Source organism: Streptomyces sp. NPDC048671, assembly GCF_055587045.1.
This window is the reverse complement of sequence record NZ_JBVJHB010000009.1, coordinates 57,029-167,910: the sequence shown is the minus strand read 5'-3', so window position 1 is coordinate 167,910 and position 110,882 is coordinate 57,029. Positions and strand designations below refer to the sequence as shown.

Below are 110,882 nucleotides of genomic sequence, written 5' to 3'. Positions count from 1 at the left end.
ACCCGCCCGTGGAAGGCGGCGCTCGCCACCCCGATCGACAAGTACCGGATCACGTTCGCCCTGCCGTGGGAGGACATGCTGCTGCTCGGTACGACGGACGAGGAGTACGAGGGCGATCCGGCGGATGTCGCGGTCACCGAGAAGGACACCGCGCAGATCCTGGACGAGGCGGCGTTCTCGGTCCGGGACCAGCAGCTGTCGCGCGATCTGATCACGTACTCCTTCGCGGGTCTGCGGGTGCTGCCGGGCGGTCCCGGCGGTACCTCCAAGGCGAAGCGCGAGACCGTCGTGACGGAGGGCCGCGGCGGGATGCTGTCGGTGGCGGGCGGCAAGTGGACGACGTTCCGCCACATCGGCCGCACCGTGATGAACAAGCTGGCCGCGCTCCCCGGTCACCCGCTGGCCGAGGACATGGAGCCGATGGCCCGGCTGCCGAAGAAGCTCCCGCTGCCGGGTATCGCCAACCCGAACGCGGTCGCGCACCGGCTGCTGGTCGACGGGGGAACGCCCGGACCGCGGATGTCCGCCGACACGGCACGGCACCTGGCCACGCACTACGGTTCGCTGTCCTTCGACATCGCCCGGCTGGCCAACGAGAACCCGGCGCTCGCCGGGCGCATCCACCCGGACGCGCCGGAGATCTGGGCGCAGGTCGCCTACGCCCGCGACCACGAGTGGGCCGAGACGGCGGACGACGTGCTGCGCCGCCGGACGACGCTGACGATCCGGGGTCTGGCCACGGACGAGATCCGGGCCGGCGTCGAGTCGGTGCTCGGCGACCGCAGGAGCTGACGCGCCGGGAGGGGGCGGTGTCCATCCATGGACGCCGCCCCCTTCTGTACGTGCCGGCCGCGGCGGACGCTTTCGGACTCCGCCGTACGGAACCGGGCGAAACGCCCCGCCTCGCGGGACCGCCGTCGCACAGGTTGCCCCGAAGGGCGCACCGGCCGCCTCCGGGGACGCATAATAGGGCGATACATCGGATGTCTGGAGGTCGCCCATGGCTGTCACTGACGAGGCCATCGAGAAGATCAAGGGAATGATCGTCTCGGGTGCGCTACGGCCCGGCGATCGTCTCCCCAAGGAGAGCGAACTCGCCGCGGAGCTCGGCCTGTCCCGCAACTCGCTGCGGGAGGCGGTGCGCGCCCTGTCGCTGATCCGCATTCTCGACGTGCGGCAGGGCGACGGCACTTACGTCACCAGTCTGGATCCGCAGCTGCTGCTGGAGGCGCTGAGCTTCGTGGTGGACTTCCACCGCGACGACACGGTGCTGGAGTTCCTGGCGGTCCGCCGGATCCTGGAGCCGGCCGCGACCGCGATGGCGGCGAGCCGGATCACCGAGGAGCAGCTGGATATGCTCAGCTCCCAGCTGGACGCCCTGGGCAGCCGCCCCTCGGTCGAGGAGCTGGTGGCCTGCGATCTGGAGTTCCACCGCGGCATCGTCCAGTCCTCGGGCAACTCGGTGCTCTGCTCGCTGCTCGACGGTCTTTCGGGGCCGACGACGCGGGCCCGTGTCTGGCGCGGTCTGACCCAGGAGGACGCGGTGAGCCGCACGCTGCATGAGCACCGGGCGATCGTGTCGGCGCTGCGGGACCGCGACGCGGAGGCCGCGCGGTCCTGGGCGACGGTGCACGTGGCCAGCGTGGAGCAGTGGCTGCGGTCGACGCTGTAGCCGCGGGGCGCGGGGTGAACCGGGGCTCCGCCCCGCGCCCCGCGCCGCAAACGCCGGCGGGGCTGAAAGGAATTCAGCCCCGCCGGCGTTCTTCTGTGCCTGTACCGCTCAGTCCTGCTTCTCACCGCTCGCGAAGCGGGAGATGACCAGTGCGACGATGATGATCGCGCCGTTGAGGAACTGGTTCCAGAGGGCCGGGACGCCGCCGAGGGTCATCACGTTGACCACCAGCTGAAGCGTCAGTACGCCGGTCAGCGCACCGAACAGGGTGCCGCGCCCGCCCTTGAGGCTGATACCGCCGATCACCGCCGCGGCGAACACCTGGAAGATCCAGCCGTTGCCCTGCGTCGCGGCGACCGCGCCGTAGTGGCCGGTGTAGAGGATGCCCGCGAAGGCCGCCAGCAGACCGCCGATGGCGAGCACGATCCAGGTGACCCGGTCGACCCGGATACCCGCGGCGCGCGCCGCTTCCGGGTTGCCGCCGATCGCGTACAGCGAGCGTCCGTGCCGCAGCCAGGCCAGCGCCGCGCCGCCGATCGCGAAGAGCACCAGGCAGATCCAGACCGCGGCCGGAACGCCGAACCACTGGCTCTTGCCCAGGTAGCGGAAGGACTCCGGGACATCGGTGATGGACTTGCCCTCGGTGATGCCGATGTGGAGTCCGCGCAGCATGGTCAGCATGCCGAGCGTGGCGATGAAGCCGTTGACCCGCAGCTTCAGCATCAGGAAGCCGTTGATCGCGCCGATGACGAGGCCCACCAGCAGGCAGAGCGGAATCGCCATCCAGGTGGGGAGCACTCCGAGGCCGGCGAAGCGGCCGTCGTCGCCGGGCAGCACCAGCCACATGGCGACGACGGGCGCGATGCCGATCGTCGACTCCAGCGACAGGTCCATCCGCCCGCAGATCAGGATCAGCGCCTGGCCCAGGACCAGCAGGCTGAGCTCGGAGGACTGCTGGACGACGCTGATCAGGTTGTCCGAGGTGAGGAAGACCGGCGAGACGATGAAGCCGATCACCATCAGCACCAGGATGACCGGCACCAGGGAGAAGTCGCTCCACCGGATCAGCTTGAGCCGGCTCAGCGGGCTGTCGTCGCCGATTGGGCCCTTCGGTCCCCCGTTGATGTCCTCGGCCGTGGACGGCCGTATCGTGCCGGTCATTCCCTTTCCCCCACACCTTCCATGGCGGCGACGAGTTCCCCGTCGGTCCACCCGCTTGCGAACGTGGCGACCACGCGCCCGTGGAACAGGGCGAGCACCCGGTCGCAGACCCGCAGGTCGTCCAGCTCGTCCGAGACGACGACCGCGGCATTGCCCTCGTCGGCGACCCGCCGGACGACCCCGAGGAGCGAGTCCTTGGACTTGACGTCCACCCCCGCGGTGGGCCGGACCGCCACCAGCACGCTGGGCTTGCGGGCCAGCGCGCGGGCGACCACCACCTTCTGCTGGTTGCCGCCGGAGAGCCCGGAGACGGGCTGTTCGGGGCCCTGGGTCTTGATGTCCAGCGAGTCGATCATGCCCCGGGCGAACTCCCGCGTACGGGAGGGCAGTACGGTCCCCCACGGTCCGAGCTGGTCGGTGACCGTGAGGGTGGCGTTCTCGGCGACGCTGCGCTGCAGGACGAGGCCCTGGTCGTGCCGGTCCTCCGGGATGTAGCCGATCCCGGCGGCCAGCGCGTGCGGCACGCTCCCCGGTCGTACGGCCTCGCCGTGCACCCGGACCGTGCCGCCGCCCGCCTTGCGCATGCCCGCCAGGACCTCGCCCAGCGCGGTGTTGCCGCTGGCCGCGGAGCCGGCCAGGCCGAGCACCTCACCGGGACGCACCTGGAGGTCCAGCGGTTCGAACCTGCCCTCCAGGGTGAGCCCCTCGGTGCGCAGGACGGGCTCCGCCGAGGCGTCGGGCGGTGTGGCGGTGCCGGCCGCGTGCCAGGCGACGGCGCCGCCGGACTTCTCGCCCGTCATCGCCGCCACCAGATCCGTCTTCGCCACGTCCGCCACCGGGGCGGTCAGCACGTGGCGGGCGTCGCGGTAGACGGTGACCGCCGTGCAGAGCTCGTACACCTCTTGCAGGTGGTGGGAGATGAAGAGGAACGCCACTCCCTGGCTCTGCAGTTCCCGGAGCTTGTCGAAGAGCCGCCCGATGCCCCGGGCGTCGAGCTGGGCGGTCGGCTCGTCGAGGATGATCAGCCGCGCGCCGAAGGACAGCGCGCGGGCGATCTCGACGAACTGCCGCTGCTCGACGGCGAGATCGCGCGCCCGGGTGTTCGGGTCGACCTGGACGCCGTAGTCGGCCAGGAGCTGCTCCGCGCGCTTGCGCAGCCTCCCCCAGCTGATCCAGCGGGCGTTGTCGTCGAACCGGTTGAGGAAGAGGTTCTCGGCGACGGTCAGATCGGGGACGACCATGGACTTCTGGTAGACGCAGGCGACCTTCGACTGCCAGGCCGTGGTGTCCCCGAAGGCGGGCGCGGGCTCCCCGCCGAAGGTGACCGTCCCCGCGTCCGCCCTGTGGAGTCCGGTCAGCACGCTGACCAGGGTCGACTTGCCCGCGCCGTTGCGGCCGACGAGGGCGTGCGACTCACCGGGTTGCACGGTGAGCCGCACCCCGTCGAGCGCGACGGTCGGTCCGAAGCGTTTGACGACGCCTTCCGCCTGTACGGCGGGTGGTGGTCCCTGGTCCATGGCTAGTTCTTCTTCTCCAGCTGGTTGGCCCACAGCTTCGGGTCGTCGACGTTGTCCTTGGTCACCAGCGGCGCGGGGAGCTGGTCCTCGAAGCCGTTCGGGATCTTGATGATGTTGGAGTCGTGGTCGGTCGGGCCCTCCTTGAAGGTCTTCCCGTCCAGCGCCGCCCTGGCGTAGTACAGCGCGTACTTCGCGTACAGGTCGGCGGGCTGGGAGATCGTCGCGTCGATCTTCCCGGCCTTGATCGCGTCGAACTCCTCCGGGATGCCGTCGTTGGAGATGATGGTGATGTGGCCCGGCGAACCGGCCGGCTTCAGCAGCTTCTTCTGCTCCAGGAGCGCGAGGGTCGGCTGCAGAAAGACACCGCCGGCCTGCATGTAGATGCCGTTGATGTCGGGGTGGGCGGCCAGCGTCGACTGGAGCTTCGCGGAGGCGACGTCGCCCTTCCATTCGGTGGCGAGCTCGAACACCTTGATGTCCGGGAAGTCCTTGTCCATGCAGGCCTTGAAGGCCTGGGACCGGTCGCGGCCGTTGATCGAGGACAGGTCGCCCTGGAACTCGACGACCTTGCCCTTGCCCTTCAGCTGCTCGCCGAGGTACTTGCAGGCGTTGGCCCCGTACGCCTTGTTGTCGGCGCGCACCACCATGTAGATGTTGCCCTTGTCCGGGCGGGTGTCGACGCTGATGACCGGGATCTTCTTCTCGTTCAGGGTGTTGAGCGACTCGGCCACCGCGCCGGTGTCCTGAGGAGCCATCACCACGGCCTTGGCGCCCTGGTCGGTGAAGGTCTGGACGTTGGCGACCAGCTTGCCGATGTCGTTCTGCGAGTTGGTCAGCGGCAGCGCCTTGACCTCGCCGCCCTTGACCCCCTTCTGGATGTAGTTCTGGTAGGAGTTCCAGAAGTCGCTGTCGCTGCGCGGCAGGTCGATACCGACCTTCCCGCCACCCGCACCGTCGTCCGATGATTCGCGGTTGCAGCCCGCGAGGGCAGTGACGGCCAGCAGTACGGCGCAGGCCGCCGCACTCGTCGTACGCACTCTCATTGGTGTCCCGTTTCCTTTGTGGAGTACCGGCTCGGAGATCTGATGGCATTGCTGGGGTGCGTGGTGCAGGTGGTGCGGGGTGTGCGGCCCAGGTGTTCGGCTCGGGCCGCACATCCTGTGGTCAGCTGTCGGCGGGGCGCAGGCGCAGGCCCTGCATTCCGCCGTCGACGGCCAGTGCGGTGCCCGTCACGGAGGCCGCGGCGGGGCTGGCGAGGTAGACGATCGCGGCGGCCACCTCGTCGGCGGAGACCAGCCGGCCCAGCGGCTGCCGGGCGTTGAGCGCCGCGCGTTCGGCGGCCGGGTCGCCGGCCTGGCCGAGCAGCCGGCCGATCCACGGGGTGTCCGCGGTGCCGGGGTTGACGCAGTTGACGCGGACGCCCTCGCGGACGTGGTCGGCGGCCATCGCGAGGGTCAGTGAGAGGACCGCGCCCTTGCTCGCGCTGTACAGGGCGCGCTGCGGCAGCCCGGCGGTCGCGGCGATCGAACAGGTCTGGGTGATCGAGACGGCGCCGGGGCGCCCGGCGGCGGCGCGCCGCAGGTGCGGCAGGGCGTGCCGGGCGGTGCGGACCATGCCGAGGACGTTGATGTCCAGGACCCGGGTCCACTCGTCGTCGTCGTTGTCCTCGACGGAACCGATGGAACCGATGCCCGCGTTCGACACGAGCGTGTGCAGGGAGCCCAGTTCGGCTGCCGCCCGGTCGACCGCCTCGCGCACGGCCGCGTCGTCGGTGACGTCCGCCTTGACGGCGAGGGTGCCCTCGGGGGCGCCCGCGGTCTCCCGGTCCAGGACCGCCACACGGGCGCCGCGCTCCAGGAGCAGGGTCGCGACGGCGGCCCCGATCCCGGACGCGCCGCCCGTCACCAGGGCGTTCATTCCCTCGAAGTCGCGTGTACCGGTCATCGGCCGTCCTCCTCAGTGGTGCGTCGGGCCTGCCATACGGGACCCTCCGGATAGCGGTGTGCGGCGATCGACTCCGGAAGCATCCGGGCGGAGAAGCCCGGGGACGAAGGCGTCCGGTAGCGGCCGGAGTCGATCACGGTGGGGTCGACGAAGTGTTCGTGCAGATGATCGACGTATTCGATCACCCGGTCCTCCCAGGTGCCGGAGACCGCCACATAGTCGAACATCGAGAGGTGCTGCACCAGCTCGCACAGGCCGACGCCGCCCGCGTGCGGGCAGACCGGAACGCCGTACTTGGCGGCGAGCAGCAGGACCGCCAGGTTCTCGTTGACACCCGCGACCCGCGCCGCGTCGATCTGGACGAAGTCGACCGCGCCGGCCTGGAGCAGCTGCTTGAACACGACCCGGTTGGCGACGTGTTCGCCGGTGGCGACCTTGACCGGCTGCCCGGCGCGCACGGCGGCGTGGCCGAGGATGTCGTCGGGGCTGGTCGGCTCCTCGATCCAGTGCGGGTCGTACGGCGCGAGCGCGGTCATCCACTCCACCGCGTCGGCGACGTCCCAGCGCTGGTTGGCGTCGACCGCGATCCGTACGCCGGTGCCGACAGCCTCACGGGCGAGCCCGAGCCTGCGGATGTCGTCCTTGAGGTCGCCGCCGACCTTCAGCTTGATCTGGGTGAAGCCGTCGGCGACGGCCTCCTTCGCCAGTCTGACCAGCTTGTCGTCGGAGTAGCCGAGCCAGCCGGGCGAGGTGGTGTAGGCGGGGTATCCCTCGGCACGCAGCCGCTCGGCCCGCTCGGCCCGGCCCGGTTCGGCGGCCCGCAGGATCGCGAGCGCCTCCTCGGGGGTGAGGGCGTCGCTGAGGTAGCGGAAGTCGACGAGGGAGACGAGTTCCTCGGGCGTCATCTCGGCCAGGAACTGCCAGACGGGTCTGTCCGCCCGCTTCGCCGCCAGGTCCCAGGCGGCGTTGACGACCGCGCCGGCCGCCATGTGCATCACGCCCTTCTCGGGCCCCAGCCAGCGCAGTTGGGAATCGTGGGTGAGGTCCCGGTACAGCGCACCGAGGTCGGCCGCGGTGCGGGGCACGGGACGCCCCACCACATAGGGCCGCAGCGCCTGGATGGCGGCCGCCATCACCTCGTTGCCGCGCCCGATGGTGAAACAGAAGCCATGTCCCTCGATACCGCCACCATCGTTGTCCGCGGCGTCGGTACGCAGTACGACATAGGCAGCCGAGTAGTCGGGATCGGGGTTCATGGCGTCCGAGCCGTCCAGTTGTTCCGAGGTCGGAAAACGGATGTCGTGAACCTCGAAGTCCGTGACGGTCTGACTCATGCGCGCCCCCAGGGGAAATAACATCGGACCTCTGCTCTGGTCATCCGATGTATAGCGCCCCGAAGGCCCCAACGTCCAGGGTTGAGGCGAAATTGCCCCCACACAGCTCGGATGTATGACGGGTCTGATGCCCTGATTCGGCCGGTGATGCACCTTCGTGGCCCGGGTTCACCCGGCCGTGCGCAGGGGCTGCGGCGAGGGCGGCCGGAAGCCGTAAGGTTGTTCCGTACGCAAGGGAACTTCGGAAGGAGGCCTGGGTGATCGAGCTCGAGGGCGTTCCCGAGCTGATCGACCCGGTCATGGTGGCCGCGTTCGAGGGGTGGAACGACGCAGGTGACGCCGCTTCCACGGCGGTCGCGCACCTGGACCGGGAGTGGAAGGGCGAGGTGTTCGCGGCGCTGGACGCCGAGGACTACTACGACTTCCAGGTCAACCGCCCGACGGTGTGGCTGGACGGCGGGGTACGCAAGGTCACCTGGCCGACGACCCGGCTCTCCGTGGTCCGCATCGGCGGGGACAAGCCCCGCGATCTCGTCCTGGTCCGGGGCATCGAGCCGTCGATGCGCTGGCGCTCGTTCTGCAACGAGATCCTGGGCTTCGCCCATGAACTGGGCGTCGAGATGGTGGTGGTGCTCGGTGCGCTGCTCGGCGACACCCCGCACACCCGACCGGTACCGGTCAGCGGCGTCACGTCCGATCCGGACCTGGCGCGGACCATGGACCTGGAGGAGACCAGGTACGAGGGGCCGACCGGCATCGTCGGCATCCTCCAGGAGGCGTGCACCCACGCGGGTGTGCCCGCCGTGAGCCTGTGGGCGGCGGTGCCGCACTACGTGTCGCAGCCGCCCAACCCGAAGGCCACCCTGGCACTGCTGAACCGCCTGGAGGATCTCATCGGGCTGCGCATCCCGCTGGGTGAACTGGCCGAGGACGCGCGCGCCTGGCAGCTCGGGGTCGACCAACTGGCCGCCGAGGACAGCGAGGTGGCGGAGTACGTGCAGACGCTGGAGGAGGCCCGGGACACGGCGGAGCTCCCCGAGGCGAGCGGTGAGGCCATCGCCCGGGAGTTCGAGCGCTATCTGCGGCGCCGGGACCCCGGTCCGGTTTCCGGTCCGGGCGGGCACGCGACGGAGAGCGGCGACGGCTCGTATCTGCGGGACACGTCGAGCGGCCGTACCAGGCCGCCGAAGCCGACCCGGCCGGAGACCGGACCGGGGCCGGTGAGCGGATCCGGAAGCGGGTCCGCGACCGGACCCGCGACGGGCCCCGCGACAGGCTCCACACCGGACTCCCGGCCGGACTCCACGCCGGGCGAACGGCCGGAGGGCGCCCCGGAAAGTGCCCCGGAGGACGCCTCGCAGGATCCGCCGGATGACTCGCCGGGAAATCCGTCGGGAAATTCGTCGGAGGAATGAGCCGGACAGCAGGGAGCCGGAGAACCAGGAACCGGACAGCCGGGAGCCGGGCGGGTGGACACCCGCCCGGCTCCCTCGCTTCGTCACGGACACTCAGGAGCAGGTGAAGCGCGCGGCGCCCCAGTCGCCGTGGTCGCCGGTCTTGGACCCGTTGGTGTCCGTGACCTTCAGACGCACATGGCGCGCGCCGTCGATCGGCACGTCGACCGGTACGGCCGCCGACGCCCCGGTCACCTTCGGCGAGGTCCAGAGCACCTTGCCGTCGGCCTCGACGGAGAACGCCACCTCGCCGTATCCGTCGATCTCGTCGTCGATCCCCGCGTCCGCGGTGAACTTCGAGCACTGTCCGCCGAGATAGACCTCGATGTCGGAGTCGGCGTGGGTGCCGATCCCCTTCTCGTACACCTTCCCGGCCAGCGTGAGCGGGCCGCCGTCGGCCGCGCCCGATTCGCCGTTGCTGCGGTCTCGTTCCGCCGGACCGTAGCCGTTGACCGAACCCAGCCACTCCAGATCGCTCGCCCACACCTCACCGGTGGGCGGCTGCGGCATCACCGCGGCGGCGATCCGCTGAACCGCCGTTCGGGATTCGCCCGCCGAGCGGTAGCGGGCGCGCGCGGTGATCCGCGCCTCCCCCAGCGCGGCGTCCTTCGCCGGGGTGACCGACACCTCGACCCGCCGGGTGGTGCCCGCCGGGATCCGGTGCACGGCGGGGGCCGCGGTGGTCTTCCAGCCCTTGGGGACGTCCAGGGAGACCTCGGCGTCCGTGACATCGGCCTTGCCGGCGGTGACGTCGACGGCGACGGTGGCCGGGGCGCCCGCGCCGGTCTCCTGGCCCTGCGGCGCGGAGACGGTGGCCGTCGCGGCCGCGTTCCGTCCGCCGACGGCGCTGGTGTTCTCCAGCTTCACGGAGAACTTCCTGCCCGTGGACAGCGGTGCCGTCTTGATCTTCACCACACCGCCGCGGTCGTCGCGGTCGTACCACCAGCCCTGCTTCGCCGAGGCGTACGCGGCGGCCGAGCCGAGCCGGGGCAGCTTGCCGGTGAGCTTCACCGCGCTCGGCTCCGAGCCGGTGTGCACACTGAACTCGTACGGGCGGCTGCGCTGCTTCCCGGTGAACCCGCCCTTGCTCTCACCGATGTTCACGGTGATGTCGCCCGCGCCCCTGGCCGGTGCGCGGACATCGGCGGTCTGGGTCGCGTACGCGCCGTCGCGGTGCTCCCGGGTCACGCCGTCGTCCTCGTACAGGGTGAACGACGACTTGCCCTGCGGGTAGATGTCCCAGGCCAGCGGGGAGCCGGCGGTGCGGTCCTGGTAGGAGCGGATGCCCGGCCACATCGGCACACTGGCGCCGCCCCTGACGAACAGCGGAAGGGTGTCGAGCGGGGCGCTGTAGTCGTTGACGGTGACCGGGCCCTGGTAGGTCCGCCCGGTCCAGTAGTCGGTCCAGGTGCCCTTCGGCAGGTAGATGCCGTCGCGCTCGGTGCTGTCCTGGTAGACCGGGGCGACGAGGAAGTCCTCGCCGGACATGAACTCGTACTTCGCCGCGTCCGTCGCGGCCTTCGGGTCGTCCGGGTACTCCAGCACCAGCGGGCGGACCATGCCGACGCCGGTCTTCGTCGCCTCGTGCGCGTAGGAGTACTGGTAGGGCAGCAGCGACTCCTTGAGCTTGAGGTAGTCGCGGTTGACGGAGGTGTACGGCTCCCCGTAGCGGAAGGGCTGCTTGTCGCTGTCCGCCCAGCCGTCCATGGTCATCGTGGTCCCCAGGAACATCTTCCACTGGAGGTCACGGGTGTACGTCTTGGCGCTGCCGCCGAAGATGCCGTCGACGTCGCCCGTGGTGTAGGCGAGGCCGGACATCGTGGCGCCCGCGTAGGTCGGGATCTGCCAGCGGATGTAGTCCCAGGTGCCGTACTGGTCGCCGGACCACTGGACACCGCAGCGCTGCGCGCCCGCCCAGCTCTCGGGGGCGTAGGTGAAGCCGCGGGCGTCGCTGTTGTCCTCGATGCCCTTGTACGCGTCCTTGCAGCCGTCCAGGGCGAACTTGTAGCCGTCACCGACCCAGGCCACGTCCAGCTTGGCGACGCGCTGGCCCGCCTTGACCTGGTCACCGAGCTTGTCGATGCCGTCCTCGGTCCACAGGCCGAGCTGCATGTCGCGGTCCTGGAGGCCCTCGGCGGTCTCCGCGAGGTCCTCGTAGCCGCAGCCGTAGCCGTCGTTGACGAGCATCCAGCCGTTCGGCATGTCGTTCTCGACGTATCCGTCGGCGACCTTCAGCGAGTCCTTGGTGCGGCGCTCGCCGCGGTTGGCGTTGTGCAGGTAGCAGTCGGAGTCGCCGATCTCCATGCCGTACACCGGCGGCAGGAACGGCTTGCCGGTGAGCTTCGTGTACTGGCCGATGACGTCCTTGGCGTCACCCGCGAAGTAGTAGGCATCGAAGCGCTGTTCCTTCGCGCTGGTGGTCACCGGGTCGGTGAAGGCGTAGGTGTTGGGCGCGAAGGTGTTGCGGAACACCCCGTAGCCGGCCGACGAGAGGTAGAAGGGCACCGAATTCGGGTGACCGCCGTCGTCCCAGTTGTAGTCGACGCCGACCTCGACGGTCTGGCCCCGGTGCGAGGTGTTGCCGCGGCCGTTCTGCATACCGGCGCCGTAGAACTGCTCGTCGCCGCCGCGTGCGAGGGTCTGGGTGGTCTTCTCGCCGTCCCAGCTGATCCCCTTGGCCTCGGACCAGACCCGGCTGCCGTCGGCCCGGTACAGGGCGAATCGCAGGGGCGACTTGTAGGCACGCAGCGTGACGTCTCCGGTGGAGAGGTCGTAGCGGTCGCTCCGCTCCTTCCACCGGGTACGGGGCGGGGCTCCCTGGGGCAGGACGATGGCGTCGCCGGCCGGGTCGGAGAACGTGCCGTCCGGGGCTAGTTCGATGCGGAAGGTCTCGTCGGACACGAAGCTGACGCGGGCCTCGGCGGCGCCCGCACGCAGGTGGTAGACGGATCCGTCGGCCGAGAAGCCCGTGAGATCGCCGACCGTCGACCCGGCGGGGGCGGCCGGATCCGCCTGTGCGCTGCCCGGTCCCGAGAGGACGGCGAACAACCCCAGCAGCGCTGCAACTACTGCCGCTCTGATGCGCGTTGATGATTGCATAGAGCGCTTTTAGCGCAGCATCGAGCATTTGACCATGGATAAAACGGAACCGGCCCCGAACTTCACAAGAAGTTCGGGGCCGGTGAACGGATGTGATCCCGCGGGCGGTTACAGCGCGACACCGAGCAGCGCGTCGACGGTGCGCGAGACGAGTCCCGGCGCCCCCTCGTCCGTGCCGCCCCCGGCGGTCTGCCGCTCGGCCCAGCGGTCCACCGCGGCCAGTGCCGTCGGGGTGTCCAGATCGTCGGCGAGGGCCTCGCGGACCTCCTCGACCAGGGCGTCGGCGCTGAGCCCGTCGGGCCGCGAGACGGCGGCGCGCCAGCGCGCGAGACGGTCCACCGCGTCGGCGAGCACCTGGTCGGTCCACTCCCAGTCGGACCGGTAGTGGTGCGAGAGCAGGGCGAGACGGATCGCCGCCGGGTCCACGCCGTCGCGGCGGAGCACCGAGACGAAGACCAGGTTCCCCTTGGACTTCGACATCTTCTCGCCGTCCAGGCCGACCATTCCGGCGTGCACGTACGCCTGGGCGAACGGGTGCTCGCCGGTCAGCACCTGGGCGTGCGAGGCACCCATCTCGTGGTGCGGGAACGCGAGGTCGGAGCCGCCTCCCTGGACGTCGAAGCCCATGCCGAGATGGTCCAGGGCGATGGCGACGCACTCGATGTGCCAGCCGGGCCGGCCGGCACCGAGCGAGGCGCCGTCCCAGCTCGGCTCGCCCTCGCGGGCGGCCATCCAGAGCATCGGGTCGAGGGGGTTCTTCTTGCCGGGGCGCTCCGGGTCGCCGCCGCGCTCGGCGGAGAGCAGCCGCATCGCCTCGGCGTCCAGGTTGGAGACCTGGCCGAAGCGCGGGTCGGTGTCGACGGAGAAGTACACATCGCCGTCGAGGTCGTAGGCGGCGCCCGCGTCCCGGAGTCGTTCGACGAGCGGCACGATGCCGGGTATCGCCTCGACGGCTCCGATGTAGTGCTGCGGCGGGAGCATGCGCAGGGCAGTCATGTCCTCACGGAACAGGGCCGTCTCGCGCTCGGCGAGCTCGGTCCAGTCCTCACCGTCGCGCACGGCCCGCTCCAGCAGCGGATCGTCCACGTCGGTCACGTTCTGGACATAGTGAACCTGCCGCTTGGTGTCGAGCCACACGCGCTGAACGAGGTCGAACGCGTTGTAGGTCGCCGCATGACCCATATGGGTCGCGTCGTACGGCGTGATGCCGCAGACATAGATGCGGGCGACGGGACCGGGGTCAAGGGTGATCCGTCCGCCGGTCGCGGTGTCGTGGATCCGAAGGTCGCGGCCCTTGCCAGGCAGGGCGGGGACCTCAGAAGCGGGCCAGGCATGCATGCAATGAGCGTAACCGGACGCGGCTTCCGGATACGAACCGGAGGGGGCAACCTGTCCGAAGAGGCACTCTTGCGCGCCGCCCCGAAAGGTGCGTCGCTCCCCCGCCCGCGCACCCGCGCCGGTCCGGGACGGACGGTCGCGTCAGGGGCCGCCCGCCGGGCCCCGGCCTATACCGGCGGCCACGGAATGGCCGGCCACCCACCGCTCGGCTCCCGGTGGAGCCCCGTGGACCGCAGCCCCGCCACGCGGGCCCGCAGAGCCTCGATCTCGGCCGCGGTGATCAGTTCGCCCAGCCGGGTGACCAGTGCGGCCCCCGCCTCCAGCTCCCCGGCCAGCCGGTCCAGCACCTCCACGGCCTCCGCCGGCAGCGGCTCGCCCGCCCAGCCCCACAGCAGGGTGCGCAGCTTGTCCTCGGCGTTGAAGGTGACGCCGTGATCGATGCCGTACAGCCGGCCGTCGGGCGCGGGCAGCAGGTGCCCGCCCTTCCGGTCGCCGTTGTTGATCACCGCGTCCAGGACCGCGAGCCGCCGCAGCCTGGGGTCGTCCGCGTGGACCAGCAGCGCCGTCTTGCCCTCACCGACCTCGGCGAGGGCCACGGCCTTCCAGCCCTGGGCCGGCTCCTCGTCCTCGACGAGCGCGAGCAGCCCCGGTACGCCCTCGTCCTGCGGCGCGGCCTCGATCCACAGCTGGCACATGCCCTCGCCGTAGGGCCCGTCCCGCAGCACGGTCGGCGGCACCAGACCCCAGCCGGTCGCCTCGGAGACCTCGTAGGCGGCCACCTCGCGCTGGGCGAGCGTGCCGTCGGGGAAGTCCCACAGGGGCTGTTCGCCGGCCACCGGCTTGTAGACGCAGTGCGCCTGCTCGCCCTCGTACGCGACCGAGCAGTACAGCACCGCGTTGGAGGCCCCCCGCACCTGTCCGAGAACGGTGAGCTCGCCCTTGCCGAGCAGGGTCACCCGCTCGGCGTCGGTCAGGCCCCGCGGCGGTATCCGTTCTGGCGGGGGCATACGTGTCCTTCCGGATCGAGCGGGAGACTGCACAGCGGGCACGGCGGGCGGCCGGCGTTCACGACGTCCAGGGCTCGTTTGGCGAAGGCGCGGGCCTGCGCCCCGCTGAGCCGGACCCGGAGCATCGGCGGGCCGTTCTCCTCGTCCTGGAGCAGCCGCTCCTCGGCCTCCGCGAGATCCTCGACGGATTCCGCGTCCAGCTCGACGAGGGCCTGTGCCTCGACGATCATGCGCTGTTCCTCGCCGTCCCAGGCGAGTGCCATCGTGCCGACCCGGAACTCCTCCTCGACGGGTACGTCGAGCGGAGCGGTGTCGGTGACGTCCATCGGGGCCACCGCGGGCACCGGGGAATTCCCCCCGGTGCGGCGGACCACCTCGTCGAGCAGTTCGTCCACCCGCTCGGCGAGCGCGGCGACTTGGGTCTTCTCCAGGGCAACGCTGGTGACACGTCCGCCTGAGGATGCCTGCAGGAAGAACGTACGACGTCCAGGCAGCCCGACCGTACCGGCCACGAAACGGTCCGGGGGGTCGTAGAGGAACACCTGACGGGACACGTCCTGTCTCCCTTGTGATTTGACGCGGATGGGGGTCGGCCGGGGCCCGGGAGAGTCCTCCCGGAATGGCGCCTACGGCGCGTCCACCCTACTGCGCGGAGCGATCACGGCGCCCCAGCGCCGCCCCCGACCGCGGCATCCGCCCCTCCGCCCGCCGCCCCGCCCTCGTCGGGGGCCGGTTCGCGCGGGGCCAGCGGGGCGAGATCGCCCGTGTCGCCGAGCCTCAGCAGGAAGGGCCGCAGCCTGGTGTAACGGATCGCGGTGACCGAGCACGGGTCGGCGTGGACCCGCTGGAAGAGGTCCAGATGCATGCCGAGCGCGTCGGCGACAAGGGACTTGATGATGTCGCCGTGCGAGCACATCACGTAGACGGCGTTCTCGCCGTGCTCCGCCTCGATCCTCGCGTCCCACTCCCGGACCGCGTCGACGGCGCGTGCCTGCATCGCCCTCATGGACTCGCCGCCGGGGAACGCCGCCGCCGACGGGTGCTGCTGCACGACCGTCATCAGCGGCTCGTCGGCGAGCTCCGCGAGCTTGCGGCCCGACCAGTCGCCGTAGTCGCACTCGCTGATCCGCTCCTCGGTGTGCAGCGGCAGGTCCGGCCGGGCGTCGAGCAGCGGCCGCAGCGTCTCGCGGCAGCGCTGCAGGGGGCTGCTGACGGCCGCGGCGAGGGGCAGTGCGGCCAGCCGGCCGGGGAGCGCCGCGGCCTGCTCGGCGCCGCGCTCGTCGAGCGCGACGCCGGGGGTGCGGCCCGCGAGCACCCCGGCCGTGTTGGCGGTGGAGCGTCCGTGGCGTACGAGGATCAGGGTGGGCATACCGGCCAGCGTAGGCCGACGCTCCGGCAAACGTGCGCCGGGGACCGGAGCAGGGCAGAATGCGCGCCGTGATTGTGGACTGCGCCATCTACCGGGACGGACGCCGCACCGACGGCCCGGCCGACTTCTCCGATGCTCTCGAAGAGGCTCGGGCCACGGGTGACGCCTTCTTGTGGATCGGCCTGCACGAGCCGACGGAGAAGGAGTTCAAACTGGTCAGCAGCGAGTTCGGGCTGCATCCGCTGGCGGTGGAGGACGCCCTGGCCGCGCACCAGCGCCCGAAGCTGGAGGTGTACGACGACTCGCTGTTCGCGGTGATAAAGCCGGTCGTGTACGACCACGAGAGCGACACGGTCAGCACGGACGAACTGATGGTGTTCATAGGCGACTCGTTCGTGGTGACGGTCCGGCACGGCGAGGGTGCGCCGCTGGCCGCCGTGCGCCGCCGGCTGGAGGCCGAGACCGAAGTGCTCAAGCACGGGCCCACGGCGGTGCTGTACGCGATCAGCGACGCGATCGTGGACCACTACATCGATGTCGCGGGCGAGCTCCAGGTCGACCTGGAGGAGCTGGAGACGGAGGTCTTCGCCCCGACCGCCACCGCCGACTCCAAGAACACCGCGGCCCGCATCTACACGTTCAAGCGCCAGGTGCTGGAGTTCCGCAGGGCGACGGTCCCGCTGGCCACCCCGATGGCCCGGCTGGCGGGCGCGGGGGTGCCCTTCGTCCACGACCGGTCGCAGCCCTTCTTCCGGGACGTCCAGGACCACCTGACGCGCGCCAACGAGCAGGTGGAGGGTCTCGACCGGCTGCTTTCCGACATCCTGTCCGCGCATCTCGCCCAGATGGGAGTGCGGCAGAACGACGACATGCGCAAGATCTCGGCCTGGGCGGCGATGGCGGCGGTGCCGACCATGGTCGCCGGGATCTACGGCATGAACTTCAAGCACATGCCGGAGCTGAAGTGGGCGTGGGCCTATCCGGCGGTGATCCTGCTGATGGCGGGTGTGGTCCTGGGCCTGTACCGGCAGTTCAAGCGGCGCGGCTGGCTCTGACGGGTACCGGTCCCGGACCCGGAGGCCGCCCGGCAGCCTCTCAGCCGTACTCGGGTGCCGGCACGGCCGGACCGCCCAGCGCGTCCCGCCGCTCGGGCGGCGCCAGGCTCACCATGCGCCGCCAGCCCACGAGGCGCTCGTACGCGTAGACGGCGTGGATTCCCGCCGCCAGCAGCGCGGCCTTGGCCCTCGGCCAGCCCAGGATGCGGCCCATGTGGTCCATCACCGCGAGGCTGACATCGCGGTAGACCCGGATCTCGGCGAGCGCGCACTCGCGCAGGATGCTCTGGATCGTACGGCCGTGTCCCGACCGGGCGAAGCGCAGCAGTTCCTCGTGGCAGTACGCCAGGTGGTTGTCCTCGTCGTTGGAGATCATCCGCACCGCGCGGCCCAGGTCGGGGTGGTCGGCGAAATACCTCCGCAGCAGCCGCATCTGCTCGGAGGCGCGCTGTTCGGTCACCCGGCTGTGTGCGAGGTAGGTGATGATGTCGCGCTCGGCGAGCGGCTCCTCCCGCCCCAGCTGCTCATGGGCGAGGCCGATGCCGTACTTCTCCAGCAGCATCGTGTAGTCGGTCTCGTGCGGGACCTCGACGGGCACCAGGCCGCGCTTGCTCAGCAGGGCGTTGAAGATCCGGCCGTGCTTGTCCTCGTCGGCGCCGTGCCGGGCGATCTTGGGGGCAAGCGCGCGCTGGCTGGCGGGTGCGAGGGCCGCGATGCGGCCGTTCTCCCAGCCTCCCTGGGACTCACCACCGGCGGCGATGGAGCAGAACAGCCGGAACGACTCGTCGTCGTCGAGAATCTCCTGGAACAGGTTCTTTGCCGAGAGCATCACTGCCACCTCCGTGCCGGCATCCGCCGAGGGACAGTCAAATGCTCCCGGCCCCGACGGGCAACAGGAAGGCCCCCGCACTGGGCCGAACGTGCGCGCGGTGCGGACAGGCCTTTGGCGAATCGTTTCCGCACTGCCCCGTAACCCAACCGCCCCGGTCGCGTTGTTCCGCGTGACGGCCGTGGCGGGGAGGCCCCCGAGCCCCCACCACGGCCGTAGTGCCGCCCTGCTTTCGGAACGGGCCCCATCGTGTCCGGAAACAGGGCTCAGGCGAGACCGGACCGCTCCAGCGCCTCCGTACCGGCGCGCAGCGCGGCGATCCGCTCGTCGAGCGTGAAGCCGGCCGGGGCCAGGGTCAGGGTCGTGACCCCCGCGGCCGCGTAGGCCTGCATCCGGTCGGAGATCCGCTCCACCGATCCCAGCAGCGTGGTCTGGTCGATCAGCTGGTGCGGTACGGCGGCGGCCGCACCGCTCTTGTCGCCGGACAGGTACTTGTCCTGGACCTCGGCGGCTTCCTTCTCGTACCCCATGCGCTGGGCGAGCTGGTTGTAGAAGTTCTGCTTGCGGCTGCCCATACCGCCGACGTACAGCGCGGTGTACGGCCGGAACATGTCGGCGAGGCCGTTGACGTCGTCGCCGACGGCGAGCGGCAGGGTCGGGCAGACGTCGAAGCCCTCCATGGTCTTGCCGGCCTTCTCCCGGCCCGCCCGCAGATGCTTCACCGCGGTGTCCTCCAGGTGCTCCGCGGAGGGGAAGATCAGCAGCGCCCCGTCCGCGATCTCGCCGGTCTGCTCCATGTTCTTCGGGCCGATCGCGGCGATGTACAGCGGGATGTGCTCGCGCTGCGGGTGCACGGTCAGCTTGATCGGCTTGCCCGGCCCGTCCGGCAGCGGGAGCGTCCAGTGCTGCCCCTCGTACGACAGCCGCTCGCGGGTCATCGCCTTGCGGACGATCTCGACGTACTCCCGGGTGCGGGCCAGCGGCTTGTCGAACTTGACGCCGTACCAGCCCTCGGAGACCTGCGGTCCGGACACCCCGAGGCCGAGCCGGAACCGGCCGCCGGAGAGCGAGTCGAGGGTGGCCGCGGTCATCGCCGTCATGGCGGGCTGGCGGGCCGGGATCTGCATGATCGCGGAGCCGACGTCGATGGACTCGGTCTGCGCGGCCACCCAGGTCAGCACGGTCGGGGCGTCCGATCCGTACGCCTCGGCCGCCCAGCAGACGTCGTAGCCGAGCCGGTCGGCCTCCTGCGCGACGGCGAGGTTGTCCCCGTCCATACCCGCGCCCCAGTAGCCGAGATTGATGCCGAGCCGCATAGCCGCTCTCCTTACTGATCAGTAACGTCCCTGTGCTCCGGACTCTAGCGCGCGGGAACGCGATGCGGCAGGGGGCGCCCCGGGCCCCGGTTGTCCACAGCCCTGCGACGAGTGGACCCCTGGCCAGTAATCTCAGCGCCCATGGAGCAGAGGCATCTCGGCCGCACCGGCCTTCGAGTGTCCCGGATCGGGCTCGGCACCCTCACCTGGGGCCGGGACACCGACGAGCACTACGCTGCCGAGCAGCTGAAGGCCTTCTGGGAGGTGGGCGGCACCCTGGTCGACACCGCGGACGTGTACGGCGGCGGCGAGTCCGAGTACCTGCTCGGTCGCCTCGTCGACAGCCTGGTGCCGCGGCGCGATCTGGTCATCGCCACCAAGGCCGGCAGCGTGCCCGACCCCTACCGCAGGTTCAACGGTTCGCGCGGGCATCTGCTGGCCGCCCTCGACGCCTCGCTGTCGCGGCTCGGCACCGACTATGTGGACCTGTGGCAGGTGCACGCCTTCGACCCGGTGACGCCGCTGGACGAGACGCTCCAGGCACTCGACCTGGCGGTGTCCAGCGGGCGCGCCCGGTACGCGGGGGTGTCGAACTTCTGCGGCTGGCAACTGGCCAAGGCCGCGACCTGGCAGCTGGCCTCGCCCGGCGTGCGGACCCGGCTGGCCAGTACGCAGATGGAGTACTCGCTGCTGCAACGGGGCGTGGAGCGCGAGGTGCTGCCGGCGGCGCTCGACCTCGGTGTCGGGCTGCTGCCGTCGTCGCCGCTGGGCCGGGGCGTGCTGACCGCCAAGTACCGCACCGGCACCCCGGCGGACTCGCGCGGCGCCTCCGAACTGCTGGCCCCGTTCGTCGAGCCGTACCTCGACGACCCGGCGAGCCGCATCGTGGACGCCGTGGCGACCGCGGCCGACGGGCTGGCCACGACGCCGCTCCAGGTGGCGCTCGCCTGGGTGCGGGACCGGCCGGGAGTGGTGGCCCCGATCGTCGGCGCGCGCAACGCGCGGCAGCTCGCGGAGGCATTGTCAGTGGAGGCGCTTAGTCTTCCTGACGAGATCTGCCGCGCGCTCGACGATGTGTCGGCGCCCGTGCACCGCTATCCCGACCAGGACTGGAGCACGCTGTGACTGCGCTTCCCCGGGGGGAATCCCCCGGCCCCTCGGCCACCGACGACGACAGCGTTGTCGCGGACGCCTCTACGGACTCCCCGGCCGAGGAGTCAGCCGCCGGGACCGACGAGGCGACCGCCGAAGCGAGCGACGACGGTACCGATGACGAGGCGGCCACCGGCGGGGAGACGGCCGACGAGGTGACGGCCGCCGCACCCGACGGCACGGACACGGACGGGACGGACGAAGCGGCGGCCGGCACGGACCCCGCCGCGGGGACCGACGGGAGCGCCGGCGGCGACACCGCCGCTGCCGCGGCCGTCTCCGAGGCCGAGGCGGAGCTGGCCGCCCAGCGCGAGCTGCTGGAGCGGATCGAGAAGCGCAAGGCCGAGAAGGACGGCCCCATCCCCGCCGGTACGAAACTGAGCGGGCCGGCCGCCGATCTGCTGGCCGCCGTACGCGCCGTGGAGAGCGGCGAGAAGCCGGGAGCCGCGTTCTTCGACTCCCCCGCTCCCACCGCGCCCCGCCGGACCGTCCCCGCGCCGCCCCCGGTCCGGGAACGGGCTCCCGAGTCCGCCCGCGCCCCCCTGGGCGCCGCTCCCGAGGCGGTCGCCGCCGTGGCGGCCGTGCTGGCCGCCGGCGGGGCTCCGGAGAGCCTGGCAGCCCCGGCCGCCGGAACGCTCGGCGCACAGGCGGCCGACGCCCTGCGCGAGGACCCCTGGCAGCTGCTCTCCCTCCCCGGCGTCGGTCCCGAGCAGGCGGACGGCTTCGCACGGGCGCTCCTGGGCGACGCGTGCGGGCCCGACGACGAGCGGCGTACCGCGGCCCTGGTCGGCTGGCTGCTGGAGCGCGCCGCGCTCCAGGGCCACACCGCGCTGGACGCGACGGAGGTACGGGCCGCGCTCGCCGGGCGGGCGGTGACCGACCCCGAAGCGGCCGTGCAGCACGCCGTCGCCGAGGGCGTCGTCCTGGTCTTCCAGGACGGCCCGGAGGACGAGGAGACCGAGGAGTCCGAGGACCCGGCACAGGCCCCGGACGCGGACGCCGACGCCGACCAGGGCGCGGAGGCCGGGGACGGGCGGGAGCCGGTGCAGGTGTTCCTCGGCCTCGACCGGTACGCGCTGGCCGAGGAGAGCCTCGCCGACGGGCTGGCCCGGCTGGTGAACGCCTGCGAGAAGGACGCCGACTGGTCGGACGCCGCCGCGTCGGCGCCCTCCCCCTCGGCCGCCGAGCTGATCCGTACGGCCGCGGCCCACGGGCTCGTCGCGCACACCGGCGGCGAGGCGGCCAGGGCCGAGCCCGCCGCGCTGATCGCGGCGGCGGGCGGCCTCGGTCTGCGGGCGCTGGGCGCCACCCACAGCGTGGACGGCAGGCAGCGGCTGGCCGAGGCGGTCGGTGACCCGTCGGCGGCCGTCACACTGGCCGGGCTGCTCTCCGGCACCGAGGGCCCCGGACGGGACGAGGAGGGGGCCGTGGCCGTCGACCTGCTCGTCGTGCTGGACGCCCCGCAGCTCGACGTCGAGACCGGCGCGATGCTGGTGGAGGCCCTCGCCGACGGGACCCGTCTGGTGCTCAGCGGCGATCCGGGCGTGCTGGGGTCGGCGGGTGCGGGGCGGGTGTTCGCCGATGTGCTGGCCGCCCGTGCGTGCCCGCAGATCGTCTCCCGTACGCCGGACCCCGGCCCGATCGGTGAGCTGGTCTCCGGCATCGGCGTCGGGGAACTGAACCAGGTGGCGGCGCCGGGCCGGGAAGTGGTGATCGTGCCCGTGCGTGACGCGGGCGAGGCGGTGCACCGCACGGTGCAGCTGGTCGCCGACTCGGTGCCGCGCGCCATCGGCGTGCCGTCGTCCGACACCCAGGTGATCACCGTCGGCCACGGCGGCTCCGCCGGCACCCGGGCGCTGAACGAGGCGCTCAAGCAGCGGCTCAACCCCGGCCCCGGACAGTTCGGCGGGTTCGACCCCGGCGACCGGATCGCCCATGTCCCCGCGCCCGGCAGGACCGTGCCCGGCGTGGTCGTCTCGGCCGATGCCGAGGGCCTGCACCTGGACTGTGCGGGGACCCCGGTCGTCGTGCCGCAGGAGCGGGTGGAGGCGTCCGTGCGCCACGCCTGGGCGCTCAGCGCCCATCAGGCGGCCGGGATGCGGTGGCCCGCGGTGGTCGTCGTGCTGCCCGGTGACGCGGCTCAGGGGCTCAGCCGCCCCTGGGTCTACACCGCCTTCGGCCGGGGTGAGCGGCATCTGTCCGTGGTGCACGGAGTGGATCAGGCCCTGCCGCGCGCGGTCGCCCAGTCCCCCGCGCAGGACCGCACCACCCGGCTGCGCACGCTGCTGGAGGCGTCGGACGGGTGAGACCGCGGGGCCGGGCGGATGCGTCGCGCATCCGCCCGGCCCCGCGGCACGGCACCGGTCACCGCGGGACGGTCACGGCTGTAGGGCACAGGACGGACCGGTCAGGAGCCGTCCGTCGCCAGACCGGCCGGCTCCCCGTCCAGCTCGTCCTCGTCGAAGACGGCACTGACGTCGAACCGGCAGATCACCAGCTGCGGGTCCGCGTCGTCGAAGGGCGCGCCCAGCCACTCCCCCGGCTCCGGCAGTTCGTCCGCCGCCGCGACCCAGAGGGTGGAGTCACCCTCCTCAAGGCCGAATTCCGTGTGCCGGGACGCGATCTCGTCCGCCTCGTACTCCCCGAACAGCACCCCCAGCGCCGCGTGGACGCTGCTGCCGACCACGGCCGCGCTCTCGCTGCCCCGGCCGTCCGGGTCCAGGTCCGCGAGTCGCTGCGCCTGGGTGAGCAGCCGCTGCGGCTCCACCACCGCGTAGTCGCGGCGGATCAGCACACTGAGTGCGTTCGGCTCCTCGGGACCGCTGTAGGGCGGCAGGGAGTCCTCCGCGCCCGGAATCTCGAAGGGGGTGACCTCGTCATGGCGGTCGTAGAGGAGTTCGTCATAGACCTCCGCCGCAGCGGCCAGTGCGTTGAACGCGTCATAAACGGCGGGGTCGTCGTCCCCGGAACGGCGTTCGACCGCGTCGAGGTGACGGTCGAGCGCGACCTTGACCGCATCAGCGGCGGCGCGTACCTCGGCAGCGGATGGCTGCGCAGCATCAGACATAGGGCAGACGCTATCCGTACAGGGGCTCTGCCCGCACAATAGATGCGATGCCGGAATACGAATTTGTCGACGTGTACGTGCCGCGCGGGGTGTCCCGGAAGGAGACGACCCGCCTGCTGACCGACCACGCGGAGTACGGGCACTGGGAGTTGGACCGGCTGTCGCTGCGTCGCGACGGCAGCCGCCGGGTTCGGCTGCGTCGCCGGATCATCCGCCAGCTGCGGGCCACCTGGTGAAACGGAGCGGGCCCCGCTGCCGCGGGGCCCGCTCCCTTCGCCGTTACTGTGCCTGGTGCCGGTTCTCCTAGGCGGCCCTGCCGCGGCGGTAGAGCACCGTGCCCGCGCCTGCCAGCAGCAGACCCGCGCTCGCCGGGATCAGCAGGTCGAGCCCGCCCGATCCGGTGTGTGCGAGCTGCGGGGTGCCCTCAGGCATGCTCTGCGGCTCCGGCACGTTCGGGACGGTGCGCGGTCCGGGTGCCGGCGGTGCCTCATGGGTGACCGGGGTGACCGGAGGGACCGGAACGTCGACCTGCGGCGTGCTCTCGTTCTCGCACGTGTTGCCGAAGCTGGGGTTCAGCAGCCCGACGATGTCGATGCTGTTCCCGCAGGCGTTCACGGGGATGTCGATGGGGACCTGGACCTGGTTGCCCGAGAGCAGACCGGGTGAGCCCTGTGCGTACCCCTCCGCCGTTGCCCCGCCCCCGTTGTCGCTGCGGGCGGCCCGGTGCTTGCCGGTGCCCGTCCGCGCCCCCTGGCCGCGGTCGTCCGACGCGCGGGTGCCGGAGGTCCGGCTGTCCGACGCCTGGGCGCCCGACGTACCCGCGGTCGATCCGGTCCGGCCCGCGGCCGCACCTCCCGAACCGTTTTTGCAAGTGTTTCCCATGGCCGGGTTGAGCAGTCCGACGACGCTCACGGAGTTACCGCAGACGTTCACCGGTACGTCGACCGGAATCTGTACCGAATTCCCTGAAAGCACCCCCGGGGAATTCGATGCGCCGCCGGACGCTCCCGCGTCGGCGTGCGCGTAACCGCCACTGAGCGCGAGCACGCCGCCCGCAGCCGCCATGGTGATCAGGCCTTTACGCGTGACCTGTCGCATAGGTTGTTTCCTGCCTTCTACCTTCCGGAATACCCCCGGACTTGACCGTGCGGAGGCAAAGGACCCGACGGCCCCGGAGCACATGGCGCGCACTCCGGGGCCGACCGGGCTCAAACCCTTGCGGGTTGACGCACAACGTCAGGCGTTGACGCAGGTGTTGCCGAAGGTGGGGTTCAGCAGCCCGATCACGGAGACGCTGTTGCCGCACAGGTTCACGGGAACGTGAACCGGAACCTGGATGACGTTGCCCGAGAGCACGCCGGGGCTGCCGATAGCGGCACCCTGGGCGCCGGAGTCGGCGACGGCCATGCCGGCGCCCGCGAGCACCAGACCACCGGTGACAGCCGCAGCGGCGACGATCTTCTTGATCATTATTCCTCCTAGTTGGCAAACGCGGCCCCAGCCGCGGACCGCATCACCTGTAACGAGGAGAAAGCAATCGGGCTACGAGCAGGAAGCCCCTTTCACTCATTCCGGTCTGTACGCACACGCTGTCGATTAACTCGGCGCGAGGTCAGCTGTTGTCGATGAAACGGTCGAGAACCCGGACGCCGAACTTCAGACCGTCGACCGGCACCCGCTCGTCCACGCCGTGGAACATGCCCGCGAAATCGAGCTCCGGGGGGAGCTTCAGCGGGGCGAATCCGAAGCAGCGGATACCCAGGTCGTCGAAGGACTTGGCATCCGTACCGCCCGAGAGCATGTACGGGACCGCGCGGGCGATCGGGTCCTCCGCCTTGAGCGCGATCTGCATCGCGTCCACCAGCGAACCGTCGAAATCGGTCTCCAGTGCCTTGTCGCCGTGCACGTCCTCGCGCTTGACGCGCGGGCCGAGGATCCGGTCGAGGTCGGCCAGGAACTCCTGCTCGTACCCCGGCAGGAAGCGGCCGTCGACATGGGCGGTGGCCTGCCCGGGGATCACGTTCACCTTGTAGCCCGCGCCCAGCATGGTGGGGGCGGCGGAGTTGCGCAGGGTGGCGCCGACCATCTTGGCGATGCCGCCCAGCTTGGCCAGCGTGGCGTCCATGTCCTCGGGGTCCAGCGGCGTGCCCAGCGCGTCGGACAGCTCGTCCAGGAAGGACCGCACCGTCTTGGTCACCCGCACCGGCCAGTTGTGCCGCCCGAGCCGCCCGACCGCCTCGCACAGCTCGGTGATCGCGTTGTCGTCGTTGGTCATGGAACCGTGGCCGGCCGTGCCGTCCACGGTCAGCCGCATCCAGTGCATGCCCTTCTGGGCGGTCTCCACGAGGTAGAGCCGCAGGTTCTCGTTGACCGTGAACGAGAAGCCGCCGACCTCACCGATCGCCTCGGTGACGCCCTCGAACAGGTCGGGGTGCTTGTCGACGAGAAAGCGGGCCCCGTAGGTGCCGCCCGCCTCCTCGTCCGCGAGGAAGGCCAGCACGATGTCCCGCGGGGGCTTGCGGCCGCTGCGCATCCGCTCGCGCACGACCGCGAGGGTCATCGCGTCCATGTCCTTCATGTCGACCGCGCCGCGGCCCCACACGCAGCCGTCCGCGATCTCCCCCGAGAACGGGTGGTGCGTCCAGTCGTCGGCGTTCGCCGGGACGACATCGGTGTGGCCGTGGATCAGCAGGGCCGGCTTGGAGGAGTCCTCGCCCTCGATCCGCGCCACCGTGGAGGCGCGGCCCTTGTGGGACTCGAAGATCCGCGGCTCCAGCCCGACCTCCGCGAGCTTCTCCGCCACGTACTCGGCGGCCAGCCGCTCGCCCGGCCCCGAATGGTCCCCGTAGTTACTGGTGTCGATCCGGATCAGATCACGACAGAGGTCCACGACCTCGTTCTCGGCGCTCTCGCCCGAGCCGGTCCGGGCCGCTCTGGTCTCGCTCACGCTGGTTCCTTCCACTGTCGCTGCGGTGCTCCCCCTCATCCTCCCGCGCCCGGCCCGCACACCCAAGGCCCCCCACCTCTCGTCATGCGCCCTTCACACGGACCCGGGCGTGATCGAGCACCTCTTAATGTTTGCTATGGTTTTCCACGTCGGAACGGGCAGCGCCCGCGAGACAAACACCTGGTCCGGGTGGCGGAATGGCAGACGCGCTAGCTTGAGGTGCTAGTGCCCTTTATCGGGCGTGGGGGTTCAAGTCCCCCCTCGGACACCAGCAGAAACCCCACTTCGTGTGGGGTTTTTCTGTTTCCCGGGCTGCGGCGTGCTTTCACGCCCGGCGGTCAGGACGGCTGGACCTCGTCGAAGACGGCGAGGGCCTCGGCGGGGTCCGGGCTCACGAGGCGTTCCAGACCGGCCGCCGTCATCCTCGCCCACCTGCCGGCCCGTGCCCACATCCGCTCCTCGAAGGCGCGGACGGCCTCGTCCAGGTCTCCGGTGCCGGTGCCGATGGCGGTGGCGGTGGCGGTGGCGATGGACTCGGCGAGTTCGGCGCCTTCCAGCATCGCGAGGTTCGCGCCCGCTCCCAGAGGGGGCATCAGATGAGCGGCGTCGCCCAGCAGCGTCACCCCAAAGACGTGGGTCCAGGTGTGGGACACGGGCAGGACGTAGAGGGGGCGGTGGGCGAAGGCGGCGCCGTGGCGGATGAGGTCGAGGACGGGAGCGGCCCAGCCGTCGAACAGAGCCAGCAGACTCGACCGCACGGCCTCGACGTCGGCCAGGTCCAGGATCGTGTACCAGTCCAGCGGCGCGCGGAACTGGGCGTACACCTTGACGTGGCCGCCGCTGTTGCGCTGGGCGACAAGAGCCCGGTTCACGCCGAACACAGCCACGGAACCGTCACCGACCAACCGGGCGAGGTCGGGGTGGCGGGTGTCGACGTCATCGAGGGAGGTCTCGACATAGGTGACGCCGGTGTAGTGCGGTGTCGCCGACGAGAGCGCCGGGCGGATCCGGGACCAGGCGCCGTCCGCGCCGACCACGAGGTCGAACGTCTCCTGCCGCCCGTCCGCGAAGTGGACCAGTGCGCCGTCCCGTGTCCCCGGCACCACCCGCGTCACGCCCCGTCCCCACCGGACGTCTAGGGGGCCGAGCAGCAGGTCACGGAGTTGCCCGCGGTCGATCTCGGGATTGGCCCGGTCATCCGGACGGGGTCGCCAGTCCCGCAGGACGGTCCCGTCCGGGTCCAGGATGCGCATGGCCTGCCCCTCGGGGCGGGACAGCTCCTGGAACTCCGTCAGCAGCCCCGCCTTGTCCAGGGCGAGCTGGCCCAGCCCTTCTTGCAGGTCCAGCGTGCCGCCCGAGGGGCGGGCGTCGGGCGCCGGATCGCGTTCGAGGACGGCGACGGGGTGACCATGGCGGTGCAGGACACGGGCGAAGGTAAGGCCGGCAGGACCGCCCCCGACCACGGCGATGCGATGTCTCATGTCGATACACTGTATATATTCGATACAATGCATCGCAAGCGTACGATGTCGCCATGACTGTGTGGGACCGGCCGGAGCCGCCGAATCGCCCCGTGCCGCTCGACCGGGAGCGGATCGTCGCCGCCGCCGTCGCGCTGGCCGACGAGGGCGGGCTGGAGGCGGTGTCGGTGCGCAAGGTCGCCGGCCGGCTGAACGCGGGCCCGATGCGGCTGTACGGGTACATCTCCACCAAGGAGGAGCTGTTCGACCTCATGTTGGACGAGGTCCAGGCGGAGATCCTCCCCGAGGAGCGGCCCGACGACTGGCGGGAGGCGCTGCGCGTCCTCGCCCACCGCACCAGGCAGGCCGCTCTCCGTCATGAATGGCTGGCCGACCTGCTCGGCGGCCGCCCGGCCCTGGGACCGAACGGCCTCGCCGTGGCCGAGGCCACGCTGTCCGCCCTCGACGGCCGCGCCGGCATCGACACCGTCATGCGCGCCGTGGAGACCGTCAGCGCCTACTTCACCGGCGCGATCAGGCGGGAGATCGCGAACCTGCGGGCCGAGCGCGCCACGGGCCTGTCCAAGCACGACTGGCAGCGCGCCCGCGGCCCGCATCTGACGAGAACGCTGGCCACGGGCCGCTTCCCGGCGCTGTCCAGGGCCGTGTACGACGGCACCGACGTGGACGCCGAGACGTCCTTCGCGACCGGCCTGGAATGGGTCCTCGACGCCGTGGCCGCCAGGCTCACCGGGCTGCCGGAGTGACGCTCGCCCCGCGGTGGCGGCCGGATCCCGGCCGCTGCCTCAGCCGCCGCCCAGGGTGCGCTCCAGGAGGGGCAGCAGGCGGTCCCAGTGGCGCTTCAGCCCGGAGGCGCTGAACGCGTCGGTGTCGGACATGGTGAAGCCGTGGACGGTGCCGGGGTAGATCTCCGAGGTGTGGCCGACACCCGCGGCATCCAGGGACCGGTTGAGGTCGCGGAGCGCCTCGGGCGTCATGTCGCCTTCGGCGTGACCGAGGTACACCTGAGCGGTGAGTCCGGAGAAGAGGCCGGGCCCGTCGGCGCCCACGGGGGCGTGGAATCCGGCGACGGCGGCCACCTGGCCGGGGTGGGCGGCAGCGGTGCGCATCGCCAGGAGGCCGCCGACGCAGTATCCGGTCACCGCGACCGGACCGGCGGCGACCTCGGGCCGGGTGGTGAGGAACCGGAGGTAGGCGTCGGCGTCGCTCAGGACGCGTTCAGCGGTGTGCGCCTGGATCAGGGGCATCACCTGGGCCATGACCCGGGGCCGGGCCTCTTCGCCGATGTGCTCGGGAAGTTCGATCACCGGCGCCGGGCCGTGCCGGTAGAAGAGATGGGGGACGAGCACGTAGTACCCGTGTCCGGCCAGTTCGCGAGCCATCTCACGCAGCGCGGGCCGGATACCGAAGCCGTCCGCGTACATCAGCACCCCTGGGTGCCGCTCGCCGCGGTCGGGGAAGGCGGCGAAGGCGTCGGCCTGGCCGTCCGCGGTGGGAATCCGCAGCATCTTGGTGGGCATGAGTTCTCCTGTCGTGGTTGACGTATCGATCCGTGGTCGACACGACAGGAGGCGGAGCCCGCGCGGCAGCGCCGGATCCTCGGTCGGACAGCGGGCCGACACCGGCCCGTACGGCGCTCAGTGGAGCGCCGGGTCGCCGATCCGTGTGTGGCGCGAGGCCGTCCCGGTAGTCATGGCCGCGCAGCCTAACCCACCGGTCCGGGGCGACGCCGGCACGCAGGCCCACCGGGCGGCTCGCGAGGACGCTCTCGGCCAACGCCTCGGGTTCCGCCCCCGGTTGTCGCGTAGTCGGAGTGCGCGCCGGACACCGCGGGCAGCGCCCCTCGGTCCGGCCACCGACGGTGACGACGTAGCATCGGCGCTCTGCTGTGTCCGTCGCGGTTCGCTAGGGGGAAATGTCATGGTCAGCGGGGGTAAACGGCGGGCCGCGGTCCTTGCCGGAGTGGTCGCCGGGGCGGTGCTCGTGTCCGGCATCGGCCTGTGGGCGACCGATAGTTGGCCGTTCCGCGACACCTACTGCTGGGGCGCGTGGGAGCAGAACAGCGGCGCGTCGTTCCTCGGCGACGAGGCGCTCGGCAAGTCCGGCTCGGAGCGGCGGGTCACCGAGTCCGCGCCGCCTTCGGCCGGCCGCCCGCACGGCACCTGCACACTGGCGGTGACCTCCGAGGTCGAGGACGACGACTCGGACCAGCCGCTCACCTTCAAGGAGCAGATCACTCTGGAGTACGGGCCCGTCCCCGCCGGCGCCAAGGAGCGCCGGGCCTGGATAGCCCAGTACTTCCACGGCTCGGCCTCGCCGCTCCCGGACGGGCTCGACGGACTGGTCGCCGCTGACCGGGCCATGCTGGTGCTGCCCCGGGAGTGCGACGCGGACGGCAGAGCCTCAGCCGTGACGATCCGGAGCGAGAGCTCGGGCGACGGCCATCTCGGCAAGGTGGCCATGCCGTTCGCGATCGGCAACACCGCCGCTGTCGGCCGGATGCTGCTCGACGCCGCCAACACCACGATGAAGAGTGCGGGTTGCGCACCGGGCAAGCCGCTGCACACGACGTCGCCCCTGGTGACGGTGGCCGAGCGCGACGAGGGGGCGCAGAGTCCGCTGTGCCGGATACCCGGCATGACCTTCGACTTCGGCGAGGGTTCGCGCTACAAGCAGCAGGTGGGCACGGTCACCGACCGGCTCCAGACGTGTTCGGTGGTGTGGCAGACCGCGCGAGCGCCCGACGAACCGTCGGCGCAGTACGTGATGGCGCGCCAACCGCGCATGGTCGCACTGTTCGACGGCCTTCCCGCCGGCGCCGGCCACGGCCTGCTGCGCAGGACCTGCGGGGGCCGTCCGACGGTGTTCTACGGAAACGTGGAAACCGGACTGAAGGGCCGGGGCAGACCCGACGACCGGCGGGTGTTCGAACGCTTCGCGGAGTCCGTGGGCCAGCGCATCGGGTGCGGGGACGGTGAGGACGCGTGAGCGAGGACAAGTACCCCGAAGGCGCCGGCCCCGACGCAACCGGACCCAGCGTCCCCGGAGTTGGCAGCCCCGACGGAACCGGACCCACCGTTCCCGAGGACGGAAGCCCCGACGGAACCGGACCCGCCGGCCCCGAGGACGGAAGCCCCGGCGGAACCGGACCCACCGGCCCCGAGGGCGGCGGCACGGACCGGGAAGAGCCCGCCGTCCCGGCGGACGACCGCCCCTCCTTCGTGCGCCGTCTGCTGCGGAGCCGGACGGCCCGTGCCGTCACCGCCGCCGGTATGGTCGGCGCGCTGCTCGGCGCCGGTGCGGTCGCCTGGCGCACCGACACCCTCCCGCTGCTCGGGCCCGCTCCCTGCTGGGACTCGCTCGGCGGCGCCACCGTGTCGGAGCTCTTCGGTGACCGCAGGATCGAGGTCGACGAGCAGTCGCTGCAGGACAGTCCGCAGGGTGGCGTGCCGTCGTACGGGCAGTGCCGCATCACCAGTTTCAAGAATGACCGGGCCATCCGTCAGATGACCGTCAATGTGCACCAGCTGGACGGCCTGAGAGGGACCGACGGAAGGCAGTGGCCCCAGGAGTTCCTCGCGGCCGGCATGGTGTCACTGGGCGAGGGGCTCCCCGGCATGGTGTCCTCGTCGCGCGGCTGGCTGGCGCTGCCGCAGGGCTGCACGGGGCGCGGCGACCTCTCCGGGCCCACCGTGGTGGACGTCGGCATGGGCCGGGCGGGCCTGGAGATCTCGACGGAATTCGCGCGGGAGGACCGTACCGCTCTCACCGACACCCTGGTGGAGGCGGCCAACGGGGTCATCCGGTCCTTCGGCTGCTCGGGCAGCTACCGGTCACCGCGGAGCCTGCCGGCCGTCGTGACCTGGCAGGACGCCGACGCGGCGGCCCTCTGCGGCACCAAGGGGCTCGCCCTACCGGCGGCCCACCGCAAGGAGCTGTCGCGCACCCGTGTCGGCGGTGGCGACGACGGGCCGGCCCGGGTCTGCGAGGCCGGTGGCAGCTCCCGCGACCCGGTGCTGCGGATGACGACGGTGGTGGACCCGGCGCTGACCGAGATCTACTCCTGGGACGTGCTGCGGTCCGGCGCTCCCGTCAAGGGCACCACGGGCTACGGGAAGCTGACCGGGAACCGGGCGGTGTACCGGGCGTCCTGTCAGACCGGTCCCGTGGTGTTCGTGGTGGAGCAGCTGGCGCAGACGGGCAAGGGCGGCTTCGCGCTCACCCGTGATCTGCTGCCCGGCTATGTCGCGGCGGAGGCCGAGCGCGTCGGCTGCGGCGCCGAGAAGGTGACGCTCCCGCGCGCCTGACGGGTCCGGCGCGCGGGGCGCCGTTCCTGTGGAAGGATTCCCCGCACCATGACAACCAGCACCCCCGGGCCGGGCGGAACAGCGGGCGGGCCCCGGTGAGGGGCCGCGCGAAGCCTCCCCCGCCCCCGCTGCCGCAGCGTGACGGGGTCGATCCGGTCCGGGTGCGGCTCCCGGAGGATCCCGGCGGGCAGTGGCCCACGGTCCGTGATCATCTGCTGACTCGGTTCGGCGAGGCGATCGGGGCGGACCGGGTCGACGCCATGCTCGCGGGTGGCCTGTTCGTCTCGGTCCGGGGCACGGTCACGGGCCGGGAGCCGTACGGGGCGGGCCGGTACCTCTGGTTCCACCGGGACTTCGCGCCGGAGGAGCCGGTGCCGTTCCCGGTCGGTGTCGTGTACCGCGACGAGCACCTGGTCGTCGCGGACAAACCGCACTTCCTGGCGACGACGCCGCGCGGCCGGCACATCACGGAGACGGCTGTGGCCCGGCTCCGCCGCGAGCTGGGCGCTCCCCTGCTGCAACCGGCGCACCGGCTGGACCGGCTGACGGCGGGACTGGTGCTGTTCGTCGTCCGGCCCGAGGAGCGGGGCGCGTACCAGACGCTGTTCCGGGACCGTCTGGTGCTCAAGGAGTACGAGGCGGTGGCGCCGTACGACCCCCGGCTGGTCCTCCCGCGCACCGTGCGCAGCCGCATCGTGAAGGAGCGCGGGGTGATCGCCGCCCGTGAGGAGCCGGGCGAGCCGAACAGCGAGAGCCGGATCGAGCTGCTGGAGCACCGGGCGGGGCTCGGGCGGTACCGGCTGCTGCCCGCCACCGGGCGGACGCACCAGCTGCGGGTCCATATGAACAGCCTGGGGCTGCCGCTCGTCCATGACCCGGTCTATCCGGTGGTCGAGGCGGAGGGTGCGCCCGACGACTGGTCGCACCCGCTCCAGCTGCTGGCACGGGTGCTGGAGTTCACCGATCCGGTCACGGGAGGGCCGCGCCGCTTCGAGAGCGGGCTGCGGCTCTCCGCGTGGCCGGAGGGGTGAACTCCGCCGCGCGGCCGGCATCAGTGGCCGCGGGCGATCCATTCGTCCAGGTGCGGGGCCTCCGCGCCGATGGTCGTGGAGTCGCCGTGCCCGGTGCGGACGGCGGTGGCCGGGTCCAGGGCGAGCAGCCGGTCCCTGATCGAGGCGACGATCGTCGGGAAGTGGGAGAACGACCGGCCGGTGGCGCCGGGCCCGCCCTGGAAGAGCGTGTCACCGGTGAAGACGGTGGACAGCTCGGGGGCGTACAGGCAGACGGCGCCGGGCGCGTGGCCTGGGGTGTGCAGGACGATGAGGCTCGTCCCGGCGACGCTCAGCTCCTGGCCGTCGGCCAGTTCGCCGTCGGGGGCCCGGTCCGGGTGGGTCTGATTCCACAGCGGCAGGTCGTCGGGGTGCAGCAGGATCGGTGCGCCGGTGGCGTCGGCGAGCGCGGGTGCCGCGTCGATGTGGTCGTTGTGCGCGTGGGTGCAGATGATGGCGCGCAGCGTGCGGCCGCCGAGTGCGGCCTCGATGGCGGCGGCGTCGTGGGCGGCGTCGATGACGACCGCCTCGGTGTCGTCCCCGACGATCCAGACGTTGTTGTCGACGTCCCATTCGCCGCCGTCGAGGGCGAAGGTGCCGGAGGTGACGAGGTGGTCGATGCGGGCGGTCATCAGAAGACCACCACCGAACGCAGGACGTCGCCGTCGTGCATCCGGGCGAAGGCCTGCTCGACGTCTCCGATCGCGATGGTCTCGGTGACGAACGCGCCGAGGTCGATCCGGCCCTGCTGGTGCAGGTCGATGAGCATCGGGAAGTCGCGCGAGGGCAGGCAGTCGCCGTACCAGGAGGACTTGAGCGAGCCGCCGCGGCCGAAGACGTCCAGGAGCGGGAGTTCGAGCTGCATCTCCGGGGTGGGGACGCCGACCAGGACGACGGTGCCGGCGAGGTCGCGGGCGTAGAACGCCTGCTTGTACGTCTCCGGGCGGCCGACCGCCTCGATGACGACGTCGGCGCCGTTGCCGCCGGTGAGCGAGCGGATAGCCTCGACCGGGTCCTGGGTGCGGGAGTTGACGGTGTGCGTGGCACCCATCTTCTTCGCCGTCTCCAGCTTGCGGTCGTCGATGTCCACGGCGATGATCCTCGCCGCTCCGGCCAGCCGGGCGCCGGCGATCGCCGCGTCACCGACACCACCGCAGCCGATGACGGCGACCGAGTCGCCGCGACCGACCTGGCCGGTGTTGATGGCGGCGCCGATGCCCGCCATCACGCCGCAGCCGAGGAGTCCGGCGACGGCCGGGGCGACCTCGGGGTCCACCTTGGTGCACTGGCCGGAGGCGACCAGGGTCTTCTCGGCGAAGGCGCCGATGCCGAGCGCGGGCGACAGCTCCGTGCCGTCGAGCAGGGTCATCTTCTGCTTGGCGTTGTGGGTGTCGAAGCAGTACCAGGGGCGGCCGCGCAGACAGGCACGGCACTGTCCGCACACCGCACGCCAGTTGAGGACGACGAAGTCGCCCGGTGCCACGTCGGTGACACCCTCGCCGACGGACTCCACGACACCCGCGGCCTCGTGGCCGAGGAGGAAGGGGAACTCGTCGTTGATGGCGCCCTGCTTGTAGTGCAGATCGGTGTGGCACACACCGCACGCCTGGATCTTCACCACGGCCTCGCCGGGGCCGGGGTCCGGGATCACAATCGTCTCGACCCGTACCGGCTCGTTCTTTCCCGGTGCGATGACCCCTTGTACCTGCTGCGCCATTCCCCTGGTCTCCCTTTATCGACTTTCACTGAGATCGATCACGGCCAACCGTACGCGGTGGGCCACGGCGGCCTTGAGGGCCACACCGGCTGATCCTGCCGGACGGGCCGCTTCCCCCGCGGGGGGCGCGGATCAGGGGGCGAGCACGTCGAGTTCGTGCAGGGCGCCCACCGCGATCTCCTTCGTCAGCCGCTCCGCCTCCGCCGCGTCGCCCTCGCGCACGGCTTCGGCGAGCCGGACATGGAGCGTGACGGCCGCGGGGTCGGGGTCCTCGAACATCACCTGGTGGTGGGTGCGTCCCGCCAGGACCTCGGCGACCACGTCACCGAGGCGCGCGAACATCTCGTTGCCGGAGGCGTTGAGGACGATCCGGTGGAAGGCGATGTCGTGTTCGAGGTACCCCTCCAGTTGCTGGCCGCGCGAGGTGGCGACCATGCCGAGGGCCCGTTCGGTGAGCTGTGCGCACTGGTCCGCGGTGGCGTGGCGGGCGGCGAGCGAGGCGGCGACGGGCTCGATCGCCGAGCGCAGGACCGTCAGTGAGCGCAGTTGGCGCGGGCGGTCGGTGCCGGCCAGCCGCCACCGGATGACCTGCGGATCGTAGACGTTCCACTCCTCGGCCGGCCGCACGGTCACGCCGACCCGGCGCCGGGACTCGACCAGGTGCATGGACTCCAGGACGCGGATCACTTCCCGTACGACCGTGCGCGAGACATCGAATCGCTGGGCCATTTCATCAGTACGCAGCACCTGACCGGGCAGGTGCTCACCCGCTGCGATCTCCAGACCCAGGGTGTCCAGCACATGTGTATGCAGCCCCTGGCTCTGTGTGGTCATGAGCCAAGAGTACGGGGACCCCCAGGGGAATATTAAGTACGACGTTTTCATCACAGCATCTTGAATAAGTCGTACGTATAGGTTTCAGTAGCGCGAGACCGATGTCGAGGAAGACATCGAAGAGAACAGCGAGGCACCGTAATGAGCACCCCCCACGTCGTCGTGGTGATGGGCGTGGCAGGGACCGGCAAGACCACGATCGGTCCCCTGCTCGCCGCCGCACTGGGCGTTCCGTACGCCGAGGGCGACGACTTCCATCCCCCCGCGAACATCGCCAAGATGTCGGCCGGCACCCCGCTGGACGATGCCGACCGGTGGCCCTGGCTCGACGCGATCGGGCAGTGGGCACACGGCCGGGCCGGGCTCGGCGGCGTGGTCAGCAGCTCCGCGCTGAAGCGGGTCTACCGCGACCGGCTGCGCGGCGAGGCCCCCGGTGCCCTGTTCCTCCATCTGACCGGCGAGCGGTCCCTGATCGAGGAACGGATGGCGGACCGCAAGGGCCACTTCATGCCGACCGCGCTCCTCGACTCCCAGTTCGCCACCCTCCAGCCCCTTGAGGGCGACGAGGCCGGCGTCGCCGTGGATGTGTCCGGCACCCCCGAAGAGATCTCCCAGCGAGCCGTCGCGGCACTGCGCCGGCTGGACAACTAAGGATCATCACCGTGACCAGTCTCAGCGTCGAGACGCTGGCAGCGGACGCCGTCGAACCGATCACCTCGGCCGGCAACGCGCAGTTGGGCATCGCCGTACTCGCGGGCATCGCCGTCATCGTCCTGCTCATCACCAAGTTCAAGATGCACGCGTTCCTCGCACTGACCATCGGTTCGCTGGCCCTCGGTTCGTTCGCCGGCGCGGCGCCGGCGAAGACGATCGCGAGCTTCACCGCGGGCCTCGGCTCGACCGTCGCGGGCGTCGGTGTCCTGATCGCGCTCGGCGCGATCCTGGGCAAGCTCCTCGCGGACTCCGGCGGCGCGGACCAGATCGTCGACACCATCCTCGCGAGGGCGAGCGGACGGGCCATGCCCTGGGCGATGGTCCTGATCGCCTCGATCATCGGCCTGCCGCTGTTCTTCGAGGTCGGGATCGTGCTGATGATCCCGGTGGTGCTGCTGGTCGCCAAGCGCGGCAACTACTCCCTGATGCGGATCGGCATCCCGGCGCTGGCCGGTCTCTCCGTGATGCACGGACTCATTCCGCCGCACCCCGGCCCGCTGGTCGCGATCGACGCGCTCAACGCCAACCTGGGCGTCACGCTGGCCCTCGGGGTGCTGGTCGCGATCCCGACGGTGATCATCGCCGGTCCGGTCTTCTCCCGCTACGCCGCCCGCTGGGTGGACATCAAGGCGCCGGAGAAGATGATCCCGCAGCGCCCGTCCGAGGACCTGGACCGCCGGCCCAGCTTCGGCGCGACGCTGGCCACGATTCTGCTGCCCGTCGTCCTCATGCTGATCAAGGCACTTGTCGACATCGTGGTGGACGACCCCGAGCAAGGTGTCCAGCGGGTCACCGATGTGATCGGCTCCCCGCTGATCGCGCTCCTCGCCGCCGTCGTCGTCGGCATGTTCACGCTGGGCCGGGCGGCCGGATTCACCAAGGGCCGGCTCTCCACCACCGTCGAGAAGTCCCTCGCCCCGATCGCGGGCGTGCTGCTGATCGTGGGCGCGGGCGGCGGTTTCAAGCAGACCCTCATCGACGCCGGTGTCGGCCGGATGATCCTTGAGTTCTCCGAGAACTGGTCGATACCCGCCCTGCTGCTCGGCTGGCTGATCGCCGTGGGGATCCGGCTCGCGACCGGTTCCGCGACCGTGGCCACCATCTCGGCCGCCGGCCTGGTCGCCCCGCTGGCAACCGGCATGTCGACCTCGCACGCCGCGCTGCTGGTCCTCGCCGTCGGCGCGGGCTCGCTCTTCTTCAGCCATGTCAACGACGCCGGGTTCTGGCTGGTGAAGGAGTACTTCGGGATGGACGTCGGCCAGACGGTGAAGACCTGGTCGGTGATGGAGACCATCATCTCGGTGGTCTCGCTGGCCTTCATCCTGCTGCTGTCGCTGATCCTCTAGCCGTACTCACCGGTCACGGGTCACGGGTCCTCCGGCGGCTCGGCCGGGTCCGCGGGGATCCGCCACAGCGGGTGCTCGCGACGGGCCCACCGCCGCTCGACCGACCCGGTGCGCATGCCGCGGCGTGCCTCCGGGTCGGCGTACGCCATCGCGATGTGGCCGCCCAGAACGATGCCGATCGCCAGCGCCAGCCAGTCGTGGACGAACGTGGCGCCGGTCCGCCACATCAGCGGGGCCAGCCCGGTGAACCACATCAGCAGCCCCGTACCGGCCATCACCAGCACCGCACCCGCGAGCCAGGCCGCGTAGAGCTTCTGCCCGGCGTTGAACTTCCCGGCCGGCCGGGAGCCGGCCCGGCGGTCGCGGTGGCGCACGGCCCGCAGCCACGTCCGGTCGTGCGGTCCGAAACGGTTGAGCCGCGAGACGTCGCCCCGCACGGCCCGCGAGAACAGCCCCGCCAGCAGCGGTACGGGGATCAGCAGCCCGGACCACTCGTGCACGGTGACCACCAGGTGGCGGCGTCCGACGAGTTCGGCGAACTGCGGCACGTACAGGCAGGCGGCCGTGGCCACGCAGAGCAGCATCAGTGCCGCCGTGCCGCGGTGCACCCGTCGCACCGGCCGGCCGAACCGCCGTACCCGGCCGGGCGCCTCAGGTCGTGGGGGCGTCGTCACGGCCGTTGGACCGGCCGACCCAGGCGTCGACGTCATATCCGAGCTCCTCCCAGTAACCGGGGCGTACGGAGTCCGTGACGGTGATCCCGGAGAGCCATTTCGCCGACTTGTAGAAGTACATCGGGGCCACGTAGAGCCGGACCGGGCCGCCGTGGGAGTGGGACACCGGCCGGTCCCGCATCCGCAGCGCGACCAGCACGTCGGCGCGGCGGGCCTGGGCGAGGGTGAGGCTCTCGCTGTAGGTGCCGTCGAAGCAGGTGAAGCGGATCGCCCTCGCCCCCGGCCGGACACCCGCCGCGTCCAGCAGCGCCGAGAGCCGCACACCCTCGAACGGGGTCTCGGGCACCCGCCATCCGGTCACGCACTGCACGTCGCGGACCATCCGGGTCTGCGGCAGCGCCTTCAGCGCGTCCAGGGTGTACGTGGCCGGGCGGTCGACCAGCCCGTCGACGGTCAGCCGGTAGTCGGCCGCGCCCTTCGACGGTACGGAGGAGGCCACGGAGTAGTACCGGAAGCCGCCGCCGTTGGGCAGCAGCCCGGTCAGCCCGGTGGGGTCCTTGTCGGCGAGCGCGCCCAGACCCGATTCCATGGTCCGTTGCAGGGCCGGGGCGGCGACGAGTCCGGCGGCGCCGAGGCCGAGCATCGTCAGGACCAGGCGGCGGCCGACGGGGGCGCCGACCGCGTCCGGATCGGGGCCCGGACCGGGGCCCGGCTCCGCCGGTTCGGGTCCGGCGCCGGGAGGGGGACTGTTCACTCCTTGATTCGAGCACTCCGGGGCGCCGGATGCCAGGGGCGGCGGCGGTCCGTCACCGGCCCGTCAGATTCTCCCGGTCACGGGCGGAGCGCGGATGTCAGACTTGCGCCATGCCGAACCGTGAAGCGCTCAAGCCCTTCCTCCTGGTCTTCCCGGGACCGCTGCGCGACCAGCTGGTCGCCGCGGTGCTCGACGGGCGGAAGGTGTCGACGACCGGACTGCTCGTGGAGTACGAGGTGGAGAAGGAGGAGCCGCCCCCGGTGGGTGAGCGGTCGGCCCTGATCGATTCGGACGGCCGGGAGGTCGCGGTCCTGGAGGTCACGGAGGTGCGGATCCTGCGCCTCGGGGACGTCGACCTCCAGCATGTACTGGACGAGGGCGAGGGCGACACGTCGGTCGCGCGGTGGCGGGCCGGCCACGAGCGGTTCTGGCACAGCGACGAGATGCGGGAGGGGCTCGGCGACCCGGAGTTCACGGTCGACGACGACACACTGGTCGTCGCCGAACGCTTCCGGGTCGTGGAGCTGATCGACCCGGTCTGAGCGGGAGGACGGGGCGCGGCAGGCGGCCGGTGCGGCGGGGCCGGGCGGTCCTCACTCCCTGCCCGTGGCGGCCTGCGCCTGGTTCGCGCGCCTGACGAGGTCCAGCCGCCGCCTGAGCGCGAGCAGGCGCGGATGGCGCTCGTGCATCTCTCCCGAGCGGCGGTCCAGCTCCTTGCCGAGGCGTTCCGTGCGTTTCTCGATGTCGAGCTCGTCCAGAATGCGGTCGACCTCGGCGAGCAGTGCTCCGTGCAGCTGCCATTTCCGGGGGTGGTCCTGGACCGCCGCCAGCAGCATGTCCGCCGCCCGGTCGCGGGTCGTGCGGCTGACCGCGAGCGCGTCGGCCAACCGTGCCTCGGCGCCTTCCGCGCTCGCGGCGACCGGGGTGGTGATCAGCATCGAGAAGCTCTCGACGGCGTCCGCCAGCTGCCCGAACAGTTCCGTGAGCCCGGAGGCCACCTCGGCGGGGAAGAGGGGTTCGTCGACCCGGTCCTTGGCCAGGTCGGTCAGCGTCCTGGCCAGTACCCGGAGAACCACGGCGCAGATCTCCAGGGTGTCCAGACCGGTGCGCAGCACAACGCGGTAGAGCAGCCCCTGCCGGACCCGGGGATTGAGCACGAGGCTCTCCTCGGCCTGCCGCAGCGAGGCGTCCACGGCCACGATGTCGTGGTCGATGCGGCGGGCCCGGTGCAGCCGTTCGGCCGCCTGCTCGACGGTGACCCGGCCGCCCAGGTCACCGCCCAGGTCGCGGAGCATCTCCCCCATCTCGCGGGCCAGGCCGTCGATGGACGCCCCCGCCGACTGCACCCACACGGGCGGGGCGAAGAGCAGGTTGAACAGCAGCCCCACGCCCGCGCCGATCAGTGTTTCGAACACGCGCTCCCAGGCAGTGTCGGCGACCTGTGCGACACCGAGCACCAGCATGGCGCTGATCGCCACCTCGGGGACGAACTCGTTCACCCGGACCAGCCGGCCGATGATCAGTGAGGTGAAGATCGTCAGCCCGAGGCTCCACCAGGTCAGCCCGACCAGGGAACTGAATCCGCTCGCGATGAGCACACCGACGACCACGGCGTTCACCCGCCGGATTCCCGTGGTGAGCGTGGCGTACAGGGTGACCTGGACGACGAGCAGTGCGGTGAGCGGAGCGGTCAGGGGGGCGGGCTGGGACAGCGTCGACGTCGCCACGACATAGGCGATCACCGCGGCACCCGTGGAACGCAGGGTCTGGACCCGCACGGATTCGGTGGTGCGCCGGACGAGGTTGATCACGGGCTCGGCTACTCCTGGCATCTCCTTCATCTGCCCGCATCCGGTGCCCCCGCACGGTTTCGGGCGCCGAACCCCACCGGACGGACGCGTGATTCCCGCCGTGATCGGTACAGCTATCCGACCGCCTCCGCCGCGGCCCGGCCCGCCGCCCGGCCGGAGAAGATGCAGCCGCCGAGGAACGTGCCCTCCAGCGAGCGGTAGCCGTGCACCCCGCCGCCGCCGAAACCGGCCGCCTCGCCGGCCGCGTACACCCCGGGCAGCGGGGTGCCGTCCGCGGTGAGCACCCGGGAGGACAGATCCGTCTCCAGGCCGCCTAGCGACTTGCGGGTCAGGATGTTCAGCCGGACGGCGATCAGCGGCCCGGCCTTGGGGTCGAGGATGCGGTGCGGTGCGGCCGTACGGATCAGCTTGTCGCCCAGGTAGGTGCGGGCGCCCCGGATCGCGGTGATCTGGAGGTCCTTGGTGAAGGGGTTGGCGATCTCGCGGTCGCGGGCGGTGATCTCGCGGCGCAGTCCGGCCTCGTCGATGAGCGAGTCACCGGTGATCGCGTTCATGCCGCGGACCAGCGCGCCGAGGTCGTTCTCGACGACGAAGTCCGCCCCGTTGTCCATGAACGCCTTCACGGGAGCCGGTACGTCCGCGCGTGCCCGGCCGATCACGCCGCGGACGGACTTGCCGGTCAGGTCGGGGTTCTGCTCGGAGCCGGAGAGCGCGAACTCCTTGCCGATGATCTTCTGGTCCAGCACGAACCAGGTGTAGCCGTGGCCGCTGCGCATGATGTGTTCGAGGGTGCCGAGCGTGTCGAAGCCGGGGAAGAGCGGGACGGGCAGCCGCTTGCCGCGGGCGTCCAGCCAGAGCGAGGACGGGCCGGGCAGGATGCGGATGCCGTGCTTGGCCCAGATCGGGTTCCAGTTCTCGATGCCCTCGGTGTAGTGCCACATCCGGTCGCGGTTGATGTGGTGGGCGCCCGCCTCCTCGGTGATGCCGAGCATCAGCCCGTCCACATGGGCGGGGACGCCGGAGAGCATCTTGGCGGGCGGGGTGCCGAGCCGCTCCGGCCACTGTTCGCGCACGAGGTCGTGGTTGCCGCCGATGCCGCCGGAGGTGACGATCACCGCCTGGGCCCTCAGCTCGAAGGTGCCGGCCGTCTCCCGGCTGCTCGCGGTCCCGCGGGCCGCGCCGCTCGGCTCCAGGATCTCGCCGCTCACGGTGTCGATCACGCCGCCGGTGCGGCCGAGACCGGTGACCCGGTGGCGGAAGCGGAAGGTGACGAGGCCCTTGGCGACGCCCTCGCGCACCCGGCGCTCGAACGGGGCGACGACACCGGGTCCGGTGCCCCAGGTGATGTGGAAGCGGGGGACGGAGTTGCCGTGGCCGTTCGCGTCGTACCCGCCGCGCTCCGCCCAGCCGACGACGGGGAAGAACCGCACTCCCCGCGCGTGCAGCCAGGAGCGCTTCTCACCGGCGGCGAAGTCGACGTACGCCTCGGCCCACTTCGCCGGCCAGTGGTCCTCCTCGCGGTCGAAGCCCGCCGTGCCGAGCCAGTCCTGGAGGGCCAGCTCATGGCTGTCCTTGATCCGCATCCGGCGCTGTTCGGGCGAGTCGACCAGGAAGAGGCCGCCGAAGGACCAGTGCGCCTGGCCGCCGAGCGACTGCTCGGGTTCCTGGTCGAGCAGGATCACCGAGCGGCCCGCGTCGACCAGCTCGGCTGTGGCGACCAGCCCGGCCAGTCCTGCCCCGATCACGATCACATCAGCGTCGTACGCCATGGGTTCCATCCTTGTCGGGGCGGTCCGGACCCGGTCCGGCGGAGGTACCGCACAGCACCCGTGCGGTACCTCGCGAAGTTACTGGTGAGTCAGATCTTCGGTACCGGCCGCCCCGGCGTCAACCCGCCCGGTCGGCGGCACTCCAGCCGCACCGGTGGCATCCAGGCGCTATCGTCGAAACAATTCACTCTCTTCCGGCCTGACTTGGGGTAGAGAAGCGTGTCGGTGCTGGTTCTCGTACTCGCCGTGAGCGCGGCCTGCTGTCTGGGGTTCGGCTTCGTGCTGCAACAGGCCGCCGCCCGCCACGCCCCGAAGAGCGACTATCTGTCGTTCCGGCTGCTGCTGGACCTGATGCGGGTACGCAGCTGGCTGGCCGGTATCGGTCTGATGGTCTGCGGCATGGTGCTGGGCGCGCTGGCCCTGGGCAAGGGCGAGGTCTCCGTCGTCGAGCCGCTCCTGGCCACCAATCTGCTCTTCGCGATGACCCTGTCCCGCCACCGCACCGGCCAGCGGCTGGGCCGGCAGGGCTGGGCCGGGCTCTGGCTGCTGGCGTGCGGGGTCGCGGCGTTCCTGCTGGCGGGCGAGCCCAAGGGCGGCACGGCGGTGTCGAGCCCGCTGCGGCACTGGCTGGTCATCGGCGTGGTGGCGGGCATCGCCCTGGCGCTCACCATGTACGCCGCGCGCTCGCGGGCGACTGCGGCCCCGGCGCTGCTCGCGGTGGCCGCCGGACTGCTCTACGGACTCCAGGACGCCCTGACCCGGGTCAGCGGCCAGCGGATCGGGGACGACGGCTGGGCGTCACTGGTGACGAGCTGGCAGCCGTACGGGGTGCTGGTGCTGGGAGTGACGGGGCTGCTCCTGGTGCAGAGCGCGTTCGAGACCGGCCCGCTGCGGATGTCGCTGCCCGCGCTGACCGCGGCCCAGCCGCTGGCCGGGATCGCCTGCGGCATCGGGTTCCTCGGCGACCAGGTGCGCACCAACCCCGGCGCGCTGGCCTGGCAGGCGGCCGGGCTCGCGGCGATCGTGGTCGGGATCGTGCTGCTGGGGCTGCATCCGGCCATGCCGGAGGGTCCGGTGGGCGGGCGGCGCGCCGAGACCCTTCAGCCGCGCTGAGGCGCCCGTACGGGCGAATGTCCCGCTTCTCACAGGTGGCCGGCCGCCCCGGCCTGGCAATTAATAATGGCCAGCATTACAGTGGCGGTATGGCGAGAACGTCAGGACAAGAGACCAGGGACAAGCTGATCCGCGCGGCCGAGGAGATCTTCGCCTCGCAGGGTACGGACGGCGCCCAGCTGCGGGACATCGTCCGGCTGGCGGGGCAGAGCAATCCGTCGGCGGTCCAGTACCACTTCGGTTCCCGCGCCGGGCTGGTCGACGCCGTGATGGCCGGCCGCCAGGCCCGTACCGAACAGGTGGTGGCACCGCTGCTCGACGCGCTCCCCGCGGACTGCGGCGTACGGGAACTCCTCACCGCGCTGGTGACGGCGGAGGCGAGCCTGCTCTCCGACGACCGGGGCCGGCGCTGTCTGCGGATCTCGGCCCGGCTGAGCCACGAGACGGGTCTGCGGACCGGTCCGCTGCACCCCGCCCTGGACGGCACCGCCTACGGCCGGCTGATCGGCCGGATCGGGGACCGCCTGGACACCCTGCCGGAGCCCGTACGCCTGGAGCGCCTGGATCTGGCGCTCACCCTGATCGGCGCGGCATTCGCCGACCGCGCCCGTCAGGGGCTCGACGGCACGGAGCCGCTGACCGGCCGGGAGCTCTTCCTCACCGATCTCGTCGGGACCACCACCGCGTTCCTGCACGCCCCCGCGCCGCACGGCGCGTGAACCACCCGCACCACATGAAGGACATGTCATGACCGACAAGAACAACCTCAATGGCCGGACCGTCGTCATCACCGGCGCCGCCCGCGGCCTCGGTGCCGAGGCCGCGCGCCTCGCCGTGGCCGGCGGAGCGAACGTCGTGATCACCGATGTCCTGGACGAGGAGGGCGCGGCCACCGCGGCCGGGCTCGGCCCGAAGGCCCGCTTCCACCACCACGACGTGACCTCCGAGGGCGACTGGCAGCGCGTCGCCGAATTCGCCGTCGCCGAGTTCGGACGGATCGACGGCCTGGTCAACAACGCCGGCGTCTCCACCGGACAGCCGCTGGAGACCGAGACGGTCGAGCACTTCCGCAAGGTCATCGACATCAATCTGACGGCCGTCTTCATCGGCATGAAGACGGTGATCCCGCTGATGAAGGAGAACGGCGGCGGCTCGATCGTCAACATCTCCTCGGCCGCCGGACTGATGGGCCTGGCCCTGACCTCCAGCTACGGCGCGTCCAAGTGGGGCGTGCGCGGACTGACGAAGGTCGGCGCGGTGGAGCTCGGCACGGCGAAGGTGCGGGTGAACTCGGTGCACCCCGGCATGGTCTACACGCCGATGACCGCCTCCGTCGGCATCCAGCAGGGCGACGGCAACTACCCCAACACCCCGATGGGCCGGGTCGGCGAGGCCGGCGAGATCGCCGAGGCCGTCGTCTTCCTGCTCTCGGACGCCGCCTCCTACATCACCGGCGCCGAACTCGCCGTGGACGGCGGCTGGACCGCGGGCCCGACCGTCAAGTACGTCATGGGGCAGTGATCGCCCCGAGCGGTCTGCTGTTGGATGAGGCGCATGACACCTTCTGACGAGATCCTGGACATCGTCGACGAGAACGACGAGGTGGTCGGGCAGGCCACCCGCGGCGAGGCGACCGCGCGCGGCCTGCGCCACCGCTGTGCGTTCGTCGAGGCCAGGGACGCCGACGGCCGGATCTTCGTGCACCGCAGGACCGCCACCAAGCTGCTCTTCCCCTCCCACTACGACATGTTCGTCGGCGGGGTCGTCGGCGCGGGCGAGACGTACGACCAGGCGGCCCTGCGGGAGGCCGAGGAGGAGCTCGGTGTCACGGGGCTCCCCCGACCCGAGCCGCTCTTCAAGTTCCTCTACGAGAGCGACGGGCACAGCTGGTGGTCGTACGTGTACCAAGTGCGGTGCGAGCTGTCGGTGAAGCCGCAGGTGGAAGAGGTCGCCTGGCACACCTTCCTCACCGACGGGGAGCTGATCCGGCGGCTCGGCGACTGGCCCTGGGTGCCGGACGGTCTTGAGGGCTACCGGCGGCTGCGGGCGTTCCGCGAAGCATCCTGAACCGGTCCGCACCGCGTACCGAAGCGGCAGATAAGGTCCGGACGTGAACGAATTCGTACAGAGCCTGCGGCTGTGGTTCGCGCCGCAGCGGATCCGCGAAGAGGGCGACACCCCCGACTACCGCTTCTCGCTCGCCAACGAGCGGACCTTTCTCGCCTGGATCCGGACGGCTCTCGCGCTGATCGGCGGCGGATTCGCGGTCGACCAGTTCCTGCCGGGGCTCTCCTGGGGGATACGGGCCGGTCTCGCGCTGGCCCTGCTCGCGGCCGGTGTGCTGTGTGCCCTGCGGGCGGTCAACCACTGGGTGCGCTGCGAGCTGGCCATGCGGCGGGGCGAGGATCTGCCGGTCTCCCGGTTCCCGACGCTGCTGAGTCTCGCGGTCGCCGTCGTCGCCGTCGCGATGGTGGTGGTGGTCCTCTTCCGCTGGGAGGGGCGGTGAGCACCACGAAGCGCGATCCCGGCCTGCAACCGGAGCGGACGAGGCTGGCCTGGCGCCGCACCACGCTCTCCTGCACGGTGGTCGCGCTGCTGGCGGGCAAGCAGGCGCTGCACGGCGGGACGGGCCCGGCCGGGCTCGTGGCCCTGTCGCTGAGCGTGCTCGCCTGGCTGGGCTTCCTGCGGGTGGCGAACCGCCGGGTGCAGGGCATGGGCACCGCCCGTCCGCGGCAGCTCGGGGCGCGCGAGGCCCTGACGGCCGCGGCGTGCACGGTCGCGCTGGCCGTGTTCGCGGTGGCCATGCTTTTCTGACGGGTTTACCCGAGACTTCTCCGGGGCTGTTCGGGGCCCGTCAGCCGTCCCAGTCCACGGTGACGACGATCTTGCCTCGGGTGCGCCCCTGCTCGTTGAGCCGGTGGGCCTCCGCGGCCTGTGCCAGCGGGAAGACCCGGTCGACATGGACCGTGACGATGCTCCGCTCGGCCAGCTCCGCCAGGTGCGCCAGATCCCTGGCGTCGGGCCGTACGAAGGCGTACTTGCCGCCGTACGAGAAGACCTCGGCGTCCGTGATCGAGGTCAGCCGCCCGTCCGGTGCGAGCGTCTCGGCGGACACCCGCAGGGCTTCCCCGCCCACGGTGTCGAAGGCCGCGTCGATCCCGTCCGGGGCCAGGGCCCGCAGCCGGTCCGCGAGCCCGTCCCCGTACTCCACCGGTTCCGCGCCGAGCTGCCGCAGATGGTCGTGGTTGTGCGCGCTCGCGGTCCCGATGACCCGGCAGCCCGCGTGGCGGGCGAGCTGGACGGCCAGCGAGCCGACACCGCCCGCCGCCGCGTGGACGAGGACGGTGTCACCGCTGCGGATCCGCAGCGACCGGTGGAGCACCTGGTACGCGGTGAGGCCGGCCAGCGGCAGTCCCGCGGCCTCCTCGAAGCTCAGGCTCAGCGGTTTGCGGGCGAGGGTGCGCACGGGGGCGGCGACGTACTCCGCGAACGTGCCGCGGCTGAGGAAGTCCTCCCGCACGTACCCGATGACCTCGTCGCCGACCGCGAACTCCTCGACCGCGACACCGGGCTGCACCACCACCCCGGACACGTCCCAGCCGGGAATCACCGGGAACACGGCCTCCAGGGACCCGTCGAGCAGGCCCTCGCGGGCCTTGCGGTCGACCGGGTTGACCGCCGCGGCCCGCACCTTCACCAGGACGGTGTCGGGGCCCACCTTGGGATCGGGCCGCTCGCCGTACTCCATGACCTCGGCCCCGCCGTACGCGCTGTAGCTGATCGCCTTCATCCTTCGACCATCGGCGCGGGCCGGGAGCGGCGCAAGTCATGCCGCGGCGGCCCCGCCCGTCCGGCGCGTGGCTCTCACCAGCGCGGGATCGACGGCGTCCGCCACTCCGGCTCGGCCTTGCGCATCGCGGCGGCGTCGTCGCGCTCGCGCATCGTGCCGTCGTCGTCGAGCCAGCGGCGGTGCAGTACGGCCAGGCGTTCCCGGTCGAGCTCGACTCCGAGACCCGGTGCGTCGGAGACGGTGAGCCGGCCGTCCGCGAAGACATGGCGGGTGGTGATCACGTCCTCGGTCTGCCAGGGGTAGTGGCTGTCGCAGGCGTAGTCGAGGTTGGGGACGGTGGCCGCGACATGCGTCATCGCGGCGAGGCTGATGCCGAGGTGGGTGTTGGAGTGCATGGAGAGTCCGACGCCGAAGGTGCGGCAGATCCCGGCCAGTTCACGGGTGCGGTGCAGTCCGCCCCAGTAGTGGTGGTCGGAGAGGACGACCTGGACGGCGCCCAGGGCGAAGGCCTCGGGGACCTCGGCGAGCGTGGTGACGCACATGTTGGTGGCCAGCGGTACGTCGGTGCCGGCCGCGACGGCGGCCATCAGCTCCGTGCCGCTCGCCGGGTCCTCCAGGTATTCGAGTACGTCCTTGAGCTGCTCGGCGACGTACAGCGAGGTCTCGACGGACCAGGCGCCGTTGGGGTCGAGCCGCAGCGGCCGGTCCGGGAACGCCTCGGCCAGCGCGCGGACCGCGGCGATCTCCTCGTCGGGCGGGAGGACGCCGCCCTTCAGCTTGAAGGAGGAGAAGCCGTAGTCGCGGGCGAAGCGGCGCGCCTGGGCGACGACCCCGGCCGGGTCGACCGCCGCTCCCCAGTCGTCCCGCTCGCCGCCCTCGGGGTGCTCCGCCCAGCGGTAGAAGAGGTAGGCGCTGTACTCGACGGTGTCGCGCACCTTGCCGCCGAGCAGTGCGTGCACGGGCAGCCCGAGGGACTTGCCCAGCGCGTCCAGGCAGGCCACCTCGAAGCCGGACACCACCGAGAGCCGCAGCTTGTCCGCGGTCTGCACGCCGCGCAGCCCGCCCGCGTCGACCCGCTCGTCGGCGGCGCGTGAGTCCGCGCACACCTCGTCGGCGAGGGCGAAGAGGCCGTTCAGATCGCTGACCGGGCGCCCGACCAGGGCGGTGGCGAGCGGCTCCGCCAGTTCGAGGTACTTGCCGTCGCCGTACGTCTCCCCGATGCCGGTCACTCCGCCGCGTGTGACGACCTCCACGACGAGGCGCGGGGTGTACGGCTGGTGGACGCCCTGGGTGTTGAGGAGCGGCGGGTCGGCAATGAGGATCGGGGTCAGCCGGACTTCGTCGATCAACAATGCTGTATCCATACGTGAACTCTATTCAGAGATACGACTGAACGCCAGAGGTCCGGCAGCCGTTCGGACCGGACCGGACTCATTCGGTTCCGGGAGTTCACTGGACGACATACCGACTGGTCGGCATCATGAACATCGACCGTTCATTCACCCCGGAGGTGCGCACGATGAGCCCAGTCCACCCGCCAGGTCTCGACCTCGACCGGTTGCGCGGACATCTCGACCGCGAACGGCCGGGTCTGGTGAACGGACCGCTCGACGCCCGGCTCATCGAGGGCGGCCGCTCGAACCTGACCTACGTCGTCACGGACACGGACGGCACCGGCCGCTGGGTCGTCCGCCGGCCGCCGCTGGGTCATGTGCTGGCCACCGCACACGACATGAAGCGCGAGCACCGGGTGATCAGCGCACTGCACCCGACGGCCGTCCCGGTCCCCGAACCGCTGCTGCTCTGCGAGGACGACTCCGTCATCGGCTCGCCGTTCTACGTCATGGAGTACGTCGAGGGCACCCCGTACCGCACGGCCGAGCAGCTCGCCCCGCTCGGCGCCGAGCGCACCCGCAGGGCCGTGCTCGGCCTGGTGGACACCCTGGTCGAGCTGCACGCCGTGGACCCGGCGGCCGTCGGGCTCGGCGACTTCGGACGCCCCGACGGCTTCCTCGACCGGCAGCTGCGCCGCTGGGGCAAGCAGCTGGACGCCTCCCGCAACCGCGAACTGCCCGGCATCGACGAGCTGCACGCGGCGCTCGGCCGCGAACGGCCCGTCTCCCCGGCCGCGACGGTGGTGCACGGCGACTACCGCCTGGACAACGTCCTGCTCGGATCCGACGACCGGATCAAGGCCGTGCTCGACTGGGAGATGTCGACGCTCGGTGACCCGCTGACCGACCTCGGCCTGCTGGTGATGTACAGCTCCGACCTCGGCCTGCCCGAGTCGCCGGTCTCCACCACCAGCGGCGCGGCCGGCCATCCCTCCCCCGCCGAACTGATCGAGCGCTACGCCGAACGCTCCGGCCGGGACACCTCCGCCATCTCCTGGTACACGGCGTTCGCCTGGTTCAAGCTCGCCGTGATCCTGGAGGGCATCCACTACCGCTACACGCTGGGCCAGACCGTCGGCGGCGGCTTCGACCGCATCGGTGATCTCGTCCCCGTCTTCATCACGCACGGCCTCACCACCCTCCAGGAAGGCTGATCAACCCCATGGACTTCGCATTCGACGCCCGTACCGAAGAGCTGCGCGCCAGGCTGCTCACCTTCATGGACGAGCACGTCCACCCGGCCGAGCGGACCGCCGAGGAGCAGCGGGGGCAGCTCGCGTCGCCGTGGGACACCCCGCGGATCGTGGAGGACCTGAAGGCCGAGGCGCGCGGCCAGGGGCTGTGGAACCTCTTCCTGCCGGACGCCGAGTACGGCGCCGGGCTGACCAATCTCCAGTACGCCCCGCTGGCCGAGATCCTGGGCCGCTCCCCGCAGCTGGCGCCGACCGCGCTGAACTGCGCGGCGCCGGACACCGGGAACATGGAGGTGCTCGCCCAGTTCGGCACCGACGAGCAGAAGAAGCGGTGGCTGGAGCCGCTGCTCGCCGGTGAGATCCGGTCCGCGTTCGCGATGACGGAGCCGGAGGTGGCGTCGTCGGACGCGACCAACATCGAGACCAGGATCGCCCGGGACGGCGATGACTACGTCATCAGCGGCCGCAAGTGGTACATCTCCGGGGCGATGAACCCGGACTGCAAGATCTTCATCGTGATGGGCAAGACCGACCCGGACGGCGACGACATCCGCCGCCAGCAGTCGCAGATCCTCGTGCCGCGCGACACCCCGGGCCTGACCGTGAAGCGCGCCATGAAGGTGTACGGCTACGAGGACCACTCCCACGGCGGTCACGCCGAGGTGGTCTTCGACGATGTGCGGGTCCCCGCGACGAACCTGGTCGGTGAGGAGGGCGGCGGCTTCGCCATCGCCCAGGCGCGGCTGGGACCGGGCCGTATCCACCACTGCATGCGGCTGATCGGCATGGCCGAGCGCGCCATCGAGCTGATGTGCCGGCGCGCGGTGTCCCGCGACGCCTTCGGCAAGCCGCTCGCCCAGCAGGGCGTGGTGCAGAACTGGATCGCGGACGCCCGCGTCACGGTGGAGCAGCTGCGGCTGCTGGTGCTGAAGACGGCCTGGCTGATGGACACGGTGGGCAACCGCGGTGCGCACACCGAGATCCAGTCCATCAAGATCGCCACCCCGCGCGCGGTGGTCTCCATCCTCGACCAGGCGGTCCAGCTGCACGGTGCGGGCGGCGTCAGCCAGGACTTCCCGCTGGCCGAACTGTGGGCGGCGGCGCGGACGTTGCGCCTGGCGGACGGCCCGGACGAGGTGCACCAGCGGTCGCTGGCGCGGCGCGAGATCAAGAAGTACCTGTAGGGAACGTGAGGCCGGGCCCGTACTCCGGTACGGGCCCGGCCGGTGTCCGTCAGTAGCCGCCGTACGGTACGTGGTCGGCGAGCGCCAGTTCGCGGGCGAAGGCCCGCACCCGCAGCAGGCACCGCGCGGCGAGACGGACGCCTCGGGGCCGGTGCGGCCCGTAGGCCACGGTCCACAGGGCGGGGACACGGGACGAAGCCTGGATGTGCGCCATGTATCCAGCTTCACCCCGTTCTCGCGGTCGGTCCAACAGATGGATTGGCTGGCTGCGATCGATACCGTAGATGGATGGAGATACGTCAGCTCCGCCACTTCATGGCGGTGATCACGCACGGCAGCTTCACCGCGGCCGCCCGCGCCGAACTGATCGTGCAGTCCGCGCTGAGCACGTCCGTCCGCAATCTCGAACGGGAGCTGGGTGCCGCGCTGTTCGACCGGACGGGCCGCCGGGTGGTGCTGACCGAGGCGGGGCGGGCGCTGCTGCCGTCGGCCCGGACGGTGCTCGCGGGGACGGACGCCGCGCGGGACGCGGTGGCCGCCGTTTCGGGGCTGGCCACGGGGCGGGTGCGGATCGGCACGATCCAGACGCTGACCTGTGTGGATCTGGCCGCTGAGCTGGCCGCGTTCCACCGGCTGCGGCCCGGGGTGCAGATCTCCTTGCGTGAGGCGACGACCCCGGAGCTGCTGGCGGGGGTGCTCGCGGGTGAGCTGGACCTCGCCTATCTGGCGCCGGACGCGGCCGAACTCCCGGCCGGCGTCGTGGCGTTCGCGTCCTGGCAGGAGGATCTGGTGCTGATCACCGCTCCTGGTCACCGGCTGGCGACGGCCGGGCGCACCCTGATCAAGGACCTCGCCGACGAGCCGTTCGTGGACTTCCGGGCCGGGACAGGTCTGGAGACGGCGGTGCGGCGGCTGGCCGCGCACTGCGGTCTGGAGCGCCGGATCACCTGCGACGTCACACAGATCCGGCTGCTCGTCGATCTCGTACGGGCGGGCATCGGCGTGGCGATCGTGCCGCGCCGGATCGGTGAGGACGCCGGGCTGCCGTGCGTGAGCATCCGGCAGCCGGAGCCCGGCCGGACGGTGGTGCTGGTGGGCCGGGCGCCCCGGCCGCGCAACCCGGCGGCGCGGGCGCTGCTGGACCGGCTGGCCGGCGACGGGTCGTGAAGGGGAACAGCGGCCGGGTCGCGCCTGCTGTGCACGGCCCTCAGCGGCGCGCGTCCCGGCGGTTTGACGACACGGCCTAGGGGCGCAGGGCGCGCAGCAGCAGGTCGGCGAGGTGGTCGGCGACCTGCTGCGGGGTGAGCGGTCCGTCCGGCCGGTACCAGGTGGACAGGTGGTGGACCGAGCCGAAGTGGTAGTCGACGATCAGGTCCGCCGGGGTGGCCGTGGAGAACACTCCGCTGCGCTGCCCCTCTTCCACCAGGGCCCGGAAGCGCTCGTGGTAGCGGCGCCGCTCCATCCGTACCTGCTTGTTCTTCTCGGGGCTCAGATGGTGCATCGAGCGGAAGAAGATCGAGGCGTCGTCGAGGTTCTCGATGGTGGTGACGACCACGTCGGCCGCGGCGTCACGCAGTCGCTGCTCGACGGGCGCGTCGGCGTCCGCGAAGGCGTCGAGGCGCTCCTGCTGGAGGCGCAGGACCCGGGCGTAGACCTCCTGGAGGAGGTCCTCCTTGGAGCCGAAGTAGTGGTAGAGCGCGCCCTTGGTGACACCGGCCGCCTCGACGATCTCCTGGACCGAGGTGCGGTCGTACCCCTGCTCGGCGAAGAGCCGGGTAGCGGCGGCGAGGAGCCGCTGGGGAACGGGGGTACCGCTCCCGTCCGTCGCCTTGGCCATAGCCGCCACCTTCCTTCCGTGCGGTGCGTGAACCGGTTCTAGCGGGGTGAACGCAGTTCCCGCCTCAGGATCTTCCCACTCGCCGTCTTGGGGAGTTCGGCCAGGATCTCGACTTCGCGCGGGTACTTGTACGCGGCGAGCCGTTCCTTGCAGTACGCACCCAATTCGTCCGGTTCCACCGAGGAGCCGGGCCGCAGGCTGACGTAGGCCCGGACCGTTTCGCCCCGGTAGGCGTCGGGGACGCCCACGACGGCCGCCTCGCGGACGGCGGGGTGGGTGTAGAGGACGTCCTCTACCTCGCGCGGCCAGACCTTGAAGCCGGAGGCGTTGATCATGTCCTTCTTGCGGTCGACGACGTAGAGCCAGCCCTCGCGGTCCATGAAGCCAATGTCGCCGGTGCGCAGTTCACCGTCCGGGAAGGCGGCGGCGGTGGCCTCGGGCAGCCGCCAGTAGCCGGAGACCACCTGGGGGCCGCGCACCGCGATCTCGCCCTGCTCGCCGAAGGGCACGTCCGCGCCGTTCTCGTCGATGATCCGCACGACCGTGTCCGGGCCGGGCACGCCGACCGAGAGGGTGCCGGAGGCCGGGTCCACCGGGGCCTCGCGCTCGGGCGGTACGGAGGCGCAGGGCGCGGTGCACTCGGTGAGGCCGTAGCCGTTGCGGATGTACGGGCCGAAGCCCGTCCGGAACTTCTCGACGAGTGCGGGCGGCAGCGGTGCGCCGCCGGAGGAGATCACCTGGAAGGAGGCGAAGTGCTCGGGCGTGACGCCGGGGGTGGCGGCGAGCGCCATGAAGGCGGTCGAGGGGCCGACGGTGTAGGCGGGGCGGTGCTCGGCGAAGGCGTCGAGGACCACACCGGGGTGGAAGCGGTACGCGAGGACGAGGGTGCCGGCGTTGGCGAGGCAGGCGGCCAGCTGGCACACCATGCCGGTGATGTGGAAGAGCGGGGCGAGGGCGAAGTAGGCGGAGCCCTCCGCGATGGGGTGGCCGGCGCGCTGGCGCTCGGCGTTGACCATGATGTTGCCGTGGGAGTTCATGGCGCCCTTGGGGGTGCCGCTGGTCCCGGAGGTGTAGCTGATCAGCGCCACGTCGGCGGCGGTGAGTTCGCGGCCGGCGGGGGCCGCGAGGCCCTGCCGGGCGACGGCCACCAGATCGTCGGCGTCGTCGGCGGCGGGCAGCCGGCCGAAGTTCAGCACCCGCTCGTCGTTCTCCGTCTGGAAGTCCAGCTCGCAGGCCGTGACGGCGATCCGGACGGCCGGGGCGGCTGCCGCGGTGTCCCGCAGATAGCCCTCCCAGGCCCGGTCCGAGCAGATCAGCGCGGTGACCTCGGCGTCCTTCAGCACATGGCCGACCTCGCCGGACTTGTACATCGGGTTGAGGGGGACGACGGTCGCCCCGGCCTTCCAGGCGCCCAGGAGCGCGAGCACGAACTGCGGCGAGTTCTGCAGCATGATCGCGACCCGGTCGCCCCGCTCCAGCCCCCGGTCGGCGAGGTGGCCGGCCACGGAGTCGGAGAGCTCGTCGGTCTCGCGGTAGGTGAGGCGCCCGTCGAAGTAGGCGAGCGCGGGGTGTCCGGGGGCGCGGCCGGCGGAGTCCCGGAAGGCGTGCACCAGGGTCTCGGCCGGGTGGACGGGGGCCCGCTGGGCCTCGCTGAGCAGCGGGAGCCAGGGCTTCGCCGCGTAGATCGACTCGGTCATGCGCCGGTCGCCTCCCACTTGCGCTGGAGGTGGTTCATGCTGCCGAGCCACTGGTCTGTGTCCTTGGCGCGGGCCCGGTAGTACCCGGCGACCTCCGGGTGCGGCAGGACGAGGAAGCGGTCGTCGGCCATGGCCGCGAAGAGCGCGTCGGCGACGTCCTCCGGCTCGATGGCGCTGGGGGCGAGCACGAGCTCCCCGGCCGATCCGGCGGCGGTCAGCATGTCCGTACGGACGCCCTGCGGGCAGATCGCGTGGACCTTGACGCCGCGGTGGCCGTAGGTGAGGGCGAGCCATTCGGCGAAGGCGACCACGCCGTGCTTGGTGACGCTGTACGGCGCCGCGCCGATCATCGTGAGCAGTCCGGCGGCCGAGGCGGTGGAGACGAACCTGCCGCTGCCGCGCTCCAGCCAGTCCGGGAGCAGCGCCCTGGCCGCGCGGACGTGGGCCATCACGTTGACGTCCCAGGCGGCGGCCCAGACCTCCTCGTCCGCGAAGACGTCACCGGGCGAGGCCAGGCCCGCGTTGGCGCAGTAGACGTCCACCGTGCCGTCCAGGGCGTCCCTGGCGGCGTCCACGATCCGTGAGGCGTCGCCGGCCACGGCGACGGCGCCGATCTCCTCGGCGAGCGCGGTGATCCTGGCCTCGTCGAGGTCGTTGACCACGACCCGTGCGCCCTCGGCGGCGAATCTGCGGGCCAGCGCGGCGCCGATGCCGCCCCCGGCTCCCGTGACCACTACGCCCGCGCCCTGCACCGTACTCATCGGTCCCGCCTCTCTCAGCCGACTGCACCAGCAGACTAACCAGTCGGTATGTCGCCGGGGAAGGGTCTGGCGCGACTCATGCGTCACTCCAGTCACATCCGTCCCGTCCTGCTCGTTCCCTGCGGCCCGCGTGCGCGCTAGCGTGCGTGACCATGACAGATGTCGCGATCATGGAGGTAGCCGAATGAGCCTGACCAGACGTGGTTTGCTGGCCGCCGGCGGTGCCGTCGGAGCACTCGCGGCAACGGCCGCGTCGGCCGGACCCGCGGCCGCCGGTACGCCGCACGGAAACGGACACGGGCACGGCGGCGGACACGGCGGCGGGGGCGGCGGGAACCGCGGGCTCCTCACCGGCTTCGACCGGCTCTCGGCGGACGGCTACGCGCTGCTGAAGGGCCGGCGGGTCGGCATCGTCACCAACCCGACCGGGGTCACCTCCGACGTCCGCCACATCGTCGATGTGATGCACGCGGACCGGCGGGTGAACCTGACCGCCGTCTTCGGCCCGGAGCACGGCTTCCGCGGCACCGCGCAGGCGGGCGGCTCCGAGGGCCGGTACGACGACCCGGCGACCGGCCTTCCGGTCTACGACACGTACCTCAAGAGCGGGCAGCCGCTGGCCGACGTGTTCACGGCGTCCGGCGTCGACACGATCGTGTTCGACATCCAGGACGCGGGCGCCCGCTTCTACACGTACATCTGGACGCTCTACGACTGCATGGAGGCGGCGGCCCTCGCGGGCAAGAGGTTCGTCGTCCTGGACCGGCCCAACCCGGTGTCCGGGCGGGCGGCTCTCGGCCCGGTCCTCGATCCGGCCTTCGGCACTTTCGTGGGCCGCCGGGAGATCGCCCAGGCGCACGGCATGACGGTCACCGAACTCGCTCTGCTGTTCAACGGGGAGTTCCTGGCGGACCGTCCGGCCGAGCTGGAGATCGTGAAGATGTCGGGGTGGTCGCGCTCGGACTTCTTCGACGCGAGCGGGCTCCCCTGGGTGCCGCCGAGCCCCAACATGCCGACGCCCGACACCGCGCTGGTCTACTCGGGCACCTGCCTGTTCGAGGGCACCAACCTCTCCGAGGGGCGCGGCACGACACGGCCGTTCGAGCTGCTCGGCGCGGAGGGGATCGACCACACGTGGGCGGCCGCCGCGAACGCGCTCGACCTGCCCGGAGTCGCCTTCCGCGAGGCGTACTTCGCGCCGACGTTCTCGAAGTTCGAGGGCAGGACCGTGGGCGGGGTGCAGGTGCACGTCCAGGACCGGGAGGTCTTCGACCCGGTGCGCACCGGGATCGCGCTCCTGGTCACGGCGAAGCAGACCTGGAGCGGGTTCGCCTGGCGGCCGGACAACTGGATCGACACGCTCACCGGCAACACCCGGGTCCGCACCATGATCGACGCGGGTGCGGACACGGATGAGGTCGTGGGGGCGTGGGCGAAGGATCTCGCCGCGTTCCGTACGGTGCGCAAGCGCTATCTGCAGTACCGGTGAGGTGGTGCCGGGCGGGCCCGCGGAGTGCGGGCCCGCCCGGCGGGCGGTTTTGTCCTCAATCGCCGGACGGGCTGGAATTGCCCGCCGGACGGGCCCTGGAAGGCTCTAGCGGTGCGCCGGGAACTCCACGACCTGCTGGTACGTGGGGCGGTTCTGCCAGTGGATCGCCTTCTGCTCGATCCCGCCCAGTGCCCGGTGGATGATCGAGTCGGTGCACCACTGCTCACCGGCCTTGCAGTTGTCGTCGGCCGGGTAGACCTCGGCCGCCGGGACCGCCGCCGCCTGCTTCAGCGAGGACAGCAGCGCCGCGCGGCAGCTGCTCAGATCGCCGTTGCCGCAGTAGGTCCTGGCCAGCGGCCCCTTGACCGGCTGCCCCAGCACCTGGCGCAGGTCCTTGTCGGCGAAGCCCCACCAGCCGTACTGGAAGGCCGAACCGCTGTGCGCGCCGCTCGGCCCGTGGCTGGCCGCCGGGGACTCGTCGGTGGCGAGGTTGGCGGTCAGCGCGCCGTACAGGTCGTCGCCGAGCCCCGGCTTGAACTCCGCGTCGATCAGCTTCGGCCACCACGCGTCCATGATCCGTACCGCGTCGGCGTAGGTGTACGCGTGCGAACCCGGGCTGCTCTCCTTGCGCTGGGCGCCCGCCGCCCGCCAGGAGTCCAGCTGCTGGACCACCGCGTTCAGCTCCGGGTCGGTGACCGGCTGGGAGCGGATCACCTTCAGCAGTTCGGGCAGCAGCTGCTCGCCGCGCAGATCGGTGAGTGCGGCGTCGGCCATCGCGCGAGTGAGGGAGGCGCGGGTCACGCCGCCCTCCTCCACCAGCTTCGAGACCCGCTCGTCGAGCAGGTCGGCCCGGTGCACCGCGCTGAGCCCGAAGCCCGCGGAGGCGTACCCCTCGGCCTGCTTGTTGTTCCAGGACACGTAGTAGTCCTGGCCGCTGGAGTGCGGGTGCTCGGCGAACGGGGTGTACTCGGCGGTGTTGGCCGCCGGGTCGTACCCCTTCCACTCGTACGCCTTCTCGGCCTTGATGGGCAGCGCCGGGTCGACGCCCGCGGCACGCACCGGGTTCATGCCGCTGTTGTAGTAGGCGGCGGTGCGCGAGTCGGCGTAGAACCAGTTGAACGCGTAGTCGATATGGCTCGCCGCCTGCTGGAAGGACGCGGCGTCGGTGACGTACGAGGGGTCGTTGAGCATCTGGAAGCCGATGATCGAGTCGGCCTCGTGCCGGTAGGTGGTGCGCAGCGAGGTGTACGCGACCGGCTTGCCGTCCACCGTGGCGCGGTCGGTGACGACGCCGTAGCCGGTGCGCCACACCTGCATCCGGTAGGAGCCCTTCGCCGTGGAGTCGGCGACGGTCGGGCTCCAGGAGTTGGTGCGCTCCAGCTTCTCCATGGCGGTGCAGTCGCCGTGGTCGAGGTAGTGCGTGGAGCTCTTGGTGGGCGCGGAGCCGTCGGTCTCGCACAGTTCGACGGTGTAGGTGTCGGTGATGTCCTGCCCGGCCGAGGTGGCGCTCCAGGCGTAGTCCTGGCCGCGGCCCATCTGGATGTACATGCCGACGCCGGCGAAGGAGACCCCGCGGGCGCTGATGCCGGGGCCCTGGATCTCCTGGAGCATCATCAGCTGCGGGGCGAAGTAGCCGGTCTGCGGACCGAACACGGCGATCGGGTTTCCGCTCGCGGTGCTGTTGCCGGAGACCAGCAGGGCGTTGGACATGCCGCGCTTCTGGGCGCCGGAGCCGGAGCCGGGGAGCGAGCCCTCCGGGATGACCCCGTCGTCGTAGATGCCCTGGGCCTTCTTGAGCTGGGCCGGGGCCTTCACCGGGGCCTTCTCATTGGTGCCCGCGGAGCCGGTGCGGTCGTAGATGACCGGCTCGGCGGTGACGGAGCCCGGATCGGGGAGCGCCGTCCCGACGGCCTTGTCGGGCTTGTTCGCGTACGGGAACGAGGTGCCGTCGTGGACGGTCAGCACGGCCTCGGGGTCGTTGCGCTGCCGGAAGGACTCCCAGACCTTGGTGCCTTCGGCGACTCCGTACTTCTGCTGGGCGGAGAGCAGCGAGAGCGCCGCCTGCACCTCGCCGCCACCGCCGCCGCCGAACTGGCCGCCGACCACAGAGGCGATCGAGATCAGGTCGGTCAGCTCGAACGGCTGGATCTCACCGACGTTGGTGATGGCGTCGATCTTGCCGGTGAGGACGTACTCGCCGGGGAAGTAGCGGCCCTTCTTCGACTTGTCACGGTAGGAGTTGATGCCGTCCACATAGGCCTGGGCGTCCGCCATGGCCTGTTCGCCGCGGGCGCCCTCGTGGGTCCTGATGTACTCGACCTGGGCCTGGAGATCGGCCTCGGTGTACGGGGCCTGCGGCCAGAACTGCTGCTCCAGGCCCTGGTTGGCGAGCGCGCCGCCGGCGAACGAGGTCAGCTGCCCGCGCCCGATGTGGCGGAAGAGGTCCATCAGCCAGAGCCGGTCCTGCCCGGCCGCGAATCCGGCGCCGAACTCGGTGCCGTAACGGGTGGTGCCCTTGATGTGCGGGACGCCGGACACCTTGTCGCGGGTGATGGTGACGTCGTCGCGGGGCGAGGTGACGGACTCGACCTGGTCCTTCGGGACGCCGAACGAGGCGTCGTTGAAGAAGTCGGTCAGCTTCTGGTCGGTGAGGCCGGTGTGCCCGGCGACCAGGCCGTCGTAGCGGTCGAGCTGGTCGTCGCTGTGCGCGGGATGGGTGCCGAACGCCTTGTTGCCGAGGATGTCGACGAGGGTGGCGTTGCCGTTCTCGCCCGGCGGCAGGATGTCGTCGCACTGCCCCTGGCAGTAGTCGGTGACGGGTACGGGATCAGGCTCGGCGGCGCCCGCGTGGGGTGCGGTGGCCAGCAGAGAGGCACCGAGTGCGAGAACGGCCGCGATCGTGGCGGCTCGGAACTTGCCGGTGCGGGCGGAAGTGCCGGTGCGTGGGGGCATGCATGCTCCTCGGAGAGGCTGATGCGCCGGAGGTTACCGGCGGTATGACCCGTCGGTAAGGTGAACATCGGTCACCTTTTCCGAATCGCCACATGCGGTCGCATGACGCTCGGTCATCTCACCCAATGGACGGCCGCGCCATGGATGGAGCCGATCCGGGCAGTTGTACGTCCATTCAGTGACGCCCATGTCCGGGCGACGGAGTACGAGCGACGGAGGTGGCGGAGCAATGGCCGGTTTCCGGAGTCTTGCGAGACAGGTCCGCGATCCGCGGAGCGACCTGGCACTGCGGCGGTACTCGCTGCGCAAGTGCCTGGAGCGCTTCGCCCCTTACGGGCACCGGGCGACCTGGGATCACCTGTGCGCCCGGCACGGAATCGGGCCCGAGGACCGGGCCCCCGATCCGGTGCGCCTCATGCGCGCGCTGGAGGAGCTGGAGACGGCCCGCGCGGTCTGGCTGGGCTACGAGGCGGGGTTCGCCGAGCGCCGCCGGCGGGAGAAGCACGACGGACTGCGCCGGCCGGGCGCGTTCGACGACTGGCACCGGCGCACCTGGGGCGGGAACGGGGTCGCGCGGTGCGACGACCCGGCCGTCCACCCGGCGGCCCCGCTCGCGGAGGTGCTGGCACGGCTGATCTCCGCCCTGGAGTCGGAGCCGGGCACCGGCTGCCCGGTGTGCGCGCAGGCCCGGATCGCCTGGCGGCAGGACCTGGACAGCGAGCCGTGGTCCGGCCCCGTCTGCACCGGGTGCGGGATCGTGGTGCCGCAGCCCGTGCTCACCCGGGCGGCGCTGGCGAAGGCCCGGCGCACCCGGATCGGCGACCTGGCATCGGTGGCGTGAGGAACGGAGCGGCCCGCCCGGCGTCCGACGCGACACGCGACTGCCGGACGGGCAGCACACATACCTCGGCCGGCCCCCTCAGCAGCCTCCCGCGGCCCGCTTCGTGACCTTGCCCGGCATCAGGCGCGAGCCGCTGATCCGCTCGCCGGAGATGTCGTCCGGGTTGGAGAGCACACAGGTCTCCAGCGACAGGCAGCCGCAGCCGATGCAGTCGGTGAGATGGTCGCGCAGCCGCGCCAGCTGCTCGATCCGCTCGTCCAGCTCGGAGCGCCACGCCTCGGAGAGCCGCGCCCAGTCGTCGCGGTTGGGGGTGCGCTCCTCAGGGAGCTCGGCCAGCGCGTCCCGGATGGTGGCGAGCGGGATACCGACCCGTTGCGCCGCCCGGACGAAGGCGACCCGGCGCAGCGCGTCCCTGGTGTAGCGGCGCTGGTTGCCACTGGTGCGGCGGCTGCCGATCAGGCCCTTGGCCTCGTAGAAGTGCAGGGCCGAAACCGCGGCGCCGCTGCGCGCGGAGAGCTGGCCGACCGTGAGTTCATGGAGTGTCTTTGGGATCTGGGGCACTCCTCGAACCCTACGTGTCCGGCTCCCGGCCGGTCCGTCGTTGACAGGAACGCGCCCGCGAACCATGCTGAGCAAGCGCTTAGACAGGCACTTGGACACGGCCTGGGACGGATGGCCGGGAGCGGGAAGGCAGGGACCAGGACATGGCAGAGCCGAGGATCTTCACGTCCGCGCAGGAGCTGCGTGACGGAGTGGGCGAGCAGCTGGGACACAGCGACTGGCTGGAGATCGAGCAGAAGAGGATCGACCTCTTCGCGGACGCCACCGGCGACCACCAGTGGATCCATGTGGACCCGGAGCGCGCCGCGACGGGGCCGTTCGGCACGACGATCGCGCACGGCTACCTCACGCTCTCCCTGCTGCCGGCGCTCGTGCCGCAGGTCATGCGGGTCGAGGGCATGAAGATGGGCATCAACTACGGGACCAACAAGGTCCGCTTCCCCTCCACGGTGCCCGTGGGATCGCGGCTGCGGGCGACGGCCGTCCTGAAGAGCGTCGAGGAGGCGGGCGGCGGCGTACAGGTCACCGCGGTCGTCACCGTGGAGCGCGAGGGCGGCGACAAGCCCGCCTGTGTGGCCGAGTCGGTGTCGCGCTACTACTTCTGAGCCCCGTCCGGGGGCGGCCGCGTCACCGTTCGGCCCCGACCATGCGCAGCACGAGGCCGGCGTACAGCTCGCCGACCTCGTCCGGCGTCCGGCTGCCCTGGGCGTTGAACCACCGCGCCACGTCGATGCAGAGCGAGAGCACGGCGAGCGTGGTGCCCGGCACATCGGGGACGTCGAACTCCCCCGCCGCCACACCCTCGCCGATGATCCGGCGCACCACCGCGTCGCTCCTGCGGCGGAGTTCGATGATCTCGGTGCGGTGCTCCGCACCGAGGGCGTCGAGCTCGTACTGGACCACGCGTGCGGTGGTGTGCCGTTCGGCATGCCACTGGACGAAGGACCGTACGGCGCGGGCGAGCCGCTCGGCCGCCGTGCCCTCACCGTCGGCCGCCGCCTCCAGGACGGACAGGGCACGGTCGTGGCCGATCCTGCTGATCCGGTGGAGCAGCTCTTCCTTCGTCTTGTAGTGGATGTAGAGCGCGGCGGGGCTCATTCCGGCGCGGCCCGCGATGTCCCGGGTGGTGGTCGCGTGGTACCCGCGCTCGGCGAAGGCGTCGACGGCGGCGACGAGGAGCCGCCGGGCGGCCTCGGGCGTCACTTCGGCCCACGGCGCGTTCTCGCCGTCGGTCTCCTGCGCCGTGCTCATCGTCAGTGGCCCCTCTCAGTCAGCAGGACGAACACCATACCCCGATCCTGAGCAAGCGCTTAGGAGTCCGGTGGCTGAGATCGTCAGAGCTTCTGGAAGGGGTCGTGCTCGGCGAGGATCTTCTCCAGCCTGGCCTGGTCGACCCGGCTGACCAGCTGGCCCGCCTCCTGCCGGTCCCTGATGACCTTGGCCAGGGTGAAGCAGGACGTGACCAGGTAGAGGACGCCGATGGCGAGAAACCCTCGCACCCAGGCGTCCGCGTCGAGGAAGTAGATCCCGAGAGCCACCGCGCTCATCGCCACCCCGAAGGATGCGACGGCCTGACCGTAGAAGGCGGCGGTGCCCTGCTGCTTGACCGATGTCGTCTCACTCATGCCGCCCAGCATCCGGCGGCACGGCGCACACCACATCCGTCCGGGTACTCAGCCCGGTACTCAGACGCCCGTTCGAGGCGCGCGGCGGCGGGGGCGTCTCAGAACGCGGAGACCCCGGTCAGCGCCCGGCCGATGATCAGCTTCTGGATCTGGCTGGTGCCCTCGTAGAGCGTCATCACGCGGGCGTCGCGGAGCAGTTTGCCGACCGGGTACTCATCGATGTAGCCGTAGCCGCCGAAGACCTGGAGCGCGTTGTTGGCGGCGCGGACCGCGGCCTCGGAGGCGAAGAGCTTGGCCTTGGACGCGGCGGTGGCGAAGTCCTCGCCGCGGTCGATCAGGTCGGCCACCCGCCAGGTGAGCAGCCGGGCGGCGTCGACGTCCACGGCGATGTCACTGATGAGCTCCTGGACGAGCTGGTGGCCCGCGATGGACTTGCCGAACTGTTCGCGCTCACCCGCGTACCCGACGGCCGCGTCCAGGGCCGCCTGGGCGATGCCGACACAGCCGGCCGCCACCGACATCCGGCCCTTGGCCAGGGCGGACATGGCGATCGAGAAGCCCTTGCCCTCGGGGCCCAGGAGCGTGGCGGCGGGGACGCGGACGTCCTCCAGCACCACCTCGGCGGTCGCCTGGCCGCGCAGTCCGAGCTTGCCGTGGATGGTGCGGCGGGTGAGGCCGGGGGTGTCGGTGGGGACCAGGAAGGCGGATATGCCCTTGTGGCCGGGGGTGTCGTTGGTGCGGGCGAAGAGCAGCACCACATCGGCCCAGGTGCCGTTGGTGATGAACATCTTGGAGCCGTTGATGACGTAGTCCCCGCCGTCCCGCACGGCCCTGGTCGTCAGACCCCCGGCGTCCGACCCGGTGCCCGGTTCGGTGAGGCCGAAGCAGCCCACCGCGTCGCCCGAGGTCAGCCGCGGCAGCCACTGGCGCTTCTGCTCCTCGTCGCCCCGGGCGGCGATGGTCTTCGCGACCAGGCCCAGGGAGACCGAGACGATGCCGCGGACCGAGGAGTCGCCGCGGCCGAGCTCCTCGGTCACCAGGCAGTACGCGAGGTGGTCGCCGCCCGAGCCGCCGTACTCCTCGGGGACCGTCAGCCCGAGGAAGCCGAGCGAGCCCAGCTTCTTCACGATCGACTTGTCGACGTTCTCGGCCCGGTCCCACTCGACGACGTGCGGGGCGACGTCACGGGCGACGAAGTCCTTGGCGAGCTGCCGGACGGCTTCCTGCTCCTCGCTGAGCTCCAGGTTCATCGTTCGGCCCTCCAGTTTTAATTAGCACTGCTAGTTTTATGACCTGGCCCTACTATGTGCCGCATGGCCCGCCCGCGCAAGCCCCTCCTCAGCAGAGACCGCATCGTCGCGACAGCGGGTGCCCTGGTGGACGCCGAGGGGCTCGACGCCGTCTCGACGCGACGGCTGGCGGCCGAGCTCGGGGTCAGCGGGCCGTCGCTCTACAACCACTTCCGCAACAAGGACGAGATCCTGGACGCGGTCGCCGACGCGGTCTCCGCACAGGTCGATCTGTCGATGTTCGACGAGTCCGACAGCCGTGACTGGCGGGCCGCCCTGCACGACTGGGCGGTCTCCTACCGTGCGGCGCTCACCGAGCACCCGCACATCGTCCCGGTGCTCGCCCAGGGCCCCGGCCGCCGCCCGGCGGGCCTGCGGGTCGCGGACGCGGTGTTCGGCGCCATGGTCCGCGCGGGCTGGCCGCCCGCCCAGGCCACGTACATCGGCGCGCTGATGCGCTACTTCATCACCGGCTCGGCGCTCGGCTCCTTCGCCCGGGGCTTCGTGGACGACGAGACCGCGTACGACCCCGCCGATTATCCACACCTCGGCCAGGCCCATCTGCTGGCCGAGCGCCGCCAGCAGGTCGACGAGGGGGCGTTCGAGACGGGGCTGCGGGCGCTGATCGACGGCCTCGGCCTCCAGTACGCGCCGCCCGAGGCGGCCGGGACCGTTCGGCCCGCGCCGAAGCGTTCCTGACGCATCCTGGAACACATGGCATACCCCGACCCGGCCGCACCCCGGCTCGCCGCCCTGGCCGGCCTCCTCGCCGACGAGACCCGCGCCACCTTCTGCCTGGCCCTGCTCGACGGCCGGGCCTGGACCGCGGGCGAGCTGGCCCGGCACGCCTCAGTGGCCCCGTCGACCGCGAGCGAGCATCTGGGCAGGCTCGTCTCGGGCGGGCTGCTGGCCGAGGAGCGGCAGGGCCGGCACCGCTATCTGCGGCTCGCCGGCGAACAGGCCGCGCACCTCGTCGAGGAACTGGCGGGCCGCGAGGCCCCCGGCGCCGCCGCCCCGCCGCGCACGCTGGGCGCGGCGGGCGCCGACAGCGCGATGGCCCGCGGCCGCACCTGCTACGACCATCTCGCCGGCCGCATCGGCCTCGCGATCACCGATGCCATGACCGTACGGGGGCTGCTGCGGCAGGACACCGGCTTCGCGCTCACCGACGCGGGGCTCGACTGGTTCGGCGCGCTGGGCATCGGCCTGGAGACCCGGTCGCGGCGTCCGCTCGTACGGAGCTGTCTGGACTGGACCGAGCGCAGGCCGCATCTGGCGGGGGCCGCGGGCGCCGCCCTGTGCCGCCACGTGCTGGAGGCCGGCTGGTGCGTACGGATCGGGTCGGGACGGGCGGTGCGGGCCACCCCGGACGGGGAACGGGCCCTGGCCGCACGGCTGGGCATCGAGCCGCACACTGTTCGGTAGGCGCCGAAGCATCGCGGCCTTACGGTCAGGCCCATGACGACTACCCCCGCCCCCGCCCCCGCCCCACGCTCCGACTGGCGGCCCCCCGCCGCCGCCTGCACCACCGTGGTCCTGTGGGCCTCCGCCTTCGTCTCCATCCGCAGCGCGGGCGAGGCCTACTCCCCCGGCGCACTGGCCCTCGGGCGGCTGCTGACCGGCTCCCTGGCACTGGGCGCGCTCCTGCTCGTCCGGCGCGAGGGCCTTCCGTCACGGGCGGCCTGGCCGGGGATCATCGCCTCCGGACTGCTGTGGTTCGGCCTGTACATGGTGGTGCTCAACTGGGGTGAGCAGCAGGTGGACGCGGGGACGGCCGCCATGGTCGTGAACATCGGGCCCCTCCTGATCGCGCTGCTCGGCGCCCGGCTGCTCGGCGAGGGACTGCCACGCCGGCTGGTGCTGGGCATGGCCGTGTCCTTCGCGGGCGCCGTGGTCGTGGGGCTCTCCATGTCGGGGAAGGGGAGCTCCTCGGTCCTGGGCGTGGGGCTCTGCCTGCTGGCCGCGGTGGCGTACGCGGCCGGGGTGGTCGGCCAGAAGCCCGCGCTGGGGCATGGATCGGCGCTCCAGATCACCACGTTCGGCTGCCTGGTCGGCACGGTGGCGTGCCTGCCGTTCTCGGGTGCGCTGCTCTCGGACGCGGCCGACGCGCCGCTGTCCGCGACGCTGAACATGGTCTATCTCGGCCTCTTCCCGACCGCGCTGGCATTCACCACCTGGGCCTACGCACTGGCCCGCACCACCGCCGGGCGGATGGGCGCCACCACCTACGCGGTGCCCGCGCTGGTCGTGCTGATGGCGTGGCTGCTGCTGGACGAGGTGCCCGCACTGCTCACCATCGGCGGCGGGCTGCTCTGCCTCGCCGGGGTGGCGGTGTCCCGGATGCGTCCGCAGACTGGTCCGACACGGAGGAATCCGGCCCGGCCGATGGAGGGACCCCGTCATGACGCGGAGCGCCGAGCGGCGGGACGGCCGTAGCAAGGGGACGAAGGCGAAGAAGCGGAAACCGGTCCCGTCCCCCGGCGGCGCCCCGGCCCTGGTGACCCCCGAGGGCCCCTCCCGCGACGCCTGGCGGGAGGACTACCCGTACGCCGAGAAGCTCGGCCGCAAGGCGTACGAAACGTCCAAGCGGGCTCTCCAGATCGAACTGCTCAAGCTCCAGCACTGGGTCAAGGAGCACGACGAGCGCCTCGTCATCCTCTTCGAGGGGCGCGACGCCGCGGGCAAGGGCGGCACGATCAAGCGGTTCACGGAGCACCTCAATCCGCGCGGCGCGCGGGTGGTGGCACTGGGGAAGCCCTCCGAACGCGAACGCTCCCAGTGGTACTTCCAGCGGTACGTGGCCCATCTCCCGGCGGCCGGGGAGATCGTGCTCTTCGACCGGTCCTGGTACAACCGGGCCGGTGTGGAGCGGGTGATGGGATTCTGCTCGACCCCGGAGTACCTCGAATTCATGCACCAGGCACCGGGGTTCGAGCGGATGCTCGCGCGCGACGGCATCCATCTGGTGAAGTTCTGGTTCTCCGTCTCGCGCAACGAGCAGCGCAGCCGGTTCATGGCCCGGCAGACCGATCCGGTGCGGCAGTGGAAGCTGAGCCCTGTGGACCTCGCCTCGCTCGACAAGTGGGACGCGTACACCGAGGCGAAGGAGCTGATGCTCTTCCACACGGACACGGCGGACGCGCCCTGGACCGTGGTGAAGAGCAACGACAAGAAGCGGGCCCGGCTGGAGGCGATCCGGCACGTGCTGCACCGCTTCGACTACCCGGACAAGGACGCGTCGGTGGCCGGGGAGCCGGACCCGCTGCTCGTGGGCCCGGCCTCCCAGCTGTTCGAGAAGGGCGAGACGTCGGCCCGGCCGCTGCCTACCGGCCGGTCGCGCGACCGTCTCTAGCCCGGGTTCAGAAGACCACCAGCGCCCGGCCGCCCTTGCCGGCGATCATGTTGTCGAAGGCCGCCGGGATGCCGTCCAGCGCGATCCGTTCGGTGACCATCATGGAGAGGTCGAAACGGCCCGCCCCGATGTGGTCGGCCAGCACCGGCAGATCGCGGGCCGGGTCGCTGTTCCCGTACACGCAGCCCGTCAGGGACCGGCCCCAGTGGAAGATCTCCAGGGCGTTGAAGGTCAACTCCTGGTCCTTGCCGCCGATGCCGACGACCGTGGTGCGGCCGCCCCGGCGGGTGGACTCCCACGCGGTACGGATGGTGGCGGCCCGGCCGACGCACTCGATCGCGACGTCCGCGCCCTGGCCGCCGGTGAGGCCGCGGATCTCGCGGGGCGTGGTGGCGGAGGCGATGACGTAGTCGGTGGCGCCCGCCTGCCGGGCCAGCTCCTCCTTCTCCGGGGAGACATCCACCGCGATGATCCGCGAGGCGCCCGCGATCCGGGCTGACTGAAGCACCGCTAGGCCCACCCCGCCGATGCCGAACACGACGACGGACTCGCCCGCGCGGACCCGCGCGCTGTGGTGGACCGCGCCGTACCCGGTCAGCACCGCGCAGCCGAGCAGGGCGGCGTCGGTGAGCGGGATGCCGTCCGGGGCGGGCAGCACGCAGTTCGCGGCGACGACGGTCTCCTGCGCGAAGGCGGCGACGTTCAGTCCGGGGTGCAGCTCGGTGCCGTCTGCGGTGCGGGCGTGGATGTTCGCCGCCCCGGCCAGGGCGTTGGCGCAGAGCCAGACCTCGCCGATGCCGCAGTGGTGACAGCTTCCGCAGGACGGGGCCCAGTTGAGCACCACGCCGTCGCCGGGCGCGACATGGGTGACGCCGTCGCCCACGGAGACGACGGTGCCCGCCCCCTCATGGCCGAGGACGGCGGGCACCGGCACCCGCATGGTGCCGTTGGACAGCGAGAGGTCGGAGTGGCAGACCCCGGCGGCCGCGAGACGGACGCGCACCTGGCCGGGGCCGGGCTCCGGAAGGGTGATGCCGGTGATCTCCAGCGGAGCTCCGACGGCGGGCAGTACGGCGGCGCGGACCACGGACTGGCTCCTTGCTGATCGGGGAGTGCGGACTCGGGGTGCGGACTCGGGGTGCGGACTCGGGGAACTGGCTCAGGGGAACTGGCTCAGAATTGGAGGGACTTGGTCTGGAGGTACTCCGCGAGGCCGTGGAGACCCAGCTCGCGGCCGACGCCGGACTGCTTGTAGCCGCCGAAGGGGGCGAGCGGGTTGAACCGGCCGCCGTTGATGTCGACCTGCCCGGTGTCCATCCGGCGGGCGAAGGCGACGGCCTGCGCGTCGTCGGCGGCCCAGACGGCGCCGGCGAGCCCGTACACGGTGCCGTTGGCGATCCGCAGGGCGTCGTCCTCGTCCTCGTACTTCAGGATCGAGATGACCGGGCCGAAGATCTCCTCCTGGGCGATGGTCATCTCCGGGGTGACATCGGCGAAGACGGTGGGGCTGACGTAGTAGCCCGTGCCGAGCGGCGCGTCGGGGCCGCCCGCGACGACGCGGGCGCCCTCCTCGATGCCCTTCTCGATGTAACCGCGCACCCGGGCCTGCTGCTTGGCGTTGACGAGCGGGCCGACCCGCTCGCCGGGCACGTACTTCGCGACGGCCGCCGCCGCGAGGGCGACCGCCTCCTCGTACCGGTCGGCGTCCACCAGCATCCGGGTCCAGGCGCTGCACGTCTGGCCGGAGTTGGACATCACGTTGGCGACGCCGACGTTGACCGCCTTGGCGAGATCGGCGCCGGGCAGGATGACGTTGGCGGACTTCCCGCCGAGCTCCAGGGCGACGCGCTTGACCGCGCCGCCCGCGGTCGCGCCGATCTGCTTGCCGACGGCGGTGGACCCGGTGAAGGAGACCAGGTCCACGTCCGCGTGCGCGGCGAGGGCCTGTCCGGCGACCGGGCCAAGGCCCGTGACCAGGTTGAAGACCCCGGCGGGCAGACCCGCCTCGGCGGTGGCCTCGGCGAAGAGCTGAGCGGTGAGCGGGGTGTCCTCGGCGGGCTTGAGGACGACGGTGCAGCCCGCGGCGAGCGCGGGAGCGACCTTGGCGACGATCTGGTGCAGCGGGTAGTTCCACGGGGTGATCGCGCCGACCACGCCGACGGGCTCCAGGAGCACGGTGGAGTTGCCGTGCCGCTCCTCGAAGGCGTACGTCGCGGCGAGTTCGGCGTACGAGCCGGCGACCAGCACCGGCACCCCCGCGTGCACCATCTGCGACATCGGCAGCGGTGAGCCAAGTTCGGCGGTGACCGTCTCGGCGATCTCGTCCTTGCGGGCCGCCAGCACGTCGCGCAGCGCGCCGATCCGGGCGGCGCGCTCGGCCGGCGGGGTCGCGGCCCAGCCGGGGAGGGCGGCGCGCGCGGCCCGTACCGCGTCATCGACGTCGGCCGCCGTTCCGGCCGGGACGTGGGCGATGACCTGCTCGTCCGCCGGATTGACGACCGCGATCGTGTCCGTTCCCGCGGCTTGCCGCCATTCGCCGCCGATGTACATACCGTCGTGGGCCTTCATGGTGTTCCTCCCGGGCACGGTGACGGACAGGGCGTCCACGCACCAAACTAGCGCTGTTAGTTTTCAGGCGCCAGAGACACGGGTCACGCGTGGTCCACCGTTTCACCCGGAAGTGCGCGGGGCGGCCTCCTTCTCCGTCGAACTGTCGAACCGTCGGCCGTCGAACCGTCGAACCGTTGAGCCCTGCGACCGGGTTACATGTCCAGCCCCGGGACGTCCTTCGGCAGCGGGCAGATCCGGCGCCCCTGGTGGTCGAAGACGTACAGGTGCGCCAGGTCCACCAGGAGCGGGACCTGGCCCCCGGTGCGCAGCCGCATGTCGGGGCCGGTACGCACGACGAGGTCGCTGGCCGTGACCGCGGGGCGGTCGGGGCTGCGCACCCCCGGCGGCAGCGTCTCGGGACCCGGCTCGTCCAGTACGGCGACGGAGCCGCTGATGTACCCGGTGGCGCGTTCCTTGAGCCGTTCCAGCACGCCGACTCCGCCTTCGGCGCCGCGGCGCCTTCGCGGGGCGCCGCGCTCCGGGCGGGCCGACTCCAGATCCGGCACCACGGCGGGCTGTGAACCGGTGTTGAGGTGGACCAGCGCCTCGTGCCCCTGGTACTCGACATGCTCGACGATGCCGCTGAGCGCGACCTCTCCGGGGCGGGCCTGGCTGGGCGCGGCGATCCGGACCGCTTCGGAGCGCAGTCCGACGATGATCCGGCGGCCCTGCTGGATGCGGAGCAACTGGTGGTCGGGGCTGAGCGGTTCGGGCAGCGGGAGGCGCTGGCGGCCGAGGTCGATCGACATCCGCCCCTCCAGGGGTGCGTGGACGACGGCCTGGAGCAGATTGATCCGCGGGGTGCCGATGAACGCGGCGACGAACACGTTCTCCGGCAGGGCGTACACCTCGCGCGGCGGGCTGACCTGCTGGAGCACTCCCCCGCGCATCACGGCGACCCGGTGGCCCAGCGACATCGCCTCGGCCTGGTCGTGGGTCACGTAGACCGTGGTGACGCCGAGTTCCTTGGTGAGCTGGGATATCTCGGCGCGCAGATGGTTGCGGAGCTTCGCGTCGAGGTTGGAGAGGGGCTCGTCCATCAGGAAGGCGGAGGGCTGGCGCGAAATAGCCCGGCCCATGGCGACCCGCTGGCGCTCGCCGCCGGAGAGCTGGCCGGGGAGCCGGTCCAGGACGCTCTCGATCCCGAGCATCCTGGCCGTGTTCTCGATGCGCTCGTTGTGGTCCTGGCGCGGGTTCTCCAGCTTCAGCGGGAAGCCGATGTTGGCCCGGTTGGTCATGGTCGGGTAGAGCGCGAAGTTCTGGAAGACCATGGCCATTCCGCGTTCGCGGGGCGTGAGGTGGTTGGCCGGTTCACCGTCGAGCAGCACCTCGCCCTCGGAGACGTCCTCCAGACCGGCGATCATGCGGAGCACGGTCGATTTTCCGCAGCCCGAGGGGCCCAGCAGGACGACGAACTCGCCCGGGTCGATGGAGAGCGAGAGACGGTCGACGGCACGCGAGGACCGTCCGTACGCCTTGCTGACATTGTTCAGAGTGATGGCGCGAGTCATGTGGTTCCGCCCGGAAGGATGGTGGTGGAGCGGTGGGGAGCGGCAGCAGTGGCCTGAAATTAACCCACTGGGCGGGGTGAGGGAATGACTCGCGCAAAGGTTCCCAGGTACTGGGAACGGTTCGGGGCTGCGTCGAAGCGACCGGCAGGGCTTCGGTCAGGGTGCGGGTGCCACGGTGACGGGGATGCCGTTGAGTACGGCGGTGCCGGAGAGCGGGTCGAGCCGGGTGCCGTCGAGCAGCTGGTTGACGTTGACGCCGGGCCGTGCCGCGGCGACGGACATCCGGGTGCCGGGGCGGCTGTGCCCCCAGCCGTGCGGGAGGCTCACCACGCCCGTCCGTACGCCGTCGGTGATCTCGACGGGGGCGGTCAGCTCGCCCCCGTCCGCCGTGACGGTGGCGGCGGCGCCGTCCGCCAGTCCGAGACGCGCCGCGTCCTCGGGGTGCATCTGGAGGGTGCAGACGTTGGAACCGCCGGTGAGCGCGGCGACGTTGTGCATCCAGCTGTTGTTGGAGCGCAGGTGGCGGCGGCCGATGAGGACGAGTGCGTCGGGGTCGGTACGGCCCGCGAGGGCGTCGCGCAGCCGGGGCAGATCGGCGGCGATGGGCGCGGGGAGCAGTTCGACGCGTCCGCTGCGGGTGGTGAGGACCTGGGGGATCCGTGAGGTGAGGGGGCCGAGGTCGATGCCGTGCGGGTGGGCGAGCAGCCGTTCCAGGGTGAGGCCGTCGGGGTCGGCGCCGAAGCCGTCGCCGTACGGGCCGAGGCGCAGCATCAGGTCGAGGCGGCGTTCGGGTCCGGTGCGGCCGGTGAGCGCGGCGGCGAGTTCGGCGGGGCTCCGGCCGTGCACGGGCGAGTGGGGGTCGGTGACGGTCTTGCCGAGGGTCCGGTCGATGACCATGGCGTCCACGGCGTCCGGCTCCGCGCCGTGCGTTCCGGAGACGGCCAGGACGAGCCGGGCGAGGATCTCGCTCTCGTCCATCCGGTCCGCGTCCAGGGGAACGGCGGGCCGGGTGTAGCGGACCTGGTTGCGCACGGCCAGGGTGTTGAACGCGAAGTCGAAGTGGGCGCTCTGCGAGGGCGGCGGCGGGGGGAGGAGCACATCGGCGTGGCGCGAGGTCTCGTTGAGGTACGGGTCGACGCTCACCATGAAGTCGAGCCCGTCGGCCAGCGCCCGGTCGAGCCGGTCGCCGTCGGGCGCCGAGAGCACGGGGTTGGCGGCCAGGACGATCAGTGCGCGGATGCGCCCCTCCCCCGGCGTGCCGATCTCCTCGGCCAGTGCGGAGATGGGCAGTTCGCCCTTGGCCTCGGGGTGCCCGGAGACCCGGCTCGACCAGCGCCCGAGGGCGAATCCCTTGCCGGGGGCGGCGGGTCGTGGGGCGCGGGCGGTGGCGGAGAGCGGGAAGAGGGCGCCGCCGGGGCGGTCGAGGTTGCCGGTGAGGATGTTGAGGACGTCGACGAGCCAGCTGGCGAGGGTGCCGTGTTCGACGGTGCAGCTGCCGATCCGGCCGTAGACGGCGGCGGTGGGGGCGGCCGCGAGCTCCCGGGCGATCGTGCGGATGGTGCCGGCGTCCACGTCACAGGCCCCGGCCACCGCCTCGGGCGGGAAGTCCCGCACCGCTTCGGCCACTTCGTCGATCCCCTGGACGTGATCCGCGAGCGCGCCGGGGTCGGTCAGCTTCTCCTCGAACAGTACGTGGGTGACGGCGGCGAGCAGGAGGGCGTCGGTTCCGGGGCGGATGGCGACATGCCGGTCGGCGAGACGTGCGGTACGGGTGCGGCGCGGGTCGATCACGGTGAGGCTGCCGCCGCGGCGGCGCAGCGCCTTCAGCTTGCCGGGGAAGTCGGGGGCGGTGCAGAGGCTGCCGTTGGATTCGAGCGGGTTGGCGCCGAGCAGCAGCAGATGCCCGGTGCGGTCGAGGTCGGGTACCGCGATCGTGTTCGGGTCGCCGAAGAGAAGCCCGCTGGAGACGTGTTTGGGCATCTGGTCCAGGGTGCTCGCGGTGAACAGGGACCGGGTCCGCAATGCGGCGAGCAGGGCGGACGGGTAGAGGGCCCCGGCCATGGTGTGCACGTTGGGATTGCCGAGGACGACGCCGACGGCCTGCGGGCCGTGCTCCTCGGTGACGGCCGGCAGGGCGCGGGCGATCGCGTCGAACGCCTCGCCCCAGCTCGCCTCCGTCAGGACCCCGTTCTTGCGGACGAGCGGGGTGCGCAGCCGGTCGGGGTCCTCTTCGAGTCCGCCGATGGAGGCGCCCTTGGGGCAGATGAAGCCCTGGCTGAACACGTCGTCGCGGTCGCCGCGGGCGCCGGTGACCCTGTTCCCCTCGATGGTGAGGGTGAGTCCGCAGGTGGCTTCGCAGAGGGGGCAGATGCGCAGGGCGGTGCGGGTACTGCTGGGGTCGTGCGGCATGGGCCCTCCCCGGGGCGGCGGCAGCGTTGGCGTGCGTACGCGGTAGAGCAGGGCCGAGCATACCGACCGGTACGCACGGTGGGGAGGTGTTGCGGCGAGCCGGTTGTCCGGCCCTCCGGCCGGGACACGGCGGACGCTGCGCGCCGGGCGGCCTCAGTCCAGTACGCGCGCCAGATACGCCTGGATCAGCACCCGCGTCTCGGTGACGATCGCCTGGTCGCCGGCCGGGGCGATGCGGAAGGCGAGCTTGAGCAGGGCGTCGGTGGCCTCCACGCAGACCAGGATGGTGCGCAGCAGATCCTCGTCGGAGGTACGGCCCAGATGCTCGCAGAGAAGCTCGGCGAGCCGGCTCGCGACCCGGTGATTGGCGTCGTCGGCCGGGTCCTCGTCGGGCGCGGGTGCGCCGAAGTCGACGAACGCGAAGCCGGGTACGGAGCGTTTCATCGCCAGGTACTCGTCGAGCACGGCATCGATGGCACCGCGCCAGTCGTCGGCCGCGATGGCGGCCAGCCGGGCCGTGATGCGCTCGGCGTAGCTGTCAAGATTGCGCAGGGCGAGGGCGTCGGCGAGGGCGCGCTTGTTGGAGAAGAACCGGTAGACGGAGCCGATGGGGACTTCGGCACGCACGGCCACGGCCCGGGTCGAGAGCTGCTCGTAGCCGGTCTCGTCGAGGAGTTCGGCGCAGGCGTCGAGTATCCGGGCGAGGCGCTCGGCACTGCGCTGCTGCACGGGGGCGCGGCGGAGGTTCGTGTTCGCATGGGGCACGGACTCCATGATGCCGTGGGCCTCCTTCGCCGGGCATAAAGGTACGCACCGGCCTCAGGCGATGAGCAGGCTCAGCCCGCCGATGGTGTACGCGATCATCAGGACCAGCAGCGGGAGTTGTCCGGCTATCGCGCGTCGGGGCGGGAAGAGCCGTACGGAACGGTCGTGGGCGGCGACGACGCCGAGGACGTGGCCGAGGACGATCGCGAGGACCTGGAGGGTGGCGACGCCGCCCGGCCCCAGGAGCGGCTCGGGCGGAGCCGGGTTGTCAGTGCCGAGTGCCACCATGACTGTACGTGGCCCCTCGGTGACGAAGAGTGTGAAGTAGTGGGCGACGAGATAGCCGAGGGCGATCGGGACGAGCGAGTGCGCGAAGGCGGTGAGGGGGTGGGGCAGTTGGCCGGAGAGCAGCCGGGTGGCACCGGCGCAGAGCGCGTAGAGGGTGGCGACGAGGGCGACGGCGCCCAGAAGTCCGAGCGTGGCCGCGGTGGTGCGGCCCAGGGGGGAGGTCTGGACGGTGGTGATCCAGGAGGGTGCGTCGGAGAAGCCGTCGTAGGCGGTGGAGCCGAGCATGACGCAGACGGTGGCGACGAGTCCGGGGAGCTGTGGTGTGGCGTCGAGTCCGTTGAACGGGGAGCGCAGGACGAGGCGGCGGTCGGCGGGGCGGCGGCCGAGCGGGGAGAGCCTGGCGAGGAGTCCCGAATACACCTCGAAGGCGTCGGCGTGGTCGAACCAGTGGGCGCCGTGGCGGGCGGCGCCCACGAGATGGACGGCGGAGTACAGGGCGAGGAAGAGCAGCAGCGCGGTGGGTGACGCGGGGTCGGGGGCGACGAGTTCGAGCCAGGTGAAGGCGAGGAGCCCGGCCGCCGCGGGCCACATCCCGAGGCGTACGGGGAGGGGGTGGCCGGCGTCGGGGTCGCGCCCCAGCACGCGGCAGGCCAGGAGGTGGAGGGTGCGCAGCGGGTTGAGCAGCCGCCAGACGGGGCCGAGCAGCAGTGAGGCCGGGACGAGCCCGACCCAGAGGAGTACGTAGATGGCGCCCGGAGCCGGATTGCGGTCCGGGTCGGCCGGGCCGAGGAGGAGGTACAGCACGACGAACAGCGCGGCGGCCAGGCCGAGCGCGCGGGCCACGACGCGGGTGGCACGCGCGTCGGCCGCGCGCTGGACGGCGGCCGGCAGCGGGCGGCCCGCCAGTGCGCCGCGGAACCGGGAGGCGGACCAGAGCAGGCCGAGCGCGAGAAAGGAGACGAACAGCGCGGCGAAGGCGCCCGCGAACGCGTAGAAGGGCGAGAGCGGCAGATCGTGCTGGGCGCCGATGCCATGGGCGAGAACGCTCACGGCATCCGCACCGGCACCGGCGGCGGTATCGCCGCCGGTGCCGGTACCGCTGCCCGGACCGGCCGTCACCGTACGACGAGTTGGGTCAGGAGCAGATCGGACTCATGCGTCTCGACCTCGAAGAGCCCGGTGCGGTCGGCGGTGAACGTGAGTGTGACGGTTCTGCCGGCGGGCAGCCGCGCCTCCTTGTCGTAGCCGTGCACGTGCAGGTTGTCGTCGTGGTCGCTGCGGACCCGGAGCCGCACGGTCTCTCCCTTCTTGATCTCGGCGCGCCCCGGCGCCGGGCTGACCTTGCCGTCGCGGATCGAGATCTCCAGCGTGGTGCCGGGCGCCGACTCGGTGGGGGTGGGTGCGGTCGCAGAAGTGGCGGTGAGGGCGGTGGTGGCCTGGACCGGGGTGGAGCCGACGGCCCAGGCGGTGTGGTCGTCGGCGTAAAGACGGGCGGTGAGTTCGGTGCCGCCCCCGGCGCCGCGGAGCAGTGACTCCGGCAGGTGGAACCAGGCTCCGTAGACCCGGGCGAGCGGATGGCCGTCGAGGAAGAGGCGGGCGTGGCCCCGGCCGAGGAGCGCGCCGCCGCCCACGCTGTCCGGGGTGAACCGGAAGTTCCGTACCGAGAGGTGGACGTTCCAGCCGTCCTCCGAGTCCGGCCGCACGGCGAGGGTCACCTCCGGCGCGCCCTTGGCGTCGACCTGGCGCAACCGGTGACCGGAGCCGTCGTCCGAGGACAGGAGCCGCCCGACGCTGCCGGTGGCCTGCTCGTGGCTGGTGCCCGGCTTGTGGTGCGTGGTGGCCCGCCCGCCGCAGGCGCCCGCACCGAGCACGAGGGCGGCTGCGGTGAGCACGGAGAGGGCGGCCCTGCGGCAGGTCCGCGGCCGCGGCCGCGGGGCAGCCGGTGCCTGGTCCTGAAGGCGTGTCACGAGGCGTCTCCGTCCGGGGCGGGGTCAGAGGGGCTCTGCGGCGGCGAGGTGCTGTCCGGGGTGGAAGCAGAGGCCGGGGCGGAAGCCGGGGCAGGGGCTGAGGCAGAAGCGGAAGCTGAGGCCGAGGGGGTACCGGTGGCCGGAACCCGCTCCGGGTCCGCCTGGTCCGTGCCCGCACCGCCGTCCGGATCAGGCTTCCCGGCTTCCCGTTCCCCGTGCCGGGCGGCGGCCACCACGGCCCACACCACCCAGACCACGCCGAGCAGCCCCCGCACCCAGGCGGGGCTCAGCGGGATCCACGGGATCATGAACACGCCCTTGTCCAGCGCGTCGAGGAGCGTGAGCGCGCCCAGCACCACCGTGGTCCAGCCCAGCGCCGGCCGCTCCCGCCGCAGCACCAGCCCGATGCCCGTCCACCAGAGCCCGGTCAGCAGCAGCGCGACGGCGGGCAGGTACGAGGAGGCGAGCCCCATGGTCGACCCGGCCACGTCCAGGCCGAGGCCGATGAGACCGAGGGCCGAGGCCGCCGTGGCGAGCCTGCTCGATCGCAGCCTGCGCCACCACAGCACGCCGCCGACCAGCACGAGCACCACCGCGATGCCCAGGGCCGCCTGCAACTCGATGCGCTCGATCCCGCGCGCCCCGTACCAGTCGCAGCCGGCCGGCAGCCGGCGCGCCTGCACGTTGTAGTCGGCGCAGACCAGCAGCTGGGCGAGCTTGACGGGTTCGCCCACCAGCCGGTCGGTGCGCCCGGTGACCGCGCCGCGTTCGTCGCCGCAGGCGGGCAGCGAGCGGGGCGTGGAGGGCCCCGAGTCCGACTGCCAGCAGTTGCCGTCGCCCTGGCCGTCCCACCACACATCGGTGCGGTTGGGCCGCGCGTTGCCCGCCTTGTCGGTGCCGAGATGGTTGTTGGCGTACCGGTTGTGGTGCGAGGTGTCGGTCTGCTTGCCCAGCGCGCTCTCGCCGCGGATGAAGGCGGGGACGGCGCTCAGGAAGAAGGCGGCGCGCTGCTGCCCGTAGACCCAGTTGTTCTCGTAGATGTTCCAGTTGCCGCCCGCGGTGATGATGCCGGTGCCCGGCGGCATGGAGATCTGCGGGCAGACCACCCCGTTCTCGTAGCCGCGCTCGACCGGCGGCTTGGCGCAGGTGCCGTCGGCGACGTACGGGTAGTAGTCGGCGTTGTTGTCGTGGATCAGGTTGCGCTCGAAGCGGGCGTGGTTCTGCGGCAGCCCCGGGTGGCCGGGGAAGGCGCTGTCCATCGAGGCGCCGCCCATGTTGTGGTCGAACTCGTTGTCGTGGACGTAGACGGAGTCACCCGCGGTGCCGGAGTAGCCGACCATGTTGTGGTGGCTGTGGCAGCCGGTGATCTCGATCGAGTAGCGCGGGACCTTGTAGCCGTAGGTGTCGTTGATGTTCGACGCGCTGCCCGGATAGATGCCGGAGTCGCCGTTGCCGTACGACTCGCAGTTCTTGTAGAGGCCGTGGTCGCTGGCGAAGGTCAGGAAGCCGTACTCGTCGTTCCAGCGGGTCAGCACGTCGTCGATGACGAAGCCGTCCTGGGCCAGGATGTACAGCGAGTTGAAGGTGGTGCGCTGGGCGGTGAAGTTCTTGAAGTAGACGCCGTCGGAGCCGTCCGCCCGGATCGCGTTGAGCTTCCGGTACTTGGCGTCGATGACGACGTCCGTGCGCTCGGCGCCGGTGCCCTCGATCTGGAGGTCCTTCTTGCCGAGGATCGCCACCAGGTTCTGGTTGTGCGGGCACTTCGCCTGCTGGGCGTAGCTCAGGATCTGGTAGCCGAGCTGGGAGTTGGGGGCCTTCAGGCGGGCGCACTCGCCGGCCGGTGCCGGCAGCGAGGGCTCCTCCTCGTAGAGGCCGGGCAGGATCGCGATGTTCTTCCCTGGCCCGGTGACCGCGTCGACGGCCTGCTGGAGATGGCGGTAGCCGGACTTCTGGCACCGGTCGAAGAGCTTGAGGTTCCTGGACCGCAGGGCGTCGGGGAAGCCCGATATCCGGTGCTCGAAGTCGGCCCGGTCGCTCTTGCAGACCAGGAGGTCCGGCTCGCCACCGCGGTGCACGGGGACGCTGCCGGTGCCGTCGGGCAGGGTGACCGGCCGTTCCTCGTGCGCCTGGGCGGCCGGGACCGCGAGGAGGGCGGCGGCCAGCGCCGCCAGTATCACCAGAAGTCTTCGTGTCCACGACATGTGCCGGAGAGTAGAGCATTGTTCAACTTTTGGAACCCCCCTGCGCACCACGAATGCCGTTGACTCTCCTTCTTTTGATTCCTACGGTTACCCATAGGATTCCTTCGGCACCGGGAGCGCACATGAGCGGCATCGAGCAGGCGAGGAAGACGGCGGAAGAGCTGCGGCATTCCGCCGGTTTCGGCAATCAGCACAGCTCGGAGGCGGTACCGGGGGCGCTGCCGCACGGTCGCAACTCACCGCAGCGCGCACCCCTGGGGCTCTACGCGGAGCAGCTGAGCGGCTCGGCCTTCACCGAGCCGCGCGCCCACAACCGGCGCTCGTGGCTCTACCGGATCCGCCCCTCCGCGGCCCATCCGCCGTTCCTCCGGATCGACAACGGGGCCGTCCGCACCGCCCCGTTCACCGAATCCGTCCCCGATCCCAACCGGCTGCGCTGGGACCCGCTCCCGGCGCCCGCGCCCGGTACGGACTTCCTGTCCGGCCTCTGGACGCTGGGAGGCAACGGCGACGCGGCCCGGCGCAGCGGCATGGCCGTGCACCTGTACCACGCGAACGCCTCGATGACCGACCGGGTGTTCAGCGACAGTGACGGCGAGCTGCTGATCGTCCCCGAGCACGGCGGCCTCCTGCTCCGCACCGAACTGGGCCTGCTGCGCGCCGAACCGGGGCATGTCGCGCTGATCCCGCGCGGCGTCCGCTTCCGGGTCGAGCTGCTCGACGCCACCGCGCGCGGCTACGTCTGCGAGAACTACGGCCAGCCCTTCGTCCTCCCCGAACTGGGCCCGATCGGCGCCAACGGCCTGGCCAACGCGCGGGACTTCCTCGCCCCGGTGTCCGCGTACGAGGACGTGGAGCGCCCGGTCGAGGTGGTCAACAAGTTCTGCGGCAACCTCTGGTCGGCGACGTACGACCACTCGCCGCTCGATGTGGTCGCCTGGCACGGCAACCACACCCCGTACGTCTATGACCTGCACCGGTTCAATGTGATCGGCTCGATCAGCTACGACCACCCGGACCCGTCGATCTTCACGGTGCTGACCTCGCCGTCGGACACCCCCGGCCTGGCCGGGGTCGACTTCGTGGTGTTCGCCCCGCGCTGGCTGGTCGGCGAGGACACCTTCCGGCCGCCGTACTTCCACCGCAACGTGATGAGCGAGTACATGGGCCTGATCGAGGGCGCGTACGACGCGAAGACGGCCGGCAAGGGGGGCTTCGTGCCCGGCGGCGGCTCGCTGCACAACATGATGTCGGCGCACGGCCCGGACCGGGAGACCTTCGACCGGGCGAGCTCGGCGGAGCTGAAGCCGCAGAAGATCGACGACGGCCTGGCCTTCATGTTCGAGACCCGCTGGCCCGTCACGGCGACCGGGCAGGCCGCGACCGCCGGACACCTTCAGCACGGCTACGACGACGTGTGGCAGGGTCTGAGCCGCAACTTCATGCCCTGAACCGCAACCTCATGCTCTGAGCCCCGATTTCATGCCGTGACCGGCCTCGCTGGAGCCGGCGACGACGAATGCAGGTGACCCAAGGTGCCGCAGCCCCCTCTGAAGCCCCCCGCGCCCCAGGGGGCCGCCTTCGCGCCCGACTCGCTGGTCCTGAACCGCAAACTGCCGCTGTGGTACCAGGTCTCGCAGTCGTTGCGGGCCTCGATACTGGGCCGCACCCCGGACGCCACGCTGCGGCTGCCGACCGAGGAGCGGCTCGCCGCGCACTACGGCGTCAGCGTCCTCACCATGCGCCAGGCGCTCAAGGAGCTGGAGACGGAGGGGCTGATCAGCCGGCACCGGCGGCGCGGCACGTTCATCGAACCGCGCGCCCGCCGGGTGTCACCGGTCCGGCTGCTCGGCTCGATCGACGCGATCGTCGCCCAGCAGTCGGGCGAACTGACCACGGTGCTCGACCACGGCCCGCTCGCCGTGCCGGGAGATGTCGCGGAGTACTTCCCCGGCTGTACGGAGGTCGTCGGCTACCGGCGGCTGCGGTGCGACGAGGAGAGCGGCGAGCCCACCAACTGGGCCCGCAACTGGATCCATCCGGAGGTCGCGGCCGGGCTCGACCCCGCCGACCTCGACCGCTGGCCGATGACGAAGGTGCTGCGCGACCGGGTCGGTGTCCGGATCGCGAGGATCACCGACACGGTCGAGGCCCGGCTCGCGGACCCGGACACCGCCGGTCTGCTCCGGGTCCCGCTGCTCAGCCCGATCCTGTACTACACGGGCGTGACGTACGAGGAGGGCGGCCGGGTGGTCGATGTGGCGCAGATCCGTTACCGGGGCGACCGCTTCTCGTTCTCGGTCACGGTGGAGGCGCACTGACGCCACGGCCGCCTCCCCCTCCCGGCCCACCGCACCCGGCCCCCTGCCCCGGCCCCGGCGGCGCCGTTACGATGCCGGGGAAGGCGGCGGACGTGGCGACGGGGAGGACGACACGGTGGCAGCACCGGCAGCGGCCGGCTCCGGCGAGGGCCCGAGCGGCCCGCTCCTCGACGACCTCATGCCCTGGTCCGTACGGCCGTTGCGGACCGGACGCCCCTGGGTGACGGCTCCGGACGCGGCCTCGCTCAGGGCGCGCTGGGACCGGCTGGCGCGGGCCGGGGACGCCGAGCGCGAGCGGCTGTTCGGCCCCACCCGCTCCCGCACCCCGCACACCCCGGTGGCCGCCCTGCCCGGACAGACCACCGGGACCGGCCGGTTCGCCCGCGAGCCGGGCCGGTGCCCGGAGCCGGTACGGATCCTGCACGGCCCGTTCGACGAGCAGTGGCTGCTCCCCGACCACCGGCTGATAGACGCCGCCCGTCCCGAACTGTGGCGGGTGGCCGACGGGCACCAGCTCTTCGCCGTCGAGCACGGCCGGGTCCCCCAGGACACCGGCCCCGCCCTGTCCGTGACGGCGCTGCTCCCCGACGGGCACTCCCCCGCGGGCCGCCCCGGCCGGATCCGTCCGCTCTACCGGCGCCCCGGCGGCCTCGAACCCAATCTGGCGCCCGGACTGCTCGCACTGCTGCGCGGCCGTCACGGGGACGCGGTCTGCGCGGAGTCCGTGCTGGCGTGGATCCTCGCGGCGGCCCGGCACTCCCCGGCCGGCTGTGTGGTGCCCCTGCCCGCGGACACGGCGCGCTGGTCGGCGGGGGTGGAGCTGGGGCGGGAGCTGCTGCGGCTCCAGTTGCGCGGGGCCCGCGGCGGGGAGCGGCCACGGCTGCCGGGCGGGCGGCGCCCCTATGTGCGCGCCGCGGTGCCTCCCAGCCCGTCGGCCCTGTCGTACGACTCCGGGGAAGAGGCGCTGTCCCTCGGCACGGGCCGCGTCTCGCCGGTGCCCGCCGGGGCGTGGGAGTTCCGGGCCGGCGGCGTCCGCGTGCTGGAGCTGTGGTTCGAGCGGCGGGCGGCGGGGGCCGGGGCGGACGGCCTGGAGGCCGTACGGCCCCGCGCCTGGCCGCAGGAGTGGACGTCCGAGCTGCTGGAACTGATCACGCTGCTCGCCCTGCTCGCCGAGCTGCGGCCCCGGCAGGACGAGCTGGCGCATGGCCCGCAGATCGGCGCGCAGGAGCTGCGGGCGGCGGGGGTGCTGCCGGTGGCGGCCGCGGCACGGCGGCCCGCGTCCGTGCTCGATCACCAGGAGGAGGGCCCGGACGGGCAGTTCGCGCTGCTGTGACCGGGTGGGCTATTCGCGTCCGAACGAGTCCAGCACCCGGCCGATCGCCCGGTCGAAGATCTTCTCCGGATCGACCGGCCCGGCGTCCTCGGCGAATCCCGCCGCCAGCCACGGATACTTCCCGGTCGACAGCTGACTCATCAGATAGCCGGTGCGGGCGGCCTGTTCCTGTTCCTCGGTCCAGGGCAGCGAGCGGCCGCGCTCCGCCGTGGCGATCTCGTGGGCGGCGTAGGTGGTGACCACGCCGTTGACCATGGCGATGAGTTCCATCTTCGCGCCGAACCGTGCTCGACCCCGTCCAGGCAGCTCAGCCGGTCCGCCGTGCCGTTCGGGCAGACCGCGGCCGACCTGCTGACCACGGCCGTCGGCATGGTCCCGCTGATCCTGGTCGGGCTCCGCGGTGGGCTGGCGGATCGAGGGCGGCCCGGCCGCCGCGCTGGGGGCGTTCGGACTGCTGACGCTGTTCCGGTTCGCCACCGCGTGGGTGGGCTGCCGGCTCGGGCTGCTGATCCGCAGCGAGGAGGCGGCCGGCCAGCTGGGTTCCGCCACGTTCGTCCTGCCGCTGCTCTCCAGCCCGTACATCCCGACCGGCAATCTGCCGGGCCCGCCGCGCACCCTCGCGGAGTGGAACCCGATCAGCGCGGCCGCCGCGGCCGCCCGGGACCTCTTCGGCAACGCCGCACCGGCCGCGGACGCCGCCTGGCCGGTCGCCCATCCGGTGGCCGGGACGCTCCTCTGGTCGGCGGTGCTGCTGGCGGTCGCCGTACCGCTGTCGGTACGCCGGTACGCACGCGGCGGCGAGTGACGGGCGGAGAGGACCCTCAGGGACAGTCGGACAGCGCGGCCGGCCGGTCCAGCGCACCCAGCAGGGAGATGAAGCTCGACTCCAGAAAGGCGCCGAGCTCCGCGAGGGCATCCGGTTCGTCGAGCGGCCAGCTGGTGACGGCCTCCTCGGCGAAGGCCATCCAGGCCCGTGCGGCGACGAGCAGCAGCGGCGAATCGGGCATCCCGAGCCGCCGCTGCCCCTCCTCCACCCGCCGGGCCAGGGTGGCCCGGGTGGACTCGACGATGTCCTCCACCGCGGGATGACTGCCGGCGGCGCCGCGGACCAGAGCGAGATAGACCTTGCGGTGCTCCGTGACGTACGCCGCGAATCCGGCGATGAACGACCGCAGCCAGGGGACGGGCTCCAGCGAGGGATCCGGTTCCGTGGCCGCGGCGAAGCCGTCGCACTCCCGCCGCACCACGCAGCGGTAGAAGTCGCGCTTGGAATCGAAGTAGTGGAAGAGCAGCCCCCGGGAGATACCGGCGCGGCGCGCCACGTCATCCGTGGAGAGCTCGTCCAGCGAGCAATCGGCGAGCATGTCCACGCCAATTGATACCAATTGCGCCCTCCGCTCGTCGGGGCTCAGACGCGCGGCTCGCTTCTCGGACATGCGGTCAGTCTAGAAGTACTTCGACACCGAATTACCTTGACACCCACTCCACCGCCTGCGGGCGTACGCCCACAGCCGCGCCGAGGGCCTCACGCGGACATGGCGACGCGCCACTGCCGGCCCCGGGGATGACGGGAGAGCGGGCAGCAGCGCGGTACCTGGACCGGGGCCGTCGGATCAGCGGCGGCTGCCGAAGAGCGAGCGTCGCAGTCGTCGCAGAGGTGCGAAGAGCGAGACCCGCGCGCTCTTGCTCCGGCGTGTGTGCGCGGCGTCGCGCGAGGTCAGCTCGCGCATCAGCAGCGTCGCCTCCGCGGAATCGCGCTGCGGGACGACGGGGCCACCCAGCACCGCGAGATGGCGGTCGAGGCGCGAACTCGTCGCACCGCTCCCGCAGGTAATAGCAGGCACTCGCGGCCTGCTGCGCACCGTTATCTGTTCCATGTCACTCCCCACCCGTACGAGGGCACCCGACCCGGGCAGGTTAACCCTATCCCCCCGCACCGACACTCATGCATCCCGGGCACAGGATTGAGCACACACATACGGAGGTTGACGACGGTCCTCCGAATCTGCCCGATTCCAGGGCGAGTTGGACAGAGTATCAGCGACCGGACACCCCGGGCCGATGCACGGAAAACACCCGGCAGACGCCCGTCCGCAGGAAGGAAGCCCCTGCCTGCGGGGCCTCCTCCCTGCGGACGGCCGGAGCGGACGGCCGAACCGGACGGCCGGAGCAAACAGCCGGAGCGGACGGCGGAAGGGCGCCGGCGCGGGTGTCAGGCGGCCGAGTTGAGGACGGGCAGATAGCCATCGGACTGCCCGGCGGCGAAGGGATGGTACGACTCACCGATGTTGAGCCAGTTGAGACTGTGCAGCCAGGCACTTCCCGAGCAGATCTCGTGCCCGGTGAACTTCCCCGTGACGTCACCGAAGGTGAAGCCGTGGTCGGCCGCGCGCTTGGCGGTGGCCGCGTTCAGGTAGTCGGACGCGCCGTTGATGGCGGCGCGCACCTTGTCGCTCAGACCGACGACGCAGCTGCCGCCGATCTTGTAGAAGCGCGGGTAGCCGAGGACGACGACGTGGGCGGACGGAGCCTTGGCACTGATCGCCGAGTACACCGAGTCGAGCTTGCCCGGCAGCGTGGAGTCCACATAGCTGCGGGCGGTGGCGATCCGGTTGAGGCAGGTGGCCTCCGACTGGAGGACACAGGTCGTCATGACATCGGAGAATCCGGCGTCGTTGCCGCCGATGGAGAGGGAGACGAGGTCGGTCGAGGAGCTGAGCGGTCCGAGCTGATTGGCGGTCACATCACCGGTACGGGCCCCGGAGCAGGCGGTGAAGGCGAACGAGGCGGGCGAGTGGGCGGCGGCCCAGAGCGAGGGGTAGGCGAGGGTGCTGCGCTTGCAGTCCCCGCTGGAGCTGATGTAGCTGCCGGAGCCGACACCCGAGGAGTACGAGTCACCGAGGGCGACATAGTCGACGGCCTGGACGGACGGGGCGGCGTTCGCGGTGGCCGCCCCGGTCAGGGCGATGACGGCACCGAGCAGGAGCGAGGACGAGAACGCCACGAGTCTGGACATTTTCATGGGACCTCCGTTGGACCGGCCGGCAGGATCTCTGCACACATACGTGGTAGCAGCAGGGATGCCCATTCTGGAAGTGTGCATGCCAAGTCATCGGATGGCCTTTGAGCGCCGGTCCCCTGAGGGCGCGTCACGCCGGCGCGCGGAAGTTCGCGCGAGCCCCCCGCCCGGTGCCGGCCGGCGCGCGGGAAGGTGGCGAAACCTGGGTGCGCCGGGTGCCCCGGTGCCGGATCATGGGCGCCATGTCCGCCAACCCCGAGTCCGCGCTGCCGATCCGGCTCACCGTCGACGACAGCGACTCCCCGTCCGACGTCGTCGACGCGCTGTTCCTCGGCCGCTTCGCGACGGGCGAGCAGTCGTACTCGCACAGCACCTCCCTCGACCGGGTCAAGAGCGGGGCGACGCTGCTGCCGCCGGCCGCCACGGTGCTGCGCGCCGCCCGTGACGACGACCGCAGCGCCACGCTCGCCGAGGGCGAGGGCTGGACGCTGCTCGTCTCGCGGTGGAACCGCGGCGCCGACGTCACGGTCACCGCGACCAGCCCCGAACTGGCCCAGAAGGTGCTCGACGAGGCCACGGACGGCGCCCAGGACGAGCCCGATCCGCAGCCCGAGAACGTGACCATGGGCTTCTGGCACGTGTCGCCGCGCCGCGGCCCGTGCCGCACCACCCGGCAGATCACGGCCGGCACCTGGGACGAGGTCCGCGCCAACTACACCGCACCGGTGGCCGATGCCATGGACCGGCTGATGAAGGTCACCCCGGACGACATCGCGGGCCGGCTGCTCCTGCTGCACGGCCCGCCGGGCACCGGCAAGACCTCCGCGCTGCGCACCCTGGCGCGGTCCTGGCGGGACTGGTGCCAGGTCGACTGCGTACTCGACCCCGAACGGCTCTTCAACGACGTCGGCTACCTGATGGACATCGCGATCGGCGAGGACGACGGTACGGCGAAGGGCCGTTGGCGGCTGCTGCTCCTGGAGGACTGCGACGAGCTGATCCGCGGCGAGGCCAAACACACGGCCGGCCAGGCGCTGTCCCGGCTGCTGAACCTCACGGACGGGCTGCTGGGCCAGGGCCGCAACGTCCTCGTCGGGGTGACCACCAACGAGGACCTGGAGCGCCTGCACCCGGCGGTCGTCAGGCCGGGCCGCTGTCTGGCCCGGATCGAGGTGGGCCCGCTGACCCGCAAGGAGTCGGTGGCCTGGCTGGGCACGGACGAGGGCCTGGGACGCGACGTGGCCCACGAGGGCGCGACCCTGGCGGAGCTGTACGCGCTGCGCCGCGGCACGGGACCCGCGTCGGTCCCCAAGCAGGACTCGGGCGCGGACGCGGGCCTGTACCTCTGATACCTCTGAGAGCCGGTGAGGGCCGGTCGGGCGCGCGGGCACGGGTCCGCCGGCGTCGGGCCGCCCTCACCTCACCCCGTGTACACCGCCCGCACCGCGTCCTGCGCCAGCGCGAGCGCCCGCGCACGGGACACCCCCAGCCGCCGGGCCTGCTCCGCGTACTCCCGCGCCGCGGACGCCGCGTTGCGGTCGGCCGCGTCCCCCGCGGCGGCGACGAACGTCCCGTTGCGCCCACGGGTCTCGATCACCCCGTCCGCCTCCAGCGCCCGGTACGCCTTGGCGACCGTGTTGGCGGCGAGGCCCAGCTCCTCGGCGAAGCCGCGTACGGTCGGGAGTCTGTAGCCCACCGGCAGCGCGCCGGAGCGGGCCAGTTCGGAGATCTGCGTGCGCAGCTGCTCGTAAGGGGCGGTGCCGGAATCCGGGTCAACGGAGATCTTCAGAGTCACGGGCCCGATTCTCCCCCCACCGCCCGAGTCCGCCGGCACCAGCCGCCCGCGTCCGGCCCCGGAGCCCACCCGTCGCCGGAAAATCACGGGCGGCCGGGCGGCGCCTGCGGGTACGGTCCGGCGCATGACTGTCATCGTGCGCGACTTCCGCGCCTCCGACGCCGAGGACTGGGTACGGGTACGGCGCGCGGCGCTCCCGTTCATGGTGACGACACCGGAAGCGGTCGTCTTCGGCCTGGCGAACGCCCATCCCGACAAGCGGTACCGCCTGCTGGTCGCGGAGGAGGACGGCGAGATCATCGGAACAGCCGAGGCCGGCCTGGCCCATGAGAGCCCCAGACCCGGTCAGGCGTCCTGCAATCCGCACGTCCATCCGGAGCGGACCGGCCGGGGCGCGGGCACACTGCTGCTGCGCACGGCCGAGGAGTATCTGGCCCTGGCCGGAGCGACCGAGATCTATGCCTGGGTGCTGGACACCCCCGGCGACCGGGCGTTCGCCGAGCGGCACGGCTACACCCCGAGCCGGCCGGCGCACTTCATGCATCTGGATCTGGCAGGCGGCACGCTGCCGCCCCGTCAGGAGCTCCCGGCCGGTGTCGAGCTGCGGACCTTCGCCGATTTCGACGGCGACCCGCGACCGCTCTTCGAGGCGGACGCCGAGACCACGGCGGACGAGCCCAGCGACACCCCGGCCCGGCTGTCCGACTACGAGGAGTGGCTCACCGAGACCTGGGGCGATCCCGCGCTCGACCACCGGCTGACCTCGGTGGCGGTGGTCGACGGCGAGGTCGCGGCGTTCAGCGTGGCGGAGTGCGACGGCTCGGGCCGCTACTGGTCGGGGATGACCGGCACCCGGCGGGCGTACCGCGGCCGCGGGCTGGCGAAGCTCGCCAAGAACGACTCGCTGCACCGGGCGCGCGCCGCCGGATACACCGACGCGTACACCGGCAACGACGCCGCCAACGGTCCGATGCTGGCGATCAACCGCTGGTTCGGCTACGAGATCTGTGCCACGGAGGTGCGCCATGTCCGCAGCGTCGGCTGAAACGGAACCGGCGGAACTGACGGTCGTCCTGGTCAAGGCCGGGAAGACCAAGATCCGCTACCCCGCCGCCCTGCTCGCCGACGACGGCACCCGGGTGACGGTACGGGCTCCCTGGGCCTCCCCGCGGGTCCGTGACTTCGGCTTCGTACGGTTCGAGCCGGGTGACGTCTTCACCGAGCACTACTGGCGCGACGCCTGGTTCGCGGTGAAGGAGGTCCGCGGCGGCGCGGGCGAACTCAAGGGCTGGTACTGCGATGTGACCCGCCCGGCCGTGCTGCGGGACGGTGAGCTGGTCGTCGAGGACCTGGATCTCGATCTGTGGGCGTCGGCGGACCGCTCCGGCGTACTGCGCCTGGACGAGGACGAGTTCGAGGAGAGCGGACTGACCGGGCGCGATCCGGCGGCGGCGCGTGCCGCCGTCGCGGCGCTGGACGAGCTGGAAGCCCTCGCCCGTACGCCGGAGGGTTTCACCGGCCTGCTGAGCTGAGGACACCCGGCAGACCCTCCAGCACCGCACCACACCGCACCGCACCACACCGCACCACACCGCACCGCACCGCACTGCACCACACCGCCCGGCTGAATGGCCCCTCAGCCGGCCACCAGCTCCACCTCGTACCCCGCCGCGTCCTCCAGGTACGCGGCCACGTGCCCGTCGCCGCCCGCATGCGGATGACGGTCCGTGAAGAGCAGCCGCCAGCCGTGGTCCGGGGCGCGGGCCACCAGCGCGTCGAGGGCCTCCCGGTCCGCCACGTGGAACGCCAGGTGGTTGAGGCCCGGACGGCGCCGCTCGTGCGCCCCGGGGACCAGGTCGGGCGACTGCTCGATCACCACATAGCTGTCGCCCCGCCGCCAGCTGCGCCCGTGCGTCCACCGCTGGTACGGGACATGGCCCAGCTCGCCGAGGAGCCAGCCCCACCCCGCCTCGGCCGCCGCGAGATCGGGCACCCACAGCTCGATGTGGTGGACCCGCCCGGTGCGGACCCCGCCGGTCGGCAGCGGGACCGCGCGGCGGGGGCCCTGCGGTTCGTACGCGACGGTGTCGCCGTCCTCGTGCCAGTGGATCAGGAAGCGCTCCCCCGCCCGGTAGCCGTCCAGCCCGGCCCGGCAGTACGCGACCATGTCGTCCGGCAGGGCGTCCAGCGGGAACCACGCCAGCTCCGAGCACTTGTCCGGTTCGCGGTTGTACGGCGGCCGCGCCGGGTCGTACTCCGCCTCGAAGAACCAGCCGGTCCGGGGATTGCCGCCTGGCCCCCGGTGCTGCATGACGAGGGCCACCCGCAACTCCTCCGGTTCCAGGGCGATCCCGATCTCCTCGGCCGCCTCGCGGATCATGCCCTCGCGGACGTCCTCGCCGTCCTCGACGTGTCCGGACGGGGCGTGCAGCAGCCCGTCCGCGTACCCGGTACCGGCCCGGCGGGCGAGCAGGACGCCGGAGCCGCGACGGAGGATCAGATGCACGTCCACGACCTCGCTGTGCCGGCGGGGCGGTTCGGCACGGGCGACCAGGGCGTAGCGCTCGTCGTCGACGTCCTTGCCCCAGAGATCGCGGTCGCCGGAGAGCCGCTCGTGGTGGATGCGCTCGGTGAACGGGGCGAGCAGCGAGGTGAGTCGCGCGGCGGACAGCCCTACCCCGTTCCACACGCCCTCGATCAGCACCAGTCTGCCGCCGGGCCGCAGCAGGCCGAACCAGTGCCGCAGGACCGCCGCCGGGTCGGGCAGCAGCCACACCACGTGCCGGGCCAGGATCACATCGAAGCGCTGCTTGCCGACGGGCGGTGCGGCGGCGTCGCCGGCCAGCACCTCGGTGCCCGTACCGGCCAGCTTGGCGCGCGCCTGCTCCACCATGCGCGGCGAGCGGTCCACGGCGGTTACCCGGTGCCCCTGCCCGGACACGAGCAGCGCCAGGCTTCCGGTGCCGCACCCCAGGTCGAGAACCTCGGAACGCTCCTGGGGCAGCCAGCTCTCCAGCCTTTGCGCCCAGGCGTGCCGGACCACGGGGTCGAGCAGACCGTGGTCGGGCTCCTCGTCGAAGGAATCGGCGGCGGAGTCCCAGTCGATCGTCGTCATGGACCGATCGTGCCATCTGCCGCCGGGCCGTCTCCACCGCACGGCACGGCCGCTGACCGGACCGGACGGCCCCGGGCGCTCCCGGGGCCGTCCGGTCTCTCCCGGCCCGTTCCTGGCGAAAGGTCCTAGCCGATGACCGAGGCGCAGGTGGTCGGGGTGGCGTGCGCCGGGTCCAGGGCGTTCGCGACCTCGTGGTAGGCGACCCGGTCGATGGTCCCGATCGCCACGTGCTCGGACAGATCGACCGGGCACAGGTCCTGGAGCAGGACGTTGTGCACGTCGGGTCCGTCCAGGAACTGTGTCCGGTACGGGGTCACGACCTCGTCGTACTTGGTCGAGATGACGGTGTAGTGCACGCCGGGCACGGTGTCGCCGCCCGCGTTGAGCTTGGTGATGAAGGGGGATCCGGCCACCTGGTCGGCGAGTCCGGGCGTGCCGGCGTTGAGCAGGTCCGCGGCGCCGGGGAAGTACGGCAGCAGCTTCGTCAGGCCGAGGAGGGTGGTGCCGTGGTTGTCGGGCGCGAGCCCGATCATGGCGTTCACCCTGTCTCCCCCGCCGAGGAACTTCAGGTAGTAGTTCGGCATCATGCCGCCCTGGGAGTGGCCGACGATGTCCGCCTTGGGCGCCCCGGTGGAGGCGAGCACCTTGTCGACGAAGACCGCGAGCTGCCCGGCCGACTCGTCGATCGGGCCCAGGCCGTTGAAGAGCGGCACACCGGGGAGCTGCCCGTAGTCGAGCGAGTAGACGCAGTAGCCCCGGTTCACCAGGTAGGGGGCGAGGACGAGCCAGTTGTCGACCGAGTTCCCGAAGGTTCCGTGGACCAGGACGACGGGCCGGGGGTGGGCTGCGGAGGGTTTGCAGGAGTAGTCGTTCCAGCCACGCGAGGTGGCCGTGGCGGCGGTGGGGGTGGCGGCAGCGGCGGTGGCCGTGGGGGTGGCGACCGCGGCGACTGCGAGGAGCAGTGCGGCGAGGGTTCTGCGCGCTCGTGGGGTGCGCGGCGCACGGGTCCAGGGCAGCATCGTGGGTTCTCCTTGCGGCTCAAGGGAGTTGCGATGTCTGTGCACCCTGCGGCCCGGACCACAAGTTCTGACGACGTTCTATGTGCTCATGCCAACTTACGCACGAGTAAGGTTTCCTGGGAAGTTACGCGTCGGTAAAAACTGACGCGGCGGTAACCGCGGCTCCGGAACAGTCCGCGGCCGGTGGTTCAGGCCGCGAGCCGCCCCGGCATCACGGCCTGCGGTCCGAATCTGGCCCGCAGCCGGTCCGCCACCGCCTCGATCCGCCGCGCCCGTTCGTCCACCGGATCGAAGGTCAGCTGATGCGCGGCCCGCCCCGCGTCGCCGAGCCCCTCGGCGCGCAGGGCGATCCCCCGCACCCGGGCCCGCTGCAGGGCGAACGAGTCATGGATCCGGTACGCGAGCGCGGTGAGCTCCGCGGAGTGGGCGGTGGGCTCGCGGAGCGTACGGCTGCGGGTCAGCGTCGAGTACCCGGTCCGGTCGGCATAGCGCACGGAGACCGCGAGCGAGCGGCACACCTGCCCGTCGCCGCGCATTTTTGCTCCCAGTTCCTCGGTGAGCGACATGAGCGCGCGCCGCTGCCGCTCCCGGCCCAGCTCGTCGCGCGGGAAGGTCCGTTCGGCTCCGACCGACCGGGCGGCGGCGTTGGGGACGACCGCCGTACGGTCGACGCCGCGGGCCCGCTCCCACAGCTCACGCCCGGTCCGCACCCCGGTGATCCGCTGGAGGGTGCCGAGCGGGGCGGCCGCGATCCGGCCGACGGAGTCGAGCCCGTATCCGCACAGGGTGCGGGCCGTCGCCGCCCCGACGCCGTCCAGTGCGCCGACCGGCCGGTCCGCGAGGAAGGCGGCGGCCCCGCCGACGGGCACCACGAAGGTCGCCCCGGGCCCGGCCCGCCGCGCCGCCATCCGCGCCAGCATCGGGTTCTCGGCGGCCCCGATCGCGCAGTCCACTCCGTGCAGGGCCAGCGCGCGGACCCGGATCACCGCGGCCAGGCCTGCCGGGTCCCGCCCGAAGTAGCGCAGCGCGCCCCGCACATCGGCGAGCGCTCCTTCGGGCGGCATCGCCTCCACGGCCGGGGTGAACGAACCGAGCAGGGCCAGCAGCCCCGCGTAGCCGGCGCCGTCCGGGGGGCCGCCGCCGATCCGGCGGAACCGCAGGCAGAGGATGCCTGGCTGGAGGGTCGCGGGGTGCGGGGCTTCCGGCTGGAGGGCTTCGGACCGGAGGGGTGCGGACCGGAGCATTCCGGGCTGGAGGGCTTCGGATTGCTCGCTCATCCCGCGCTCCCCGGACTCTGGTGCCACAGCTTCCTTCCGGTGGGCGTCCCCTCGCCGGGCGGCTGGAGGTCCGCCCAGGGGTTCATCTCGTAACCGGTGGGCATCCGGATCCGGCGGCCGTCGCCGTCGGCGGGCGCCTCCTCCTGCGGGCCGGCCGCCTCCGGCGCGGGCTCCCGCGCCAGCCGGGCCGCGACCGCGTCGAGCCCGCCGGTGCGCCGCAGCTCGGCCAGCTCGGCCAGATTCCAGGCGGCGGCGCCGACCACGCTCAGGCTCCGCGGCCCGCGCCGCTGGACCACCCCGCGCACCAGCAGCAGCCAGGAGTGGAAGACGGTGTACGCGCAGGAGGCGTGGCTGTCGTCGAAGAACGCCAGGTCGACCAGGCCCGTACCGTCGTCCAGGGTGGTGAAGACGACCCGGTGCCCGGAACGGATAGGCGGGGTCTGGGTGGCCGCCTTGGCGCCCGCGACCAGCACGGTCTCCCCGTGCCGCGCCTCGCGCAGCCGCTTGGCGGAGAGCGCTCCGAGCTCCTCCAGGAAGGCGTGGTGATCGCTCATCAGATGGCGTGAGACATCCATGCTCAGCACGCCGAGCTCGGCACTGAGCCGTTCCGCCTCGTTGAGGTCGGGCAGGCCGATGGAGCCGGTCCGGTGCCCGCCGCCGAGCGGGAGCTGCGCGCCCGCGCCGCCGGAACCCGCGCCCCGCTGGGCGCGGTGGAGCTCGGACAGATGCAGCAGCAGATCACGGCGGTTGGCGCCGAACGCGTCCAACGCACCGACCTGGGCCAGCCGCTCGGCCGCCGGCTTGCCCGGACGGGCCCGCTGCCAGAAGTCCAGCAGTGAGGTGTAGGGCTGTCCGGCCTCGATCCGGGCGACCTCGGCCGCGCTGATCCCGTGGACGTCCGAGAGCGCCAGCCGCAGCCCCCAGACCTCACCCTCCACCCCGTCTCCCTCCACTCCATCACCAGACACCAGTTCGATTCGATGGGCTGTCGCCGACCGGTTCACGTCCAGCGGCAGCACCGGCACCCCGCGCCGCCGCGCGTCGGCGAGCAGCAGCCGCTTCGGGTACATCCCGGGGTCATGGGTGAGCAGCCCGGCGTAGAAGGCCGCCGGATGGTGCGCCTTCAGCCAGGCCGACTGGTACGTCGGCACCGCGAAGGCGACCGCGTGCGCCTTGCAGAAGCCGTAGCTGCCGAACGCCTCGATGATCTCCCAGGCTCGGGCGATCACCTCGGCGCTGTATTTCCGGGCCGCCGCGTGCTGTGCGAACCAGAGCCTGATCCGGCCCTGCGACTCGGGGTCGGAGAGCCCGCGCCGGACCCGGTCGGCCTCGCCCCGGCCGCAGCCGGTCATGATGTCGACCATCTCGATGATCTGCTCGTGGAAGACCACCACTCCGTAGGTCTCGCGCAGCGGTCCCTCCAGGTCGGGGTGCGGATAGCGGACGGGCGCACGGCCGTGCCGGGCCTCGATGAACGGCCGCACCATGTCGGCGGCGACCGGACCGGGCCGGAAGAGCGATATGTCGACCACCAGATCGTGGAAGCCGGCCGGCTGGAGCCTGCCGATCAGATCGCGCTGGCCGGGCGACTCGATCTGGAAACAGCCCAGCGTCTCGGCGGTCCTGATCAGCCGGTACGTCTCCGGGTCACCCGGCGGCACGGCGTCCAGGTCCACGTCCCGTCCCGAGGCCCGCTTCACCTCCGTGACCGCGTGCGCCATCGCCGACTGCATCCGTACGCCCAGCACGTCGAGCTTGAGCAGCCCGAGGTCCTCCACGTCCTCCTTGTCGAACTGCGCCATGGGGAAGCCTTCGCCGCTGGTGGGCATGACGGGGGTGCGGCGCAGCAGTGAGGCATCGGAGAGGAGGACCCCGCACGGGTGCATGGCGATACCGCGCGGCAGCCCGTCCAGCGCCTCCACCAGCTCCCACAGCCGCCCGTACTTCTCCTTCGTCCTCGCCACCTCGCGCAGTTCGGGCAGTTCCTCCATGGCCGCGCGGGCGTCGCGGGCCCGGATGTGCGGGAAGGCCTTGGCGAGCCGGTCGGTCTCGGCCGGGTTCATGGAGAGCGCGGCTCCGACGTCCCGGATGGCGTGGCGCACCCGGTAGGTCTCGGGCATGGCGACGGTGGCGACCCGTTCGGCGCCGAAGCGGCCGATGATCGCGCGGTAGACGTCGAGGCGGCGGGCCGATTCGACGTCGATGTCGATGTCGGGCAGCACGAAGCGGCGCTTGGACAGGAAGCGCTCCATCAGCAGCCCGTGCTCGACCGGGTCGGCGTGGGCGATACCGAGGAGGTGGTTGACCAGGGAGCCCGCCCCGGAGCCGCGGGCGGCCACCCGCACCTTCATCTCCCTCACATCGTCGACTACTTGAGCGACCGTGAGGAAGTACGAGGCGAAGCCGTGGTGGGCGATGATGTCCAGTTCGTGGTGCATCCGGTCCCAGTAGCCGGGCTTGCGGTCGTAGCCGCGCAGCACCATGCCCGCGGCGGCGCGGGAGGCCAGCACCCGCTGGGCGGTGCGGCGGCCGGCGCCGACGAGACGCGGTTCGGGGAAGTGGACGGAGCCGAGGCCGATATCGCCCCCGGGGTCGACGACGCAGGCGTCGGCGGTGTGCCGGGTCTCCGCGAGCAGCCGGGCCCCGGCACCGGGGCCGAGTCCGGCGGCGGCGGTGATCCGCTCGGCGGCCCCGGCCATCGCGCGGGCGTCCTTGAGCCAGCGCTCACCGCTGTCGAGCGGGGCGCGGCGCGGGTCGACGGGGACGAGCCCGCGCGCCGAGTCGAGCACGTCGGCGACCGGGCCCTGCCCGGCGTCGGCGTACCGGACGGCGTTGGTCAGCACGGCCCGTATTCCCTGTTCGGCGGCGAAGCCGACGGTACGGGCGGCGAGCCGCAGCGAACCGGGTCCGGTGCCGTCCCGGCCGTGGTGGACGGCTTCGAGCCGCAGGTCGTCGCCGTACGCCTCCCGCCAGGGGGCGAGCAGGACGGCGGCCCGGTCGGGACGGCCCGCGGCCAGCGCCCTGCCCACCTCGGAGGCGGGGCCGAGCAGCACGGTGAGCCCTTCGGCGGGCAGCGAGGACCGGTCGAGCAGGGGCCGGCCACCGTCGGGGACGGCGGCATGGGCGGCGGTGACGAGGCGGCACAGCTCGGCCCAGCCCCGCGCTCCGTCGCGGGCGAGGAAGGTGACGCGGGGAGCGGATTCATCGACAAAGGCACCACCGCGGACCGGGGTCCGCAGCCGGTGCGTACGCCCGTCGCCCTCGGCACGTCCGGCGGCGGCGACCGCGAGTTCAACCCCGAAGAGCGGCCGCACGCCTGCCGGTTCGCAGGCCTTGGCGAACCGGATCGTGCCCGCGAGGGTGTCGCGGTCGGTCAGCGCGAGAGCGTCCATCCCCCGCTCGGCGGCGCGCTCCGCCAGCCGCTCCGGGTGCGAGGCCCCGTACCGCAGGGAGAACCCGGAAACGGTATGCAGATGCGTGAACCCTGACACCCGCACCTCCTGAACCGATCCGTGACCCACCACCCCCTCGCTCTCCACCATAGACCACGTTCGAACATTCGTGCGATATCCGCATTCCCGAGAGGCACGCCACCCCTCGCCTCGCCCCCCGGCCGTCCTCTCAGCCATTCGGCCCGGCCCCGACTGCATGAACGGCGGGCACCCCGGACGGTGGGGGCATGACTTTCGCTGATGAGGTGAAGAACGCCGTCACTCCGCGGGCCGCGCTGCTCGTCATCGGCGTACTGGCGTTGCAGCTGCTGTTCATCGCGTCCTATGTCGGAGCACTGCACAAGCCGAAGCCGACGGACGTCCCCTTCGGGATCGTCGCACCCCAGCAGATCTCCGCCCGGCTCCTCACCGAGCTCAAGGATCTCCCCGGCGGCCCGCTCGACCCCCGCACGGTCAGCGACGCGGCCACCGCCCGCCGGCAGATCCTCGACCGCGACATCGACGGCGCGATGATCGTCGATCCCCGCGGCACCACCGACACCGTGCTGGTCGCCTCCGGCGGGGGCACCGTGCTGGCCAACTCACTGACGAAGATCATCACGAAGGTCGACCTCACCCAGCGGCGCACGGTCCACTCCGTGGACGTGGCCCCGGCCTCGGCCCAGGACTTCAACGGGCTCTCGTCCTTCTACCTGGTCGTGGGCTGGTGCGTCGGCGGATACCTCTGCGCCTCGATCCTGGCGATCAGCGCCGGCAGCCGCCCCGCCAACCGTCAGCGCGCGGTGATCCGGACCGGGGTCATGGCGCTGTACTCGATCGCGGGCGGAATCGGCGGCGCGGTGATCATCGGGCCGATCCTCGGCGCGCTCCCCGGAAGCTTCTGGGGGCTGTCGGGCCTGGGCGCCCTGACCGTCTTCGCGGTCGGCATGATCACCCTCGCCCTGGAGGCGCTCACCGGCATCGTCGGCATCGGCCTGGCCGTCCTGCTCGTGGTGATCGCGGGCAACCCGAGCGCGGGCGGCGCCTTCCCGCTCCCGATGCTGCCGGACTTCTGGCGGGCGATCGGCCCCGCGCTGCCACCGGGGGCCGGGACCTGGGTGGCCCGCTCGATCGCGTACTTCAGGGGCAACGCGGTGACCGGTCCGCTGCTGGTGCTGTCCGCGTGGGCGGTGGTCGGCACGGTCATCACCCTGCTGCTGTCCCTGCGCGGGAAGCCGGAGACTGCGGACGGCACCGCGCTCACGGGGGCGGGGACGGGTACGGGTACGGGGAGCGGCGGCTCGACACTCGCTTAGCGGACGGGAAGGAGCGCGTCGCCGTCCCGGCCCGGACAGCGGTCAGACCGTGGGGGCCGGGGCGGAGGAATGGCCCAGCGCCGGGGGCCATTCACCACTGCGCGGAGCTGTCAGCCGATCTCGGCCCCGAACGCCGCCAGCGCCTCCGGCACCGGCTGGAAGAACGTCTCGCCGCCCGAGGAGCAGTCGCCGCTGCCGCCCGAGGTCAGGCCGATCGCCGTGTCACCGGCGAAGAGCGAGCCGCCGCTGTCGCCGGGCTCGGCGCAGACCGTCGTCTGGATCAGCCCGTTGACGATGTCGCCGTTGCCGTAGTTGACCGTGGCGTTCAGCCCCGTCACCTGGCCGTCGTGCACCTGGGTGGTGGAACCGCTGCGCGACACCGTCATCCCGACGGTCGCCTCGCCCGCCTTGGTGATCGCCTGGGTGGAGCCGTTGTAGAGGTCGACCTCGCTGGGGTGGGCGGTGTTCGAGGTGTACTTCACCAGCCCGAAGTCGTTGTCCGGGAACTCCGAGCCCGCGTTGGTGCCGATCGTCGCACCGCTCTGCGAGTCCGACCAGCTGGTGATCGCGTCGGTGCAGTGCCCGGCGGTCAGGAAGTACGGTTCGCCGCCCTTGACCACGTTGAAGCCGAGCGAGCAGCGCCCGCCGTCGCCCCAGATCGCGTCGCCGCCCGCGATGAGCGGCTTGAACTCCCCGGCGGACTTCTTGAGCTGGGCCTTGCCGCCCAGCGACTCGACGACCGAGGTGAGCCGGCTCAGGTCCGCGCCCTTGACCGTGCGGTCGGCGGTGACGACGATCTTGTTGCTGACCGGGTCGACGGCCCATGAGGTGCCGGGGATCGAGGCCTTGCCGGTCAGGGTCCGCTGTGCCGACTTCAGATCGGCGAGCGAGTTCTGTACGACTCTGGCCTTGCCGCCCGCCTGCCGCACCTGCTCGGCGGCGGCCTGGTCGACCACGTTCATCACCAGGTTCTTCGACTTGGCGTCGTAGTACGACCCGGCCGCGTCGCCGCCCAGGTCCTTCCCGAGACCGGTGGCGAGCTTTCCGGCCGCGTCGGCCGTCAGCGTCCGCGCCGTGACCTCAGGCGTTCCTTCACTGGCGTTCGCACTCTGGAACGTCGCTCCCGCTGCGACCAGGGCGAGCACCGCCGAACCCGCCAGCACTGCACGCTTCCTGGATATGCGTCGATGCTTCAACTTCGACCTCCTGTGGGGCCGTGCACGGGTGATGTGGGGTCGCCCGTACACGGAGGATGGGGCGCCCACTATTCCGACGGAGCAGATAGCACACAAGGCCGACTCCAGGACGCACACACGACAACACCTCTTCGGTCTCACCGTGTTCACTTACCGGAAGTCAGGCCTTGCCGGTTCCGCCTGCGAACACCAGGTGCGATCGCCGGGGCGGCAGCGGGTGAGGAGCAGTCCTGTCCTGTTCTCGCCCTCCAGAGTCCGGTTACTGGGGCTGAGGGTCCGGATGCGGTGCAGGTCCCCTCCGGCGAACACGGGTTCCTTCTGACAAGGAGTGCCGGTCGTGCCATTGATGCGCCATCATCGGACTGACAGCACACGCCGGGCAGTTGATGCCCGGAACAGGCGGGGTCGACGGACGGAGGAGTCGGGGTGCGCAGTCGGGTGCGGGTGGCGGACGGGCGGCATCTGATGGTCGAGCGTCAGGGGGATCCGCACGGCAGACCTGTCTTCCTCCTCCATGGAATGCCAGGCAGCCGGCTCGGCCCCGCTCCACGCGGCATGGTCCTCTACCAACGCAAGATGCAGCTGATCGCCTACGACCGTCCGGGCTACGGTGGTTCCGACCGGCTGCCCGGACGCCGCGTGGTGGATGTCGTCGAGGACGTACGGGCGATCGCGGACTCGCTGGGCCTGGAGCACTTCGCCGTGGTCGGCCGGTCCGGCGGCGCGCCGCACGCCCTGGCCTGTGCCGCGCTGATGCCCAACCGCGTGACCCGTACCGCCGCGCTGGTGGGCCTGGCCCCCTGGGACGCCGAGGGTCTCGACTGGTTCGACGGGATGGCCGCGTCGAACGTACTCGCCTACTCCACCGCCGCGGCCGATCCCGACGGACTCGCGGAGTCCTTCATCAGCCGCTCGGCGGAGATCCGGCAGGACCCGGTCCGGCTCCTGGACGACCTGCGCCGCGAGCTGACCGACTCCGACCGGATCGTGGTCAACGATGTCGGCATCCGCACCATGCTGCTCGCCAACTACCGTGAGGGGCTGCGCACATCGGCGTACGGATGGATCGACGACGCGATCGCGTTCTGCCGGCCCTGGGGTTTCGACCCCGCGGACATCACCGGTCCCGTGATGCTGTGGCACGGTGAGAAGGACGTGTTCTCGCCGATCGGCCACTCCCGTTGGCTGGCCGGACAGATCCCGGACGTCACCGCCGTGATGGAACCGACGGCGGCACACTTCGACGCGCTGTCCGTACTTCCGTCCGTGCTCAACTGGCTGCTGGACGAACGGGAAGCCGCGGTCTGCTGAAGACAGCGGCCCGTTGCGAAGACAGCGGCCCGGTGATCCAGGTGGCCGGGGCTCCGAACGGGAGCCCCGGCCTGGATCACACCGACATCGGTTCCAGCTCTCGCCAGAACCTGCGCTCGTCCCTCGCGATCCGGGTCAGCGGATGATCGTCCCCGAGCTGCCGCGCCAGCTCGTCACCGGTTTCCGCCCGCAGTCTCAGCGCCTCGTCCTTGCGCCCCATCGCGTCGAGCGTGACCGCCAGGTTGGAGGTCATGGCCAGGGTCTCCGGGTGATGTGCCCCGAGAACCTCTCTGAGCTGGCCGGAGACTCGCCGCTCGGTCTCCAGCACGATGCCGAGGTCACCCTCGACGGCTGTCGCGTTGGCCAGGTTCATGACGGAGAACAGGGTGTTCGGATGCTCCCGCCCGAACACCTCGCGCATCGAGGCGACCACCTTCGTCAGCAGCCTCTCCGCCTCCCCGGGCACACCCGTCCCCGAGAGGTAGGCGCCGAGGTTGTTCTGCGCGGCCAGGGTGTACGGGTGCTGCTCCCCCGGCACCTTCATGTACTGGTTGACGACCTCCTGCGCGGTGTCCCGGGCCTCGGCCGCCTCCCCAGCGGCGAACAGGTCGGCCGCCATGTTGAGGTCACAGGCCAGTGATTCCGGGTTGGCCGAGGTGTACTTGGCCCGGTACCTGGTGCGCGTGGCCACCGTCAGCCTGCGCGCGTCCTCCAGTTGCCCCGCCCGGCGCAGAGACACCGCGAGGCTCTTCGAGGCACTCAGGGTGGTCGGATAGGTCCGGCCGAGGGTGGCCTTGAGGCTGTCGTACGTGCGGCTGAGCAGGCCTACGGAGTCCTCGTAGCGCCCGACCTCACGCAGGTCACGGGCCAGGTTGAGGGCAGAGGACAGGCTGTGCGGATGTTCCTGCCCCAGCACCTCCGACCGCAGGTCGTAGCAGTCCTGGTCGATCTCCCTGGCCCTGGCGTACTGTCCGACGCTCCGCAGGTTCAGCGCCAGGTTGTTGGCCGCCGCCAGCGTCCGGGCGTGCCTCTCGTGGAAGATCTGGTTGAAGCCGTCATGCGCTTCGGTCGCCAGCTCGATCGCACGCCCGTAGTCGCCGAGCAGGCCCAGGTCGATGGCGAGACCGCTGGTGGTCATGTACGTGTGCGGGTGCTCCGGCCCCAGCACCTCACGCTGCAGCCGAAGGGTGAACTCGTCGAGATCCCTCGCCTCCACGTACCGTCCGCGGGTGCGCAGGATGTTGGAGAGGTGGAAGCAGAGGTACAGGTACTGGATGTCCCGTTCCCCCAGCATCTCCAGCCAGCTCTCCCGGAGTTCTTCTCCGAGGATGCCCGCGGTCCTGACGTCTCCGCGCTTCCACAGATAGCGCACCCGGTCGATCAGGAGCCTGCGGGTCTCGGGGTCCCTGCAGTTGCGCGCGTCGGACGGGCCGAGGTGCGGCCAGATCGTGGCGAAGCGCGGCCAGGTCTCCGGGTTGTCGATCGGTTCGGTGTCGTCGGGCCTGGCACCCGCGAGGATGCGGTGGACGACGTGCCGGGCCTCGCGCTGTTCCTCCTCGCTGAGCTGAGCCCTGATCACCGCCTGCACCAGCCGGTGGACCTGGATGGAGTTGGAGACCTGGTCGACCTTGGCGAGGGCGAACCGGCCGATCTCCCGGATGACCCGGCCCAGCACCAGCTTCTCCTGGAGCGAGGAGTCGTACGGCTTCAGCGCCTCGATCATCTCCTTGCTGTAGAGGAGGTTCGCCGAGATCGGCTCGGGTGCGAAGAACGCACAGAGCTGGAGCAGCCGCACCGCCGCCGGCGAGCGCTCCTTGAGGCGTTCGATGGAGATGTTCCAGGTCGCCGCGACGGGTTCCGGGTATCCGGCGGGCTGGTTCAGGGCCAGGACCTGGGGAGCCTGGCGGGCCAGCTGCTCCAGATAGGTGTCGATGGGGGTCGCGGTCTCAGCGATCCAGGCCGCCGCCTGCTCGACGGCGAGCGGCAGGTCACCGACGGCTGTCGCCACCTGCGCGGCATCCTCGGCGCTCAGCCCCGGGGCCCGCCGCTGGAGGTGCTCGACCGACTCCTCCCGGAGGAAGACGTCAACGGGCAGCGCGTCACCGTGCTGGGACCATGCCTGGTTCCTGGAGGTCACCAGGATGTGCCCCGAGCCACCCTGCGGGAAGTAGCGCCTGAGGCGCTCGGGATCGTCGGCGTTGTCGAAGACGAGCAGCCACCGGTCCGAAGGCACTCCGCGCCGCAGCAGGTCGACGGCTTCCTGGGAGGCCGCCGCCATGTCGTCGCCGCCCTGGGCACCGAGCCGGACGGCCAGTTCTGCCAGTCCCGCGATCACGTCATCGGTCTGCTCCGACGATATCCACCACACCAGGTCGTAGTCGGCCATGAAACGGTGCACGTACTCGAGGGCCACCTGCGTCTTGCCGACGCCTCCGAGCCCGTACAGGGTCTGCGGCTGCGGCAGCACGACGGCCATGCCCCCGCCCAGCTGGTCGCGCATCCGCTCCAGGACCAGGGAGCGGCCGGTGAAACCGGGGTTGCGGGGCGGCGCGTTCCAGATCCTCGGCACCGTGCCGGGGAACCGGGGACCGGCTGCCGCTCCGTCGCCGAGCTGCACCGACCTGTCCAGGGCGCGCATCAGGGCTGTGGTGGCCTGCACCTCGTCCAGCCGGAACAGGTCGACCGGGTTGCGGTCGATGTACGGCGCGGAGAGCCGGACATCTCCGATCCGCAGCGGCAGCAGCTGGCGCCGCCCGCCACCGGGGTCCTCGGCGACCGCTCGGTCCCACAGGTCCACGGCCCGCTGGGACTTGAGGTAGGCGCTGGAGAGCAGCACCACCGTGCGGGTCGCGGTCTCGGCCGCGGTGGGCGCGGCGTCCGCCAGTGCGGGATCGGCGGACACGTCACGCGGGACGACCCGGAATCCGGCCCGGGTGAGGACCGATTCGATCCAGTCGGCCCACATGCGGTTCTCCGCCACGTAGCTGAGGAGGAGATCGGCGGGCAGGCCCGGCCTGCGCCGGGTGAAGGCGTCGCGGATGCGCAACCGTACCTCTTCGCCCACCGGGGGCATCGAGGTGATTTCCTGTTGGGTGACGACCGCCGTGAGGCGTTCGAAGGCGGACAGCAGCGAGTTGCTGAGACCGGCCTCGTCCCCGAAGGTCGCGAGGGTTTCCTCGTACGCGTAGTAGGGGCGGTACGGAATCTCCACCGCGCCCCAGTAGGCGGTGAGTTCGTCCCCGGACAGGTCGCGGGGCAGCCGGTCGAACTTCAGGCGAGCCAGGGCGCGGCCGGCGTCGGCCTTCTCCTTCTCGCCCTCGTCGATGCGCATCGGGACGGGGAAGATGGAGATGGGCCGGCCGGTGTAGCGCTCGGCGATCTGCCGGGCGACGGAGGCGGCGCCGTCGATGGACTGGTCGCTCAGGGTGAAACAGTCGACGAGCACGTCCGGGAGGTGGACCGTGCAGATGTCGGCGATGTCGCTGAGGCCGGTACGGCTGTCGATGAGTACGTAGTCGTAGTTGGCCTTCATGTCGTCGCGCAGGGCGTCGAAGAAGTGGCCGCCGCCGAGCCGGTCGTAGAAGTTGTCCCAGTCGAAGGTAGAGACGGTGGCGGAGTACTCGCGGTTCTGCCGCCCGGCCGAGACGAAGTCGAGCGTGCCACCCCGCGGGAACTGCCAGCCGAGCGCCTCCGGATTGAGAGAGACGGCGTGCGGCTGGATGCGGGCGTAGTCGCGGTGCCAGTCGTCGGACCGCTGGACGGGGTTGGTCGCGGCCCAGGCGTACTCGGTGATCAGGTCGATCACCCCAGTGGTGGCACCGAGCGTCGACGGGTCGAGGAAGGGGTGGAAGAACCGGTGGAGTCCGGGAGCCTCCAGGTCCCAGTCGACGGCCAGTACCCGCTTGCCATTGGCGGCGAGGATCCAGGCGGTGTTCGCCAGGGCCATCGTGCGCCCCGTACCGCCCTTGTACGAGTAGAAGGTGACGATGCGCCCGTCACGGCCGGCTGTCATACGTCCTCCGCATCCGTCGCAGGGTCGTGCATGTCGGGTATGAACTGTGTGCCGCCCATGGGCCCCATCAGTCGCGTCCGTTCACTGTGCCGCCCGCCCGCCGGCGGATAGACCGTGGCATGTCTCAGATACTGCTGGGCGGCTACCTCGACCACTTGGGGGAGGACCTGTCCGAACGCCTCCATGGTGGGCACCCCCTTGGCCGCGGCGCGGCAGAAGGCCCGCCCCTGCCGCATCTTGGTCGGCAACGTCCGTTCGAGCTTCTCGGTCAGTTCGGCCTCGGCGGCCCTGCTCTGGTGGTCGTCGCGGCACCAGGGCACGACCATGGTCACCCAGGGCCGGTTCTCCGCGTCGAACGCCGCGAGTCTGCGTCTGCGGTCCTCGTCCTGCAGGGCCCAGCGGTCGACCAGGAGTATCTCCGGCGTCCTGGGTTCCTGCTTGCCCTCGTGCTGTCCGGACTGCTCGTCGAACGAGGTGATGACGGCCTGGTAGTTGAGTGCACGGACCAATTCCTCGGCGACATAGGCCAGTGGTCTCGCGGCAGCCGGATGGTAGGGATTCCAGTCCTGCGGGTGGTCGCCGTAGTAGTCGGCGATACGTCCTTCGGGCAGGTCGTGCCGGGTGGGAGCGGCAATGGTGATCTGCATCGGCCGAGGGGCTCCCGCCCCGCTGCTCACTGATCCGAAAGCGCTGGGGGCGAGGCGGTAGTCGACGGGTCTTCCGGTGTCGATCCGCACCGTGTCGGCGACACTGACGATGCGCTTGGCGAGCTCGTAGACGGCCCGTTCGTATTCCTGGGCGAACAGCCGGAGTTTGATCAGTCCGTAGAGTCCGTCACTGACGTAACGTTCCCCGAAATCACGGTGGTTGAACTGTAACCGCTCGGCCGATCCCGGTAGTTGGGTGGGTGGCACCGGGACCCAGAGTGCCGGAACGATCGCTTCGGCCGACTGGTTCGACCGGGCCCGTTGGTGAATGGCGCGCTGCTCGAACGCGTACCACTCCTTGCCGCACATCTCGCTGGCGAAGTACCGCGGCGAGAACAGCGGTACGAAGACGCGGCAGCTGGCGAGTACGCTGCCCAGCCGCTCCGACCAGCCCTCCCCGGAACGTATCTCCCGGTCCATGAACCCTGCGGACGCGCCCGCGGGCAGATCGGTCATGGCCATAACATGGCCGCATAGATCTTGGAAAAGCCGTTCGACCCACATATCGGGGTCCGTTCCACCGCCGTACCCCGGTGTATGCGCGTAGCTCAGGAAAAAGTACGGCCGATGGTCCGCCGCTCGCTGCTGCATCGATGCGTGCACACGACCCCCGTCCTGTGTGATCACCGCATCCCAGGCTATGGAGGGGTGCGATCGAATTCATCATTCCGGAGCGGACCTTGCTCCACCCCCATGGCGTTCGGTCATTCAACGCCGCTTTTCAGTCATCCATACCCAGGATTCACCCCGTACGTTCGGACCCGTAACAGTCTTGAGGCTATTCAGCCCACTTGTCCTGCGTTTCCCTCACCTCCTCCTTGAGTGCGGCGATGAACTGCCTTCCCCCGACTGTGGGCTCGGCCGCGGAACCCATCACGCCGAGCGCCTCGTCAATACCGTCCATGAAACAGGGATCAAGGGCGGACAACGCCACCCGTTCATAGGTTTCGGCCAACAGGCGGGAAAACGGAACTGCTTCTTCCTGCCATCGGGGGCGATAGGACCAAGTCCCGTCCGACGCATAAAGATCGGTGACATCGAGCAATGCCCGCAAGGTGGTCCGCCGGAAACCGCCCAGAAGTTCGAGCGCCAGCTGCTTCGCGTCGTCCGTCCAGGTCAGGCCGATGGTCCCGTATCCGTGCGGCCGCCCGGCATGCTGTCCGGCGGTGAGGGGGGTCAGCGTCGTCAGGCCGGCGACGGCTGCCGCGGCGTGCTGGGGCGCCTCCCTCGCCAGGAGTTCCCACGCCTCGGCGAGACCGGCTTCCCACTCATCGGCCGCGGCCTTCCCGAGCCGCGGCATCGCCGGAGCGCCGAAACAGTCCCGGTACGGGTCCAGGTCGTCGAGCGCGAAGCGGGGCGCACCGTCCTGGCCGAGGCGGCGCACCGGGCTCCAGCCGGGGCTGTCCGCCCCGTCGAGGACGCGCCATTCGCCACCGCCGTCGTCACGCCGGGCCACGAACCCGTCCCCGGCCGGCCGCAGCCGGACCGTGCCGTGCTCACCCTCCCGGCCGACCCGGAGCTCGCCGAGCGTGGGGAGGTGGAGCCGCCCGTCCCGGTAGTCGGCCCGCACGGTCAGGCCGAGGCCCGACCGCACCGTGGCGGCCGCGAGGTGGCCGGGGAAGCGCAGTGCCTCGTCCACGACGTCGGGCCGATCCGCACGCAGCCGGCCCAGCACCTCCAGCAGCCAGGTCCGCGTGTACGGGTGCGCGAGCACGTGATCGAGCCCGGCGGCGCCCTCCTCGGACGCCTCCAGGACGCCGGCCAGGTCCCAGGCCTCGTCCCACCGAGCGCCGCCGCGGCCGTCCAGGTCCGCGTGGAGGCCCGCGAGCAGGGTGCGGGTCAGGTCCAGCTGCGCGTCGGCGAGTTCGGCACGGTCCGTCACCGCCGGGTGCACCGGGGCACGCTCCTCGATGCCGCGCACCAGCGCCTCCAGGTCGCGGCAGTACACGGACGGGTTGTCGAAGTCGTTGGCCGAGCGGTACCGGTGCGTGTACAGCCCTCCGCCGCACGAACGCACGACGGGGCAACGGCGGCAGGTCTCGCTGACGCCGGCCAGGCCGAGCTGGCGCGCGCGGACCCCCGGATGGGCGGCGACGTCGTCGAAGGAGTGGGAGAACACGTTGAATCCGGTGGCCGCCGCACCGTCGTAGGCGCTCTTGAGCGAGTCGACCTGTTCCAGCTGACCGTCCGTCTCGACCACTACCAGATCGGTGGGGGCGAGTCCGAGCGACTCGGTGAGGCTGGGGCCGCCGCTCAGGGTGGACAGCACGGAGGAGAAGAGGCGTACGGGCACCGGGCTGCCCAGGTCCTGCCAGCGGTCGTGGACCTTGAGGAGCCAGTCGGCGTAGGCCGTTTCGGACCCGTCCGGCCGGGGCGGCGGATCGTCCCAGGTGGCGTGCGGGAGGAGGAAGTCGATGAGCGGCGGTTCGAGCTCGATCAGGGCGTCCAGGACCGCGTGCGGGTCGTTCTCGATGTCGATGGTGCACAGCAGCCCGAGATCGAGATGGCGGTAGCGCTCCTGCCGGAGCAGTTCGACGGCCTTGAGCACGAGGGGGTGGCTGGTGCGCCCGTTGGCGAAGCGGCGGTGCCGGTCGTTCGCCGTGCGGTCACCGTCGAGCGAGATGCCGACCTTGACGTCGAACTCGTCGAAGAGGTCGAGATATCGGGGGCTGAGCTGGACACCGTTGGTGTGGATCCTGAGGTCCAGCTCAGCGATACCGTTCAAGGCCGCTGAGAGCTCCTCGCAGACACGGCGCAGGCGCGCTGGGCCGGCCAGGAGAGGCTCGCCTCCGTGCAGGATCACTGACATCGAATCGAGGGCATGCGTGGAAGCATGCTCGGCCAATCGTCGAGCCGCCCATGAAACAGCTTCGTCAGAGATTGTCTTGGGGCGGGTACGCCAACTCTGGTCAGCATGTTCATAGATATAACAATGGTCGCACGCGAGATCACAGCGGCTGTGAACCTTGAGAACGATCTCGCGGAAGGGGACCAGGGGTCCTGTCATTCCCCCAGTCTAGCCACGTCGGCGCTCTTCTCAGAGTGCCGAACTGAAGGTCGAAGTCTGAGTCGAACGACCGGCCGAGGTACCGAATACCCGGCCGAGCTTCCTGGAGGCATCGGCGCTTCGGGCGTCGATCTCGGTGAGTGGCACACGGCTCTTCTTCGCGATAGCGAAGGAGGGGGAGGTTGCGTAGGTCTTCACGGCCGTCCTCGATGGTTTGTTTCTGGACATTGGATTGCTGGCGGCACCTGCATATTCACAGAGCCCAGCGGGATGACTTTACTCCCAACCCAGCCTCCCGCACACGTCGACGCAGCGCGAAACCTTCTGTTCACCCAGCAATACGATCCAGGAAATCGTGACGGCGATTGACCCAGCCGGGTGACAACGTAACGCGCAGGCCGAGGGCTTGCCACCGGCTCGCCCCACAGGACCGCGCCCCTCCCCTCCCCGGCCCGAGCGGGGCTCAGTCGAGCGGGGCCTGGGCGGTGGCCCGCGCACCCTTCATGCAGTCCCCTATGCGTTCGTGGCTGTCACCCACGACGTCGGTCACCCGTACCCGCACGAACAACGACTCGACGTTCTCGACGAACTTCTTCGAGAAGGCACCCACGAGCACCGGCTCGTGGCTTCCGGTGCCGACCAGCGGGAATCCCGGCCCGAACTGGACGAGTTGGAAGTCCTCGGCGACCACGAGTCCGGCCGCGGTCAGCTCGGTCACGGCGTCGTCGATGTCGGCCCACCGCGCGCCGGCGGGACCGCCGCCCTTCATGACCACCTGGCACTCCCAGGACTCGATCGCCGCGATGTGCTGCCCGCCGTTGACTATGCCCACTCGCCATGCCCGCACGTCGCCCCTGAGGTCCCCCTTCACCCACGCCGCCCGCCAGCCCAGGTAGGGCCGCACGGTGCGGGCGTACTGCGCCCTGGCCAGGACGGCACCTGCCGCGACGGCCAGCAGGCTTCCCAGCGCCTCCATGTCGAGCAGTTGCAGGCGCCACGGCCACTCCATCCGTGCGCCACCCGTCATGTTGGCGCGAAGTACCTCCCAGACGAGGATGAGCAGCAGGAGTCCGAGCAGCACCAGAGGAATCGTGAACAGCAACGGACTCCGGCGGATTCTGCGCTGGACATCGGACAACGGCACGCCGCCGCCCTGCCCTGCCTGGCCTGCCTCGTTCACAGTCTCTCCCCCCGCCGAATGACGAGCACCCGTGTGTTTCCGAGGCATCTCGCCTTGTGAGCACCGCAGTTGTCAGACCTTGCCACAGAGCAACGGATCACACGAGAGCGTCTCGGCGAGAACGCGGACAGCACCTGCCCGCTCGGAGGCGCCATTGCGGTCTCCGGGGCGCGACCCTACTCTCGTGGCCCCGGCAGGCCTCCGTGCGCACTCTCCCGAGCCCCGGCCGGGACCGCACCCGCGATCCGGCGACGACCAGGCCGGCTGTACGACCCGAAGGGCATACCCACAACTGCAGACGGGGTGACATGACGGCGATTCCCGGACCACTTCAGTCCATGGTCTTCCGGAGCGAGGACCTGCCCGCGCTCTTCCACCACACGGACGCCATCGCGGTCGCACGCCAACGGGAAGCGGTCAACACCACCCGCTGTCAGCTGGTCCTGCTCGTGCTGGGTACCGTGCCCGCCGCCCTGCCCTGGCAGGGCGAGGTCGGCGGGAGCGTCCAACTCCTCCATGCCGTAGCGGTGTTGGCATACCTCGGTGTCCTGATCACGACCTTCCTGGCCTCCCGGCGCAAAGCAAAGTCACATTGGCAACTCAACCGCTCCGCAGCGGAGTTCATCAAGTCCAACTGCTGGCGCTACGCGGTCCACGGCTCCCCCTTCGACACCGGCGCCGAACACCCGGAAGCCGTCTTCGCCAACCGGCTGGAGGAAGGCCTTCAGGAGTTACGGAAGGTGGGATGGGACGATCCCCGCGAGGAGATGACGGAAGAGGGCGGCGGGCTCATCACGGCCTCCATGCGGGAGCTGCGGAACAAGGCGTTCACCGTACGCAAGGAGACGTACATCCGGGATCGACTGATCGAGCAGCGGCGCTGGTACCGCAAGCGGCAGCAGGTGTCCCGGCGTGGTGCGTTCGTCTGGTCCAGCACCATTGCCGCGCTGACGCTGCCCGCTCTGGTCCTCGCCGTGCTGCAGACGTTCTCCGCCGCCGGGTCCTTCGCGCTGACGGGGTCGTTCTCCGCCGCCGCCGCGGCCTGTCTCGCCTGGAACGAGATGCGCCGCCATCACCCGCTCGTGTCCGCGCACTCGCTGGTGGAGGAGGACCTGGAGAACATGCAGGCCGCGATGGAGACCGTCCTGACCGAGCGGCAGTGGCCGGCCGCCGTGTTCGAGACCGAGCGGATCGTCTCCCCCGAGCACACGGACTGGCTGGTCAGGCACCGGATGTGAGCCCTGGCCGGCCCGGGGCACGCGGCCCGTCCGGTCCTGCACCCGCCACGCCGGGTCAG

At 71.5% G+C, this 110,882-nt stretch carries 99 protein-coding genes, 1 tRNA gene and 1 pseudogene (2 of these 101 running past the window's edge); 41 read left to right on the top strand and 60 right to left on the bottom strand.

Translation table 11 applies throughout. The annotated features are described in order from the left end of the window. A protein-coding gene (locus tag ACZ6S6_RS19670; protein ID WP_469706374.1) for a glycerol-3-phosphate dehydrogenase/oxidase crosses the window boundary here: on the top strand, window positions 1-792 show its final stretch. It extends 822 nt beyond the left edge of the window; 792 of the gene's 1,614 nt are visible here — the last part of the coding sequence; the start codon falls outside the window, past its left edge; its stop codon occupies window positions 790-792. 208 nt (window positions 793-1,000) lie between these two features. Further along, window positions 1,001-1,672 (top strand): FadR/GntR family transcriptional regulator, encoded by a 672-nt coding sequence (locus ACZ6S6_RS19665; RefSeq protein ID WP_469706373.1) that lies wholly within the window; start codon window positions 1,001-1,003, stop codon window positions 1,670-1,672. A 108-nt stretch (window positions 1,673-1,780) separates the two neighbouring features. On the opposite strand, the gene ACZ6S6_RS19660 is transcribed toward ACZ6S6_RS19665, so the two are convergent. The 5 genes from ACZ6S6_RS19660 to ACZ6S6_RS19640 form a co-directional block, all read right to left on the bottom strand. Next, a complete protein-coding gene (locus ACZ6S6_RS19660) occupies window positions 1,781-2,833 on the bottom strand; it encodes an ABC transporter permease (RefSeq protein ID WP_362956284.1) in 1,053 nt (350 codons plus the stop codon). Further along, the gene (locus ACZ6S6_RS19655; RefSeq protein WP_362956287.1) at window positions 2,830-4,350 is read right to left on the bottom strand and encodes a sugar ABC transporter ATP-binding protein; all 1,521 of its coding nucleotides are present in this window, start codon (window positions 4,348-4,350) and stop codon (window positions 2,830-2,832) included. Before ACZ6S6_RS19655 ends, ACZ6S6_RS19660 begins: the two co-directional genes overlap by 4 nt. Before the next feature lie 2 nt (window positions 4,351-4,352). Further along, on the bottom strand, window positions 4,353-5,393 hold the full coding sequence (locus tag ACZ6S6_RS19650; RefSeq protein WP_469706372.1) for a sugar ABC transporter substrate-binding protein: 1,041 nt from the start codon (window positions 5,391-5,393) through the stop codon (window positions 4,353-4,355). Between the two features lie 121 nt (window positions 5,394-5,514). Continuing rightward, the gene (locus tag ACZ6S6_RS19645) at window positions 5,515-6,294 is read right to left on the bottom strand and encodes an SDR family NAD(P)-dependent oxidoreductase (protein WP_362956292.1); all 780 of its coding nucleotides are present in this window, start codon (window positions 6,292-6,294) and stop codon (window positions 5,515-5,517) included. Then, the gene (locus ACZ6S6_RS19640; protein WP_362956295.1) at window positions 6,291-7,628 is read right to left on the bottom strand and encodes an L-fuconate dehydratase; all 1,338 of its coding nucleotides are present in this window, start codon (window positions 7,626-7,628) and stop codon (window positions 6,291-6,293) included. The genes ACZ6S6_RS19645 and ACZ6S6_RS19640 overlap by 4 nt, the downstream gene beginning before the upstream one ends. Window positions 7,629-7,885: 257 nt before the next feature. Between ACZ6S6_RS19640 and ACZ6S6_RS19635 the strand changes: the two genes are divergently transcribed. After that, window positions 7,886-9,043: a PAC2 family protein gene (locus ACZ6S6_RS19635; protein WP_469706371.1), complete on the top strand. Its 1,158-nt coding sequence runs from the start codon at window positions 7,886-7,888 to the stop codon at window positions 9,041-9,043. Between the two features lie 93 nt (window positions 9,044-9,136). Here the strand turns inward: ACZ6S6_RS19635 and ACZ6S6_RS19630 are convergent, their stop codons facing one another. From ACZ6S6_RS19630 to ACZ6S6_RS19610, 5 genes are all read right to left on the bottom strand, one after another. Further along, the gene (locus tag ACZ6S6_RS19630; protein WP_469706370.1) at window positions 9,137-12,181 is read right to left on the bottom strand and encodes an NPCBM/NEW2 domain-containing protein; all 3,045 of its coding nucleotides are present in this window, start codon (window positions 12,179-12,181) and stop codon (window positions 9,137-9,139) included. 108 nt (window positions 12,182-12,289) lie between these two features. Continuing rightward, on the bottom strand, window positions 12,290-13,519 hold the full coding sequence (gene mshC, locus ACZ6S6_RS19625; protein WP_362956304.1) for a cysteine--1-D-myo-inosityl 2-amino-2-deoxy-alpha-D-glucopyranoside ligase: 1,230 nt from the start codon (window positions 13,517-13,519) through the stop codon (window positions 12,290-12,292). A gap of 167 nt (window positions 13,520-13,686) precedes the next feature. Next, on the bottom strand, window positions 13,687-14,526 hold the full coding sequence (locus tag ACZ6S6_RS19620; RefSeq protein ID WP_362956307.1) for an SCO1664 family protein: 840 nt from the start codon (window positions 14,524-14,526) through the stop codon (window positions 13,687-13,689). Continuing rightward, window positions 14,490-15,080, bottom strand: a complete 591-nt coding sequence (locus tag ACZ6S6_RS19615) for a DUF3090 domain-containing protein (RefSeq protein ID WP_123528141.1) — start codon at window positions 15,078-15,080, stop codon at window positions 14,490-14,492. Before ACZ6S6_RS19615 ends, ACZ6S6_RS19620 begins: the two co-directional genes overlap by 37 nt. Before the next feature lie 104 nt (window positions 15,081-15,184). Continuing rightward, window positions 15,185-15,895, bottom strand: coding sequence for a histidine phosphatase family protein (locus ACZ6S6_RS19610; protein WP_469706369.1), 711 nt, complete (start codon window positions 15,893-15,895; stop codon window positions 15,185-15,187). Between the two features lie 59 nt (window positions 15,896-15,954). On the opposite strand from ACZ6S6_RS19610, the gene corA reads away from it, so the two are divergent. Continuing rightward, a complete protein-coding gene (gene corA / locus ACZ6S6_RS19605; RefSeq protein WP_362956313.1) occupies window positions 15,955-16,950 on the top strand; it encodes a magnesium/cobalt transporter CorA in 996 nt (331 codons plus the stop codon). Between the two features lie 40 nt (window positions 16,951-16,990). Here the strand turns inward: corA and ACZ6S6_RS19600 are convergent, their stop codons facing one another. Continuing rightward, window positions 16,991-17,779 (bottom strand): ferritin-like domain-containing protein, encoded by a 789-nt coding sequence (locus ACZ6S6_RS19600; RefSeq protein WP_362956316.1) that lies wholly within the window; start codon window positions 17,777-17,779, stop codon window positions 16,991-16,993. Window positions 17,780-18,045: 266 nt separating this feature from the next. Further along, entirely contained in the window at window positions 18,046-19,095 is a 1,050-nt protein-coding gene (locus ACZ6S6_RS19595; RefSeq protein ID WP_362956318.1) for an LLM class F420-dependent oxidoreductase, read from the bottom strand. Window positions 19,096-19,236: 141 nt separating this feature from the next. Between ACZ6S6_RS19595 and ACZ6S6_RS19590 the strand changes: the two genes are divergently transcribed. Together ACZ6S6_RS19590 and ACZ6S6_RS19585 are read left to right on the top strand one after the other, a co-directional pair. Then, a complete protein-coding gene (locus ACZ6S6_RS19590) occupies window positions 19,237-20,220 on the top strand; it encodes an aldo/keto reductase (RefSeq protein ID WP_362956321.1) in 984 nt (327 codons plus the stop codon). After that, the gene (locus ACZ6S6_RS19585; RefSeq protein ID WP_469706368.1) at window positions 20,217-22,553 is read left to right on the top strand and encodes a helix-hairpin-helix domain-containing protein; all 2,337 of its coding nucleotides are present in this window, start codon (window positions 20,217-20,219) and stop codon (window positions 22,551-22,553) included. The genes ACZ6S6_RS19590 and ACZ6S6_RS19585 overlap by 4 nt, the downstream gene beginning before the upstream one ends. A 101-nt stretch (window positions 22,554-22,654) precedes the next feature. Here ACZ6S6_RS19585 and ACZ6S6_RS19580 read toward each other — a convergent pair whose 3' ends face one another. Continuing rightward, window positions 22,655-23,314: a hypothetical protein gene (locus tag ACZ6S6_RS19580; protein WP_362956327.1), complete on the bottom strand. Its 660-nt coding sequence runs from the start codon at window positions 23,312-23,314 to the stop codon at window positions 22,655-22,657. 47 nt (window positions 23,315-23,361) lie between these two features. On the opposite strand from ACZ6S6_RS19580, the gene ACZ6S6_RS19575 reads away from it, so the two are divergent. After that, on the top strand, window positions 23,362-23,550 hold the full coding sequence (locus ACZ6S6_RS19575) for a DUF5703 family protein (RefSeq protein WP_250970632.1): 189 nt from the start codon (window positions 23,362-23,364) through the stop codon (window positions 23,548-23,550). A 67-nt stretch (window positions 23,551-23,617) separates the two neighbouring features. On the opposite strand, the gene ACZ6S6_RS19570 is transcribed toward ACZ6S6_RS19575, so the two are convergent. From ACZ6S6_RS19570 to ACZ6S6_RS19560, 3 genes are all read right to left on the bottom strand, one after another. After that, window positions 23,618-24,412: a chaplin gene (locus ACZ6S6_RS19570; RefSeq protein WP_362956329.1), complete on the bottom strand. Its 795-nt coding sequence runs from the start codon at window positions 24,410-24,412 to the stop codon at window positions 23,618-23,620. Between the two features lie 138 nt (window positions 24,413-24,550). Then, the gene (locus ACZ6S6_RS19565; protein ID WP_362956332.1) at window positions 24,551-24,784 is read right to left on the bottom strand and encodes a chaplin; all 234 of its coding nucleotides are present in this window, start codon (window positions 24,782-24,784) and stop codon (window positions 24,551-24,553) included. Window positions 24,785-24,926: 142 nt separating this feature from the next. Beyond that, complete coding sequence (locus tag ACZ6S6_RS19560) at window positions 24,927-26,261, bottom strand: M20/M25/M40 family metallo-hydrolase (protein WP_362956335.1); 1,335 nt, start codon at window positions 26,259-26,261, stop codon at window positions 24,927-24,929. A 183-nt stretch (window positions 26,262-26,444) separates the two neighbouring features. Between ACZ6S6_RS19560 and ACZ6S6_RS19555 the strand changes: the two genes are divergently transcribed. Next, window positions 26,445-26,532, top strand: a tRNA-Leu gene (locus ACZ6S6_RS19555). A 67-nt stretch (window positions 26,533-26,599) separates the two neighbouring features. Here ACZ6S6_RS19555 and ACZ6S6_RS19550 read toward each other — a convergent pair. Then, a complete protein-coding gene (locus ACZ6S6_RS19550; protein ID WP_469706367.1) occupies window positions 26,600-27,742 on the bottom strand; it encodes an FAD-dependent oxidoreductase in 1,143 nt (380 codons plus the stop codon). A 53-nt stretch (window positions 27,743-27,795) separates the two neighbouring features. Here ACZ6S6_RS19550 and ACZ6S6_RS19545 point away from each other — a divergent pair, with 53 nt between their 5' ends. Beyond that, a complete protein-coding gene (locus ACZ6S6_RS19545; RefSeq protein WP_469706366.1) occupies window positions 27,796-28,488 on the top strand; it encodes a TetR/AcrR family transcriptional regulator in 693 nt (230 codons plus the stop codon). Between the two features lie 39 nt (window positions 28,489-28,527). Here the strand turns inward: ACZ6S6_RS19545 and ACZ6S6_RS19540 are convergent, their stop codons facing one another. Further along, a complete protein-coding gene (locus ACZ6S6_RS19540; RefSeq protein WP_469706365.1) occupies window positions 28,528-29,262 on the bottom strand; it encodes a dienelactone hydrolase family protein in 735 nt (244 codons plus the stop codon). A gap of 400 nt (window positions 29,263-29,662) precedes the next feature. Between ACZ6S6_RS19540 and ACZ6S6_RS19535 the strand changes: the two genes are divergently transcribed. The 3 genes from ACZ6S6_RS19535 to ACZ6S6_RS19525 all read left to right on the top strand — a co-directional run bounded on the left by ACZ6S6_RS19535 (window position 29,663) and on the right by ACZ6S6_RS19525 (window position 33,080). Next, window positions 29,663-30,730: a hypothetical protein gene (locus tag ACZ6S6_RS19535; RefSeq protein WP_469706364.1), complete on the top strand. Its 1,068-nt coding sequence runs from the start codon at window positions 29,663-29,665 to the stop codon at window positions 30,728-30,730. Continuing rightward, complete coding sequence (locus ACZ6S6_RS19530; RefSeq protein WP_469706363.1) at window positions 30,727-32,049, top strand: hypothetical protein; 1,323 nt, start codon at window positions 30,727-30,729, stop codon at window positions 32,047-32,049. The genes ACZ6S6_RS19535 and ACZ6S6_RS19530 overlap by 4 nt, the downstream gene beginning before the upstream one ends. A gap of 95 nt (window positions 32,050-32,144) precedes the next feature. Next, complete coding sequence (locus ACZ6S6_RS19525) at window positions 32,145-33,080, top strand: pseudouridine synthase (RefSeq protein WP_469706362.1); 936 nt, start codon at window positions 32,145-32,147, stop codon at window positions 33,078-33,080. A 20-nt stretch (window positions 33,081-33,100) separates the two neighbouring features. On the opposite strand, the gene ACZ6S6_RS19520 is transcribed toward ACZ6S6_RS19525, so the two are convergent. From ACZ6S6_RS19520 to ACZ6S6_RS19510, 3 genes are all read right to left on the bottom strand, one after another. Beyond that, a complete protein-coding gene (locus ACZ6S6_RS19520; RefSeq protein ID WP_469706361.1) occupies window positions 33,101-33,730 on the bottom strand; it encodes an MBL fold metallo-hydrolase in 630 nt (209 codons plus the stop codon). After that, the gene (locus ACZ6S6_RS19515) at window positions 33,730-34,815 is read right to left on the bottom strand and encodes an S-(hydroxymethyl)mycothiol dehydrogenase (protein ID WP_469706360.1); all 1,086 of its coding nucleotides are present in this window, start codon (window positions 34,813-34,815) and stop codon (window positions 33,730-33,732) included. The genes ACZ6S6_RS19520 and ACZ6S6_RS19515 overlap by 1 nt, the downstream gene beginning before the upstream one ends. A 132-nt stretch (window positions 34,816-34,947) precedes the next feature. Next, on the bottom strand, window positions 34,948-35,649 hold the full coding sequence (locus tag ACZ6S6_RS19510) for a FadR/GntR family transcriptional regulator (RefSeq protein WP_469706359.1): 702 nt from the start codon (window positions 35,647-35,649) through the stop codon (window positions 34,948-34,950). 141 nt (window positions 35,650-35,790) lie between these two features. Here ACZ6S6_RS19510 and ACZ6S6_RS19505 point away from each other — a divergent pair, with 141 nt between their 5' ends. Beyond that, window positions 35,791-36,300, top strand: a complete 510-nt coding sequence (locus ACZ6S6_RS19505) for a gluconokinase (RefSeq protein WP_362956360.1) — start codon at window positions 35,791-35,793, stop codon at window positions 36,298-36,300. A gap of 11 nt (window positions 36,301-36,311) precedes the next feature. Then, window positions 36,312-37,709, top strand: coding sequence for a GntT/GntP/DsdX family permease (locus ACZ6S6_RS19500; protein ID WP_362956363.1), 1,398 nt, complete (start codon window positions 36,312-36,314; stop codon window positions 37,707-37,709). 20 nt (window positions 37,710-37,729) lie between these two features. Here ACZ6S6_RS19500 and ACZ6S6_RS19495 read toward each other — a convergent pair whose 3' ends face one another. Both ACZ6S6_RS19495 and ACZ6S6_RS19490 read right to left on the bottom strand, forming a co-directional pair. Then, entirely contained in the window at window positions 37,730-38,419 is a 690-nt protein-coding gene (locus tag ACZ6S6_RS19495; RefSeq protein ID WP_469706358.1) for a cytochrome b/b6 domain-containing protein, read from the bottom strand. Beyond that, window positions 38,361-39,137 carry a molybdopterin-dependent oxidoreductase gene (locus ACZ6S6_RS19490; protein ID WP_469706357.1) on the bottom strand — a complete coding sequence of 259 codons (777 nt, stop codon included), beginning with the start codon at window positions 39,135-39,137 and terminating at the stop codon, window positions 38,361-38,363. The genes ACZ6S6_RS19495 and ACZ6S6_RS19490 overlap by 59 nt, the downstream gene beginning before the upstream one ends. A 110-nt stretch (window positions 39,138-39,247) precedes the next feature. On the opposite strand from ACZ6S6_RS19490, the gene ACZ6S6_RS19485 reads away from it, so the two are divergent. Next, window positions 39,248-39,679 carry an ASCH domain-containing protein gene (locus ACZ6S6_RS19485; RefSeq protein WP_469706356.1) on the top strand — a complete coding sequence of 144 codons (432 nt, stop codon included), beginning with the start codon at window positions 39,248-39,250 and terminating at the stop codon, window positions 39,677-39,679. Window positions 39,680-39,730: 51 nt separating this feature from the next. Here ACZ6S6_RS19485 and ACZ6S6_RS19480 read toward each other — a convergent pair whose 3' ends face one another. After that, window positions 39,731-40,969 carry an FUSC family protein gene (locus ACZ6S6_RS19480; RefSeq protein WP_362956514.1) on the bottom strand — a complete coding sequence of 413 codons (1,239 nt, stop codon included), beginning with the start codon at window positions 40,967-40,969 and terminating at the stop codon, window positions 39,731-39,733. 92 nt (window positions 40,970-41,061) lie between these two features. After that, on the bottom strand, window positions 41,062-42,717 hold the full coding sequence (locus ACZ6S6_RS19475) for an FAD-binding dehydrogenase (RefSeq protein ID WP_362956374.1): 1,656 nt from the start codon (window positions 42,715-42,717) through the stop codon (window positions 41,062-41,064). 219 nt (window positions 42,718-42,936) lie between these two features. Between ACZ6S6_RS19475 and ACZ6S6_RS19470 the strand changes: the two genes are divergently transcribed. The 6 genes from ACZ6S6_RS19470 (at window position 42,937) to ACZ6S6_RS19445 (ending at window position 46,644) form a co-directional block, all read left to right on the top strand. After that, window positions 42,937-43,830, top strand: coding sequence for a DMT family transporter (locus ACZ6S6_RS19470; protein WP_362956377.1), 894 nt, complete (start codon window positions 42,937-42,939; stop codon window positions 43,828-43,830). Window positions 43,831-43,919: 89 nt separating this feature from the next. After that, the gene (locus tag ACZ6S6_RS19465; RefSeq protein ID WP_469706355.1) at window positions 43,920-44,549 is read left to right on the top strand and encodes a TetR/AcrR family transcriptional regulator; all 630 of its coding nucleotides are present in this window, start codon (window positions 43,920-43,922) and stop codon (window positions 44,547-44,549) included. Between the two features lie 28 nt (window positions 44,550-44,577). Then, a complete protein-coding gene (locus tag ACZ6S6_RS19460; protein ID WP_362956383.1) occupies window positions 44,578-45,351 on the top strand; it encodes a glucose 1-dehydrogenase in 774 nt (257 codons plus the stop codon). Between the two features lie 33 nt (window positions 45,352-45,384). After that, complete coding sequence (locus ACZ6S6_RS19455) at window positions 45,385-45,897, top strand: NUDIX hydrolase (protein ID WP_469706354.1); 513 nt, start codon at window positions 45,385-45,387, stop codon at window positions 45,895-45,897. Between the two features lie 43 nt (window positions 45,898-45,940). Continuing rightward, the gene (locus ACZ6S6_RS19450) at window positions 45,941-46,336 is read left to right on the top strand and encodes a YidH family protein (RefSeq protein ID WP_362956388.1); all 396 of its coding nucleotides are present in this window, start codon (window positions 45,941-45,943) and stop codon (window positions 46,334-46,336) included. After that, window positions 46,333-46,644 carry a DUF202 domain-containing protein gene (locus ACZ6S6_RS19445; protein WP_362956391.1) on the top strand — a complete coding sequence of 104 codons (312 nt, stop codon included), beginning with the start codon at window positions 46,333-46,335 and terminating at the stop codon, window positions 46,642-46,644. Before ACZ6S6_RS19450 ends, ACZ6S6_RS19445 begins: the two co-directional genes overlap by 4 nt. A 40-nt stretch (window positions 46,645-46,684) precedes the next feature. Here the strand turns inward: ACZ6S6_RS19445 and ACZ6S6_RS19440 are convergent, their stop codons facing one another. Beyond that, the gene (locus tag ACZ6S6_RS19440) at window positions 46,685-47,620 is read right to left on the bottom strand and encodes an NADP-dependent oxidoreductase (protein ID WP_362956393.1); all 936 of its coding nucleotides are present in this window, start codon (window positions 47,618-47,620) and stop codon (window positions 46,685-46,687) included. A gap of 74 nt (window positions 47,621-47,694) precedes the next feature. Next, window positions 47,695-48,984 carry a glucarate dehydratase family protein gene (locus ACZ6S6_RS19435; protein WP_469706353.1) on the bottom strand — a complete coding sequence of 430 codons (1,290 nt, stop codon included), beginning with the start codon at window positions 48,982-48,984 and terminating at the stop codon, window positions 47,695-47,697. Between the two features lie 155 nt (window positions 48,985-49,139). Here ACZ6S6_RS19435 and ACZ6S6_RS19430 point away from each other — a divergent pair, with 155 nt between their 5' ends. Both ACZ6S6_RS19430 and ACZ6S6_RS19425 read left to right on the top strand, forming a co-directional pair. Beyond that, window positions 49,140-50,168 carry a phosphotransferase family protein gene (locus ACZ6S6_RS19430; RefSeq protein WP_362956399.1) on the top strand — a complete coding sequence of 343 codons (1,029 nt, stop codon included), beginning with the start codon at window positions 49,140-49,142 and terminating at the stop codon, window positions 50,166-50,168. 8 nt (window positions 50,169-50,176) lie between these two features. Then, window positions 50,177-51,391: an acyl-CoA dehydrogenase family protein gene (locus tag ACZ6S6_RS19425; RefSeq protein WP_469706352.1), complete on the top strand. Its 1,215-nt coding sequence runs from the start codon at window positions 50,177-50,179 to the stop codon at window positions 51,389-51,391. A gap of 49 nt (window positions 51,392-51,440) precedes the next feature. Here the strand turns inward: ACZ6S6_RS19425 and ACZ6S6_RS19420 are convergent, their stop codons facing one another. Then, the gene (locus ACZ6S6_RS19420; protein WP_362956405.1) at window positions 51,441-51,605 is read right to left on the bottom strand and encodes a hypothetical protein; all 165 of its coding nucleotides are present in this window, start codon (window positions 51,603-51,605) and stop codon (window positions 51,441-51,443) included. A gap of 74 nt (window positions 51,606-51,679) precedes the next feature. Between ACZ6S6_RS19420 and ACZ6S6_RS19415 the strand changes: the two genes are divergently transcribed. After that, window positions 51,680-52,558 (top strand): LysR family transcriptional regulator, encoded by an 879-nt coding sequence (locus tag ACZ6S6_RS19415; protein ID WP_469706351.1) that lies wholly within the window; start codon window positions 51,680-51,682, stop codon window positions 52,556-52,558. Between the two features lie 76 nt (window positions 52,559-52,634). Here the strand turns inward: ACZ6S6_RS19415 and ACZ6S6_RS19410 are convergent, their stop codons facing one another. The 3 genes from ACZ6S6_RS19410 to ACZ6S6_RS19400 are packed head-to-tail and all read right to left on the bottom strand — an operon-like array spanning window position 52,635 to window position 55,686. Next, window positions 52,635-53,228 carry a TetR/AcrR family transcriptional regulator gene (locus ACZ6S6_RS19410; RefSeq protein ID WP_362956411.1) on the bottom strand — a complete coding sequence of 198 codons (594 nt, stop codon included), beginning with the start codon at window positions 53,226-53,228 and terminating at the stop codon, window positions 52,635-52,637. 38 nt (window positions 53,229-53,266) lie between these two features. After that, window positions 53,267-54,925 (bottom strand): class I adenylate-forming enzyme family protein, encoded by a 1,659-nt coding sequence (locus ACZ6S6_RS19405; RefSeq protein WP_469706350.1) that lies wholly within the window; start codon window positions 54,923-54,925, stop codon window positions 53,267-53,269. Continuing rightward, complete coding sequence (locus tag ACZ6S6_RS19400) at window positions 54,922-55,686, bottom strand: SDR family oxidoreductase (protein WP_362956417.1); 765 nt, start codon at window positions 55,684-55,686, stop codon at window positions 54,922-54,924. Before ACZ6S6_RS19400 ends, ACZ6S6_RS19405 begins: the two co-directional genes overlap by 4 nt. Window positions 55,687-55,870: 184 nt before the next feature. On the opposite strand from ACZ6S6_RS19400, the gene ACZ6S6_RS19395 reads away from it, so the two are divergent. Beyond that, a complete protein-coding gene (locus tag ACZ6S6_RS19395) occupies window positions 55,871-57,175 on the top strand; it encodes an exo-beta-N-acetylmuramidase NamZ family protein (RefSeq protein WP_469706349.1) in 1,305 nt (434 codons plus the stop codon). A gap of 105 nt (window positions 57,176-57,280) precedes the next feature. Here ACZ6S6_RS19395 and ACZ6S6_RS19390 read toward each other — a convergent pair whose 3' ends face one another. Beyond that, window positions 57,281-60,127: a penicillin acylase family protein gene (locus ACZ6S6_RS19390; RefSeq protein WP_469706348.1), complete on the bottom strand. Its 2,847-nt coding sequence runs from the start codon at window positions 60,125-60,127 to the stop codon at window positions 57,281-57,283. Between the two features lie 229 nt (window positions 60,128-60,356). On the opposite strand from ACZ6S6_RS19390, the gene ACZ6S6_RS19385 reads away from it, so the two are divergent. Next, window positions 60,357-60,968, top strand: a complete 612-nt coding sequence (locus ACZ6S6_RS19385; protein WP_362956425.1) for a hypothetical protein — start codon at window positions 60,357-60,359, stop codon at window positions 60,966-60,968. A 78-nt stretch (window positions 60,969-61,046) separates the two neighbouring features. Here ACZ6S6_RS19385 and soxR read toward each other — a convergent pair whose 3' ends face one another. Beyond that, window positions 61,047-61,529: a redox-sensitive transcriptional activator SoxR gene (soxR, locus tag ACZ6S6_RS19380; RefSeq protein WP_362956427.1), complete on the bottom strand. Its 483-nt coding sequence runs from the start codon at window positions 61,527-61,529 to the stop codon at window positions 61,047-61,049. Window positions 61,530-61,672: 143 nt separating this feature from the next. On the opposite strand from soxR, the gene ACZ6S6_RS19375 reads away from it, so the two are divergent. Beyond that, on the top strand, window positions 61,673-62,134 hold the full coding sequence (locus ACZ6S6_RS19375; RefSeq protein ID WP_362956430.1) for a MaoC family dehydratase: 462 nt from the start codon (window positions 61,673-61,675) through the stop codon (window positions 62,132-62,134). A gap of 22 nt (window positions 62,135-62,156) precedes the next feature. Here the strand turns inward: ACZ6S6_RS19375 and ACZ6S6_RS19370 are convergent, their stop codons facing one another. The 3 genes from ACZ6S6_RS19370 to ACZ6S6_RS19360 form a co-directional block, all read right to left on the bottom strand. Beyond that, window positions 62,157-62,780, bottom strand: coding sequence for a TetR/AcrR family transcriptional regulator (locus ACZ6S6_RS19370; protein WP_362956432.1), 624 nt, complete (start codon window positions 62,778-62,780; stop codon window positions 62,157-62,159). 83 nt (window positions 62,781-62,863) lie between these two features. After that, complete coding sequence (locus tag ACZ6S6_RS19365) at window positions 62,864-63,154, bottom strand: YiaA/YiaB family inner membrane protein (RefSeq protein ID WP_362956435.1); 291 nt, start codon at window positions 63,152-63,154, stop codon at window positions 62,864-62,866. A gap of 98 nt (window positions 63,155-63,252) precedes the next feature. Then, window positions 63,253-64,404 (bottom strand): acyl-CoA dehydrogenase family protein, encoded by a 1,152-nt coding sequence (locus ACZ6S6_RS19360; RefSeq protein WP_469706347.1) that lies wholly within the window; start codon window positions 64,402-64,404, stop codon window positions 63,253-63,255. A gap of 63 nt (window positions 64,405-64,467) precedes the next feature. On the opposite strand from ACZ6S6_RS19360, the gene ACZ6S6_RS19355 reads away from it, so the two are divergent. From ACZ6S6_RS19355 to ppk2, 4 genes are read left to right on the top strand one after another with little or no spacing between them, the layout of a single operon-like run. Next, on the top strand, window positions 64,468-65,142 hold the full coding sequence (locus tag ACZ6S6_RS19355; RefSeq protein ID WP_362956440.1) for a TetR/AcrR family transcriptional regulator: 675 nt from the start codon (window positions 64,468-64,470) through the stop codon (window positions 65,140-65,142). Window positions 65,143-65,157: 15 nt separating this feature from the next. Further along, a complete protein-coding gene (locus ACZ6S6_RS19350; RefSeq protein WP_469706346.1) occupies window positions 65,158-65,868 on the top strand; it encodes an ArsR/SmtB family transcription factor in 711 nt (236 codons plus the stop codon). A gap of 33 nt (window positions 65,869-65,901) precedes the next feature. Beyond that, on the top strand, window positions 65,902-66,879 hold the full coding sequence (locus tag ACZ6S6_RS19345) for a DMT family transporter (protein ID WP_469706345.1): 978 nt from the start codon (window positions 65,902-65,904) through the stop codon (window positions 66,877-66,879). After that, the gene (ppk2, locus tag ACZ6S6_RS19340) at window positions 66,845-67,795 is read left to right on the top strand and encodes a polyphosphate kinase 2 (RefSeq protein WP_469706344.1); all 951 of its coding nucleotides are present in this window, start codon (window positions 66,845-66,847) and stop codon (window positions 67,793-67,795) included. The genes ACZ6S6_RS19345 and ppk2 overlap by 35 nt, the downstream gene beginning before the upstream one ends. A 7-nt stretch (window positions 67,796-67,802) precedes the next feature. Here ppk2 and ACZ6S6_RS19335 read toward each other — a convergent pair whose 3' ends face one another. From ACZ6S6_RS19335 to ACZ6S6_RS19300, 8 genes are all read right to left on the bottom strand, one after another. Next, on the bottom strand, window positions 67,803-68,882 hold the full coding sequence (locus ACZ6S6_RS19335) for a Zn-dependent alcohol dehydrogenase (protein WP_469706343.1): 1,080 nt from the start codon (window positions 68,880-68,882) through the stop codon (window positions 67,803-67,805). A gap of 86 nt (window positions 68,883-68,968) precedes the next feature. Then, window positions 68,969-70,363, bottom strand: a complete 1,395-nt coding sequence (locus tag ACZ6S6_RS19330) for an aldehyde dehydrogenase family protein (protein ID WP_469706342.1) — start codon at window positions 70,361-70,363, stop codon at window positions 68,969-68,971. 194 nt (window positions 70,364-70,557) lie between these two features. Further along, the gene (locus ACZ6S6_RS19325; protein ID WP_362956452.1) at window positions 70,558-71,916 is read right to left on the bottom strand and encodes an ABC transporter ATP-binding protein; all 1,359 of its coding nucleotides are present in this window, start codon (window positions 71,914-71,916) and stop codon (window positions 70,558-70,560) included. A gap of 156 nt (window positions 71,917-72,072) precedes the next feature. Then, window positions 72,073-74,325, bottom strand: coding sequence for a molybdopterin oxidoreductase family protein (locus tag ACZ6S6_RS19320; RefSeq protein ID WP_469706341.1), 2,253 nt, complete (start codon window positions 74,323-74,325; stop codon window positions 72,073-72,075). A gap of 153 nt (window positions 74,326-74,478) precedes the next feature. Next, complete coding sequence (locus tag ACZ6S6_RS19315) at window positions 74,479-75,099, bottom strand: TetR/AcrR family transcriptional regulator (RefSeq protein WP_362956457.1); 621 nt, start codon at window positions 75,097-75,099, stop codon at window positions 74,479-74,481. Between the two features lie 45 nt (window positions 75,100-75,144). Continuing rightward, window positions 75,145-76,428, bottom strand: coding sequence for a hypothetical protein (locus ACZ6S6_RS19310; protein WP_469706514.1), 1,284 nt, complete (start codon window positions 76,426-76,428; stop codon window positions 75,145-75,147). Between the two features lie 65 nt (window positions 76,429-76,493). Continuing rightward, window positions 76,494-77,345 (bottom strand): hypothetical protein, encoded by an 852-nt coding sequence (locus ACZ6S6_RS19305; protein ID WP_469706340.1) that lies wholly within the window; start codon window positions 77,343-77,345, stop codon window positions 76,494-76,496. Beyond that, entirely contained in the window at window positions 77,342-79,546 is a 2,205-nt protein-coding gene (locus ACZ6S6_RS19300; protein ID WP_469706339.1) for a right-handed parallel beta-helix repeat-containing protein, read from the bottom strand. Before ACZ6S6_RS19300 ends, ACZ6S6_RS19305 begins: the two co-directional genes overlap by 4 nt. Before the next feature lie 122 nt (window positions 79,547-79,668). Between ACZ6S6_RS19300 and hmgA the strand changes: the two genes are divergently transcribed. The 3 genes from hmgA (at window position 79,669) to ACZ6S6_RS19285 (ending at window position 83,200) form a co-directional block, all read left to right on the top strand. Beyond that, complete coding sequence (gene hmgA / locus ACZ6S6_RS19295; RefSeq protein ID WP_469706338.1) at window positions 79,669-80,997, top strand: homogentisate 1,2-dioxygenase; 1,329 nt, start codon at window positions 79,669-79,671, stop codon at window positions 80,995-80,997. Window positions 80,998-81,081: 84 nt separating this feature from the next. Beyond that, window positions 81,082-81,867, top strand: coding sequence for a GntR family transcriptional regulator (locus ACZ6S6_RS19290; RefSeq protein ID WP_362956467.1), 786 nt, complete (start codon window positions 81,082-81,084; stop codon window positions 81,865-81,867). A gap of 115 nt (window positions 81,868-81,982) precedes the next feature. After that, on the top strand, window positions 81,983-83,200 hold the full coding sequence (locus tag ACZ6S6_RS19285) for a type ISP restriction/modification enzyme (protein WP_362956469.1): 1,218 nt from the start codon (window positions 81,983-81,985) through the stop codon (window positions 83,198-83,200). Between the two features lie 9 nt (window positions 83,201-83,209). Here the strand turns inward: ACZ6S6_RS19285 and ACZ6S6_RS19280 are convergent, their stop codons facing one another. Beyond that, entirely contained in the window at window positions 83,210-83,470 is a 261-nt protein-coding gene (locus ACZ6S6_RS19280) for a hypothetical protein (RefSeq protein ID WP_469706529.1), read from the bottom strand. A 39-nt stretch (window positions 83,471-83,509) separates the two neighbouring features. Between ACZ6S6_RS19280 and ACZ6S6_RS19275 the strand changes: the two are divergent. After that, a pseudogene (locus tag ACZ6S6_RS19275) lies at window positions 83,510-84,005 on the top strand (ABC transporter permease); the annotation flags it as partial. Between the two features lie 16 nt (window positions 84,006-84,021). Here ACZ6S6_RS19275 and ACZ6S6_RS19270 read toward each other — a convergent pair. The 3 genes from ACZ6S6_RS19270 to ACZ6S6_RS19260 all read right to left on the bottom strand — a co-directional run bounded on the left by ACZ6S6_RS19270 (window position 84,022) and on the right by ACZ6S6_RS19260 (window position 86,222). Next, the gene (locus ACZ6S6_RS19270; protein WP_469706337.1) at window positions 84,022-84,636 is read right to left on the bottom strand and encodes a TetR/AcrR family transcriptional regulator; all 615 of its coding nucleotides are present in this window, start codon (window positions 84,634-84,636) and stop codon (window positions 84,022-84,024) included. A 177-nt stretch (window positions 84,637-84,813) separates the two neighbouring features. Next, complete coding sequence (locus ACZ6S6_RS19265; protein WP_123528064.1) at window positions 84,814-85,077, bottom strand: hypothetical protein; 264 nt, start codon at window positions 85,075-85,077, stop codon at window positions 84,814-84,816. A gap of 335 nt (window positions 85,078-85,412) precedes the next feature. Further along, the gene (locus ACZ6S6_RS19260) at window positions 85,413-86,222 is read right to left on the bottom strand and encodes an SGNH/GDSL hydrolase family protein (RefSeq protein ID WP_469706336.1); all 810 of its coding nucleotides are present in this window, start codon (window positions 86,220-86,222) and stop codon (window positions 85,413-85,415) included. Window positions 86,223-86,461: 239 nt separating this feature from the next. On the opposite strand from ACZ6S6_RS19260, the gene ACZ6S6_RS19255 reads away from it, so the two are divergent. Next, window positions 86,462-87,568 carry a DUF5925 domain-containing protein gene (locus ACZ6S6_RS19255; protein WP_469706335.1) on the top strand — a complete coding sequence of 369 codons (1,107 nt, stop codon included), beginning with the start codon at window positions 86,462-86,464 and terminating at the stop codon, window positions 87,566-87,568. Between the two features lie 71 nt (window positions 87,569-87,639). Here ACZ6S6_RS19255 and ACZ6S6_RS19250 read toward each other — a convergent pair whose 3' ends face one another. After that, window positions 87,640-88,014: a GntR family transcriptional regulator gene (locus ACZ6S6_RS19250; protein ID WP_362956480.1), complete on the bottom strand. Its 375-nt coding sequence runs from the start codon at window positions 88,012-88,014 to the stop codon at window positions 87,640-87,642. 124 nt (window positions 88,015-88,138) lie between these two features. Between ACZ6S6_RS19250 and ACZ6S6_RS19245 the strand changes: the two genes are divergently transcribed. Beyond that, window positions 88,139-89,059 (top strand): GNAT family N-acetyltransferase, encoded by a 921-nt coding sequence (locus tag ACZ6S6_RS19245; protein WP_469706334.1) that lies wholly within the window; start codon window positions 88,139-88,141, stop codon window positions 89,057-89,059. Next, window positions 89,040-89,546: a ribonuclease FAU-1 family protein gene (locus ACZ6S6_RS19240; RefSeq protein ID WP_469706333.1), complete on the top strand. Its 507-nt coding sequence runs from the start codon at window positions 89,040-89,042 to the stop codon at window positions 89,544-89,546. Before ACZ6S6_RS19245 ends, ACZ6S6_RS19240 begins: the two co-directional genes overlap by 20 nt. A 104-nt stretch (window positions 89,547-89,650) precedes the next feature. On the opposite strand, the gene ACZ6S6_RS19235 is transcribed toward ACZ6S6_RS19240, so the two are convergent. The 4 genes from ACZ6S6_RS19235 to ACZ6S6_RS19220 all read right to left on the bottom strand — a co-directional run bounded on the left by ACZ6S6_RS19235 (window position 89,651) and on the right by ACZ6S6_RS19220 (window position 96,967). Then, window positions 89,651-91,129 carry a methyltransferase domain-containing protein gene (locus ACZ6S6_RS19235; protein ID WP_469706332.1) on the bottom strand — a complete coding sequence of 493 codons (1,479 nt, stop codon included), beginning with the start codon at window positions 91,127-91,129 and terminating at the stop codon, window positions 89,651-89,653. A gap of 125 nt (window positions 91,130-91,254) precedes the next feature. Beyond that, window positions 91,255-92,148, bottom strand: coding sequence for an esterase/lipase family protein (locus ACZ6S6_RS19230; protein WP_362956492.1), 894 nt, complete (start codon window positions 92,146-92,148; stop codon window positions 91,255-91,257). A gap of 188 nt (window positions 92,149-92,336) precedes the next feature. Beyond that, window positions 92,337-93,425: a DNA polymerase Y family protein gene (locus ACZ6S6_RS19225; RefSeq protein ID WP_469706331.1), complete on the bottom strand. Its 1,089-nt coding sequence runs from the start codon at window positions 93,423-93,425 to the stop codon at window positions 92,337-92,339. Further along, complete coding sequence (locus tag ACZ6S6_RS19220) at window positions 93,422-96,967, bottom strand: DNA polymerase III subunit alpha (protein WP_469706330.1); 3,546 nt, start codon at window positions 96,965-96,967, stop codon at window positions 93,422-93,424. The genes ACZ6S6_RS19225 and ACZ6S6_RS19220 overlap by 4 nt, the downstream gene beginning before the upstream one ends. Window positions 96,968-97,104: 137 nt before the next feature. On the opposite strand from ACZ6S6_RS19220, the gene ACZ6S6_RS19215 reads away from it, so the two are divergent. Then, window positions 97,105-98,172 (top strand): ABC-2 transporter permease, encoded by a 1,068-nt coding sequence (locus ACZ6S6_RS19215; protein ID WP_469706329.1) that lies wholly within the window; start codon window positions 97,105-97,107, stop codon window positions 98,170-98,172. A gap of 110 nt (window positions 98,173-98,282) precedes the next feature. Here ACZ6S6_RS19215 and ACZ6S6_RS19210 read toward each other — a convergent pair whose 3' ends face one another. Beyond that, on the bottom strand, window positions 98,283-99,368 hold the full coding sequence (locus ACZ6S6_RS19210) for a S1 family peptidase (RefSeq protein WP_469706328.1): 1,086 nt from the start codon (window positions 99,366-99,368) through the stop codon (window positions 98,283-98,285). A gap of 426 nt (window positions 99,369-99,794) precedes the next feature. Here ACZ6S6_RS19210 and ACZ6S6_RS19205 point away from each other — a divergent pair, with 426 nt between their 5' ends. Then, window positions 99,795-100,679, top strand: coding sequence for an alpha/beta fold hydrolase (locus tag ACZ6S6_RS19205; protein ID WP_469706327.1), 885 nt, complete (start codon window positions 99,795-99,797; stop codon window positions 100,677-100,679). A 76-nt stretch (window positions 100,680-100,755) separates the two neighbouring features. On the opposite strand, the gene fxsT is transcribed toward ACZ6S6_RS19205, so the two are convergent. The 5 genes from fxsT to ACZ6S6_RS19180 form a co-directional block, all read right to left on the bottom strand. After that, window positions 100,756-104,691, bottom strand: coding sequence for an FxSxx-COOH system tetratricopeptide repeat protein (gene fxsT, locus ACZ6S6_RS19200; RefSeq protein WP_469706326.1), 3,936 nt, complete (start codon window positions 104,689-104,691; stop codon window positions 100,756-100,758). Next, entirely contained in the window at window positions 104,688-105,989 is a 1,302-nt protein-coding gene (gene fsxC / locus ACZ6S6_RS19195; RefSeq protein ID WP_469706511.1) for an FxsC protein, read from the bottom strand. Before fsxC ends, fxsT begins: the two co-directional genes overlap by 4 nt. A gap of 187 nt (window positions 105,990-106,176) precedes the next feature. Further along, window positions 106,177-108,405 carry a radical SAM/SPASM protein FxsBH, inactivated beta-hydroxylase extension form gene (gene fxsBH / locus ACZ6S6_RS19190; RefSeq protein ID WP_469706325.1) on the bottom strand — a complete coding sequence of 743 codons (2,229 nt, stop codon included), beginning with the start codon at window positions 108,403-108,405 and terminating at the stop codon, window positions 106,177-106,179. Between the two features lie 30 nt (window positions 108,406-108,435). Beyond that, window positions 108,436-108,633 carry an FxSxx-COOH cyclophane-containing RiPP peptide gene (gene fxsA / locus ACZ6S6_RS19185; RefSeq protein ID WP_469706324.1) on the bottom strand — a complete coding sequence of 66 codons (198 nt, stop codon included), beginning with the start codon at window positions 108,631-108,633 and terminating at the stop codon, window positions 108,436-108,438. A 235-nt stretch (window positions 108,634-108,868) separates the two neighbouring features. Then, on the bottom strand, window positions 108,869-109,585 hold the full coding sequence (locus ACZ6S6_RS19180) for a hypothetical protein (RefSeq protein ID WP_469706323.1): 717 nt from the start codon (window positions 109,583-109,585) through the stop codon (window positions 108,869-108,871). Between the two features lie 308 nt (window positions 109,586-109,893). On the opposite strand from ACZ6S6_RS19180, the gene ACZ6S6_RS19175 reads away from it, so the two are divergent. Next, window positions 109,894-110,823 carry a DUF4231 domain-containing protein gene (locus ACZ6S6_RS19175; RefSeq protein ID WP_469706322.1) on the top strand — a complete coding sequence of 310 codons (930 nt, stop codon included), beginning with the start codon at window positions 109,894-109,896 and terminating at the stop codon, window positions 110,821-110,823. 55 nt (window positions 110,824-110,878) lie between these two features. On the opposite strand, the gene ACZ6S6_RS19170 is transcribed toward ACZ6S6_RS19175, so the two are convergent. Next, window positions 110,879-110,882: the final stretch of a hypothetical protein gene (locus ACZ6S6_RS19170; protein WP_469706321.1), read on the bottom strand. It continues 476 nt past the right edge of the window; the window shows 4 of its 480 coding nt (coding positions 477-480); its start codon lies beyond the right edge, outside the window — the gene reads right to left on this strand; it ends in the stop codon at window positions 110,879-110,881.

What these genes read in the sequence shown, in the direction of transcription:
- ACZ6S6_RS19665 (WP_469706373.1), top strand. Translation starts at nt 1,001, where the DNA reads ATGGCTGTCACTGACGAGGCCATCGAGAAGATCAAGGGAATGATCGTC.
- ACZ6S6_RS19660 (WP_362956284.1), bottom strand. Translation starts at nt 2,833, where the DNA reads ATGACCGGCACGATACGGCCGTCCACGGCCGAGGACATCAACGGGGGA.
- ACZ6S6_RS19655 (WP_362956287.1), bottom strand. Translation starts at nt 4,350, where the DNA reads ATGGACCAGGGACCACCACCCGCCGTACAGGCGGAAGGCGTCGTCAAA.
- ACZ6S6_RS19650 (WP_469706372.1), bottom strand. Translation starts at nt 5,393, where the DNA reads ATGAGAGTGCGTACGACGAGTGCGGCGGCCTGCGCCGTACTGCTGGCC.
- ACZ6S6_RS19645 (WP_362956292.1), bottom strand. Translation starts at nt 6,294, where the DNA reads ATGACCGGTACACGCGACTTCGAGGGAATGAACGCCCTGGTGACGGGC.
- ACZ6S6_RS19640 (WP_362956295.1), bottom strand. Translation starts at nt 7,628, where the DNA reads ATGAGTCAGACCGTCACGGACTTCGAGGTTCACGACATCCGTTTTCCG.
- ACZ6S6_RS19630 (WP_469706370.1), bottom strand. Translation starts at nt 12,181, where the DNA reads ATGCAATCATCAACGCGCATCAGAGCGGCAGTAGTTGCAGCGCTGCTG.
- mshC (WP_362956304.1), bottom strand. Translation starts at nt 13,519, where the DNA reads ATGCATGCCTGGCCCGCTTCTGAGGTCCCCGCCCTGCCTGGCAAGGGC.
- ACZ6S6_RS19620 (WP_362956307.1), bottom strand. Translation starts at nt 14,526, where the DNA reads ATGCCCCCGCCAGAACGGATACCGCCGCGGGGCCTGACCGACGCCGAG.
- ACZ6S6_RS19610 (WP_469706369.1), bottom strand. Translation starts at nt 15,895, where the DNA reads ATGCCCACCCTGATCCTCGTACGCCACGGACGCTCCACCGCCAACACG.
- corA (WP_362956313.1), top strand. Translation starts at nt 15,955, where the DNA reads ATGCGCGCCGTGATTGTGGACTGCGCCATCTACCGGGACGGACGCCGC.
- ACZ6S6_RS19600 (WP_362956316.1), bottom strand. Translation starts at nt 17,779, where the DNA reads ATGCTCTCGGCAAAGAACCTGTTCCAGGAGATTCTCGACGACGACGAG.
- ACZ6S6_RS19595 (WP_362956318.1), bottom strand. Translation starts at nt 19,095, where the DNA reads ATGCGGCTCGGCATCAATCTCGGCTACTGGGGCGCGGGTATGGACGGG.
- ACZ6S6_RS19590 (WP_362956321.1), top strand. Translation starts at nt 19,237, where the DNA reads ATGGAGCAGAGGCATCTCGGCCGCACCGGCCTTCGAGTGTCCCGGATC.
- ACZ6S6_RS19580 (WP_362956327.1), bottom strand. Translation starts at nt 23,314, where the DNA reads ATGTCTGATGCTGCGCAGCCATCCGCTGCCGAGGTACGCGCCGCCGCT.
- ACZ6S6_RS19575 (WP_250970632.1), top strand. Translation starts at nt 23,362, where the DNA reads ATGCCGGAATACGAATTTGTCGACGTGTACGTGCCGCGCGGGGTGTCC.
- ACZ6S6_RS19570 (WP_362956329.1), bottom strand. Translation starts at nt 24,412, where the DNA reads ATGCGACAGGTCACGCGTAAAGGCCTGATCACCATGGCGGCTGCGGGC.
- ACZ6S6_RS19565 (WP_362956332.1), bottom strand. Translation starts at nt 24,784, where the DNA reads ATGATCAAGAAGATCGTCGCCGCTGCGGCTGTCACCGGTGGTCTGGTG.
- ACZ6S6_RS19550 (WP_469706367.1), bottom strand. Translation starts at nt 27,742, where the DNA reads ATGAGACATCGCATCGCCGTGGTCGGGGGCGGTCCTGCCGGCCTTACC.
- ACZ6S6_RS19545 (WP_469706366.1), top strand. Translation starts at nt 27,796, where the DNA reads ATGACTGTGTGGGACCGGCCGGAGCCGCCGAATCGCCCCGTGCCGCTC.
- ACZ6S6_RS19540 (WP_469706365.1), bottom strand. Translation starts at nt 29,262, where the DNA reads ATGCCCACCAAGATGCTGCGGATTCCCACCGCGGACGGCCAGGCCGAC.
- ACZ6S6_RS19535 (WP_469706364.1), top strand. Translation starts at nt 29,663, where the DNA reads ATGGTCAGCGGGGGTAAACGGCGGGCCGCGGTCCTTGCCGGAGTGGTC.
- ACZ6S6_RS19520 (WP_469706361.1), bottom strand. Translation starts at nt 33,730, where the DNA reads ATGACCGCCCGCATCGACCACCTCGTCACCTCCGGCACCTTCGCCCTC.
- ACZ6S6_RS19515 (WP_469706360.1), bottom strand. Translation starts at nt 34,815, where the DNA reads ATGGCGCAGCAGGTACAAGGGGTCATCGCACCGGGAAAGAACGAGCCG.
- ACZ6S6_RS19510 (WP_469706359.1), bottom strand. Translation starts at nt 35,649, where the DNA reads ATGACCACACAGAGCCAGGGGCTGCATACACATGTGCTGGACACCCTG.
- ACZ6S6_RS19505 (WP_362956360.1), top strand. Translation starts at nt 35,791, where the DNA reads ATGAGCACCCCCCACGTCGTCGTGGTGATGGGCGTGGCAGGGACCGGC.
- ACZ6S6_RS19495 (WP_469706358.1), bottom strand. Translation starts at nt 38,419, where the DNA reads ATGACGTCGACGCCTGGGTCGGCCGGTCCAACGGCCGTGACGACGCCC.
- ACZ6S6_RS19485 (WP_469706356.1), top strand. Translation starts at nt 39,248, where the DNA reads ATGCCGAACCGTGAAGCGCTCAAGCCCTTCCTCCTGGTCTTCCCGGGA.
- ACZ6S6_RS19480 (WP_362956514.1), bottom strand. Translation starts at nt 40,969, where the DNA reads ATGCCAGGAGTAGCCGAGCCCGTGATCAACCTCGTCCGGCGCACCACC.
- ACZ6S6_RS19475 (WP_362956374.1), bottom strand. Translation starts at nt 42,717, where the DNA reads ATGGCGTACGACGCTGATGTGATCGTGATCGGGGCAGGACTGGCCGGG.
- ACZ6S6_RS19465 (WP_469706355.1), top strand. Translation starts at nt 43,920, where the DNA reads ATGGCGAGAACGTCAGGACAAGAGACCAGGGACAAGCTGATCCGCGCG.
- ACZ6S6_RS19460 (WP_362956383.1), top strand. Translation starts at nt 44,578, where the DNA reads ATGACCGACAAGAACAACCTCAATGGCCGGACCGTCGTCATCACCGGC.
- ACZ6S6_RS19455 (WP_469706354.1), top strand. Translation starts at nt 45,385, where the DNA reads ATGACACCTTCTGACGAGATCCTGGACATCGTCGACGAGAACGACGAG.
- ACZ6S6_RS19440 (WP_362956393.1), bottom strand. Translation starts at nt 47,620, where the DNA reads ATGAAGGCGATCAGCTACAGCGCGTACGGCGGGGCCGAGGTCATGGAG.
- ACZ6S6_RS19435 (WP_469706353.1), bottom strand. Translation starts at nt 48,984, where the DNA reads ATGGATACAGCATTGTTGATCGACGAAGTCCGGCTGACCCCGATCCTC.
- ACZ6S6_RS19430 (WP_362956399.1), top strand. Translation starts at nt 49,140, where the DNA reads ATGAGCCCAGTCCACCCGCCAGGTCTCGACCTCGACCGGTTGCGCGGA.
- ACZ6S6_RS19425 (WP_469706352.1), top strand. Translation starts at nt 50,177, where the DNA reads ATGGACTTCGCATTCGACGCCCGTACCGAAGAGCTGCGCGCCAGGCTG.
- ACZ6S6_RS19420 (WP_362956405.1), bottom strand. Translation starts at nt 51,605, where the DNA reads ATGGCGCACATCCAGGCTTCGTCCCGTGTCCCCGCCCTGTGGACCGTG.
- ACZ6S6_RS19415 (WP_469706351.1), top strand. Translation starts at nt 51,680, where the DNA reads ATGGAGATACGTCAGCTCCGCCACTTCATGGCGGTGATCACGCACGGC.
- ACZ6S6_RS19410 (WP_362956411.1), bottom strand. Translation starts at nt 53,228, where the DNA reads ATGGCCAAGGCGACGGACGGGAGCGGTACCCCCGTTCCCCAGCGGCTC.
- ACZ6S6_RS19405 (WP_469706350.1), bottom strand. Translation starts at nt 54,925, where the DNA reads ATGACCGAGTCGATCTACGCGGCGAAGCCCTGGCTCCCGCTGCTCAGC.
- ACZ6S6_RS19400 (WP_362956417.1), bottom strand. Translation starts at nt 55,686, where the DNA reads ATGAGTACGGTGCAGGGCGCGGGCGTAGTGGTCACGGGAGCCGGGGGC.
- ACZ6S6_RS19395 (WP_469706349.1), top strand. Translation starts at nt 55,871, where the DNA reads ATGAGCCTGACCAGACGTGGTTTGCTGGCCGCCGGCGGTGCCGTCGGA.
- ACZ6S6_RS19390 (WP_469706348.1), bottom strand. Translation starts at nt 60,127, where the DNA reads ATGCCCCCACGCACCGGCACTTCCGCCCGCACCGGCAAGTTCCGAGCC.
- ACZ6S6_RS19385 (WP_362956425.1), top strand. Translation starts at nt 60,357, where the DNA reads ATGGCCGGTTTCCGGAGTCTTGCGAGACAGGTCCGCGATCCGCGGAGC.
- ACZ6S6_RS19375 (WP_362956430.1), top strand. Translation starts at nt 61,673, where the DNA reads ATGGCAGAGCCGAGGATCTTCACGTCCGCGCAGGAGCTGCGTGACGGA.
- ACZ6S6_RS19370 (WP_362956432.1), bottom strand. Translation starts at nt 62,780, where the DNA reads ATGAGCACGGCGCAGGAGACCGACGGCGAGAACGCGCCGTGGGCCGAA.
- ACZ6S6_RS19365 (WP_362956435.1), bottom strand. Translation starts at nt 63,154, where the DNA reads ATGAGTGAGACGACATCGGTCAAGCAGCAGGGCACCGCCGCCTTCTAC.
- ACZ6S6_RS19360 (WP_469706347.1), bottom strand. Translation starts at nt 64,404, where the DNA reads ATGAACCTGGAGCTCAGCGAGGAGCAGGAAGCCGTCCGGCAGCTCGCC.
- ACZ6S6_RS19355 (WP_362956440.1), top strand. Translation starts at nt 64,468, where the DNA reads ATGGCCCGCCCGCGCAAGCCCCTCCTCAGCAGAGACCGCATCGTCGCG.
- ACZ6S6_RS19350 (WP_469706346.1), top strand. Translation starts at nt 65,158, where the DNA reads ATGGCATACCCCGACCCGGCCGCACCCCGGCTCGCCGCCCTGGCCGGC.
- ACZ6S6_RS19345 (WP_469706345.1), top strand. Translation starts at nt 65,902, where the DNA reads ATGACGACTACCCCCGCCCCCGCCCCCGCCCCACGCTCCGACTGGCGG.
- ppk2 (WP_469706344.1), top strand. Translation starts at nt 66,845, where the DNA reads ATGACGCGGAGCGCCGAGCGGCGGGACGGCCGTAGCAAGGGGACGAAG.
- ACZ6S6_RS19330 (WP_469706342.1), bottom strand. Translation starts at nt 70,363, where the DNA reads ATGAAGGCCCACGACGGTATGTACATCGGCGGCGAATGGCGGCAAGCC.
- ACZ6S6_RS19325 (WP_362956452.1), bottom strand. Translation starts at nt 71,916, where the DNA reads ATGACTCGCGCCATCACTCTGAACAATGTCAGCAAGGCGTACGGACGG.
- ACZ6S6_RS19320 (WP_469706341.1), bottom strand. Translation starts at nt 74,325, where the DNA reads ATGCCGCACGACCCCAGCAGTACCCGCACCGCCCTGCGCATCTGCCCC.
- ACZ6S6_RS19315 (WP_362956457.1), bottom strand. Translation starts at nt 75,099, where the DNA reads ATGGAGTCCGTGCCCCATGCGAACACGAACCTCCGCCGCGCCCCCGTG.
- ACZ6S6_RS19300 (WP_469706339.1), bottom strand. Translation starts at nt 79,546, where the DNA reads ATGTCGTGGACACGAAGACTTCTGGTGATACTGGCGGCGCTGGCCGCC.
- hmgA (WP_469706338.1), top strand. Translation starts at nt 79,669, where the DNA reads ATGAGCGGCATCGAGCAGGCGAGGAAGACGGCGGAAGAGCTGCGGCAT.
- ACZ6S6_RS19280 (WP_469706529.1), bottom strand. Translation starts at nt 83,470, where the DNA reads ATGGAACTCATCGCCATGGTCAACGGCGTGGTCACCACCTACGCCGCC.
- ACZ6S6_RS19270 (WP_469706337.1), bottom strand. Translation starts at nt 84,636, where the DNA reads ATGTCCGAGAAGCGAGCCGCGCGTCTGAGCCCCGACGAGCGGAGGGCG.
- ACZ6S6_RS19265 (WP_123528064.1), bottom strand. Translation starts at nt 85,077, where the DNA reads ATGGAACAGATAACGGTGCGCAGCAGGCCGCGAGTGCCTGCTATTACC.
- ACZ6S6_RS19260 (WP_469706336.1), bottom strand. Translation starts at nt 86,222, where the DNA reads ATGAAAATGTCCAGACTCGTGGCGTTCTCGTCCTCGCTCCTGCTCGGT.
- ACZ6S6_RS19255 (WP_469706335.1), top strand. Translation starts at nt 86,462, where the DNA reads ATGTCCGCCAACCCCGAGTCCGCGCTGCCGATCCGGCTCACCGTCGAC.
- ACZ6S6_RS19245 (WP_469706334.1), top strand. Translation starts at nt 88,139, where the DNA reads ATGACTGTCATCGTGCGCGACTTCCGCGCCTCCGACGCCGAGGACTGG.
- ACZ6S6_RS19240 (WP_469706333.1), top strand. Translation starts at nt 89,040, where the DNA reads ATGTCCGCAGCGTCGGCTGAAACGGAACCGGCGGAACTGACGGTCGTC.
- ACZ6S6_RS19235 (WP_469706332.1), bottom strand. Translation starts at nt 91,129, where the DNA reads ATGACGACGATCGACTGGGACTCCGCCGCCGATTCCTTCGACGAGGAG.
- ACZ6S6_RS19230 (WP_362956492.1), bottom strand. Translation starts at nt 92,148, where the DNA reads ATGCTGCCCTGGACCCGTGCGCCGCGCACCCCACGAGCGCGCAGAACC.
- ACZ6S6_RS19225 (WP_469706331.1), bottom strand. Translation starts at nt 93,425, where the DNA reads ATGAGCGAGCAATCCGAAGCCCTCCAGCCCGGAATGCTCCGGTCCGCA.
- ACZ6S6_RS19220 (WP_469706330.1), bottom strand. Translation starts at nt 96,967, where the DNA reads ATGGTGGAGAGCGAGGGGGTGGTGGGTCACGGATCGGTTCAGGAGGTG.
- ACZ6S6_RS19215 (WP_469706329.1), top strand. Translation starts at nt 97,105, where the DNA reads ATGACTTTCGCTGATGAGGTGAAGAACGCCGTCACTCCGCGGGCCGCG.
- fxsT (WP_469706326.1), bottom strand. Translation starts at nt 104,691, where the DNA reads ATGACAGCCGGCCGTGACGGGCGCATCGTCACCTTCTACTCGTACAAG.
- fsxC (WP_469706511.1), bottom strand. Translation starts at nt 105,989, where the DNA reads ATGCAGCAGCGAGCGGCGGACCATCGGCCGTACTTTTTCCTGAGCTAC.
- fxsBH (WP_469706325.1), bottom strand. Translation starts at nt 108,405, where the DNA reads ATGACAGGACCCCTGGTCCCCTTCCGCGAGATCGTTCTCAAGGTTCAC.
- fxsA (WP_469706324.1), bottom strand. Translation starts at nt 108,633, where the DNA reads ATGTCCAGAAACAAACCATCGAGGACGGCCGTGAAGACCTACGCAACC.
- ACZ6S6_RS19175 (WP_469706322.1), top strand. Translation starts at nt 109,894, where the DNA reads ATGACGGCGATTCCCGGACCACTTCAGTCCATGGTCTTCCGGAGCGAG.